The 115343-nt window shown below is 73.3% G+C and carries 94 protein-coding genes (1 of these 94 running past the window's edge); 43 read left to right on the top strand and 51 right to left on the bottom strand.

All coding sequences use genetic code 11. The annotated features are described in order from the left end of the window. From ACZ6Q9_RS21650 to ACZ6Q9_RS21630, 5 genes are all read right to left on the bottom strand, one after another. Positions 1-838: the 5' portion of a vWA domain-containing protein gene (locus ACZ6Q9_RS21650; protein WP_396830032.1), read on the bottom strand. The gene continues 410 nt to the left of window position 1, outside the view; only the first 838 of its 1248 coding nucleotides appear in the window; the start codon lies at positions 836-838; the stop codon falls past the left edge of the window. Further along, on the bottom strand, positions 835-2094 hold the full coding sequence (locus ACZ6Q9_RS21645; protein WP_396830031.1) for an AAA family ATPase: 1260 nt from the start codon (positions 2092-2094) through the stop codon (positions 835-837). The genes ACZ6Q9_RS21650 and ACZ6Q9_RS21645 overlap by 4 nt, the downstream gene beginning before the upstream one ends. A 64-nt stretch (positions 2095-2158) precedes the next feature. Further along, a complete protein-coding gene (locus ACZ6Q9_RS21640; protein ID WP_396830030.1) occupies positions 2159-3556 on the bottom strand; it encodes a hypothetical protein in 1398 nt (465 codons plus the stop codon). A gap of 205 nt (positions 3557-3761) precedes the next feature. Next, complete coding sequence (locus tag ACZ6Q9_RS21635) at positions 3762-4211, bottom strand: HEAT repeat domain-containing protein (RefSeq protein WP_396830029.1); 450 nt, start codon at positions 4209-4211, stop codon at positions 3762-3764. Between the two features lie 136 nt (positions 4212-4347). After that, complete coding sequence (locus ACZ6Q9_RS21630; RefSeq protein ID WP_393458442.1) at positions 4348-4677, bottom strand: hypothetical protein; 330 nt, start codon at positions 4675-4677, stop codon at positions 4348-4350. Positions 4678-5116: 439 nt separating this feature from the next. On the opposite strand from ACZ6Q9_RS21630, the gene ACZ6Q9_RS21625 reads away from it, so the two are divergent. From ACZ6Q9_RS21625 to recD2, 3 genes are all read left to right on the top strand, one after another. After that, entirely contained in the window at positions 5117-6190 is a 1074-nt protein-coding gene (locus ACZ6Q9_RS21625) for a CapA family protein (RefSeq protein WP_396830028.1), read from the top strand. A gap of 114 nt (positions 6191-6304) precedes the next feature. After that, positions 6305-6808: a hypothetical protein gene (locus ACZ6Q9_RS21620; RefSeq protein ID WP_393267169.1), complete on the top strand. Its 504-nt coding sequence runs from the start codon at positions 6305-6307 to the stop codon at positions 6806-6808. Between the two features lie 208 nt (positions 6809-7016). Then, positions 7017-9221, top strand: a complete 2205-nt coding sequence (gene recD2, locus ACZ6Q9_RS21615; RefSeq protein ID WP_396830027.1) for an SF1B family DNA helicase RecD2 — start codon at positions 7017-7019, stop codon at positions 9219-9221. Positions 9222-9279: 58 nt separating this feature from the next. On the opposite strand, the gene ACZ6Q9_RS21610 is transcribed toward recD2, so the two are convergent. After that, entirely contained in the window at positions 9280-9855 is a 576-nt protein-coding gene (locus ACZ6Q9_RS21610) for a TetR/AcrR family transcriptional regulator (RefSeq protein WP_393267164.1), read from the bottom strand. Positions 9856-9998: 143 nt separating this feature from the next. Here ACZ6Q9_RS21610 and ACZ6Q9_RS21605 point away from each other — a divergent pair, with 143 nt between their 5' ends. After that, entirely contained in the window at positions 9999-10679 is a 681-nt protein-coding gene (locus tag ACZ6Q9_RS21605; protein ID WP_393267162.1) for an FMN-dependent NADH-azoreductase, read from the top strand. Next, entirely contained in the window at positions 10676-10996 is a 321-nt protein-coding gene (locus ACZ6Q9_RS21600; RefSeq protein WP_363708934.1) for a DMT family transporter, read from the top strand. Before ACZ6Q9_RS21605 ends, ACZ6Q9_RS21600 begins: the two co-directional genes overlap by 4 nt. Positions 10997-11111: 115 nt before the next feature. Here the strand turns inward: ACZ6Q9_RS21600 and ACZ6Q9_RS21595 are convergent, their stop codons facing one another. Genes ACZ6Q9_RS21595 through ACZ6Q9_RS21580 form a run of 4 tightly spaced genes read right to left on the bottom strand, consistent with a single transcriptional unit; the run spans position 11112 to position 14639 of the window. After that, complete coding sequence (locus tag ACZ6Q9_RS21595; protein ID WP_396830026.1) at positions 11112-11840, bottom strand: amidohydrolase family protein; 729 nt, start codon at positions 11838-11840, stop codon at positions 11112-11114. Beyond that, entirely contained in the window at positions 11837-12577 is a 741-nt protein-coding gene (locus ACZ6Q9_RS21590; RefSeq protein ID WP_393267156.1) for an amidohydrolase family protein, read from the bottom strand. Before ACZ6Q9_RS21590 ends, ACZ6Q9_RS21595 begins: the two co-directional genes overlap by 4 nt. Continuing rightward, on the bottom strand, positions 12574-13470 hold the full coding sequence (locus ACZ6Q9_RS21585; protein ID WP_396830025.1) for a dihydrodipicolinate synthase family protein: 897 nt from the start codon (positions 13468-13470) through the stop codon (positions 12574-12576). Before ACZ6Q9_RS21585 ends, ACZ6Q9_RS21590 begins: the two co-directional genes overlap by 4 nt. Continuing rightward, on the bottom strand, positions 13467-14639 hold the full coding sequence (locus ACZ6Q9_RS21580) for a DegT/DnrJ/EryC1/StrS family aminotransferase (RefSeq protein WP_396830024.1): 1173 nt from the start codon (positions 14637-14639) through the stop codon (positions 13467-13469). The genes ACZ6Q9_RS21585 and ACZ6Q9_RS21580 overlap by 4 nt, the downstream gene beginning before the upstream one ends. Positions 14640-14720: 81 nt before the next feature. On the opposite strand from ACZ6Q9_RS21580, the gene ACZ6Q9_RS21575 reads away from it, so the two are divergent. Continuing rightward, positions 14721-15941, top strand: a complete 1221-nt coding sequence (locus tag ACZ6Q9_RS21575) for a hypothetical protein (protein ID WP_357696756.1) — start codon at positions 14721-14723, stop codon at positions 15939-15941. Between the two features lie 92 nt (positions 15942-16033). On the opposite strand, the gene ACZ6Q9_RS21570 is transcribed toward ACZ6Q9_RS21575, so the two are convergent. The 7 genes from ACZ6Q9_RS21570 to ACZ6Q9_RS21540 form a co-directional block, all read right to left on the bottom strand. Beyond that, positions 16034-17089, bottom strand: a complete 1056-nt coding sequence (locus tag ACZ6Q9_RS21570; RefSeq protein ID WP_393458466.1) for a dihydrodipicolinate synthase family protein — start codon at positions 17087-17089, stop codon at positions 16034-16036. An 8-nt stretch (positions 17090-17097) separates the two neighbouring features. Further along, entirely contained in the window at positions 17098-18114 is a 1017-nt protein-coding gene (locus tag ACZ6Q9_RS21565) for an NAD-dependent epimerase/dehydratase family protein (RefSeq protein WP_396830023.1), read from the bottom strand. Positions 18115-18207: 93 nt separating this feature from the next. Beyond that, positions 18208-19089 (bottom strand): Gfo/Idh/MocA family protein, encoded by an 882-nt coding sequence (locus tag ACZ6Q9_RS21560; protein ID WP_393267139.1) that lies wholly within the window; start codon positions 19087-19089, stop codon positions 18208-18210. Between the two features lie 55 nt (positions 19090-19144). Then, positions 19145-20149 (bottom strand): hydroxyacid dehydrogenase, encoded by a 1005-nt coding sequence (locus tag ACZ6Q9_RS21555; protein ID WP_393267136.1) that lies wholly within the window; start codon positions 20147-20149, stop codon positions 19145-19147. Then, a complete protein-coding gene (locus ACZ6Q9_RS21550; RefSeq protein ID WP_393267134.1) occupies positions 20146-21045 on the bottom strand; it encodes a carbohydrate ABC transporter permease in 900 nt (299 codons plus the stop codon). Before ACZ6Q9_RS21550 ends, ACZ6Q9_RS21555 begins: the two co-directional genes overlap by 4 nt. After that, complete coding sequence (locus ACZ6Q9_RS21545) at positions 21042-21947, bottom strand: carbohydrate ABC transporter permease (RefSeq protein ID WP_396830022.1); 906 nt, start codon at positions 21945-21947, stop codon at positions 21042-21044. Before ACZ6Q9_RS21545 ends, ACZ6Q9_RS21550 begins: the two co-directional genes overlap by 4 nt. A gap of 62 nt (positions 21948-22009) precedes the next feature. Next, positions 22010-23251, bottom strand: a complete 1242-nt coding sequence (locus tag ACZ6Q9_RS21540) for an ABC transporter substrate-binding protein (protein ID WP_393458472.1) — start codon at positions 23249-23251, stop codon at positions 22010-22012. Positions 23252-23400: 149 nt separating this feature from the next. On the opposite strand from ACZ6Q9_RS21540, the gene ACZ6Q9_RS21535 reads away from it, so the two are divergent. Then, entirely contained in the window at positions 23401-24660 is a 1260-nt protein-coding gene (locus ACZ6Q9_RS21535; protein ID WP_396830021.1) for a Gfo/Idh/MocA family protein, read from the top strand. A gap of 32 nt (positions 24661-24692) precedes the next feature. Here the strand turns inward: ACZ6Q9_RS21535 and ACZ6Q9_RS21530 are convergent, their stop codons facing one another. Further along, entirely contained in the window at positions 24693-25475 is a 783-nt protein-coding gene (locus ACZ6Q9_RS21530) for an AfsR/SARP family transcriptional regulator (protein WP_396830020.1), read from the bottom strand. Between the two features lie 206 nt (positions 25476-25681). Here ACZ6Q9_RS21530 and ACZ6Q9_RS21525 point away from each other — a divergent pair, with 206 nt between their 5' ends. The 11 genes from ACZ6Q9_RS21525 (at position 25682) to ACZ6Q9_RS21475 (ending at position 41405) form a co-directional block, all read left to right on the top strand. Further along, positions 25682-26335 (top strand): hypothetical protein, encoded by a 654-nt coding sequence (locus ACZ6Q9_RS21525; RefSeq protein WP_357460538.1) that lies wholly within the window; start codon positions 25682-25684, stop codon positions 26333-26335. A 43-nt stretch (positions 26336-26378) separates the two neighbouring features. Further along, positions 26379-26645: a LysM peptidoglycan-binding domain-containing protein gene (locus tag ACZ6Q9_RS21520; protein ID WP_357460541.1), complete on the top strand. Its 267-nt coding sequence runs from the start codon at positions 26379-26381 to the stop codon at positions 26643-26645. A gap of 1 nt (position 26646) precedes the next feature. Further along, the gene (locus ACZ6Q9_RS21515) at positions 26647-27780 is read left to right on the top strand and encodes a hypothetical protein (protein ID WP_393458485.1); all 1134 of its coding nucleotides are present in this window, start codon (positions 26647-26649) and stop codon (positions 27778-27780) included. 40 nt (positions 27781-27820) lie between these two features. Beyond that, on the top strand, positions 27821-28318 hold the full coding sequence (locus tag ACZ6Q9_RS21510; RefSeq protein ID WP_393458488.1) for a phage baseplate assembly protein V: 498 nt from the start codon (positions 27821-27823) through the stop codon (positions 28316-28318). After that, entirely contained in the window at positions 28315-28635 is a 321-nt protein-coding gene (locus tag ACZ6Q9_RS21505) for a hypothetical protein (RefSeq protein ID WP_357460549.1), read from the top strand. The genes ACZ6Q9_RS21510 and ACZ6Q9_RS21505 overlap by 4 nt, the downstream gene beginning before the upstream one ends. Then, on the top strand, positions 28636-29010 hold the full coding sequence (locus tag ACZ6Q9_RS21500; RefSeq protein ID WP_393458491.1) for a GPW/gp25 family protein: 375 nt from the start codon (positions 28636-28638) through the stop codon (positions 29008-29010). After that, positions 29007-31598 carry a hypothetical protein gene (locus tag ACZ6Q9_RS21495; RefSeq protein WP_396830017.1) on the top strand — a complete coding sequence of 864 codons (2592 nt, stop codon included), beginning with the start codon at positions 29007-29009 and terminating at the stop codon, positions 31596-31598. Before ACZ6Q9_RS21500 ends, ACZ6Q9_RS21495 begins: the two co-directional genes overlap by 4 nt. A gap of 104 nt (positions 31599-31702) precedes the next feature. Further along, the gene (locus ACZ6Q9_RS21490) at positions 31703-34072 is read left to right on the top strand and encodes a hypothetical protein (RefSeq protein WP_396830016.1); all 2370 of its coding nucleotides are present in this window, start codon (positions 31703-31705) and stop codon (positions 34070-34072) included. Then, positions 34069-36312: a phage tail protein gene (locus ACZ6Q9_RS21485; protein ID WP_396830014.1), complete on the top strand. Its 2244-nt coding sequence runs from the start codon at positions 34069-34071 to the stop codon at positions 36310-36312. Before ACZ6Q9_RS21490 ends, ACZ6Q9_RS21485 begins: the two co-directional genes overlap by 4 nt. A 5-nt stretch (positions 36313-36317) precedes the next feature. Beyond that, complete coding sequence (locus ACZ6Q9_RS21480; protein ID WP_396830013.1) at positions 36318-39362, top strand: DUF6519 domain-containing protein; 3045 nt, start codon at positions 36318-36320, stop codon at positions 39360-39362. A gap of 84 nt (positions 39363-39446) precedes the next feature. Further along, positions 39447-41405 carry a WD40 repeat domain-containing protein gene (locus ACZ6Q9_RS21475; protein ID WP_393458505.1) on the top strand — a complete coding sequence of 653 codons (1959 nt, stop codon included), beginning with the start codon at positions 39447-39449 and terminating at the stop codon, positions 41403-41405. A gap of 44 nt (positions 41406-41449) precedes the next feature. Here ACZ6Q9_RS21475 and ACZ6Q9_RS21470 read toward each other — a convergent pair whose 3' ends face one another. The 6 genes from ACZ6Q9_RS21470 to ACZ6Q9_RS21445 are packed head-to-tail and all read right to left on the bottom strand — an operon-like array spanning position 41450 to position 48768. After that, on the bottom strand, positions 41450-43327 hold the full coding sequence (locus ACZ6Q9_RS21470) for an ATP-binding protein (protein WP_396830011.1): 1878 nt from the start codon (positions 43325-43327) through the stop codon (positions 41450-41452). Next, complete coding sequence (locus ACZ6Q9_RS21465) at positions 43324-44580, bottom strand: Pvc16 family protein (protein WP_393458510.1); 1257 nt, start codon at positions 44578-44580, stop codon at positions 43324-43326. Before ACZ6Q9_RS21465 ends, ACZ6Q9_RS21470 begins: the two co-directional genes overlap by 4 nt. Beyond that, a complete protein-coding gene (locus tag ACZ6Q9_RS21460) occupies positions 44577-45941 on the bottom strand; it encodes a hypothetical protein (RefSeq protein WP_396830010.1) in 1365 nt (454 codons plus the stop codon). The genes ACZ6Q9_RS21465 and ACZ6Q9_RS21460 overlap by 4 nt, the downstream gene beginning before the upstream one ends. Next, positions 45938-46657 carry a hypothetical protein gene (locus ACZ6Q9_RS21455; RefSeq protein WP_396830009.1) on the bottom strand — a complete coding sequence of 240 codons (720 nt, stop codon included), beginning with the start codon at positions 46655-46657 and terminating at the stop codon, positions 45938-45940. The genes ACZ6Q9_RS21460 and ACZ6Q9_RS21455 overlap by 4 nt, the downstream gene beginning before the upstream one ends. Before the next feature lie 43 nt (positions 46658-46700). After that, positions 46701-47222: a phage tail protein gene (locus ACZ6Q9_RS21450; protein ID WP_350711759.1), complete on the bottom strand. Its 522-nt coding sequence runs from the start codon at positions 47220-47222 to the stop codon at positions 46701-46703. A gap of 10 nt (positions 47223-47232) precedes the next feature. Then, positions 47233-48768 (bottom strand): phage tail sheath family protein, encoded by a 1536-nt coding sequence (locus ACZ6Q9_RS21445; RefSeq protein WP_393458519.1) that lies wholly within the window; start codon positions 48766-48768, stop codon positions 47233-47235. A gap of 191 nt (positions 48769-48959) precedes the next feature. Here ACZ6Q9_RS21445 and ACZ6Q9_RS21440 point away from each other — a divergent pair, with 191 nt between their 5' ends. The 4 genes from ACZ6Q9_RS21440 to ACZ6Q9_RS21425 all read left to right on the top strand — a co-directional run bounded on the left by ACZ6Q9_RS21440 (position 48960) and on the right by ACZ6Q9_RS21425 (position 54189). Further along, entirely contained in the window at positions 48960-49358 is a 399-nt protein-coding gene (locus ACZ6Q9_RS21440) for a hypothetical protein (RefSeq protein ID WP_393458522.1), read from the top strand. Positions 49359-49387: 29 nt separating this feature from the next. After that, a complete protein-coding gene (locus tag ACZ6Q9_RS21435; protein WP_393458525.1) occupies positions 49388-50233 on the top strand; it encodes a LamG-like jellyroll fold domain-containing protein in 846 nt (281 codons plus the stop codon). A gap of 3 nt (positions 50234-50236) precedes the next feature. Further along, on the top strand, positions 50237-53647 hold the full coding sequence (locus ACZ6Q9_RS21430) for an eCIS core domain-containing protein (RefSeq protein WP_396830007.1): 3411 nt from the start codon (positions 50237-50239) through the stop codon (positions 53645-53647). A 140-nt stretch (positions 53648-53787) separates the two neighbouring features. Further along, a complete protein-coding gene (locus ACZ6Q9_RS21425; protein ID WP_393267124.1) occupies positions 53788-54189 on the top strand; it encodes a DUF2267 domain-containing protein in 402 nt (133 codons plus the stop codon). 49 nt (positions 54190-54238) lie between these two features. Here the strand turns inward: ACZ6Q9_RS21425 and ACZ6Q9_RS21420 are convergent, their stop codons facing one another. Continuing rightward, positions 54239-55558: a pyridoxal phosphate-dependent decarboxylase family protein gene (locus ACZ6Q9_RS21420; protein WP_393458531.1), complete on the bottom strand. Its 1320-nt coding sequence runs from the start codon at positions 55556-55558 to the stop codon at positions 54239-54241. Between the two features lie 137 nt (positions 55559-55695). Between ACZ6Q9_RS21420 and ACZ6Q9_RS21415 the strand changes: the two genes are divergently transcribed. Then, entirely contained in the window at positions 55696-56913 is a 1218-nt protein-coding gene (locus ACZ6Q9_RS21415) for an RNA-guided endonuclease InsQ/TnpB family protein (RefSeq protein WP_393458534.1), read from the top strand. 419 nt (positions 56914-57332) lie between these two features. Here ACZ6Q9_RS21415 and ACZ6Q9_RS21410 read toward each other — a convergent pair whose 3' ends face one another. Genes ACZ6Q9_RS21410 through ACZ6Q9_RS21360 form a run of 11 tightly spaced genes read right to left on the bottom strand, consistent with a single transcriptional unit; the run spans position 57333 to position 68517 of the window. Then, the gene (locus ACZ6Q9_RS21410) at positions 57333-57866 is read right to left on the bottom strand and encodes a hypothetical protein (protein WP_393458537.1); all 534 of its coding nucleotides are present in this window, start codon (positions 57864-57866) and stop codon (positions 57333-57335) included. Between the two features lie 32 nt (positions 57867-57898). Next, positions 57899-58744: a hypothetical protein gene (locus ACZ6Q9_RS21405; RefSeq protein ID WP_393458540.1), complete on the bottom strand. Its 846-nt coding sequence runs from the start codon at positions 58742-58744 to the stop codon at positions 57899-57901. Positions 58745-58767: 23 nt separating this feature from the next. Continuing rightward, a complete protein-coding gene (locus tag ACZ6Q9_RS21400; RefSeq protein WP_393458543.1) occupies positions 58768-59997 on the bottom strand; it encodes an MCE family protein in 1230 nt (409 codons plus the stop codon). Next, a complete protein-coding gene (locus ACZ6Q9_RS21395; protein ID WP_393458546.1) occupies positions 59994-61403 on the bottom strand; it encodes an MCE family protein in 1410 nt (469 codons plus the stop codon). Before ACZ6Q9_RS21395 ends, ACZ6Q9_RS21400 begins: the two co-directional genes overlap by 4 nt. Next, positions 61400-62650, bottom strand: coding sequence for an MCE family protein (locus ACZ6Q9_RS21390; protein ID WP_393458549.1), 1251 nt, complete (start codon positions 62648-62650; stop codon positions 61400-61402). The genes ACZ6Q9_RS21395 and ACZ6Q9_RS21390 overlap by 4 nt, the downstream gene beginning before the upstream one ends. After that, on the bottom strand, positions 62650-63633 hold the full coding sequence (locus ACZ6Q9_RS21385) for an MCE family protein (protein WP_396830004.1): 984 nt from the start codon (positions 63631-63633) through the stop codon (positions 62650-62652). The genes ACZ6Q9_RS21390 and ACZ6Q9_RS21385 overlap by 1 nt, the downstream gene beginning before the upstream one ends. Continuing rightward, positions 63630-64661, bottom strand: coding sequence for an MCE family protein (locus ACZ6Q9_RS21380; protein WP_393458555.1), 1032 nt, complete (start codon positions 64659-64661; stop codon positions 63630-63632). The genes ACZ6Q9_RS21385 and ACZ6Q9_RS21380 overlap by 4 nt, the downstream gene beginning before the upstream one ends. After that, positions 64658-65944 (bottom strand): MCE family protein, encoded by a 1287-nt coding sequence (locus tag ACZ6Q9_RS21375; protein ID WP_393458558.1) that lies wholly within the window; start codon positions 65942-65944, stop codon positions 64658-64660. Before ACZ6Q9_RS21375 ends, ACZ6Q9_RS21380 begins: the two co-directional genes overlap by 4 nt. Positions 65945-65946: 2 nt before the next feature. Continuing rightward, positions 65947-66750, bottom strand: coding sequence for an MlaE family ABC transporter permease (locus ACZ6Q9_RS21370; RefSeq protein ID WP_393458561.1), 804 nt, complete (start codon positions 66748-66750; stop codon positions 65947-65949). Position 66751: 1 nt separating this feature from the next. Further along, a complete protein-coding gene (locus ACZ6Q9_RS21365; protein ID WP_393458564.1) occupies positions 66752-67513 on the bottom strand; it encodes an MlaE family ABC transporter permease in 762 nt (253 codons plus the stop codon). Beyond that, positions 67510-68517, bottom strand: coding sequence for an ABC transporter ATP-binding protein (locus ACZ6Q9_RS21360; RefSeq protein WP_393458567.1), 1008 nt, complete (start codon positions 68515-68517; stop codon positions 67510-67512). The genes ACZ6Q9_RS21365 and ACZ6Q9_RS21360 overlap by 4 nt, the downstream gene beginning before the upstream one ends. Positions 68518-68678: 161 nt before the next feature. On the opposite strand from ACZ6Q9_RS21360, the gene shbA reads away from it, so the two are divergent. From shbA to ACZ6Q9_RS21340, 4 genes are all read left to right on the top strand, one after another. Then, a complete protein-coding gene (gene shbA, locus ACZ6Q9_RS21355; protein WP_393458570.1) occupies positions 68679-69257 on the top strand; it encodes an RNA polymerase sigma factor ShbA in 579 nt (192 codons plus the stop codon). Then, positions 69254-70081 (top strand): anti-sigma-D factor RsdA, encoded by an 828-nt coding sequence (locus tag ACZ6Q9_RS21350; protein ID WP_393458573.1) that lies wholly within the window; start codon positions 69254-69256, stop codon positions 70079-70081. Before shbA ends, ACZ6Q9_RS21350 begins: the two co-directional genes overlap by 4 nt. Positions 70082-70333: 252 nt before the next feature. Then, entirely contained in the window at positions 70334-70804 is a 471-nt protein-coding gene (locus ACZ6Q9_RS21345) for a hypothetical protein (RefSeq protein ID WP_393458576.1), read from the top strand. 201 nt (positions 70805-71005) lie between these two features. Beyond that, entirely contained in the window at positions 71006-72235 is a 1230-nt protein-coding gene (locus ACZ6Q9_RS21340; RefSeq protein WP_396830001.1) for a PucR family transcriptional regulator, read from the top strand. 145 nt (positions 72236-72380) lie between these two features. Here the strand turns inward: ACZ6Q9_RS21340 and ACZ6Q9_RS21335 are convergent, their stop codons facing one another. Further along, positions 72381-74291 (bottom strand): Xaa-Pro dipeptidyl-peptidase, encoded by a 1911-nt coding sequence (locus ACZ6Q9_RS21335; RefSeq protein WP_396829999.1) that lies wholly within the window; start codon positions 74289-74291, stop codon positions 72381-72383. A 241-nt stretch (positions 74292-74532) separates the two neighbouring features. On the opposite strand from ACZ6Q9_RS21335, the gene ACZ6Q9_RS21330 reads away from it, so the two are divergent. The 6 genes from ACZ6Q9_RS21330 to ACZ6Q9_RS21305 all read left to right on the top strand — a co-directional run bounded on the left by ACZ6Q9_RS21330 (position 74533) and on the right by ACZ6Q9_RS21305 (position 81617). Beyond that, complete coding sequence (locus tag ACZ6Q9_RS21330) at positions 74533-75423, top strand: carbohydrate ABC transporter permease (RefSeq protein WP_396829997.1); 891 nt, start codon at positions 74533-74535, stop codon at positions 75421-75423. After that, on the top strand, positions 75420-76724 hold the full coding sequence (locus tag ACZ6Q9_RS21325; protein WP_396829996.1) for an ABC transporter substrate-binding protein: 1305 nt from the start codon (positions 75420-75422) through the stop codon (positions 76722-76724). The genes ACZ6Q9_RS21330 and ACZ6Q9_RS21325 overlap by 4 nt, the downstream gene beginning before the upstream one ends. Further along, on the top strand, positions 76721-77731 hold the full coding sequence (locus ACZ6Q9_RS21320; protein ID WP_396829995.1) for an ABC transporter ATP-binding protein: 1011 nt from the start codon (positions 76721-76723) through the stop codon (positions 77729-77731). Before ACZ6Q9_RS21325 ends, ACZ6Q9_RS21320 begins: the two co-directional genes overlap by 4 nt. Next, a complete protein-coding gene (locus ACZ6Q9_RS21315) occupies positions 77728-78609 on the top strand; it encodes a carbohydrate ABC transporter permease (RefSeq protein WP_393458594.1) in 882 nt (293 codons plus the stop codon). Before ACZ6Q9_RS21320 ends, ACZ6Q9_RS21315 begins: the two co-directional genes overlap by 4 nt. A 17-nt stretch (positions 78610-78626) precedes the next feature. After that, positions 78627-79094, top strand: a complete 468-nt coding sequence (locus tag ACZ6Q9_RS21310) for a hypothetical protein (protein WP_396829994.1) — start codon at positions 78627-78629, stop codon at positions 79092-79094. Positions 79095-79229: 135 nt separating this feature from the next. Continuing rightward, positions 79230-81617, top strand: a complete 2388-nt coding sequence (locus ACZ6Q9_RS21305) for a WD40/YVTN/BNR-like repeat-containing protein (RefSeq protein ID WP_396829993.1) — start codon at positions 79230-79232, stop codon at positions 81615-81617. A 108-nt stretch (positions 81618-81725) separates the two neighbouring features. Here the strand turns inward: ACZ6Q9_RS21305 and ACZ6Q9_RS21300 are convergent, their stop codons facing one another. The 7 genes from ACZ6Q9_RS21300 to ACZ6Q9_RS21270 all read right to left on the bottom strand — a co-directional run bounded on the left by ACZ6Q9_RS21300 (position 81726) and on the right by ACZ6Q9_RS21270 (position 88169). Continuing rightward, positions 81726-82907, bottom strand: coding sequence for a peptidoglycan DD-metalloendopeptidase family protein (locus ACZ6Q9_RS21300; protein ID WP_396829992.1), 1182 nt, complete (start codon positions 82905-82907; stop codon positions 81726-81728). A gap of 177 nt (positions 82908-83084) precedes the next feature. After that, the gene (locus ACZ6Q9_RS21295; protein WP_393458606.1) at positions 83085-84074 is read right to left on the bottom strand and encodes an ABC transporter permease; all 990 of its coding nucleotides are present in this window, start codon (positions 84072-84074) and stop codon (positions 83085-83087) included. Continuing rightward, positions 84071-84961, bottom strand: a complete 891-nt coding sequence (locus ACZ6Q9_RS21290; RefSeq protein ID WP_393458609.1) for an ABC transporter ATP-binding protein — start codon at positions 84959-84961, stop codon at positions 84071-84073. Before ACZ6Q9_RS21290 ends, ACZ6Q9_RS21295 begins: the two co-directional genes overlap by 4 nt. 11 nt (positions 84962-84972) lie before the next feature. Next, the gene (locus tag ACZ6Q9_RS21285) at positions 84973-85389 is read right to left on the bottom strand and encodes a GntR family transcriptional regulator (protein WP_357464228.1); all 417 of its coding nucleotides are present in this window, start codon (positions 85387-85389) and stop codon (positions 84973-84975) included. A gap of 87 nt (positions 85390-85476) precedes the next feature. Continuing rightward, positions 85477-86238: a prenyltransferase/squalene oxidase repeat-containing protein gene (locus ACZ6Q9_RS21280; RefSeq protein WP_393458612.1), complete on the bottom strand. Its 762-nt coding sequence runs from the start codon at positions 86236-86238 to the stop codon at positions 85477-85479. 21 nt (positions 86239-86259) lie between these two features. After that, on the bottom strand, positions 86260-86904 hold the full coding sequence (locus ACZ6Q9_RS21275) for a response regulator transcription factor (RefSeq protein ID WP_357464222.1): 645 nt from the start codon (positions 86902-86904) through the stop codon (positions 86260-86262). After that, a complete protein-coding gene (locus ACZ6Q9_RS21270) occupies positions 86856-88169 on the bottom strand; it encodes a sensor histidine kinase (RefSeq protein WP_393267076.1) in 1314 nt (437 codons plus the stop codon). Before ACZ6Q9_RS21270 ends, ACZ6Q9_RS21275 begins: the two co-directional genes overlap by 49 nt. Before the next feature lie 100 nt (positions 88170-88269). Here ACZ6Q9_RS21270 and ACZ6Q9_RS21265 point away from each other — a divergent pair, with 100 nt between their 5' ends. Continuing rightward, entirely contained in the window at positions 88270-90420 is a 2151-nt protein-coding gene (locus ACZ6Q9_RS21265; protein ID WP_396829990.1) for an MMPL family transporter, read from the top strand. A gap of 67 nt (positions 90421-90487) precedes the next feature. Here the strand turns inward: ACZ6Q9_RS21265 and ACZ6Q9_RS21260 are convergent, their stop codons facing one another. Further along, positions 90488-91846: a hypothetical protein gene (locus tag ACZ6Q9_RS21260; RefSeq protein ID WP_396829989.1), complete on the bottom strand. Its 1359-nt coding sequence runs from the start codon at positions 91844-91846 to the stop codon at positions 90488-90490. Positions 91847-92342: 496 nt separating this feature from the next. On the opposite strand from ACZ6Q9_RS21260, the gene ACZ6Q9_RS21255 reads away from it, so the two are divergent. From ACZ6Q9_RS21255 to ACZ6Q9_RS21225, 7 genes are read left to right on the top strand one after another with little or no spacing between them, the layout of a single operon-like run. Next, a complete protein-coding gene (locus ACZ6Q9_RS21255; RefSeq protein WP_393458618.1) occupies positions 92343-93368 on the top strand; it encodes a LacI family DNA-binding transcriptional regulator in 1026 nt (341 codons plus the stop codon). A 58-nt stretch (positions 93369-93426) separates the two neighbouring features. Further along, positions 93427-95022 carry an FAD-dependent oxidoreductase gene (locus ACZ6Q9_RS21250; RefSeq protein WP_393267067.1) on the top strand — a complete coding sequence of 532 codons (1596 nt, stop codon included), beginning with the start codon at positions 93427-93429 and terminating at the stop codon, positions 95020-95022. Positions 95023-95045: 23 nt separating this feature from the next. Beyond that, positions 95046-96329: an ABC transporter substrate-binding protein gene (locus ACZ6Q9_RS21245; protein ID WP_393458621.1), complete on the top strand. Its 1284-nt coding sequence runs from the start codon at positions 95046-95048 to the stop codon at positions 96327-96329. Between the two features lie 12 nt (positions 96330-96341). After that, positions 96342-97289 (top strand): carbohydrate ABC transporter permease, encoded by a 948-nt coding sequence (locus tag ACZ6Q9_RS21240; protein ID WP_393458624.1) that lies wholly within the window; start codon positions 96342-96344, stop codon positions 97287-97289. Continuing rightward, complete coding sequence (locus ACZ6Q9_RS21235; protein ID WP_393267059.1) at positions 97279-98121, top strand: carbohydrate ABC transporter permease; 843 nt, start codon at positions 97279-97281, stop codon at positions 98119-98121. The genes ACZ6Q9_RS21240 and ACZ6Q9_RS21235 overlap by 11 nt, the downstream gene beginning before the upstream one ends. A gap of 14 nt (positions 98122-98135) precedes the next feature. Beyond that, positions 98136-99059: an ROK family protein gene (locus ACZ6Q9_RS21230; protein ID WP_393458626.1), complete on the top strand. Its 924-nt coding sequence runs from the start codon at positions 98136-98138 to the stop codon at positions 99057-99059. After that, a complete protein-coding gene (locus ACZ6Q9_RS21225) occupies positions 99056-99766 on the top strand; it encodes an N-acetylmannosamine-6-phosphate 2-epimerase (RefSeq protein ID WP_393458629.1) in 711 nt (236 codons plus the stop codon). Before ACZ6Q9_RS21230 ends, ACZ6Q9_RS21225 begins: the two co-directional genes overlap by 4 nt. Before the next feature lie 125 nt (positions 99767-99891). Here ACZ6Q9_RS21225 and ACZ6Q9_RS21220 read toward each other — a convergent pair whose 3' ends face one another. From ACZ6Q9_RS21220 to htpG, 6 genes are all read right to left on the bottom strand, one after another. Beyond that, positions 99892-103935, bottom strand: a complete 4044-nt coding sequence (locus tag ACZ6Q9_RS21220) for a ThuA domain-containing protein (RefSeq protein ID WP_396829986.1) — start codon at positions 103933-103935, stop codon at positions 99892-99894. Between the two features lie 69 nt (positions 103936-104004). Continuing rightward, positions 104005-105183: a multicopper oxidase domain-containing protein gene (locus tag ACZ6Q9_RS21215; RefSeq protein WP_393267049.1), complete on the bottom strand. Its 1179-nt coding sequence runs from the start codon at positions 105181-105183 to the stop codon at positions 104005-104007. Beyond that, positions 105180-106148, bottom strand: coding sequence for a sugar phosphate isomerase/epimerase family protein (locus ACZ6Q9_RS21210; protein ID WP_396829985.1), 969 nt, complete (start codon positions 106146-106148; stop codon positions 105180-105182). The genes ACZ6Q9_RS21215 and ACZ6Q9_RS21210 overlap by 4 nt, the downstream gene beginning before the upstream one ends. Positions 106149-106167: 19 nt before the next feature. Continuing rightward, a complete protein-coding gene (locus ACZ6Q9_RS21205; protein ID WP_396829984.1) occupies positions 106168-109320 on the bottom strand; it encodes an OmpL47-type beta-barrel domain-containing protein in 3153 nt (1050 codons plus the stop codon). A 967-nt stretch (positions 109321-110287) separates the two neighbouring features. Further along, entirely contained in the window at positions 110288-110653 is a 366-nt protein-coding gene (locus ACZ6Q9_RS21200; RefSeq protein WP_396829983.1) for a hypothetical protein, read from the bottom strand. Positions 110654-110710: 57 nt separating this feature from the next. Then, positions 110711-112639, bottom strand: a complete 1929-nt coding sequence (htpG, locus tag ACZ6Q9_RS21195; RefSeq protein WP_357464198.1) for a molecular chaperone HtpG — start codon at positions 112637-112639, stop codon at positions 110711-110713. Positions 112640-112980: 341 nt separating this feature from the next. On the opposite strand from htpG, the gene ACZ6Q9_RS21190 reads away from it, so the two are divergent. Both ACZ6Q9_RS21190 and ACZ6Q9_RS21185 read left to right on the top strand, forming a co-directional pair. Beyond that, positions 112981-113340 (top strand): hypothetical protein, encoded by a 360-nt coding sequence (locus tag ACZ6Q9_RS21190; protein WP_393267035.1) that lies wholly within the window; start codon positions 112981-112983, stop codon positions 113338-113340. After that, a complete protein-coding gene (locus ACZ6Q9_RS21185; protein ID WP_396829982.1) occupies positions 113327-114358 on the top strand; it encodes a T3SS (YopN, CesT) and YbjN peptide-binding chaperone 1 in 1032 nt (343 codons plus the stop codon). Before ACZ6Q9_RS21190 ends, ACZ6Q9_RS21185 begins: the two co-directional genes overlap by 14 nt. Positions 114359-115343: the final 985 nt, after the last annotated feature.

Raw genomic sequence — 115343 nt, 5'->3', positions numbered from 1 at the left:
CGGACGTGTCGATGACCACGCACACCCGAGGAGGCCTGCGTCGCAGGCTCGGCAGGATCGCGCCGGGCACCCCGGCGGAGCGCCGCGACGGCCGGCCGTAGGTGTAGTCCTCGCCGGCGCCGGCGGCGGAGGCGGCCGAGCGGACCGCCGCCCCCAGCAGTTCCCGCCACGGTTGCGGCGGGTGGAACGCCTTCTCCGCCCACCTCCGCCAGCCCTGCGGGACGTCCCCGGGCCGGCCCGTGATGCCGTGCGCCACCCGGAACCGCACCAGGTCCCGTTCGTGCGCGCTGAGGCCGTGCGCGCCGTCCGGTCCCAGGTCCCACTCCCGGTCCAGCCCGTCGGCGCCGCTGCCGCAGTCCAGCCAGACCAGCCCCTGCGTACGCGGCCCGAGCCCGAACTGCCGCAGGTAGTCCTCCATGAGCTCCCCCTCGGGCAGCCCCAGCAACCCTGGCTCGACGGCGCCTTCGGGCCGGGCCAACCCGTCACCGAACACGTCGTCGTTGATCTCGAAGTCCGCGGCGATGTTCATCCGCAGCCGCTCCCCCGGCCCGACCAGCCCCCGTTCCCGCGCCACCCGGTCACCGCGCCCGTGGTGGTCACGCAGCAGGTGCGAGACCTCGTGCACCCACACCCCGGCGAGTTCCTCCACCGGGGTACGGTCCACGAAGGCGGGCGAGACGTAGCACCGCCAGTGCGGGTCCACCGCCATCGTGGGTACCCGCCGTGACTCCACCACGTGCAGGGCGAACAGCGCCGTCGCCAAATAGGGCCGGACCCGGGCGGCGTGCAGCCGCGCGGCGAAGAGCTTTCCGAGGTCCAGCGTGCGCTCGGGGGTCATCGGCTGCTCCCCGCCGCCGCCACGACCCGTGCCGCCGCCTGGTCTGCGCGCCGGGACAGGGACACCACCCCGGCGAGCCGCTCGACCGACGCCGGGACGTCCCAATCCTCCTGGCGCAGGGCGGCGAGTGTGGTGGCGGGAACCACCACCAGGTCCGGGGCTCCGGTTTCCAGCGCCCGCACCAGCAGCGCCCACGCCGCGTCCCAGCGAGCCTTCTGCGGACGCCGGCGGACCGCCTCCACCACGCCGTCCAGCACGGCCTGGCGGAGGTCTCCCCGCTCGGGCAGGACGGCCGCCGGGTCGGCCAGCAGCTCCTCGGGGTCCGGCAGGTCCATCCGGTCCATGCTGGCCAGTAGCTCCAGCCCCGGGCCGTCCCCCACGGTGCCCCTGACCAACAACGACAGCACGTCCCGCGAGACGCCCGCCGCGGTCGCGAAGGCGACCAGGCGCAGGGTCATGTCCCAGCTGCGGGGCGACGGCCAGGGACCGCCCCGGCGGCCTTCGTTGCTCGGCAGCCGGTGCACCAGACCCGGGCGGGCGGTCAGGAACCCGCACACGGCGCGGCGGGCGAAGGTGACGGCCTCCGACAACAGCGCCGGGTCGAGCCGGGGCAGCACCGCTCGGGGCCAGGTCCCGCTGAGGCCGCGTACGACGACGTCGTTGTCGTGGGCCCACTGGAGGTGGACGAACCGGTTGGCCAGGGGCGCGCTCAGCTCCCAGCCGTCGGCCGCCGAGGAGCGCGGATTGGCGGCGGCCACGATCCGGACCCCGGGCGGCAGCCGCAGGGCACCGATCCGCCGCTCGAGCACGAGGCGGAGCAGGGCCGCCTGGACGGCCGGCGGCGCGGTGGACAACTCGTCCAGGAACAGCAGCCCCCGACCGGCCCGCACCAGGCGCACGGCCCAGTCCGGCGGGGCCATCGGAACGCCCTGCGCCGCCGGATCGTCGCCGACGATCGGCAGCCCCGAGAAGTCGGACGGCTCGTGGACGCTGGCGACAACGGTCGTCAGCGGCAGGTCCAGCGCCGCGGCGAGCTGCGTCAGGGCGGCGGTCTTGCCGATCCCCGGCTCGCCCCACAGCAGCACGGGCAGGTCCGCGGCCACGGCCAGCGTCAGGGCCTCCAGCTGGGTGTCGGGGCGGGGTTCGGTGGTGGTGGCGCCGAGCAGCGCGAGCAGTTCGGCGGCGACATCGAGCTGAGGAGCGTGGGTCGGCTCGACAGGGGCATCGGTGGACACGTACGAGGTCAACGCAGACATCTTCAATCACCTGTGGGAGTGGTGGCGGGTACGTGGAGGGCCGTCGGGTGGGACCGGCCGGTGGTCAGCGGCGAGCCGCGTGGCGCGGGTGCGAGCGGCGGTCACGGGTACGGCGACAGTCCGCGCGGGCGGGGCCCGGTCCGGAACCGACGAGTCCTGCCCTGAACAGTCCGTACGTGACCCGCCGCAGGGCGGCCGTTTCCAGTTCGTCGCGCAGGTCGCCGCTGCGCAGCAGGGCGTCGGGCCCGAGCAGGGCCTCGACCACGGCGAGCGCACCGGCGGTGTCGCCGTGGTCCAGGCGTGCGCGGACGTCGGCGAGGCACTCCGGGTTGCGGTGCGCCTCGTCGATCGCGCGCAGGCAGGCGAGCGGGGTACCGGTCAGCGCGGCCAGCAGTTCCTCCCGGCGGATCTCGGCCGGGTCGTGGTCGAGCGGCACCAGCACCCCATCGACCAGGCCGATCCGGTGCCGGGCTCCCCGACACTCCACGATGCGCGGCTGTCCCGGCTGGTCCGAAGCCCTCGGCGCTGTCGCCGCCGGGCGGTCGGGCACCAGTGCCGACGCCACCAGCGGATGCAGCCGATCGACATCGATCAGCCCGCTGCGAAGCAGGTCCAGGTCGGGAAGCACCCACGTCGCCGCGTCGGGCAGCACCGGCAGCGTGGCATCCGAGCCCGTCGCCGACGGCGCGATCCGCGCCTCGGGCGGCCGGCCGTCCCCGCCTGGAGTCACGTCGAGGACCAGCCGGTTCCGGGCACCCAGCCGCACGGCGACGCGGCCGCTGGTCCGCCCCTCGGCGCGGAGCAGGAGCGCCGCCTCGGCCGCCCACCGGTCCACCGCGCATCCGCGCCCCCGCAGCGCCGCCCCGAACGGTTCAGGGTCCACCGCAGGACGCCCGTCGGCGGGCAGCCGATCCGCCCCCGACCGGGTCCGTAGCTCGTCGGCTCTGCGCGCGTCCCAGAGGTGGCGGTGCAGATCGAGGCGGAACCGGCGGTCGGGTCGGGGATGCGGGTGAGGACAGGATCGGTCCCCGGAGCGGGATCCGTCCCACAGCGCCAGGCTGATCCGCTGACCGGCATCCGCCCACGCCGGTGCGGTCCGGACCACGAGGTGCACGGTGCGGTCGCCGTCGTGGTCCGCCGGGTCGTACCGGGCCAGCGGGACGGTCAGGCCCGGACGCAGCAGCCCGTCGGGAGCGATCCGCGGCAGGTGCCAGCGCAGCAGGTCGGGAGCCAGATGGCGCAGGTCGGCCCGGACCCGGGCCGCGAACTCCCGGCCATGGGTACGAGCAACGGAACGCAGACCGAAGTCGACATCGACGCTGGCGGCGGCACACGCCCCGGCCCAGTCCCCGACGTGCCGACGAGCAGTCGCAGAATCGATCATGGGGGGCGGCACGGCGAACTCGCGCACGCGCAGCCAGAAGGAAAGGCGAGAATCCGCATTCGCGGCCCGGGAGTGCATCAGCACTCACCTTGCGCGGACGGGACCCCCAATCTGCCGAGAGAGGTCATCATCGCGGAGGAGCATACACGGTAGTGCCGCCTGAGCGAGCGACACTTTTGTCGGTCGTCATGGACGCACTCGGGCGACCAGGGTTCCTGCACATCAGCGGTCCGAACCATCCCGGTCGGCACGTTCACCGACGCAACCGCCGGGCCGGACGAGGTCAGGCGCCCGCAGCGGATGACGGCGAGCCACCGTTGTCGTGGCTATCAGGCGCGGCGTGGCTTCCCCTCGCCGCCGACGGCCCACCCGCTCCTCGCTGCCACAGCAACCGTCGCGCCTCTCTGGTGTCCAGCAGTCGCAGGCCCCGTTCCGCCCAGAAGCTGAAGGACTCGTCGTCGCTCAGCAGCTCCGTGGCCAGCACGTCGAACGCCCGGGGTGAACGCGCATCCCCGATCAGTTCCAACAGCCAACACCGCACGCCGTGGTCGGTCTCGCGGCCGAACGCGTCGATGAGCTCGTCGACGTGTTGGCCCGCCATGTCCCGCACCAGCGCGAACCCGTCCTCCGCCGCCTGCGGATCACGGCTTCTCATCAGGTGCATGGCGCGGCCGAGGTTCCCGCTCGCCATCCGTATCTTTCGGGCACGCTCGCGCTCGTAGTCACCGCCCACCGGGACATCTAACCGCACGGCGGGCTGGAGCCGTCCACATCGTTCATGGTCCGTGATCCGCTCGCGGTGGCGTACGCGACCAGGACCCCGAGGCCGGGCGGAGTCGGCCCGGCCTCGGTGTGCCGTCGGGGTGGCGCTACGGACGGTCGGCGTCGTCGCAGGGCGCGCCGACCGCCAGACGCACCTCGGCCTGTCGCCCACCTGAACGGACGAGCAGCGGAACGCAGGCCGCCCGCGCGACCCAGGTCCCGCCGGCGAAGGTCAGCCACTGACCCTTGCCGGCGGCAGGCGCGCAGGCGCTCACGTGCACGGTCGCGGCGGGCGCCGCCGAGGGACCCCACGTGATGCGGGCCCGGTCCTTCCAGCCAGGTGCGACCAGGAGGTCGACTTCTGCGCCTGCCCGCACCACCAATCCCCACTTGGCGAACCACCGCGCAGCGGGGTCTGCCTCCCCCGATTCCGCCACCTGGAGCACTCTCCCGATCGGCACCGCCGCATCCCCCAGGACGATCCGGTACCCGTCGGGTGGCTGAGGCGAGACGCCGATGGAATCCGCACACGTCACCTGGGCGGGACCTCCAGAGGTCGGGGGCGGCGCACCGGTGCCGGCGCTGGCCGGGGTGGCGGCTCCCGGTGCGGGCCGCGGACCGTCACGCTGGCCCACATCCCGCGAAGACGTGCAGGCCGCCGCCGACAGGATCACGGCGACGATGACGAGTGCCTCCGCCGACCATCGGTTAACCCGCATGGGTCCATCCTGCCAGTCGACACGTGGTCGGGACGACGGCCGACGTTCCGTACCGTGCCTGCCATCGGTGCCCGCGGTCATGGTGTCGACCCAAGGTGCGCCGGGCAACTTCGTCAAGTCGGCGCCGAGACAGGCGCTGCGCCGTACGCTGCCTGGGGTGAGACGGGCACGATCCCTCGTCGCGCTGGCGACGACCCTGACCGTGGCGCTGACCGCATGCCGGGTCGGGTCCACGCCGCCGGCCGGTGAGCCGGCCCGCTCCGCCGCGGCGGCGACGGCGTCCCCGTCGCGGGCCGGGCCGGCCGAGGTCACGTTGGCCTTCGCGGGCGACGTGCACTTCGCCGGCCGTACGGCGGTCCTGCTGGACGATCCGGCGACCGCGTTCGGGTCGATCTCGTCGGCGCTGTCCGCCGCGGACCTGACGATGGTGAACCTGGAGACCGCGGTCACCACGCGCGGCACCCCGGAGCCGAAGCAGTTCCTCTTCCGGGCTCCGGCGGGTGCGTACGAGGCGGTGAAGGCGGCCGGGGTCGACGTCGTGTCGATCGCGAACAACCACACGCTGGACTACGGACGGGTCGGACTGACCGACACCGTGGACGCGGCGAGGGCCGCCGGGATGCCGACCGTGGGGGCGGGCGCCGACGCGGCGGCGGCGTACGCGCCGTGGACGACCCGGATCGGCGGCACGCGGATCGCCTTCCTCGCCTTCAGCCAGGTCGACGAGCTGTGGTCGCAGTGGCGGGCCACCGACGACCGTGCCGGTATCGCGATGACGAGGGACCTGACCCGGGCGGTCGCCGCGGTACGCGCCGCGCGCCGGCAGGCCGACGTGGTGGTCGTGTACGTCCACTGGGGCGCGGAGGGGGACAGCTGCCCACCCGCCGACGCGCGGGCGTTCGCGGGTGAGATGGCCCGGGCGGGCGCCTCCCTCGTCGTCGGCACCCACGCGCACCTGCTGCTCGGTGACGGCTGGATCGACCGGACCTTCGTCCAGTACGGGCTGGGCAACTTCCTGTGGTGGCGCGACGACGCGTACAGCAACGACACGGGGATCCTGCGGGTCACCCTGCGCGGCGCGGAGATCGTGAAGACGGAGCTGGTGCCGGCGCTGATCTCCCGCCGCACCGGCCAGCCCCAGCTCGCCGGAGGGGACGACGCGGCGCGCATCCTCCGGGAGTACGGGGACCTGCGCGGCTGTACCGACCTCGCCCCGTCCCCCACCGGGTAGCGCGCCGGCAGGGCGGCACCAGCTCCTACTAGTCATATCCATCGATGTCTGGTAGAAAATTTTCAAGGTCGGCCTTTCCCATCGCAAGGATCCCCCACGCGAACGGAGAGAGCCATGTCGTCCACCCGCTCCCCCCTGCGCCGCCGCCTGCTCACCCTGCTGGTCGCTGTCGCGGCCACGATCGGGGCCGCGCTCGGGCTGGCCAGCCCGGCCTTCGCCATCACCCACTCCAGCGCCACGTCGCAACTGAGCGCCGCCGGCATCTCCTGGACCTCCAGCGGCAACTGCAGCGACCGCTACGTCTCGACCTGCACCTCGTTTGACGGCGTCCGGCAGGCCACCATCGACGGGATCATCACCTTCAAACGCGCCAGCGGTTGCGCCATCACGATCACCGCCGGCACCGAGGTCGGGCACACCAGCGGCACCTACAGCCACTGGAACGGCTACAAGCTGGACATCGCGCTGAGCACCTGCATCCAGAACTACATCTCGGCGCACTACACCTACGTCGGCTACATCTCCGGCTTCGGCTACCAGTACCGGGCGCCCTCCGGCAACCTCTACACCAAGGAGGGCAGCCACTGGGACATCCTCTTCTACACGTGCGGCTGCTGAGGCAGGACGCGGGCGCCGCCGCCGTCCCGGCGGCGCCCGCCCCTGCCACCGGGGCAACCCGCCACCAGCGGCCGACCGGGACCTCGACCGACGACCGGTGCGACGGGCTGCCGGCGCCACGGGTGCCGGCGTACCCGAATCGCCTGGTGGGTGGCCCTCACCCGGGACACGCGCGAGCGTCGAGCGGCACGCAGGGCAGGATGGGCGGGTGACTGCCCCCACTCGCCCGCCGTCGGCCGTGTTGGACGCGGTGCTCGAACGGCTGACCTACGTCAACGAGGAGACCGGCTACACCGTCGCCCGGGTGTCCACCGACCGCGGCAGCGACCTGCTCACGGTGGTCGGGGCGTTGCTGGGGGCCCAGCCCGGGGAGAGCCTGCGGCTGTCCGGCCGTTGGTCGTCACACCCGCAGTACGGCCGGCAGTTCGAGGTCCACTCCTACACCACCGTCCTGCCGGCCACGATCCAGGGCATCCAGCGCTACCTCGGCTCCGGACTGGTCAAGGGCATCGGCCCGGTCTTCGCCGAGCGGATCGTCGCGCACTTCGGCCTCGACACCCTCCAGGTGATCGAGACCGAACCGAGCCGGCTGGTCGAGGTGCCCGGCCTGGGGCCGAAACGCACCGCCAAGATAACCGCGGCGTGGGAGGAGCAGAAGGCGATCAAGGAGGTGATGGTCTTCCTCCAGGGCGTCGGCGTGTCCACCTCGCTGGCCGTACGGATCTTCAAGCAGTACGGCGACGCCTCCATCACGGTGGTGAAGAACGAGCCGTACCGGCTGGCGGCCGACGTGTGGGGCATCGGGTTCAAGACCGCCGACACCATCGCCCAAGCCGTGGGGATCCCGCACGACAGCCCCCAGCGGGTCAAGGCCGGCCTCCAGTACACCCTCTCCGAGGCCACCGACAACGGGCACTGCTACCTGCCCGACGGTCAACTGGTCGTCGAGGCCACCAAGATCCTCAACGTGCCCGCCGACCTCGTCACCACCTGCCTCGACGAACTCGTCGGCGAGGAGGGGGTGGTCCGCGAGACCCTGCCCGGGCCGGACGGCGAGCCGACGGCGGCGGTGTACCTGGTGCCGTTGCACCGCGCCGAGCAGTCCCTGGCCGGGTCACTGCTGCGGCTGCTGCACCACCGCGCCGACCGGCTGCCCCACTTCACCGGCGTCGACTGGGGCAGGGCGCTGGCCTGGTTGAAGGCCCGCACCGGCACCGACCTCGCCCCGGAGCAGGAACAGGCGGTCCGGCTCGCCCTCACCGCCAAGGTCGCCGTGCTGACCGGTGGGCCGGGCTGCGGCAAGAGCTTCACCGTCCGCTCGGTCGTCGAACTCGCCGCCGCGAAGAAGGCGAAGGTAACCCTCGTCGCGCCGACCGGCCGCGCCGCGAAGCGACTGTCGGAGCTGACCGGCCATCCCGCCGCCACCGTGCACCGGCTGCTCCAGCTACGCCCCGGCGGGGACGCCTCCTACGACCGGGACAACCCCCTCGACGTCGACCTCCTCGTCGTCGACGAGGCGTCCATGCTCGACCTCGTCCTCGCCAACAAGCTCGTGAAGGCCGTCCCGCCCGGCGCGCACCTGCTGCTCGTCGGCGACGTCGACCAGCTCCCCTCCGTCGGCGCCGGGGAGGTCCTGCGGGACCTGCTCGCCGCCCCGGCCATCCCCCGGGTCCGGCTGACCCAGATCTTCCGGCAGGCCGCGGAGTCCGGGGTCGTCACCAACGCCCACCGCATCAACGCCGGCAAGCCACCCCTGCTCCAGGGGCTCGGCGACTTCTTCCTGTTCGCCTGCGACGACACCGAGGCCGCCGCCGCCCTGACCGTCGACGTCGCCTGCACCCGCGTCCCCGCCCGCTTCGGCCTCGACCCGCGGCGCGACGTGCAGGTCCTCACCCCCATGCACCGCGGCCCCGCCGGCGCCGCGGCCCTGAACACGCTGCTCCAGCAGCGCCTCACCCCCGCCCGGGACGGGCAGCCCGAGCGCCGCGTGGGCGGGCGGGTGTTCCGCGTCGGCGACAAGGTCACCCAGATCCGCAACAACTACGACAAGGGCCAGGCCGGCGTCTTCAACGGCACCGTCGGCATCGTCACCGCCCTGAGCGCCGAGGAGCAGACCCTCACCGTACGCACCGACGAGGACGAGAGCATCGACTACGACTTCGACGAACTCGACGAGCTGGCCCACGCGTACGCCATGACCATCCACCGCTCGCAGGGCTCCGAGTACCCCGCCGTCGTCATCCCCCTGACCACCAGTGCGTGGATGATGCTGCAACGCAACCTGCTCTACACCGCCGTCACCCGCGCCAAGCGGCTCGTCGTCCTCGTCGGCTCCCGCCGCGCCCTCGCCGCCGCCGTCCGCACCGTCGGCGCCGGGCGCCGCCACACCGCCCTCGACCACCGCCTCGCCTGACCCGCCCGTTCCTTACCACCGCCGAGGCCCTCGTCGCCGAGGACGTTCCGTGCCGGAGTCAGTCCGGCAGGACGTACGCGAGGCGGGCGAGCGCCGACTTGATCTCGGGCACCGTTCGCCCCCGGTCGTGGCGCTGGTACCGGTACACCTCGGGGGCGAGCGGCGCGAGCAGGACGTCGGCGAGGGCGTCTTCCTGCCAGCCGGCGTCGCGGATCAGGGACATGACGAACGTCCGCCAGAAGCCGTAGGCGCCGGTGGCGAAGCGGGCGGCACCCAGTTCGGCGCCGAGGGCCAGCGGCAGGTGTCGTTCGAGCAGATCGATCATGGAGTCGTAGAACGCCTCGAGGCGGCGGCGAGGCGACGCGCCCGGCCCGAGCGGCGGCGGGCCGGCGAGGATCTGCTGCTGCAACCGCTGCTCATGGACGTCGAGGAGGGCGACAGCCACGGACGTGACGTCCGGGTAGCGGCGGTAGAGCGTCGCGCGGCCGACGCCGGCGGCGGTGGCCAGGTCCGTCATGGAGATCTGCGGACCGCGCTCGGCGAACAGGCGTTCCGCGGCCGCGAGGATGCGTCGCCGGTTGGCCGCGGCGTCGGCCCGTTCCGCGGGGGCCGGGGCCAGAAGGTCATCCGCCATCCCGACAGCCTAACCGGACACCCCGTCCGGTTGCGACGACCACCGCACGTGCAGTTAAATGGACACGGCGTCCACTTAGCTGCTAGCGTCGCCGAACAACCGGACATCGTGTCCGTTTCCTCCGACGAGTAGGGACAAGAGTCATGGCCCACCTGCTGCACCTGGACGCCAGCGCCCGTCGGGCATCACACTCCCGCACGCTGAGCAGGGCGTTCGCCGACGGGTGGCGGGCCGCCCACCCGACGGGGACCTACACCTACCGCGATCTCGCCGCCGACCCCGTGCCCGTCATCGGCGAGGCGTGGACCGAGATCTGCGACTACGCGCTGCGGCACGCCATCACCGAACCCGGCCGCCTCGCCGAGGGGGTGCGGACCCCGGCTCAGCGGGAGGCCTGGGCGGTGGTGGAGCCGTTGCTCACCGAACTGGTCTCCGCCGACGTGCTGCTCATCGGCGCTCCCATGTACAACTTCTCGATCCCCGCGAGCCTCAAGCTGTGGATCGACCAGGTGACGTTCCCGCACGCCACGCTGAACCTCAAGGTCGTCGTCACCGGCGCGCGAGGCGGTTCCTACGCCCCCGGCACCCCGCGCGAGCCCGTCGACCACCAGGAGCGCTACCTGCGGGACTTCTTCCTCGGCCACTTCCAGGTCGACGACGTCACCGTCATCAACACCGAGTTCGTCAACTCCACCGTGGACCCGAGGCTGGAGCGGTGGCGCGAGTCCTACCACCGGTCGTACGCCGATGCCCGGCAGGCGGCGGTCGACGTGGCCCGCGCCGTCGCCGCCGAGGCGCTGGCACCCTCGGGACCGCGGGCATGAGCTGGCTCGTCCTGGCGCTCGCCGGCCTGGTCGAGATCATCTGGTCGCAGACCATCAAGCCGACGCAGAACTTCACCAGGCCGGTGCCGACCCTGCTCTGCTTCGCGCTCGGAGCCGCCGCCGTCTACCTGCTCTCCCGGGCGATGCAGGACCTGCCGGTCGGCACGGCCTACGCCGTGTTCACCGGCATCGGCGCGATCGGCGCGATCTCGCTGGGCATCGTCGTGCACAAGGATCCGGTCGGTGTCGGCCGCTTCGCCGCACTGGCCCTGATCGTCTGCGGCATCGTGCTGGCCCGGGTCACCGACCCGGACTGAGCGCGCGGCGAGCAGGTTACTGCCGTCCGCCAACAGCGGACAGGGCCGCCTCCCGTCAGGAGGCGGCCCCCGCGACACGTCGACGCCCGGTGCGACCGGACAGAGCCGACGTCAGCTACACGTCGAGACGGAACAGCTCGGCGGCGTTGCGCCAGGCGACCCGCTCGGCCAGTTCCACGTCGAGGTCGGCGGCGAGCACCGCCCCGAAGGCCGCCGCGGGGTCGATGAGCGTGGCGTCGGTGCCGAAGAGCAGCCGCCGCGGGTCGACCGCCGCCGCCACGGCGGCGAACCGGCCCGCCTCGGTGTGCGAGAAGCACGGCTCCAGCCAGAGCCGGTCGACCGAGTTGGCCGCCTCGACGGCGTGCCGCCAGCCGTTCGCGCCCATGTGTCCGGCGATGGCGCGCAGCCCGGGGATGTCCGCGACGGCCTGGGCCAGGTCGAGCGGCGTCGCGTCCCAGGTGTGCACGAGGGCGGGCAGGTCGTGCGCGGCGACGAGTTCCAGCGCCGCGCGGGCCTGCGGGGAGTCCGCCGGGGAGCCGGTGTAGTCGGTGTGGATCTTCACGCCGACGAACCGGCCGGTGGGGAGCAGTTCGCGCAGGTCCCGTTCGGCGTCGTCGAGGCGGCGCGGGTTGATCGTCAGGTAGCCGAGCAGGCGGTCGTTGGTCTCCAGCACCCGGGCCATCGCCCGGTTTCCGGCGGTGACGTCGTAGATGACCGCCTCGGTGGCGGAGACGACGGCGAGGTCGATGCCGTAGCGGTCCATCACCGCGAGGTTGGTGGCGACCGCCCCGACGTCCATGCTGAAGAACCAGGGTCCCCAGTGGGCGTGCACGTCGATGATCATTCCTGGCCCTCCAGGATCCGGCGGGCGTTGCCGCCCGCCACGGCGGCCACCTCGGCCGGCCCGAGGCCGCCGCGGGCCAGCCGCAGTCGCGGCACGACCGGCTCGTAGAACGGGGTGCGGGAGCCGTAGAGCAGCCGCCCGACGCCGACGTGGGCGACGACGGTCTCCAGCGCGTCGGGCGAGTTGAGCAGCCGGGTGGAGGTGTGGAAGCCGGGCTCGTCGCGGGCCGCCACCACGAAGTCGCCCAGGTGGTAGAAGTGCGTGTCCAGGAAGACCACGGTCGCGCCGCGCAGCGGCCGCCAGAACCGGCGGACGTCCCCGCCGGTCAGGATGACCAGGCCGGCCTCGGCGGCCCGGCGGGCGACGTGCCGCACGGACGGGAAGTCCGGCTCGACGCGCTGCTCGTCGGGGAAGAGCCGCACCGCCCGGAAGCCGCGCTCGGCGAGCCGGACGACCTCCCGCTCCGCGCCGAGCGGGTCGCGCAGGTCGAGCGCGCCGACCGGCAGCACGGTGGGGCCGGCCAGGGCGGCGGCCTCGTCGTTGCCGCTGGCCATGTCGAACAGCGCCGCCCGGAGGCTGGCCACGGCCGCCCGCGCGATGCCGTTCGCGCGGAGGGTGGCCGCGACGTCGCGGGGGTCGCCGGTGGGGCCCGGCCGGTCGGCGTACCGGCCGACGAGGACGTCGACGTCGAAGGTGACCGGGGGCAGGTCGGCCGCGACGAACGGGTTGCCGCTCACCGCTGCCTCGCCACCGCGAGCACGCGGTCCCGGTCGCCGTCCGGTAGCGCCGGAGCGTACGCGTCGACCGCGTGGGAGGCGGGGATCCGCCCCTCGTCGGCGGCGATCTGGAGCATGCGGTGCACGTACCCCTCCATCGGGTCGGTGAAGGTGACCTCGGCGAGCCGGTCGAGCCGGGCGGAGGCGGCGACGAAGTCGTCGTGCTTCCCGTCGGCGTACGCCCGCAGCACGGCGGCGGTGACCGGCACGGCGGCGGCGGCGAGGCCGACCAGGGCGGCCTGCGCGCCCCACATCAGCGACGGCCCGAACATCCGGTCCTCGCCGGTGACCGCCAGCCGGTCGGCCCGGTGCGCTGCGGCCAGGGCGGCCTGGCAGGCGATCGCGTCGTGCAGCCGGGCCACCTTCACCCCGGCGACGCCGGGGTGTTCCAGCAGGGCGGCCAGCCGCGACGCGGAGTACGGCCGGGTGTAGAGGTCGAAGGCGAGCATCGGCAGGCCGGCGGCGCGCCAGACGGCGTCGTGGTGGGCGACCGCGTCGCCGTCGACGGGGAAGACCAGGACGCCGGCGGCGCCGAGGTCGGCGGCCCGGGCGGCCTGCGCGGCGACCTCGTCGGTGTGCTCGCCCGGCCGGCCGCCCACGCCGACGACCACCGGCACCCCGGTGTCGACGGCGTGGCGCACGACCAGGTCGCGGGTCGCCGGGTCGAGGTGGGGGCCGCGGCCGGTGTGGGCGCACACGGCGAGGGCGTCCGCGCCGTCGACGACCAGGCCGCGCAGGTAGCGGTCGAGCACCGCGGCGTCGACCGCCCGGTCGGCGTCCATCGGCGTGGCGGTGGCGGCGACGAGTCGCCAGCGCAGCCGCTCGCGCAGCGCGGCGGCGGCCGGCGCGATCACGGGGTCACCGCCGCCCGGACCGCCCGGGCGATCTCGTCGACGTGCGCGTCGGTGTACCGCTCGTTCCAGTCGATCACCAGCAGGGTCTCCGCGATGAGCCGCTCGGCGACCGGGAACGCGCCGGGCCCGTAGGCCGGCAGGCGGTCGGCCGGCGGCACGGTCAGCGGGAAGCGGGAGGTGCCGTAGACGGGGGCCTCGGTCAGCGCCGGGGCGCAGTGCAGCGGCTGCTGGAGGTAGCCGGCGCGGGCGGGGATCCCGGCGGCGGCCAGTTTCCCGGCCACCTCGTGGTTGGTCAGCGGCGGGTCGAGCACGATGGGGAACAGCCACCAGGCGTGCGCGTCGAGGTCCGCCGGCAGGCGTACGCCGGTCAGGTCGGCCAGCGCGGCGGCCAGTCGGCGGGCGGTGCGCCGCCGGTCGGCCAGCACGCCGGGCAGCTTCGCCAGTTGGGCGCGGGCGACGGCGCCGGCCAGCTCGGTCATCCGGTAGTTCAGGCCGAGGCTCACGTGCCGGCGGGCCTCGTCGCGGGGCCAGCCCTTGTCGGCGAAGAGCCGCATCCGGCGGGCCAGCACGGCGTCGTCGGTCACGGTCAGGCCGCCGTCGCCGCAGGTGATGTGCTTCCACTGCTGGAGGCTGAAGCAGCCGATCGCGCCGGCGGTGCCGGCGAGGGTGCCGTCCGGGTAGCGGGTGAGCCACGCCTGGGCGCAGTCCTCGATCAGCGGCACGCTGGCGGTGTCGGCGACCTCGCGGAGGTCGGCGGCCGCGCCGAACAGGTGCACCCCGAGGATCGCCCGGGTGCGCGGCCCGATCGCGGCGGCGACCGCTGCCGGGTCGAGGTTTCCGGTGTACGGATCGACGTCGGCGAACACGGGCACGGCGTTCTGGGCGAGAATGGGCGCGACCGTGCCGAAGTCGCTGATCGGAGACGTGATGATCTCGTCGCCCGGGTCCGGCGCGACGGCGGCGACGGCCAGGTGCAGCGCAGCGGTCCCGGAACTGGCGGCCACGGCGTGCGACACTCCGTGGAGGTCGGCCATCTCGCGCTCCAGGGCGCGGACCTCCGTGCCCCAGACCGAGCTGAGCATGCCCGACTGGAGCACCCGGCTGACAGCGGCCAGCTCCTCCGCACCGATCGTCCGGCCGCCGGCGTCGGCCATGCTGGGGAACGACACGCACCCTCCCAGGGCTACAGTAATACCGGGCCTGACCGTAATCTTGTGCTGCGAACAACGCAACCCTGACAGGAGGCAGCGGTGACCATTGAGATCGGGGTCGTCGGTCCGCACGACCTGGTCGACGACGTGGCCGCCACCTGCGAGGAGCAGCCCGGCGTCACCGCCAGACGGCTGCACTACGACCACGAGTCGCAGGCACCGGCGATCGTCGAGGCGCACGCCGGCCAGGTCGAGGCGTGGCTGTTCACCGGCGTCGTGCCGTACACCCTCGCCCGGGAGGCGAACCTGCTGCACCGGCCGGCGGTCTTCGTCGACTACACGGGCGCGACCCTGCTCCAGGCCGCCGTGCGGCTGCTGCGCGACGGCCGCGACGTCACCCGCATGTCGATCGACACCGTCACCGGCGCCGACGTCGCCGGCACCTTCGGCGAGGCCGACCTGCCGGTGGACCGGGTCCGGTCGCTGCCCTACCGCAGCGGCCTGAGCTCCGACGACGTGGTCGCCTTCCACCGCAGGCAGCGCAAGGCCGGCGCGGACGTCGCCGTCACCTGCATCAGCTCGGTCTACGAGGTGCTGCGCCACGAGATGCCGGCGTTCCGCCTCGCCCCGTCGAACCACTCGGTGCGCGCCGCGCTGCGCCAACTCCTGCTGCACGTCGGCAGCCAGGCCCAGGAGGACGCCCAGATCGCACTCGGGCTGGCCAACCTGTCCGACGGCGACGACGGGCTGCTCAAGGAGGTGGCCGGGCTCGGCGGCACCGTCGCGCGCTTCGCCCCCGACACGTACCTCATCGTCACCACCCGCGGGCCGCTGCACGACGCCACCGGCGGCTTCACGGCGCTGCCGATGCTGCGCCGCCTGGCCGACCGGCACGAGACCGTGCAGATCGGGTTCGGGCTGGGCCGCAGCGCCGCCGAGGCGGAGAACCTGGCACGCCGCGCGCTGAGCCGGGCCCGCCGGGTCGGCCCCACCACGGCCGTGCTGTCGCTGCGCGGCGAGACCGACATCGTGCTGGAGTCCACCACGCCGGCCCCGCCGCCGGCGGAGGTGAACCTGGCGGTCATCGCCCAACGGGTCGGCCTGTCCGTGCCCACCCTGCTGCGCCTGCGCGAGGTGCGCACGACGGTCGGCGACGAGCCGCTGACCAGCCGGGAGGTCGCCGACCAACTGCGGGTGCAGCAGCGCACCGCGCGGCGCATGCTGCACCGCCTGGAGTTGGCCGGCCTGGCCGAGCGGACCGGCAACCTCGCCTCCGGCACCAGCGGCCGCCCGCTGACCCTCTACCGCCTGACCCTCTGACTGCCGGCCCGCCCCTGTCCGGGGCGGGCGGCCCCGAGGCCGGCGGCGGGGACGGTGTCCCGCGCCGCCGACCTCCCTACCGCCTCGCGCGGTCAGGACAGCCAGGTGTCGAGGTGCTCGGCGACGAAGTCGTCGTCGCGCAGGTGCGGGTACGCCCGGTGCACCCGGTCCAGCTCGGCCATCTGCCCCGGCGACAGCTCCTCGGCCGGATCCAGGCACCAGCGGCCGGCCAGCAGGCCCTGCCGGCGCAGCACCTCGTGGATGCCGGGGATGCAGCCGTGGTAGCCGTTGGCGGAGTCGAAGATGGCCGCGTTGGCGTCGGTCAGGTGGCCGTCGAGGGTGAGCAGCCGGCGCAGCGCGGCGTCGTCGCCGGAGCGGGCCCGGCGCGCCTCGTCGAGCAGGCTCACCGCGGTGTTCGCCCAGACCGCCCACTGGCCGAGCAGCCCGCCGACGAACTCGACCTCGACGGCCCGGCCGTCCACGACGACCCGGTGCGGCGCCACGAGGTCGGCGAGGATGTGGTCGTCGTTGCCGGTGTAGAGGGCCAGGTCGCCGTTGCGTCCGGCCGCGACCACGCCGTGCAGCACGTCCAGCGTGCGGTAGCGGTCGAAGGGCGCCACCTTGATCCCGACCACCGACTCGAGGGCGGCCAGCCGGGCCCAGAAGCCCCGGGACAGCTCCCGCCCGCCGACGGCCGGTTGCAGGTAGAAGCCGATCACCGGCAGCACCTCGCCGACCGCGCGGGCCCGCTCGACCAGGGCGTCCTCGTCCAGTGGCGCGTACGGCGACAGGAGCACCATGTCGTAGCCGAGCGAGGCGGCCAGCTCCGCCTCGGCGACCGCCTGGGCGGTGTCCCCGCAGGCGCCGGCGACCAGGATGGCGTCCGAGCCGGCCGCGGTCTCGGCGGCCAGCTCCAGCACGGGGGCGAGTAGCCCGACCTTCGGGTCGTGGATGGCGAACTGGGTGGTGTGCACGCCGACGGCGATGCCCCCCGCGCCGGAGGCCAGGTAGTAGCGGGTCAGCGCCCGCTGCCGGCGCTCGTCGAGCTTGCGGTCGGCGTCCAGGGCCAGCGGGTGCGCGGGGATGACGCAGCCGCGCTGGAACCGGGCCAGGGCCGAGGTCTGTCGGGTGCTCGATGCGGTCAACACGGTCTCTCCTAGAACTTGCCGTCGCGGCGCTGGAATCCGGTCGGCTTGCCGAGCAGGGGCTGGCCGTCGGCGACCCAGTCCGCCGTCAGGTCGATCAGGTCGGCGACGGGCACGTCGGGGTAGCCGAAGAGCCGGTGGCAGAGCTGGGCGTTGGACAGCAGGGCGGTCGGCGCCTCGGTGCCGGTGAAGACCGGCTCACGGCCCAGTCGGGCGGCGAGCGCGGTGGCGACCTGACGGACCGAGACCAGCTCCGGCCCGGTCAGGTTCAACACGAACGGCGGTGTCCGCGTGTGGTGCAGGGCGCGCAGGGTGACCTCGTTGGCGTAGCCCTGCCAGACGATGTTGGCGTGCCCCATGGTGAGGTCCACGGGCTCGCCCGCGTGCAGGGTGCGGGCGATGTCGACGAGGACGCCGTAGCGCATCTCGACGGCGTAGTTGAGCCGGATCAGGGCCAGCGGGGTGTCGTCGCGCAGCGCGAAGTGGGTGAGGATGCGCTCGCGGCCCAGGCAGGACATGGCGTACTCGCCGACCGGCTGGACCGGGACCTCCTCGACGCAGCCGCCGGAGGTCACCGGGACCAGCGGGTAGACGTTGCCGGTGCTCAGCGCCACCAGGCGGGACCCGGCGAAGCGCTGCGCGACCCGCCCGGGCAGGAAGGTGTTGGTGGCCCAGGTGGCGTGCTCCCGGCCGGAGGTGCCGAACTTCGCCCCGACCAGGAAGACCACGTTGGCCGCGTCGGGCAGCGCGGCCAACGCGGCGTCGTCGGTGACGTCCGCCTCGACCACCACCGCGCCCTCGTCGCGCAACGCGTCGGCCAGCCCCGCCTCCGAGAAGCGGGACACCGCGATGACCTTGGCGCCGGTGCCCGCCGCCGCCACGCCCCGCAGCGCCAGCCGGACGAGGCTCGGCCCCAACTTGCCGCCCGCCCCGAGGATCAGGATGTCCCCGTCGAGCTTGCGCAGATCGTCCACCAGGACGTCCCGCGGGCGGGAGAGCCGCTCCTCCAGGTCCGCCACCGTACGCATGCCACCACACCCCTTCCGAAGTAACGGTCATGACCGTAACCTCCGGCCGGAGGGGCGTCAAGGCACCCGACGCGTGGATCGGGTCGGCGATTGTCAGGCCACGGCGCGCGCCGAGGTGAGAACGTCCAGGACCGCACGGGTCTGCGCCCACGGCACCGGGCTCGGGGCGCCCCGGACCATGCCGACGAACGCGTCGATGGTGGCCCGGTAGCCCAACTCGTCGGCCCCGCCGCGCAGCACCACCCGGCGCTCCCCCGCGGCGGTGTGCACGGTGACCTCGTACGCCTCGCCCTCGCTGACCCCGAGCACCTCCACCGTGCCGGGCACCCCGTCGTCCCACTGCACGGCCAGCAGCCCCGTGTCCTCCGAGCGCAGGCCCCGGTGCCGGCGCACGGTGCCGGCGGCCCCCACCAGCCGCACGGCCGGCCCGAGCAGCGCGACGAGCAGTTCCACCCCGTGCAGGCCCATCATGACCAGGGTGCCCCCGCCGACCGCCGGGTCGTCCTGCCACGGGTTGTAGCCGGTGGCCCAGATCCCGACGTCGTGCCGGACCGTGGCGCGCACCGACAGCACCTCGTCGCGCGGCACGTCGAACGCGACGAACTCCGGCGCGAAGCGCAGCACCGAGGAGGAGAGCACCAGCTCCGGGGCCCGCGCCACGACGCGTTCCAACCGGTCGAGCTGCTCGACGGTCGCGGCGGCCGGCTTGTTGACGAAGCACGGCAGCTTACGCTCCAGCACCTGCGCCAACGCCTCCGGCACGTCCGAGGTGGGGACGGTGAGGACCACGCCGTCCGGGTCGGTCGCCAGCAGCGCCGCCAGGTCCGGCGCGACCGCCGCGTCCGGCTGCTCGGCCCGGAACCGCGCCAGCCGCTGCGGGTCGGGCTCCCACACCACGAGCTCCGCGTCGTCGCGCAGGGTGCGGGCGTCGGTGTAGGGGTGACTGGTGGCCAGTCCGGCGAGGGCGATGCGCATGAGCGCAGAGGCTACTCATCCGGGTTGCCGCCGCGCCAGAGCAGGTCAGCCGCGCTCAGCCCGTGCGATCGAGGTGCTCCGGTCGCACCTCGTGGCGCAGCTGCCCCCCGCGTAGGAACCGGTCGATCTCGTCCACGACGATGTCGGCGGCCCGCCGCCGCGACCCGACCGTCCCGGCCGCCTCGTGCGGGGTCAGCAGCACGTTCGGCAGCCGCCGGAACGGATGGTCCACCGGCAGCGGCTCGGCGTCGAACACGTCCAGCGCGGCATCGATCCGCCCGGAGCGCAGCGCGGCCAGCAGCGCGGCCTCGTCGACCAGCGCCGAGCGGGCGGTGTTGACCAGCAGCGCGCCGTCGGGCATCAGGGCCAGCTCGCGCGCGCCGATCATCCCGACGGTCTCCGGCAGCACCGGCGCGTGCAGGGACACCACGAGGCTGCGGGCGAGCAGGTCGTCGAGCGCGACCCGCTCGACCCCGAGCGTCGCGGCCTCGCCGTCGGACAGGTACGGGTCGGCCACCAGCACCCGCGCCCCGAGCGCCCGCACCAGGCCGAGGTACGCCCGACCGGTGCGGGAAGCCCCGACGACCCCGACCGCCGCCCCGCGCAGCTCCCGCCGGGGCGGCGCCGCCTTCGCGGTCGCCCAGTCGACCCCGGTCCGCAGCGCGTGGTCGAAGCGGTGCAGCTGGTGCAGCAGGGCGAGGGTCAGCGCGAACGCCTGCTCCCCCACCGCGTACGCCATCGCCTCGCCGGCCTGGGTGACACGGACGCCCCGGGCGAAGCTGGCGGGGGTGACGAACGGTTTGACGCTGGCGCCGGTGTGCGCGAGCAGCCGCAGCCGGGGCGCGGCGGCGAGCACCGCCGCCGACAGCGGCGCGGTGCCCCAGCCGGTGACCACCACGTCGGCGTCGGTGAGCAGCCGGGCGAGCACGGTCTCGTCCCCGACGTCGGCACCGTCGGCCGGCATCCGCACCTCCCCCAGCCGAGCCAGCGCCGCCCAGGCGTCGGTGTCGAAGAACAGCTCGCGGACCTCCGGCGAGGCCGCCACCGCGATGACGCTCATCCCTTGATGCCCGTCGTGGCGACGCCCTCCTGGAAGTAGCGCTGTCCGATCAGGTACGCCATGAAGATCGGCACGAACGCCACGACCGACCCGGCGAGGAGCATGTTCAGCGCCACGTTCTCCTGCTGGAGCGAGGCGATGCCGGTGGTGAGGGTACGCATGTCGAGGCTCTGCCCGACGATGAGCGGCCACAGGAAGTCGTTCCAGTGCCACAGGAAGACGAAGACGCCGAGCGTGGCGAGGATCGGCTTGATCAGCGGCAGCACGATCGAGACGTACACCCGCCACTCGGAGCAGCCGTCGAGGCGGGCCGCCTCGAACAGCGAGTCGGGCAGCGAGGCGATGAACTGCCGCATCAGGAACACCGCCTGGGCGTTGGCCAGGGTCGGCACGATCATGCCCCAGTACGTGTCCACGCCGTTCAGCTCGGAGATGATGATGAACGTCGGGATCATCGTGACGTGGTACGGCACCATCAGCATCGCCAGGAACGACCAGAACATGGTCTCCTTGCCGGGGAACCGCTTCTTGGCGAAGGCGTAGCCGGCCATCGAGGCGAACAGCAGCACGCCGACGACCGACACCACCGAGTAGATGACGGTGTTCCACATCCAGCGCAGCACGCTCTTGGCGCCGATCACCTGGTCGTACGCCTCGGTGGAGAACGGCCACGGCAGCAGGCTGTCCGGGAAGGTGACCGGTCCGGTCGGCTTGAACGACAGCACGACCATCGCGTAGAAGGGGAAGAGCGTGACCGCCGCGCCGATCAGCAGCAGCGTGGTGCGGCCGACCACCCAGCCCTTGCCGGGCCGGCCGGGCCGGTACGGCCGGGCGCGCGTGGGCGACGCCGGCGGGGTGGGGACGGCGGTGGCTGCGGGCGTGATCGTGTCCGTCATTCTTCCCTCCCGAGGGTCAGCCGCTGGATCAGCGCCACGATGATCGTCAGCACGAACAGCGCGACCCCGACGGCGCTGGCGTAGCCCAGGTCGAAGTACTTGAAGCCCTGGTCGTAGAGCAGGTAGACCAGGCTGTAGCTGGACCGCACGGGGCCGCCGCCGGTCATCACGTAGATCAGGTCGAAGACCTGGAACGAGACGGTGGTCTCGATGATGGCGACGAAGAAGAGAGCGGGCCGCAGCTGGGGCAGCGTCACGTACCGGAAGCGCTGCCACGCCGACGCGCCGTCGGTCAGCGCGGCCTCCTCCAGCTCCGCCGGGATGTCCTGCATCCGGGCGAGCAGGATCAGCATGCCGTAGCCGAAGCGGGACCAGACCGAGACCAGCACCAGCGCGGGGACCACCAGCACGCTGTCGGCGAGCCAGGAGCCGGCCGGCAGGCCGATCACGCCCATGGCCCGCGACCACGGCCCGTCCTCGGCGAAGACCCAGGCGAAGACCACGCCGGCGAGGACCAGGCTGGTCACCACCGGCAGGAAGAAGATGGACCGGAAGAGCTTCGCGCCGCGGAAGGCGCGGCGGGTCAGCAGCGCCATGCCGAGGGAGGCCAGCATCGACAGCGGTACGGACAGCGCGGTGAACAGGACCGTGACGCGCAGCGCCGTCCAGAACGTGGGATCGTCGACGAGCCGGCGGAAGTTCTCCAGCCCGGTGAAGCTGGTCTCGCCGCCGATGGTGTAGTCGGTGAAGCCGAGGACCACCCCGGCGATCGCCGGCCCGAACCGGAAGACGACGAAGAGCAGCAGAAACGGCAGGACGAACAGCAGCGCCGTGCCGGCCTCGCGGGCGGAGGGGCGGCGCACGCGTATGCGCGGGCGGCGGGTCCCCGGTAGTGCAACCATCTGACAACCTTTCTCGGCGGCTCGCGGTGGGCCGGGTGCGCCCACCGCGAGCCGCGCCGGCACTATCCGAGCAGCGGAGTGGCGGCCTTCGCCGCGTCCTCGAGCGCCTGGTCCACAGACTTCTTGCCGAGCAGGGCGGCCTGGATCTCCGGGGAGAGGACGCCCTGGACGTCGCGGGCCTTCTCGTGCAGCGGGCCGACCGTGCTCGTGGCCACGTGCTTCTCCTGCTCCCCGAGGACGGGGTCGCTGGCATACAGCGGACCGCTGGACTTCCTGGGGGAGAAGAGGCTGGCACCGATGTCGTACTTCTTGGTGTTCTCGGCGTTGGTGGCGAAGGCCAGCCACTTGCCGGCCGCCTCCTTGTCCTTGGAGGTCTTCAGCATCGACAGCGAGCCGACGGTCCCGTAGCCGATCTGCTTGGTCTCGGTGAGGTGGGGGATGACCTGGATGTTCTCCTTGCCCCAGAACTTCTCGATCTCGGCGACCGGCGTGTACCAGCTGCAGGCGACCTTGTTCTGCGCGATGCGGGTCTGCTCGATCGGCGGAACGGCGGTGATCATGGACTTGTCGACGTAGCCGCCGTCGACGAGCTGCTTGAGGAAGTTCAGCGCCTTCTTCCCGGCGTCGCTGTTGAAGGCGACCGACTTGCCGTCCGGGCTGAACACGTCGCCCCCGGCCTGCCAGAGCAGCGGGTAGAAGGTCTGGTTCAGGGTCTGCTTGGCGTCGCCGGCGTACGAGATGATGTCGTAGCCCTTGGCCTTGAACTTCGGAGCCAGGGTGAGCAGGTCGTTCCAGCTCGTCGGGTAGTTCGTCTCGCCGACGGCCGCGAAGACCTTCTTGTTGCAGATCGGGGTGGAGGCGCTGGTGAGGATCGGGGCGCCCATCATCTTGCCGTCGATGGTCACCGACTGCACCACGTTCGCGTGCAGGTCGCTCTTGGTCGCCTCGTCGAGGTACTTGTCGACGGGCTCGATGTTGCGGGCGTACTTGGGCAGCTGGTCGGGGATCAGGTAGACGACGTCCGGCCCCTTGTTGCCCGCGATCGCGGTGGCGAGCGCCTGGTCGCGGTTGGCCCAGGGGAAGATCTCAACCTTGACGTTGATGTCGGGGTTGGTCGCCTGGAACGCCTTGATGGTCTCGTCCCAGTGCGCGCGGTGCTTCGCCTCGTCGAAGATCGCCGGATATGTCCACATTGTCACGGTCGCCTTGCCGGAGTCACCGGAGCCGGAACCGCCACAGCCCGTAGCCGCGAGCGCGGCGACGGTCGCCACCGCCACGGCCGACAGGCTCTTCCGAACACGCATCTCGCATCCTTCCGGGGGAGTCAGGTTCGCAGTACATTAACTTACGGTCCGGGCCGATACTAGAGCCCGTATGCACCGAGGTCACATCGTTACTGTTCGTGTGAATACCTGGACAGATCGATCCAGAACCGTAATAGCGAAGGACTCCGATGACCGTCACCCTCGCCGTCGTCGGCGCCGGCAACCGCGGCAGCACGTACGCCGGATACGCACTGCGCCACCCCGAGCGGGCCCGCGTCGTCGCGGTCGCCGACCCGCGGCCCGCCCACCGCACCGCGCTCGCCGACGCCCACGGCGTCGCGGCGTCCGCGTCGTTCGAATCATGGCAGGACCTCGCCGCGCAACCCCGACTGGCCGACGCCGTCGTCCTCGCCACCCCGGACCGGGAGCACGCCGAACCGGCCGTCCGCCTCGCCGACCTCGGCTACCACATCCTGCTGGAGAAGCCGATCGCACCCGGCGAGGCCGAGTGCCAGGCCGTCGCCGCGGCGGCCGAGCGAACCGGCGTGCTGCTCGCCGTCTGCCACGTGCTGCGCTACACCCGCTACACCGACGCGGTGAAGCGGTACGTCGACAGCGGCGCGCTGGGCCGGATCGTCGGCGTGGAGCACCTGGAGCCGGTCGGCTGGTGGCACTTCGCGCACTCCTACGTCCGCGGCAACTGGCGCCGCGCCGAGGACTCCTCCAGCAGCCTGCTCGCCAAGTGCTGCCACGACCTGGACTGGCTGCGCTACATCGTCGACGACACCCCGACGCGGGTCAGCAGCGTCGGCGCACTGCACCACTTCCACCCCGGCAACCGGCCGCGCGGCGCCGCCGACCGCTGCCTCGACTGCCGGGTCGAGTCGACCTGCCCCTACTCGGCCGCCCGCTTCTACCGCGCCTGTCTCGCCGACCCCGACCGGCACCAGTGGCCGCTGGCGGTGGTGACCCGCGACCTGACCGAGGCGGGAGTGGACGCCGCGCTCCACGACGGACCGTACGGCCGGTGCGTCTACGGCGGCGGGAACGACGTCGCCGACCACCAGAGCGTGACCGTTTCGTTCGCCGGCGGCGCGACCGCCACCCTCACCATGAGCGCCTTCACCCCCGGCGGGCACCGGCGCACCCGGATCATGGGCACCCACGGCTACCTGGAGGGCGACGGCGAACAGGTCGCCGTCACCGACTTCGTCACCGGCGAGACCGTCACCACCGACACCCGGGGCGGCGGGGCGGACGCCGGCTCCGGCCACGGCGGCGGCGACATGGCGCTGATGGCGGCCTTCGTCGAGGCGGTGGCCACCGGCGACCGGTCCCGGATGCGCTCGGGGCCGCAGGAGTCCCTGGACAGCCACCGGATGGCGTTCGCCGCCGAACGCAGCCGGCTCGCCGGCGGCGCCCCGGTGACACTCGCGCCCGCCGGCTGACCCGGGGGCGCCACACGCCCCCCACGCCTCCCCTACGCCCTGTGCACGCCACGCTCCGGCGGCAGCGCCATCATGCGCGCTGTCGCCGGGCTCGGCGGGATGCCCAGTTCCTGCCGCAGCACCCGTTGGCAGGTGGCGTACGCCCGCCGTGCCTCGCTGACGTTGCCCTCGGCCAGATGAATCCGGATCACCGACCGGTGGGCGCTCTCCCGCAGGGCGTCATGGCGGAGCACGGCGAACGCCACCTCCAGCGCCAGACCGAAGTGCCCATCGGCCGCCAGGTGGTCAGCGAATGCCTCCTGGACGTGCAGGCACAGCTGCCGCATCCGCTCACGCTCGTCGACGAGCCACTCGTCGTCCCAGTCGGGGAGGAGTTCCGCGTCGTTGTCCGGCAGGCAGGTCATCGCCTCGGGCCCCGGCCGGTCCCCCTGGGTCAGCCGTCGGGCCACGCGCACCAGGTCACGGGCGTCCACGGTCAGGGCGGGGCCGAGGTCCAGGGACGGCCCGACGCCCGCCACGAGTCCCGGAACGGCCCGGTTGGCGCGCCACATGGCGGTCCGCAGGCTCGCCAGCGCCCGGTCCTCCTCGGTGTCGGGCCAGAGCTGGCCTGCCAGCCGGCTGCGGCCCGCCCGCCCGCGCAGGGCGAGCAACGCCACCAGCCGTTGCACCCCGAGGGGCAGCGCGACATCCTCGCCCCCGACGACCAGGCGGAAGCAGCCGAACAGGGTGACCGAGGCCGGTGACGGCGGAACAGCCCCGGCGCTCCGCCGTGCGCCCGGCCCGCCGACGGCGCGATCGACCAGGCTGCGCGACATGCGCCAACTCCTCAACTCGGGTAATTTCCGGGCAAACCGTAGACAACGCACTTTATATCCGAAAAGTGCCCTTTCGGTCGGCGGTTACCCGGAACCTCGACCGGGCCGCACGGCGGCGCCACCGCCACGGGCGGCACCCAGCCTCCACCCGCCGGTGTGACGCGGTCGTGACGAGCGGTTGATGACCGGGGCTCATGCTGGCACCCATGACCAGCTTTCCGGGGAGTCCGCGCACCCTGCACGGTGCCGTCGTCGCGGTCGACCTGGGCGCGCCGGCAACCCGGCCCATCGTCTTCCAGTACAACCCTGACCAGGTCACGCGGACGGTCCGCCCGCGCGGCGGCCCCGACTCGCCCTCCGCCGGCCCGGCCGACCCGCACCGTCTCTCCGGGGCCCCGGTGGAAACCATCTCGCTGACCCTGGAGGTCGACGCGGCGGACCAGCTCGCCAACGGCGACGAGGTCGCCGCGGCGATGGGCGTCATGCCGCACCTCGCCGCACTGGAACTGCTGCTCTATCCCCCCAGCAGCCGGATGATCGAGAACGCGGCGCTGCTGCTCACCGGCGCGATCGAGATTCTGCCGGCGCAGGGCCCGCTGACGCTGCTGGTCTGGGGCCCGGGCCGGGCCCTCCCGGTGCGGATCGAGGGCATCAGCATCGTCGAGCAGGCGTTCGACCCCGAACTGTTCCCCACGAGAGCCTCCGTCGACCTGTCCGCCCGGGTGCTCTCGTACCACGACCTGCCGGTGACGGACCCCGGCTACGCGCTGTTCCTCGTGCACCAGGTGGCGAAGGAGCTCATGGCGGGCGTGGGCCGCACGGGCGCCGCGGCGGCGTCGAGTGGTCTGCCGGGGGCCTGACGTGCTGGGCGGAACGGGTCGGTACGACGACGTGGAGACGACCGTGACCACGGTGCTGGACGATGCCCTCGGTCGGCGCGCGGTGGCGTGCCTGCGCACCCGGCTCCTGCCGGGCCTGCCGCCCGCCCGCGCCGTCGCGGTGCACCAGGTGGTCTCCGGCGACCGGCTCGACCTGCTCAGCCACCGTCACCTCGGTGATCCGCTGGCCTTCTGGCAGATCGCCGACGCCAACGCCGCGCTCGATCCCGACGAGCTGGTCGCCCCGGGCGCCGAAGGCCGCCTCCTGGTCATCCCCATGCCGGGAATGTGACATGCCGGCATCAACTCTGCTGCGGGTCTTCGCCGGGCCGGTCCTACCCGTACCGCTGCCGCCAGAACTCACCTCCCGACTGCGTTCGGTCGTGGTCAGCGAACGCGAGAACGACCGCTCCGGCTTCACGCTCACCTTCGACGCCGGACGGTCCGGCCCGGGCGCCGCCCTGGACACGCCCGTACTGCAACGGGCGCCGATCACGCCGTTCGCCCGGGTGAGCGTGGTCGTGACGTTCGGGGCCGTGTCGCGGGTGCTGGTCGACGGGATCGTCACCTCCGTCGACTTCACCCCCGGCGCGGAGACGGCCACCACCACCCTCACCGTCATCGGCGAGGACGTCTCCTACCTGCTCGACCGGGAAGAGGTCGACACCGACCACCCGGGGCTCGACCACTACCAGCAGGTGCACGCGATCCTCGCCCGCTACGCCGTCGACGGCATCGCCGCCGACGTGGTACCACCACGCACCGCCGACCCGCCGCTGCCCGTCGAGCGGGTGCCGACCCAGCACGGCACCGATCTCGCGCACCTGACGGCGCTGGCCCGCCAGCACGGCTACGTCGCGCACGTCCGCCCCGGACCGGTGCCGGGCACGAGCACCTTCTACTGGGGCCCGGTACGTCCCGGAGCACCGCAGCGCGCCCTGACCGCCGGGTCCGGCTCCGAGGCGAACGTACGGTCCCTGCGGTTCCGGACCGACGCGCTGTCGGTCGTGGCAGTGGACGGCGACCTCCAGGAACCCCGCAGCGGAACGCGACTGCCACTGGCCGCCGCTGTCAGCACCCGCCCGCCCCTGGCCGCCCGCCCCTTGTGGGCCGCGCACCAGGGCTCGATCCGGCGGCGACGGATCCGGCTCAGCGGCGTCAGCCCGGTCGCCGGCCTGAGCCGCGCCCAAGCGGAGGTGGACCGCGGCGTCGACGCGGTCACCGCCGAGGGCGAGCTGGACGGGGCGCGCTACGGCGACGTGCTGCGCCCGCGAGCCGTGGTGGGGGTACGCGGCGCGGGCTGGTCCCACGACGGCCTGTGGTACGTCCGCCGGGTCGACCACGAGCTGGGGCCAGGCTTCTACACACAACGGTTCACGCTGGCCCGCGACGGCTACGGGTCGCTGGCTCCGGCGGTGCGCCCGTGACCGCCGGGGCACCGGGCCGGGTCGAGTGGGCGGGGCGGCGATGACCCCTTTCTACGGCAAGTACCGCGGACGGGTCACCGCGAACCAGGACCCGCTGGGCCGCGGGCGTGTCCAGGTCAGCGTGCCGGCGGTGCTGGGCGAGACCCGCCACAGCTGGGCGGAGCCTTGCGTCCCGTACGCCGGCCAAGGCGTCGGCCTGTTCGCGGTGCCGCCGGTCGGGGCGCACGTCTGGGTCGAGTTCGAGGCCGGCGACCCGGAACTGCCGATCCTCGCCGGGTGCTTCTGGGCGGCGGGGGAAGCGCCGGTCGCCCCCGCCAGTCCCCTCGTCAAGACCTGGAAGACCGAGGGGGCCTCGATCACGCTGAGCGACGTGCCGAGGCTCGGCGGCCTGACGATCGAGGTCGGCCGGCCGGTGACCACCACGACCATGAGGATCTCCTGCACGGCGGCGGGCATCGAGCTGTCGATCGGCGCCGCCAGCGTGAAGTTGACCCCGGCCTCGGTCTCGGTGAACAACGGCGCCCTGGAGGTGAAATGACCTTCCGATTCCTCGTCCAGCAGGGAGCCACCGTCCGCTGCGCGCACGGCGGCGAGGCACGCCCGACGGCCCCGAACCCCAGGATCACCGTCTCCGGCCGGGTCACCTACGCCCTGACCGGAACCTGGACGGTCGCTGGTTGTCCCCTGCCCGCCAGCGCCGGCGGCCCGTGCGTCACCGCCGTCTGGACGACGGGCAGCGCCCGGGTACTCAGCCTCGGCCGGCCACTGGTCGTGCAGGGAGGCACCGCGACCTGCGTCCCCACCGGCGCGCCGCTGCTGGTCCTGGCCGCGCAGAACCGGGTCCGGGTGGTCTGAGTGCACCTGGGTTTCCCCCTGCGCCTCGACCGGCACGGCCGGCTCAGCGCCGTCGACGACGACGAGTACCTGCGGGGCCTGGTCGAGACGGTGCTGTTCACCCGGTACGGGGAACGGGTGAACCGGCCGGACTTCGGCGCCGGCGTCGACCGGCTGGTCTTCGCCCCCGGCGGCGACGAACTGACGCGTACCACGCACGCTCTGGTGCAGGCCGCGCTGCAACGGTGGCTCGGCGACCTCATCCGGGTCGAACAAGTCACGGTCGAGACCGTCGACGCCGTCCTGACGGTGCTGATCGTCTACACCCCGCTGCGCCACGGGACCGCCGTCGGCGAGCCCCGGATCGTCCGCGTCACCCGCTCGGAGGCGGGATGACCACCACGCACGAGCCGTCGGCGGCGACGGACCCGCCCGGCGCCCGCGCCGGCCGCGACGCCCGGCGGGCCCTGGTGGAGAGCCGGGAGGCGCCCGCCCTCGACGGCATCGACTTCGTCGAGGTGCTGGCGAACCGGGCGGACGCGCGCGACCACGTTCCCGACGCCCCCCGGCGCCGGACCCTCGCGGTGCACCTGCTCCGGGGGCCGGTCGCCGAAGGGCTGGGCACCGGGCCGGGCGACCCCCACGTGATGATCACGGGCGGGGTGCGTGCCGACCCCGTGCGGGTCGAGTGGGCCTACCCCGCCACCGCGGTCGTCGGCGCCTCGGAACAGGACGACCCGCCCCCCGGCGTCACGCGGGGCGACCGGGCGCTGGTGGCCGCCGCGATACCGGAGGCGTCCCGGCCCAGGGTCCTCGTCGTACGCACGTCGACCGGCGGTGACGACTCGGCGTACGTACTGCGGCTGCTCGGCCCTGCCACCGCGGAGTTCGACGAACCGCTCACGCGGGTGTCCTTCCGGTTCGCCGTCGACGGCCCGGCCACGGTCGACTGCCGCCCATCCGCCGCCACCGACCCGCCACCACCCGCCGGATCTCCCCTGCCGGACTACCTCGCCCGGGACTACCAGGCGTTGCGGACCAGGCTGCTGGACCGGATGGCGGTGCTGCTGCCCGCCTGGGCCGACCGTTCCCCGGCCGACATCGGGGTCACCCTGCTGGAGCTGTTCGCCTACCTCGGAGACCGGCTGGCCTACCGGCAGGACGCCATCGCCGGCGAGGCGTACCTCGGCACCGCGCGGCGACGCACCTCGGTGCGCCGGCACGCGCGACTCATCGACTACCGCGTGCACGAGGGATGCGCCGCCCGCACCTGGCTCGCCTTCGCCACCGGCACGACCGTCCTGCTGCCGGCCGGCACCGCCGTCACGGACGCCAGCGCGGCTGCCGGCAGCGAGGTCGACCCGGCCGCCGAGCAGTCGCCCGACGGCGAACCGGTCGTCTTCGAGACCTGCGCGCCGATCCGCCTCACGCCGGCCCGCAACCGTCTGGACCTGCACGCCTGGGGGGACCCCGGACACCACCTGCCGGCCGGAGCCACCTCGGCCTTCGTCCGCGTGCCACCCGGCGTCGAACCGGGGCTGCGCGCCGGCGACGTGGTCGTCCTGGCCGAGTCCGACCCGGCCGCCGGCCTGACCGCCGACCCGCTGGCCGGCCTGACCGCGGCCGACCCCACCCGACGGTACGCGGTGCGCCTGAACGCGGACCCGGTACCGCACACCGATCGCCTCTCGGCCTGCCCGAGCGTCCTGGAACTGCGCTGGCACACCGACGACGCGCTGCCCGGGCCGCTGCGGGTGTCCCGGCCCGGCTCGGCCGGGACGGAGGTGACGGCGGTGGCCCTGGCCAACGTCGTACTCGCCGACCACGGACTGACCACACACGCCGACCTCGATCCGCCACGAGTGCCGCCACACGGCGACTACCGGCCGCAGCTACCGCATACCGGCCTCGCTTGGGCCGACCCGACCGGCCCCGTCCCCGTCGACGGCAGCGGCGGGACCGCCGGCTGGGAGAGCGCCACGGCCGCGCTGCGACCCGATCCGACCCGCGCCGTGGCCCAGGTGACCCTGCACGACGGCGTACGGGCGTGGTCGCCGCGCACCGACCTGCTCAACAGCGGCCCGGCCGCCCCGGTGTTCGTGGTGGAACCGGAACCGGAGGGGTGGACCGGGCTGCGCTTCGGCGGCCGTCCCGGCGGGCTGCGCCCCCATCCTGGCACCGCCTTCGCCGCCCGGTACCGCCTCGGTGGTGGCACTCGCGGCAACGTCGGAGTCGACGTCCTGCGCAGACTCCGCCAGGCACCCGGTGCCGGGTCGGGGCCGCCGATGGCCGTCACCAATCCCCTGCCGGCCGCCGGCGGCACCGACCCGCAACCCCTGGCGGAGGTCCGGGAGCTGGCGCCGTACGCCATCGGCCAGCAGCTCCGCGCCGTGACGTCCGCCGACCACGCGGCCTGCGCGGTCGAGGACCGCGCGGTGCGGCGGGCGGTGGCCCGTCGGCGATGGGTCGGCTCGTGGTACGTCGAACAGGTCACCGTGCAGCCCGTCCCGGCCGCGGCGGCGGACCGCGCGGTCCTCGCCCGGGTGGCCCGCAGGCTGGAGACGAGACGGATGGCCGGCGTGGACGTTGCGCTCGCCCCGGTGGTGACGGTGCCGCTGGACATCCGTCTGGTGTGCTGCCTGGCGCCCGGACAGCCCTGGTCGGCGACCGAACGGCAGGTGCGGGAGATGTTGACCGCCCGGCTGCTTCCCGACGGCGGTCGCGGGCCGCTGCACCCGGAGAACCTGTCGGTGACGCGGACCCTGTTCCTGAGCGACCTGGTCGCCGCGGCCATGTCCGTCCCCGCGGTCACCTCGGTGCGGGTCGAGCGGTTCGGCCGGCGCGGTGCCGGCGACGCCGAGATGCTCGCGGCGATCTCCCGGGGCCGCCTCGACGCCGACGGCGGGGAGGTGCTGCGCTGCGGCAGCACCCCGGACGCGCCGGACGGGGGCTGCCTCGACGTGGTGCTGCGGGGTGGCTCATGACCGGAACACGCGGGGCCGGGGCCGCCTGCCCGCCAGGCTCCGGAGGGCCCGACCCGGTCGAACTCCGCCAGCCCTCGTCCAGCCACGCCGCAGCCCTGGCGCGAATGCGCGCCAAGCTGGCGGACGAGTCGCAGCCCGCACCGGTACGCGCGCTGGCCCGCCGCCCCGCCGAGGACCCGCTGATCGCGTTGCTGGACAGCTGGGCGGTGGTCTCGGACACTGTCGCCTTCTACACCGCCCGCATCGCACGGGAGGGCTTCCTGCGGGCCGCGACCGAACCCCAGTCGGTGCGGGAACTGGCCCGGGCCTTCGGGCACGAACTGGCGCCCGGCGTCTCTGCGCAGGTCGAGCTGGCCTTCGAGGTGGAGGACGCGCCGGGCGCGCCGCCCGTCGTCACGGTGCCGCCGGGCACCCCGGTGCAGACCGTGCCCCGCCAGGGCGAGCAGCCGCAGGTCTTCGAGACCGACGCCACGATCGACGCCCGGGCCGGGTGGAACGAGATACCCGCGGTGGCGACCGAACAGCAGCAGCCGTCCTTCGGGGCGACCGAGCTGTGGATCCCCGGCACCGCTGCGGGCGCACGCCCGGGCGACCCGGTGCTGCTCCTCGCCGAGCCACCGGTCACGGACAGCGGGCGGCCGGCGGCGGACGCCGGCCCGCCACAGCACGAGGTCCGGGTGGTGACCGCCGTCGCCATCGACCCCGACGGTCACCCGGGCTGGACCCGGCTGGGGCTGCTCCCGCGCGAGGAGCCGCCCGACGACGACGCCGACCCGGCCCCCGCCGGGGACGCCACGGTGCACGTCCTCACCGAGAACAGCCCGCTCTTCGGCTGGAACGCGCCGGACGCGGGTCTGCTCGGCGGTGTGCCGGCGGAGGCCGGCAACGGCCGGCGGGACGGCTTCGAGGTGTTCGCTGACGAACCTGACGTGCTCGAACTCGACGGCGATCACCCCCGGCTGCTGCCCAGCTCCCTGCTGCTGCTGGAGCAGCCCGGGCTCCGCGCGGTGTACCGCGCGGTCTCCGTGGTCCCCTCCGCCGCCACCCGGTACGGCATCAGCGGTCGGATCACCCGGGTGCGGATCGCCACCGGTCACCGACCGCCGCCGTCGTTCGACCGGCGCAGGACCCTGGTGCACTACCTTCCGGTGGAGCTGCCCGCCCGGTGGCGGCCCCGGACGGCTCCGGTCGCCGGCCGGGTGGTGGACCTCATGCCCACCGACCCACCGCTGCCCGCCGGCCGCCTCGTCCAGCTACGGGGCTTCGACACGGCCACCGGCACCGAACGGGTCGAGGCCGCCACGATCCTCGGCTGCGAGGTCCGGCCCGACGGCCGGCACATACGCGTCGTGCTCGACCGCGAACTCGTTGGCACGTACGCCCCGGACAGCGTGCGCGTCCGGGGCAATGTGGTCACCGCCGACCACGGCGAGACCGTCACCCAGGTGCTCGGCAGCGGGGACGGGCAGAGCCCGTTCGCCCAGGTGGCCACCCGGCGGGGCCCGCTCACCCACGTACGGGCCCCCACGGCGCACGGCACCGTCAGCACGTTCACCCTCGAGGTGAACGGTGTGACGTGGACGCAGGTGCCGTCGCTGGCGGCGGCCGGGCCGCAGGACCGGGTCTACCTGGTGCGGGAGAACGCCGACGGCACGGCCGTCGTGGTCTTCGGCGACGGGGTCAAGGGGGCGCGACCGCCGACCGGGGTCGAGAACCTCGTCGCGACGTACCGGGTGGGGATGGGAGCCGACGGCGCGGTGGACGCCGGGCAGGTCAGCCTGCTGCTGCGGCGCCCGCCCGGCATCCGCGAGGTGACCAACCCGGCCCCGTCCCATGACTGGGGGCCACCGGAGTCGCTCGCCGAGACCCGGCGCAGTCTCCCGGTGCGGACCCGTGTGCTCGACCGGGCCGTGTCCGTGGCCGACCACGCCGACCTGGCGCGCGGCTTCGCCGGGGTCGGCGTTGCCCGTGCCGACCTGGTGACGGACGGTCACCGGGACCGGATCGTCCTCTCGCTGGTCGGCGTCGGGGCGTCCCCCGTCGGCGACGGCCTGCTGGCCGACCTCGCCGCCGCGCTGGCCGGGCTCCGCCCGCCGGAACCGCCGCTGGTCCTGCTCCGCGCGGACGTGGTGCGGTTCGGGGTGCGCGTCGAGGTGCAGCCCGACCCCGGCCACCGGTGGCCCGTGGTCCGCGACGAGGTGGCCGCGGTGCTGCGACGGCGGTTCGGCGCCGCGCAGACCGACTTCGACGCCCCGGTCACGGCGTCGGCGGTGCTGGTGGTGGTCCGCGCCGTCGCCGGCGTCGTCGCGTGCACGATGCCGCGGCTGGTGCCGGTCGGCCCGGCGGACCCGACCGGCACCGCTGACGACGTGCTGGTGCCGCTGCCGGCCCACTGGGACGGCCGAAGGATCCGGCCGGCGCAGCTGCCGCACCTGGCCCCAGAGGAGGTACGGATCGAGGCGATGTCGCGTTGAACGTACCCATCGGAGCCCTGGCGGGCGAGGCCAACCGGACGACCGAGCGGTTGCTGGCCCTGCTCCCCGAACACCTGCGCGGCCTGGACGAGCAGGGGGGAGGCGTCCTGCGGGCGCTGCTGTCCGCAGTCGCCGTCGACCTGGACGTGCTGGAAGGGGACCTGGCGGACCTCTACGACGACTGGTTCGCGGAGACCTGCACCGACCGGACGTTGCCCCACCTCGCCGACCTGGTGGGCCTGGCGGAGCCGCTGCCGGCCGGTCCCGGCGTCGACGGCAACCGCAGGGCCCTGGTCGCCAACGCCGTCGCCCGGCACCGACGCAAGGGCACCCTCACGGTGCTGGAGCAGGTCGCCCGGGACGCCACCGGCTGGCCGGCCGTCGCCGTCGAGTACTTCCGGCTGCTCACCACGACCGCCCACCTCGTCGACGCCCGGCCGGAACGTCCCGCGGTCGCCTCGCTGCGCGACGCGGCCCGGTTGGACCTCGTCGGCGCCCGGCACGATCTGCGGCGCGACCGGACACCACCCGCCCCGGAACTGATCGATCCGACCGGCGGGGCGCTCGACCCGCTGCCCCGTACCCCGCAGGTGCGCAACACCGCCGACGGTCGGGGCCGGCACGGCCTCGCCCGCGTCGGGGTGTTCCTCTTTCCGCTGCGCACCTACGGCGTCGGTCCCGCCGAGCCGGCGGGCGGCGGCTCCGGCGACCCCGACCGGAGCACCCACCCGTCGCTCTGGTCGCAGGCCCGGCTCGTCGGGGACGAATACCGGATCGACCCGCTCGGCCGCCGGACCCCGTTGTTCGCCGCGGCGCCGGCCGGCGACGGGACGGACCACCTCACGCGGGAGGAACACCTGCCGGTGCCGCTGCGGCCCCGCCGGCTGCTGGCCATGCTGGCCGCGGCCCGCGGCGGGACCGGCGCCCGGGAGACCCTGCCGATCGGGGTGCGGGTCGGGCGCACGGGTGATCCGCTGCCGCCCGAGCGGCTACGGGTCGCCGGGCTGGAGGAACTGGCCCCGGTGGCCGGGACGCAGGTGAGTGTGGACGCCGTCGAGGGCCGGCTGCGGGTCTACCGGGACGGCCAGGCGACGGCGCCGGACGAGGTCTTCGTCCGCTACCACTACGGAAGCCTGGCCGACATCGGGGCGGGCACCTACGAACGCTCCGACGTGCACGCGCGGGTGCTCGCCGCCGATCCGTACCGGGGTCGCCGGGAGGTCGCCGGCCAGGTCACCGTACGCTCGGACGCCGCCGCCTCCGTGCTGGCCGTCCCCTCCGTCACCGACGCGCTGGCCCGCGCGGAGCAGGCGTGGAGCACCGACGCCGGTCAGGCGGTGGGCGCGACGTACGTGGTGTCGGTCGGGGACAACGCCTCCTACCTCGGCGACCTGGACGTTCGGATCCCGGCGGCCACCCGGCTGATCCTGGTCGCGGCGGCGTGGCCGGACAGCGGACGGTCGGAGGGCGTGCCGCACCCGACGCCGGGCGTCTACGTGCCCGACGGCCTGCGCCCGCACCTACGCGGCGGTCTGCGGGTGACCGGCGGTGCCGGCAGCAGCCTGGTGCTGGACGGCTTCCTGGTCGAGGGTGACGTCACCGTCGCACCCGGCGCGCTCACCGCGCTGACCGTCTCCCAGTGCACCCTCACCGGGCGCCTCACGGTGGCCGACGACCCGGCCGGTGGCCACCGCGACCTGCGGGTGAGCCTGGTCCGCAGCGTCGTCGGGTCGGTCCGGCTGGCGCCCGTCGTGCCGCTGCTGGCGGTCAGCGAGTGCGTCACGGACGCGGCTGACACCGGGGAGGGTGTGGCACTCGCCGCGGAGGGTGCGCATCTGTCGGCCGAGGGGAGCACCATCCGCGGCACGGTGTCGGTACGGTCGGTCGACGCCGGCAACTGCCTGTTCGACGGGCGCCTCACGGCCGAGCACCGGCAGGTCGGCTGCCTGCGCTACTGCTACGCCGGCCCGGGCTCCCGAGGGCCGCAGCGGTTCCGCTGCCACCCGCCGGATGACACCGGCACTGCCGGCGGGCCGGTGTACGCCGCGCTGGACCCGGGTTCGCCCATGTACCTGGCGCTGGCCCGCGACTGCCCGGCCGCCCTCGCCGAAGGTGGTGAGGACGGATCCGAGATGGGTGTGCACCACCACCTGGGCCGGCCGCTGCGGCGCGCGGCGGCCCGGCGGCACCTCGCGCCGCACGCACCGGCCGGACTGGACCTCGGAGTCTTCGGGAGCTGAACCACATGCAGGGAGATTTCACCCGCTGGACCTTCGTGCCACGGCGCGCCTACCGCTCCGTGCTGTTGCAGCAGGGGCGCGTCCTGCTCGACGCCGACTGGAACGAGCAGGCAGAGATCACCGCCTACCACGACGAGATCCGCACCCGCGACGTCGTCGGTCCCAGCGCCGGCCCGGCCGACGGGGCCGGGTTCGCCGTGGTCGACCGGGCCGGCGCCGATCCCAAGGCAACCCCGTGGACGGACCTGCGGATCACCCCCGGCCGGTACTACGTCGACGGCGTACTGGTCGAGTCACCGGTTCCACCGCCGTCAGCCCGTGCCGCCGCCGAGGGCTGGCCGCTCGACGACCAGCCGTACGCCCGGGGTCCGGCCGGCGCGCAACCGGAACCGACGGGCAACGGGCGGTACGCCGCCCTGCTCGACACGTGGACCCACCACGTCACCGCCGACGAGGAACCGTCGCTGCGTGAACCGGCGCTGGGCGGCCCGGACACCACCACCCGCGCCCAGACCGCCTGGCGGGTGCGGCTGGCCGACATCGGGATCGGCGAGGGCTGCGACGACGTCCGCCGGCAGGGACGGTTCACCGAGGCGCGGGGCACGATGTCGGCGGCGCTGCGGAACAGCCAGTCCGACCAGGACCCGGATCCGCACGTTCCCGACGGCACGTACCGCCGGTTGGACAACCAGCTCTACCGGGTGCAGATCCACGACGGGTCGCCGGCCCGGCCGACGTTCCTGTGGTCCCGGGAGAACGGCAGCGTCGCCGCCGGGCTCACCGCGCTCACCTGGCTCGGTGACGGCACGTCGGCGGAACTCGTCGTCGACCGGGAGGGCCGCGACGAGGAGCTGTCGATCCGCCGGGAGGACACCGTCGAGGTCACCAGCGCCGAGCGGGAACTCGCCGGCCACCCGGGATTCCTGGCCACCGTGACGACGTCGCAGGGGTTGCGCCTCCAGGTCCGGTTCACCGCCGCCGGACCCGAGTCGTTCCCCGCGCTCGGCCGGGCGCCCCTGGTCCGCCGGTGGGAGGGGCCGGCGCGCCCGGTCGACACCGGACCGCTGGACCTGGAGGGCGGCATCGTCGTGCGTTTCCCCGGCGGCGGCGTCTACCGTACGGGTGACCACTGGCTGATCCCCGCGCGGACCGCGCGCCACGTGTACGGGACGACCCCCCTCGCCGGCACCATCACCTGGCCAACCGGAGCCGACGGGTCACCGCAGGCGTGCCCGCCGGCCGGCCCGACCCGCCACGTCGTGGCGCTGGCCATCCTCACCAGGGCCGCCGACGGGTGGACCCTCGACGCCGACTGCCGTCGGCTGTTCCCGCCCACCTCCAGCCTGGTCGCGCGGGACGTGGTCACCCTCGACCTGGCGGGTGGGGACGGTCAGGAGGCGCGACCGGGTGAGCGGCTTCCCGCACCGGTACGGGTGATGGTGCGCAACAGCGGGCAGCCGGTGCAGGGCGCCCGGGTGCGCTTCGAGGCGGCCGGCGGGCTCCTCGCCACCCCCGACGGCACGGCGGTGTCGGGGCCGGTGCCCACCGACCGGGACGGGATCGCCGCGGTCACCTGGAAGCTCGACCGGCAGGGCGCGACGACGCAGACCCTCACGGCGACCCTCGACCCGGACATCGCCACCGCGGCCCCGCCCGCCGTCGTGGCGACGGGGCGCCTCAGCGTGGCGTCCGAGGTCGGGTGGGCACCAGGTGGAAGCTGCGGCACGCTCGACGGTATCGCCACCGTGAAGGACGCGCTGGACCGTCTGTCCCAGCGGAAGGAGCTACGCCTGCTCGGCGGCGACGGCCAACACCTCCGCTCCGACGACAAGGTCCTCCCCCAACCCGTCCGCGTCATCGTCGACAGCCCCTGCGGACCCGTCGCCAACCAACAGGTCACCGCCACCGCCACCGGCGGCGCCCTCGTCGCCCGCAAAACCGGCGACACCCCACCCGCCACCCTCCCCGGCGCCACCGACACCGCCACCACCACCGACAAGGGCGCAGCCGAATTCTGGTGGCAACCCGACCCCGCCAAGGCCACCGACACCCTGAGCCTGGCCATGCCCGGCGACACCCGCGCCCCGGTCACCGTCACCGCGCAACGCCTGCCCACCCCGCCGCCCGCTGCGACCGACGCGGGATCGATCACCTGGACGTCGCCGGCGCAGTGCCCGCCCCTCGACGGCGTCACCACCGTCAAGGAGGCACTGAACCGCCTGTCCCAGCGGAAGGAGCTACGCCTGCTCGGCGGCGACGGCCAACACCTCCGCTCCGACGACAAGGTCCTCCCCCAACCCGTCCGCGTCATCGTCGACAGCCCCTGCGGACCCGTCGCCAACCAACAGGTCACCGCCACCGCCACCGGCGGCGCCCTCGTCGCCCGCAAAACCGGCGACACCCCACCCGCCACCCTCCCCGGCGCCACCGACACCGCCACCACCACCGACAAGGGCGCAGCCGAATTCTGGTGGCAACCCGACCCCGCCAAGGCCACCGACACCCTGAGCCTGGCCATGCCCGGCGACACCCGCGCTCCGGTCACCGTCACCGCGCAGAAGACCCTGCCCGGTATCGCCATCACCAGCGTGTCGTTCATCGGGACATCCGAGAAACTTCAGAACGGGCAGGACGTGCCGGCCGCCAAGTTCGCCAAAGGCATCCACATCGCACTCGACGCCGACATCGACACGGCCACCGTCACTGGGAACCCCGTCGTCCACATCTACTTCGACCTGCCGTTCCCCGTCACGGGCGAGCAGCATCCGTGGATCACCGTGACCAACCTGCGGTTCTGGCGGCCCCTCGAAATCACCACGGCGGCGACCATCACCACCGCCGGCGCCAGGGTGATCCAGTGGTCCCCCGACACCCAGCTGCGCACATGGCTGACGAATGAGCTGCCCAGCAAGCTGAGCTCGGCCTCCGGTCCCCCCAAGCTCCCCGGAAGGCTGGTCGTCGAGGGCTGGGCGATCACCAGCGGGGGCAACCCGGTTCGACACGTCAACAACGGCCAGCAGCACTCCCAGTGGTTCATGGTGACGAAGTGACCCGTCGAGTCGTGTCCGCAGTGGCCTGGCGAGACGTGTGAGCAGACGACGACTGCCCGGCAGCAGAGATCAGGAGTTTGTTCGATGAGATGGTTTGCCAAGACGGTGGCGGTACACGAAACGGGGTTCCCGGTGCGTGCCGTGGCGTGCAGCCCGGACGGGCGTTGGTTCGTCGCGGCGCACGAGGGTGGGTTCACGGACATCGTCGACGCCGGGACGGGACGGACACTCACACGTCTCGACCGCGCGGGAACAGCGATCGCCGCGGTGAACGACGTGGCGGTGAGCGGTGACGGCAGATTCGTCGCCGTTGCCGGCCGCGGTGCGGCAGAGGTGTTCGATGCGGCGTCGGGTGACCGGCGCGGCCAGGTCAGGCACGAGAAGGCGGTGAATGCCGTCGTCGTCAGCCGCGACGGCCGGTGGATGGCCACCGCCAGCGAAGACGAGACCGCCCGGGTCTTCGAGGTGGCGACGGGTGCCGAGCGCTTCCGGGTCACGCACAACGGCCCGGTCGCCGACGTCGCCCTCAGTCTCGACGATCGGTGGATCGCCACCGCGGGCGACGACGGCACGGTGCGGGTGCACGACGCGTCGACCGGAGCCGAGCGGCACCGCCTGACGCTTGACGACGCGGTGAACATGGTCCTCTGGAGCGAGGACGGCAGGTGGCTGGCGACCGGCAGTGATGACGCGACAGCCAGGGTCTTCGACATGGCGGACGGCCGCGAGGTCAGCCGCGCCACCCACGCAAGCCCCGTCAACGCCGTCGCCTTCAGCCCTGACGGACAGTGGGTGGCCACCGCCGGCGAGGACGGCATCACCCAGGTGTTCCAGACGGCCACCGGCGCCGGTCTGTTCGGATACACCCACGGCGGACCGGCCTTCGCCGTGGCTTGGAGCAGAGACGGCAAGTGGGTGGCCACGGGCGCCGACCGGGCGGTGATGTTCGACCCCGCGACCGGGACCGAACGCTGCGAACTCGAGCAGCACAAGCCGGTACGGGAGGTGGTGTTCAGCCGGGTCGGATCACGGGTCGTCGCCGCCGGTGACGGTGGACAGGTGTGCGTCTACAGCATGGAAACCGTGCGGGAGGTCTGCCACATCGACCTGCATCAGGTCGGCACCGAAACGGAACTGCTCAACCTCAGCCCGGACGGGCAGTGGGTGGCGACCGGTTCGTGGAGCGACGCAGCGGTCTACGAGACGTTCACCGGCAACCGGTGCCGGTTGCCCCGCGGGACGTTCTCCCCCAACGGGCGGTGGCTCACCGACGGCACGGTTGTCGTCAAGGTCGATGACGGGTCCGAACGCTGCCGATTCACCAATCTCGGCGACGGCGTCGTGACCTACGCCTGGAGCCCGAGCAGCCAGTGGGTCGCGTTGATGACGTACATACGGACGCCGGGCGGCTACGAATACGCGTCCATCAGCGTCCGCAGCGCCAAGGACGGGCAGGTGCGCTGGAGCAGCGCCGCCCCCTGGTACCGCCGTCTCGACTGGAGTGCCGATGACCGTTGGCTGGCGCACGGCCTGTCGATCCACGACGGCCGCACGGGCGACATCCGGTCCAGCGCCGAGGTGTTCAGCACCCGGGCGTCCGCGCTGAGCCCGGACGGCGAGCGGATGCTGGTGGGCACCGACAACGGTGGGTACCTGTTCGACGCCGCCACCGGGGACCGGGTCACCACGCTGATCGAGGGCAACCCCGTCTCCCACGCCGCGTGGAGCCACGACTCGCGTTTGATCGCGATCGGAGGAATCGTGTTCGACGCCGCCACCGGCAGCGAGCGGTACCGGGTGGAGGCGTCCGGCCCCGGGGTGTTCAGCCCCGACGGCAGGTGGCTGGCAGTGGTGCACAGGGAGGTGCAGGTTGTCGAGGCCGCGACGGGTGCCCCCCGTCTCCGGCTCGGCACGGCACCCGCGCTGGCGATGTCGTGGAGTGTGGACGGCCGTCATCTCGCGGCCCGGTACACCGCCAACAACCAGACGGGTTCCGGTGAGGCCACCCGGGTCTTCGATCTCGACGCCGTCCAGTTCGGCTGACCGGGGATAGCCCCGGGCCCGACACCGACCCGTCGGGAGATCCGTCATCCGTCGACGGCGGACCGGCCCGACTTGGCCAGCTCCCATCTGGTGGCCAGGCGTACGTGCGCGGGCGTGATCGCGCTCTGCTCGCCCGCCGCGAGGTAGGCGGCGGACAGGGCGACGGCCGCGATGCCGCCGCCGGTCAGGTCCGCGCGCGCCAGGTCCGCCGGATCGAGGTCGGCCACCGGGGTCGCCGTGGGAAACGCGGCGCGCCACAACGCCTCCCGCATGCCGGCGTCCGGGTACGGGAAGGTCACCACGGTCCTGAGCCGCCGGACGAACGCGTGGTCGATCGCGGAACGGGCGTTGCTGGTCAGGACGGCCAGTCCCCGGAAGGACTCCAACCGGTGCAGCAGGTAGCCGACCTCCAGGTTGGCGTACCGGTCGTGGCTGTCGCGTACCTCGGTGCGCTTGCCGAAGAGCGTGTCGGCCTCGTCGAAGAGTAGTACCGCCGCGCTGTCCTCCGCGGCGGCGAAGAGCCGCCGCAGGTTCTTCTCAGTCTCGCCGATGTACTTGCTGACCACCTGGCTGAGGTCCACGGTGACCAGGTCGAGCCCGAGGTCGCCCGCGACCACCTCGGCCGCCAGGCTCTTTCCCGTCCCGCTCGGGCCGACAAAGAGCGCGGTCGTGCCCAGATCCCGGGCCGTCCGCCGCGCGAAGCCCCAGTCGTCGAAGACCAGGGTGCGGAACCTGACCGACGCGGTCAGCGCCCGCAACTGCGCGAGTTGGGTCGGCGGTAGCACCAGGTCGTCCCAGGTGGCCCGCGGCTGGCGGAGCTGGGTCAGCACGCCGAAGGACGGTCGTACCCGGGCCCGGCACGCCTGCCACAGCGGGGTCCCCCGGGCGGCGTCGGACGCCGCGACGTCGACGTCGGCCAGGGAGAGGTCGAAGACGCCGGCCGCCTCGGCCGCCGCCTCGGCGGGCGCGCCGACCCGACGCAGCGCGGCGGCGAACACGCGACGGCGGTCGGCGACGTCCAGCCGGGTGAGGGTCACCCGGACGAGGTCGTGGTCGGGCAACATCGTCTCCTCACCGGCGAGCAGCACGACCGGCGCGCCCAGTCCCGGCAGCACGCGGGCGACGTCCTCCCCCGCCGGGAGGCCGGCGTCGGTGAGGTCGACGGCCCAGGCGCAGCCGGTCAACACCGTTTCGCGCGCCATCAGCCGCAGGGTCCGCCACCGCTCGGTCGCCTCCGCCGGCAGGTCTACGGCGGGCACCAGCAGCAGCCGCGACCCGGCACGCGTGGCCGCCGCCGCGGCCACTACCCGTAGGTTCGCCGGTTGCGGGCCGCACAACAGCACCGACCGGCGTCGGCCCCAGGCGTCCACGAGGCGCTCGACGACTGCCTGCCACGGGCCCGGTAGCTCCGGACGGGCCTCGACGGTGCGGGCCACCCGGGCGAGGTCGGCGTCGAGGTCACCGGCGCCGGCCAGGTGGTGCAGGATCCGTTCGTCGACCACCAGCGGGCTGCGGGTCGGCGACGAGGGGTCGGCGAGCCGCAGCAGCCCCCACGCCCGCAACGGCGCGGAGGGCACCAGGGCGCTCCAGTGCGGCTGGGGCAGCCGGGACAGCGCCGCGCCGAAGGTCAACGCCGGCCGGCCGCAGGCCGTGGTGAGTTCGTCGGCGACCGCCGAGACCAACTCCGGGCCGGCGGCCAGCAGCAGGACCGCGCGCTCGAACGGCGTCAGGCCGAACCCGACCGCCACCTGGTCCAGCGTGCCGGGTCCGCCCAGCCGCCGGCCCGCCTCGGCCAGCCTCTCCTCGGCCTGCCGGTGGTCGGCCGGGGTGGCGTCGGGACGTACCGCCAGTCGCAGCACGTCGAGTTCGGCGAGCAGGTGGTCGCGGTTGGCGTCCGCCCACCCGCCGTCGGGCGCGCTCACGGGACCGGCAGGGTGATCGAGGGCGCGCGGTAGACGCCGTCGACGCGTTCCGGCAGGCTCTCCACGTCGTCCACCCGGACGCGCACCAGCCACTGTCCGTCCGGGACGTCCCGCCGGGGCACGTCCAGCCTGGCGGCGGGCGCCGCGTCCGCGGCCACCGGCGGCAGCGCGACGCTCACCGCGTCCGGGGCGGGTGCGGGGGCGCCCGCCACGCGCGACAACAACACGGTCGCGCGCTGCCCGGCGACCAGCGGCGGATCGACCGCGAGAGTGATCCGCTCGGCGCCGACCGTGACGTTCCGTACGACCGGCACCACCGTGACCGGTCCGGCGTTGGAGGACGCGACGACCCGGGACGGCTCGCCCGACGCGTCGGGCCGGCTCAGGTGCAGCACCCGCACGGCGTGCCGTCCGGCGGGCACGGTCCGGTCCAGCACCACCCGCAGCGTCGAGGGCGTGGCGTCGTCCGCCGGGGCGAGCCGGGCCGGGCCGATCCGGACCCGGGTGGTCGGGCCCAACAGGCGTACGCCGTACAGGACGATGCCGCTGCCGGTGGTCACCGCGCTCCCCGGCACCTCGGGGGCGACGGTGACCAGACGCGGTGAGCCCCCGGCGGACAGGGACACGGTGCGCCGGTCCACCGGCAGCGCGGTGCGCGGCGTCGCCACCGCCTCCAGCAGGACGACGGTCGCCTGGTAGGCCACGGACAGCTGGTAGGGCGTCTGGGGGAAGACCGACCACAGCCGGGCCATCTCCTCCACGGAGAGCGGCGCGGGCGACACCTTCACCGGCTCGATCTGGTCAGCGAGGTCGGTGTCCACGAGGAAGGCGGTCTCGTCGGCGCCGTGGTAGGCGTCGACCGCCGCCCTGATGACCTCCCGGGTCAGGACCGGGGTCAGGGAGAGCGCCGTAACGGCCGTGCCGAGCAGCCGCTGTCCGTCCAGGGACGGGTCCTCCCCGTGGCAGGTGACGAGGTAGTGCAGGTTCACCGCGGACACCGGGCGGCGGTGCAGTGACCCGTCGGGACGCCGGGTGGGCAGGTTCGCGACGGCGCCGGCGGGGTTCGGCGTCACCTGGTACAGGAAGAGGTTGATGCCCTTGGGTTGGACGAGCGCCGAGCTGCCGAGGCGGTCCGGACGCAGGGTGGTGACCCTGGCCCCGCCGACCGGCCCGGGATGCGGGCGTTGCAGCGCGCGATCGAGGACGTACCGCAGGGTCGAGGTGACGGCGGCGATCGCCAGGCCGTTGCTCATCGGGACGGGTCCTCCCGTCGGCGGGCGAGATACCTGTCGAGGTCGGCTCGGGGGGTGGCGGGCGGCGTGGGCGGGACGGCCGGCGCGGACCGGATCACCTCCACCCGGTCGATGTGCACATGGACGTCGCGGCGGGCCGCCCGCCCGTCGCCGTACGCCTGGCGGTGGCTCTCCGCGCCGTCCGGGGCGCCCCCGGCCGCGGTGGCGCCGGCCCCCGCGTCGGGGGGCAGCGCGGGGGCGACGGGAGTGACCCGGCGGTGGTCCGTTACGACCTGCACCCGGCCCGGCGGGGGCGGCGACGTCCCGGGCTGGTGGGCGGCCCGGACGTCGACGCGTTCGCCGGCGGCGACGACGCCCCGCTCGCGCAGTGCCGGCACGACGTGGTCGCGGACGAGGTCGAGCAGGTCCGGGACGGTGTCGTCCCGCACCGCGCCCGCGGCCGGGGCGCCGTTGGCCGCCGGTGGGTCGCGGCGCGCCGGCGGCCCACCCGGACCGGCCGGCGCGGCGCCAGCCCCACCGCCGAGGTCGGCCGGTCCATGCCAGGTGCGCCGGGCCGGCCGGGCGACGGCACCGGCCGCCGGTGTGTCACCGGGCACCGGGGCGAGACCGGCCGGTGCGGCCGGCGCGGCGGGGACGGCCCGACCGGTGCCGGCGGGCGGCGTGACCGCCGGGCGCGCGACCACCAGGTCCGCCGCGTCCCCCGGCTCCCGCCAGGGCGGACCGCCGGGGGAGCCGACGGCGGAGAGCGGCGGCTCGGGCTCCGCGGCGGGCGGGGTGCCGACCGCGCGGGCGGGGCCGGCCTGCGGCCGGTGGTCGTCGCCCTCGTCGGAAAGGCCGGCGGCGGCACCGGTCGTGTTCTCGGCAGGGGTCGGGTCTCCCGGGGAGCCGTCCGGCCCGTCCGCCGCGACCCGCGGTGCCGGTGACCGGGGTACCGGGCGTCGGGGGCCGGGCCGGGCGGGTGGCAGCGCCACTGCCGCCGCCTCGCCCACCACCGCCGGGGCCGGCGCGGCGGGCGGCGGCGACCCGGCCCGGTCGGCGGCCTGCCCCGCCGCCGGGCCGGCCGGAGCCGGCACCTCGTCGGCCGTTCTGCGCGGGTCGACCGCCGGGTCCGGGGGCCCGGGGCCCGGCCGGTCGACCGGGGGTGGCGGTGGCTCCACCCGCGGAACGCGCTCCCCGGCCGGCGCGGGCCGGGCGGGGCCGCCCGGTCCGGGGCCGGCCGTCGAGGTCTCCGCCACGGCCGGCGACAGCCAGTCGATCCCCGTGGCGGTGTCAGAGCATTCGAACCGGGACCGGCGGCGCAGCGTCACCCGTGGTTCGTGGCCCCGGGCCCGGGCGGCCATCCGGTCGAAGAACCCGCTCATCGCGCCGCGCGCTCCAGGTAGGCGCCGCGCCGGGCCGGGGAAAGGGCCAGCACGGTGGCCTCGTCCCAGCCGAAGGCGCGGGCGAGGGTGGCCACCTCGTCCAGGAGCGCGGGCGCGGCGGCGTCGACCTGGTCCCACAGCAGCGCGTCCGGATCGAGGGCGACCCGGACGTCGTCCCCGCACGACGGGCACGTCATGCGCAGCGCGAGCGCCGCGAAGCCGGCCAGCCGGTCGGCGGCGGCGTCGACGGCCTCCCGCTGTGCGGGCGACAGGTCGGCCGGCACGGCGGAGGTGCCGTCGGCGCGACGGACGCACCGGGAGAACAGCAGGGCGCGACCGTCGACGCCGGTGGCGGCGGCGAGCAGGTCGCGGATGGTCAGGGGGTGCACGGTGAGGTCGTCGACCCGGTCGGGGTGGACGGCGCCGACGAGTGCCTCGGGATCCGTCTCGGCCGGATCCGGGAGGTGGAGCTCGGCCTCCAGCCGCGCCCCACAGGACGTGCAGGGGAACACGACATCCACGTCCCGGCCGAACGCCGCCGTGTGGGCGGCCAGCGCGAGGGCGGCGCACCGCCCGATGCTGAGATCCAGCGCGGCGTCCAGGTCCGGGGCGAGCCCGGCCCGGTGGACGAGTACGGCGGCACGCGCGGCGGCCGGGACGGCGGCGGCCTCCTCCCACACGGTCAGCAGGACTGTGGGCTCGGCGAGGACCCTCACCACACCTCCCTCGCCCGACAGGGTTGGCAGCCCGCGGGGCCTGTCACGACACGGCGAGGGTCGGCTCGACGGGTTCACTGACGGCCTGGTCACGTTCCCAGCCCTCGTTCTCCAGCCGGATCGTCTGGATGGCCACCGCGTTGGCGTTGGCGTCCAGGTCGGGCAGGGCCTGGAACTCCGAGACCCAGCAGCGGTACACCTTGTAGGCGATCGCCAACTGTCCTGCCTCGTTGTAGACCTCGATGATCATGTCGCGTCGGAAGTCCTTGAGGGACGTCTCGGAGCCCGGCCCGGAGCCCCAGTTCCAGACCTTGTTCGCCCACTGCTCGAAGTCGGTGTCGTGCGTGACCCCCCGCTCGAGCACGATCGCCTCGTACTCGGTGCGGCCGGGCGACTTACGGCTGCTGCTGGGGTCGCCCCCGTGTCGGTGGCGCACGACCTCCGTCGTGCGTTTGAGGGCGCCCACCTTGCTCACCCCGGCCACATACCGCCCCTCCCAGCGCACCCGGAACTTGAAGTTCTTGTACGGGTCGAAGCGGGTGGGGTTGACCGTGAACTCGGCCATCCTTCTCCTCCTAGGCCGCCGCGTCCGACGTCTTCTGCTGAAGACCGATGATCACGAACTCCGCCGGCTTCACCGGCGCGAACCCGACCAGGATGTTGACCATCCCGCGGTCGATGTCGTACTGCGTGGTGGTTTCCGCGTCGCACTTGACGAAGTACGCGTCCCGCGGGCTGCCGCCCTGGAACGCGCCCTGCCGGAACAGGTCCTGCATGAAGGCGCCGACGGACATCCGGATCTGTCCCCACAGCGGCGCGTCGTTCGGCTCGAACACGACCCACTGCGTGCCCCGGTACAGGCTGGCTTTCAGGAACAGCGCCAGCCGTCGCACCGGCAGGTAGCGGTACTCGTCGGCCAGGGCGTCCGCGCCGCGCATCGTCCGCGCCCCCCACACCACGGTGCCGACGTCCCGGAAGGTCCGCAGGCAATTGATTCCGAGCGGGTTGAGCCGACCGTTCTCCCCGTCGGTCAGCGGCACGGCCAGCCCGCTCGCCGCCAGGCCGGCGTCGATGCCCGCCGGCGCCTTCCACACACCCCGGGTAGCGTCGGTGCGGGCCATCACCCCGGCGACCGCACCGCACGCGGCGAACTCCGCGACCGTGCCGCCCCTGGCCGGGTCGGGCTGCCGCAGCCGCGGGAAGTACAGCGCGGCGTTGCGGTTCTGCACGCCCTGCGGGAGCGCGGTGGACGCCCAGTCGGCCACCGTGTCGACGGTCCTGTCGGCGGGCGGGTCCACCAGCAGCACCGCGTCCCGTTCGACGCAGAACGCGAGCGCGTCGGCCCAGACCCGGACGGGCAGCGACCCGGCCGGCGTCGGAGGTGGCAGACACAGCAGGTTGAACAGGTCCGCCGCCCGCAACGCGTAGATGCCCGACCCGGCGTCGTCCGGGCCGGGGAGATAGTCGTCCGCCGTCAGGGTCCCGCTGTCCGTTCCCTGGTTGGCCGCCTCCACCTCGTAGGTGCCGGGTGCCGGTCGATCCGCCGGCAGCTGCGTGCCCGCCCGCATCAAACGGGACCCCTCCAGGACCAGGCCGACCTGACGCGGGCCGTCGGTCGTCGTCACGTTGAGAAAGCGCTCCACGGCCCGTTCGGTGCCCGCCCGTACCTCTCGGATCGTCAGGTGGAACAGGCCGCCGGGCTCGACCCCCTGGCCGGCGGCCACGTCCTGGGCGTCGGCCGGGTCCGGATGCGTGATCTCGACCGTCAGGTCGTTGCCCCACACGCCGGGCCCGTACGCCGCCAGCAACAGGGTGTCGGCCCGGACGATCGCCGGTCGGGCGCCGCCGGCGAGACGCACCACCAGGGCGTTGCCGCCGCCGTTGCGGAAGAAGTCGCGAACCGCGTACCCCAGGCCGCGGTGGCGCCGGATGCCACCGAACGTCCGCTCGAACTCGGACCAGCTCTGCACCAGCACCGGCTCGTCGACCGGCCCCCGGTCGGCGCTGCCGACGAAAGCGGTGATCGCCGTCGCGACCCCGGTGATGGTACGGCTGCCGCCAGGCAGCTCGACCAGGTGCACCCCGGGGTACGGCATGGCCGGCAACAGCATGGCCCGCTCCTTCGTCTCGACGAACGCCGTCGCCCGACACGCTGCCCGAACACCGTCACCACGTCGTCAACGGCTCGTCAGGAAACCTGGCCGGGGCCGGCGCCCGTCTCGGTGACCACGCGGTGACGCCCGGGTGATGGGGACACGCCACGGTGGTCGTACGAGGTCGGATCGAGTCGAGGGGTTCCCGGATGGTCAAGGTGGCGGTGTCGACATCGGTGCAGGTCCGTGGCGGGCCCGCGGTGTCCGTCGCGACGACGGTGGATCCGGCGTCGTACGCCTTCGCCACGGTGGACCTGGAGCCCGGCGACAGCCAGGAGGTCGCACTGCTGCCGGCGGGCGGGACACCCCTGCTGCTGGCCGTCCGGGCCATTGACGGAGCCGGCAAGAGCGCCGTCGTCGAGGTCACGCCCAAGAGCGGCGAAGCCACCGGGGACAAGCTCACCGTCTCCGGTCACCTGCTGGTCGCCAACGCCACCGCCCTCGACGCCCTGGTTGACGGGGGACCCCGCACGCTCGCGCTGGCCAACCGGGGAGAGCGGAGCGTGCTGGTCGAGATGCTGGCCTGCCTCGACCAGCCGTCGACCTGAGCCTCGGGCACACCCGACACCGTCCACCGATGACATCCGGCGCCCGCTCCACGTACGACGACGCGGTCCTCGCCGACGACCCCGTCGTCTACGTCGGCGTCGACGGCGTTTCGGGCACCGACCTCGCCGGCCGGGGCCACGCGCTCCGCTACGTCGGCGCGCCCGCCACCGGCGCCCTGCCCAACGGCGACACCGTGGCCGTGTTCGACGGCGTGGCGCAGTACGCCGAGATCGCCGACGCCGACGACCTCTCCGTGCCCGGTCTCGGCGGCATCCTGGTCCTCGAGGCCTGGGTGCGGCCGGACGCGCTCGAGCAGCCCGGGGCGCAGCCCTCCCCCGACGGCCCGTACGTCCACTTCATCGGCAAGGGCACCACCGGCAGCCACGAGTACGCCGCCCGGATGTACTCACGGTCCGCGGCGGCACGCCCCAACCGCGTCTCGGGATACGTCTTCAACTCCGCTGGCGGGCTGGGCGCCGGTTCGTACTGGCAGGGCGGGATGCGGTCCGGCGGCGGGACGGTCCCGCCGCTGCGGGCCGGCGAATGGTTCCACTACGTCCTGAAGATCGACACCGTCGACGTGTGCCGGGACGGGTGGGGCACCGTCCGCCTCTACCGCAACGGGGTACCGATGGACAGCGACACCCTCGGGCCCCCGTACCACGTCATCCCCAGCGGCGGCCCCGCCCCGCTGCGGATCGCGACCAGGGACCACCGGTCGTACTTCCGGGGCGCGATCGGGAAGCTGGCCGTCTACGCCGCGCTGCCGGACACCCGGATCATGGCGCACCACCGCGCCATGGTCTCCCGGATATCGGCGTCCGCCACCGTGCCGACCGGGACCGGGGCGGCCGACCGCACCGGGGATGCCTGACGGATGCGCACGCACGACGGCCCCGACCGCACCGAGGCACCGACGGTGCGGCGCCGTCCCGTCCCGCCGGCCGTGACACCCGACCCGTGCCTGGAGTCGGAGGCCGACCGGTTCGCCGACCGGCGGTCCACCGAGGCCGCCGGCCCGGTCCGTCCGATGCGGCACCTCGACGGATCGGCGGTCCCGCTCGGTTCCACCGGCGCCGCGCTGGACGCCGCGACACGGGCGACGATGGAACCGCGGCTGGGCTGGGACCTGGGCCAGATCCGGGTGCACGCCGGGCGGGAGGCCGCCGCGTCGGCGGCGGCGCTGGGCGCCGCGGCGTACACCACCGGCCGGCACGTCGTCCTCGGCGACGGGGTGCCGCCCGGGTCGGACGCCGGGCGGCGTCTTCTCGCGCACGAGTTGGCGCACGTGGCGCAGCAGGCCCGGGGCGACGGCCAGGGCCGGCTCCAGCTCAAGCCCGAGACGCCGCAACCGGCCGGCCGGCGCACCGCGCGTCCGTTCCGGCTCCGGGTGACCCGGGTCATGTCGCCGCCGGAACTTCTCTGCGAGTTCGTTCGGCAGTACTACGGCACCAGCAACGAACAGGAGGTTGACCGACGCCTTCCGCTGTGGCACTTCGACACCGCGGGCGGGCGGGCGGCGACGGCCGCAGACGTCCGCCGTGGCTTCATCGTGCTGTCCGTGGTCGACGTGACGCAGGCGGCGATGGAACAGCTCTCCGAGGCCGAGCGGGCCGAGGTCGACACGGAGACGGACGTGCGGTTCTGGCGGGAGAACGAGATCGCGCCCGGCACGAAGCTCGGCACCGGCCCCGGCGACGCCGTCCTGCGCCGGCGGTGGCTGGGGGTGCGGGCCGACGTCGTACGGGAACGCGAGCAGCGCCGCCAGATCGCCGAACTGCCCGAGGACGTCCGGCAGATCGTCCTCTCCGGCGACCGGCCGCTGGCCCCGGAGGACTACGCCACGGCCCTCACGCTGGCGCACAAGCTGAGCGGGCTGACGAAGGCCCAGCGGGCGGACTACCGGAGCACCGCCGCCGCGGCGACCACCTGGGCGGAACTCGACGCCTCGATCGAGCGGTACCTGCTGGACCAGCAGGTCCGCGAGGCCGAGACGGCGCGGACCGAGGCCGCCGAGGCCACCCTCTTCGGGTGCGAGGACCTGTACCGGCTCCGGGAACGCCGCAACGACCTGCGCAAGAAGGTCATCCAGGCGTCGGCCGGCGCCGCGCACCAGAGCGGGCCGATCGCCGAACTGGACAGGCTCAACGCGGAGTTCGACGCCGCCCTGGCCCGGCACGGCTTCGCCGACGAGGCGGAGTTCGCCGCCGCCGTGGACACCTACCGGGTGCGGTTCCGGGCCGAGGCGGTCGCCATCGCGCTGGACGTGCTGGCCCGGTACGACCAACAACTCCACGAGGAACGCCGGAGGCTGCGGACCACCGGCTACGTCCGGACGATGGTCGCCGGCATCGCCAGGACGACGGCGCGCACCGACTACCGTGCCGCGGCCGCCAAGGAGTCGCTGGCCCGGACGACCCGGGCCGGTGCGGAGTCCGCCGCCGAACGGAACCGGGCCCGGACGGAGGCGCAGCGGTACGAGACAGAGGCCCAGACGCTGCGGTCGTCGGCCGGCGCCGCGGTGGTCACCGGCTCCGGCGGGGACCCCCTCGTCGACCCCGAGAAGCTGGGCCGCGGCACCGACCGGGAGAAGCTCGCGGGACTCGACGCCCCCGCCGCGCAGCAGTACCTGCTCGACGTCGTCGAGGAACGGCTGGCCGACACGGCGAAGGCCCGCGGAGAGTTCAGCGCCGACCCCGAGCGGATCTTCAGCCTGCCCGATCTCGTCGAGGCCACGAAGAAGAGCCAGGGGATCGGCGACGGCACGATCTACGCCTGGATCGTCCGGGACACCGTCGCGGCGGCGCAGTCGGCGCACCTGTTCTCCACGGTCGTCCTGGGCGTCATCGCCCTCGTGCTCGCCGCCCTCGTGCCCGGCGGCGGGTGGGTCGCCGCGGCAGCGCTGATCGGGGGCACCACGCTCAGCGCGTACCAGGCCCTGGAGGCGGTCCGGGAGTACCAGCGGCAGGCCGTCGAGTACCGGCTGTCGTTCATCCAGGAGGAACCGTCGCTGGTCTGGGTCGGCATCGCGGTCGCCTCCGCGGCCTTCGAGTTGGGCGTGACGACGGCCACGCTTCTCAGGATGTCGGCGAAGGGCCTCTCGTCGCTCGAAGCGCCGCTGCGCGAGTTCGCCGCCGCGGCCGACACGGAGTCGGCCGCCGCCCGGCTCAGGACGCTCACCGCGAAGATCGAGGCGGCCGAGGGGTTGAACCGGGAACTCAAGGACGCGCTCAAGGCGCGCTCGGCGGCGGAGCTCGGCTTCCGGAAGGCGGTCGGCGAGGCTGCCGGCCGGCTGATGGGCTCCGGCGGCGCCGTCGACCCGTGGCCCCTGGTCAAGGTCATGTACCACGCCGCCCGCAGAGGCGTACAGACGGTCGCCGACCTGCGCAGGGACGCCCGGATGCTCGAACTCATGGGCGACGTGACGAAGATGACCCGCGCCGGCCGCGCCGAGATCACCACGGCGTTCCGCCGGGTGCGGCGGATCATCAGCACCGGTGAGCGGCGCCGGATGGACGAGGCGACGATCATGCGGTACGTCGACCGGTTCGCCGCCGAGCGGCCCGACGAGGAGGCGTTCGCGGCGCTGCTGAAGGACATGAGGGCGTGGCGACCGCCCACCCAGGAGCAGGTCCTGGCCGAGACCAAGCTCACGGCCGTCAGCGAGCAGCTCGCCGCGCTGCGGCGGACGAGAGCAGAGCTGGAGGCCGAACGTGCTGCCCTGCGCCAGGAGCCGGCGGGCAGCCGGGACACGGCGCGGATCCGCGAGATCGACCAGGAGCTCGCGGAGTACGACGGCCTCGACCTGCGGACCAGCCGGCCGACCGGCGAGGGCCTGATCCGGCGGGCCGAGGAGGCGCTCGGCAAGGCCGAGCGCCTGGCCGAACAGGCGCGGCTGGACCCGACCATCCGTATGCGGCAGGTCTTCGGCGCGTCGAAGGAACGCGCCGACATCCTGGCGAAGGTGGAGACCGACCAGGTCGGCCCCCTGCGGACGCCGCCCCAAGGGCTCGAGGTGGACCACGTCGTCTCGCTGAACCGGATGTCACAGATGGCGGGCTTCGACAAGCTCAGGGCCACCGAACGCGCCGCCCTGGCCGTGCGCAGGGACAACCTCGTCGTCATGGACGCGTCCGCGAACAGCTCCAAGGGTGAGCGCAGCTGGGCGGCGTGGCGGCAGTCGTCGACCTTCTACGGCCCCGACGTCGTCGCCACCTGGACGGCCCGGGACGCGACGTTGACCAGGACCATCCAGGACTGGATTCAGGCGACCGTCCGCGGACGCTGAGGAGCCCGCCGGCCTGCCAACCGGGATTCGGTGGACACCGGCATCGACGGCAGCTCGTTCGGCGGCGCGCCGGGCCCGGGCCGTTTGCCGCGCCGGCACCCGGGTAGACGGCGCTACCCGTCGGAGAGGGAGGCCGGAAGGTGGACAACAGCGAGTTCATCGACTCGGTGGCGAAACGCCTGCGCACGTCGCCCGAGCAGGCCACCGCCATCACGCGCGCCACGCTCACGACCCTGGCGGAGCGGATCGACGGGGGCGAGGCACGGGACCTCTCCGCCCGGCTTCCCGACGAGTTGCGGGCCTACGCGTTCGCGCCCAGGGACAAGGCACAGCGCTTCGGGGTCGACGCGTTCGTCCAGCAGGTCAGCGGACGGGCCGAGGTCGACGGGACGACCGCGAAGGCCGGCATGCGGGCGGTGTTCGACACCCTCCGCGAGGCCATCCCGCCGGGCGACTACGACGACGTCATCACCCACCTCCCCGCCGAGTTCTGGGAACTCACCGACTCGGCGGCGCGGTACGACGGCGGGCGCGGCCGTTAGCGGCGCACCGGGTCGACCACGAACTCGGCGAACTGGGCCACCGGGCCCGTCAACCGGTCAGCTTGGCCGTCAGCTCGCGGACCACGTCGACCAGCAGGTCGATGTCGCCCTCGGTGGTGCGCCAGTTGACGATCGCCGGCCGCAGCGCCACCCGCCCGTCGTAGACGGTGGTGCCGGCGTAGACCCGGCCGTCCGCCAGCAGCGCGGCGCCCAGCCGCCGGTTGAGGTCGTCGAGAGCCTCCCCGGGCATACCGGGCGGGTTGGCGCGGAAGCAGACGATGTTCAGCGGCACGTCGGCGAGCCGCTCAAGCTCCGGCGCCTCGTCGACCAGCCCGGCCAGTCGCTGCGCCAGGTCGAGGTGCCGCTCGACCATCGCCCGGTGCCCGTCCCGGCCGTACGCGGCCAGGGTCGCCCAGATCGGCAGCGACCGGGCCCGGCGCGACGACTCCGGCCCGAGCAGCGCGTAGTCCGGCCCACCGGACGCTGACGGCAGAGCGCTGCCCTCCCCCGGCAGGTACGCCGCGCCGGGCATGCCGAACGCCGCCGGCAACCGCGCCGGGTCCTTCAGGAACGCGAATCCGCTCTCGTAGGGCACGTTGAGCCACTTGTGGCCGTCGCCGGCGATCGAGTCCGCCCGCTCGATCCCCTCCACCAGGTGACGGGTGCGCGGAGACAGGGCGGCGAAGTTGCCGAACGCGCCGTCGACGTGCAGCCACGCGCCGTGCCGCTCGGCGACGTCGGCCAGCTCCACCACCGGGTCGAAGTCACCGGCGTTCACCTCACCCGCGCTGGCGATCAGCACCGCCGGGGCGTCGATCTCGGCGAGCCGGCGCTCCAGCGCGGCGAGGTCGATCCGGCCCACGCCGTCGCGGGCGAGGACCTCGACCGAGTCCCGCCCGTGCCCGAGCAGTTGCAGGGCCTTGCGGTCGCTGGCGTGCACGTACCCGCCGGAGAGCACCGGCATCCGCGGCAGCCCGGCCAGCCCCCGCGCCGCCACGTCCACCCCGTGCCGTTCGGCCCACCAGTGGGTGGCGGCGGCGAGCCCGGTGACGTTGGCGAAGGTGGCGCTGGCGACCAGCGCACCGCCGAACCGCTCCGGCAGGCCGAACAGCTCCCGCAGCCAGGTCAGCGCGATCGTCTCCGTCTCGGCGGCGAACGGGGACGAGGCGCGGAACGCGACGTTCTGGTCCAGCAGTGCGACAGTCCAGTCGCCGGCCAGCGCCGCTGGGGTCACCCCCGCCGATGATCGAACTGCGTAACACGCAGACCCCACGGTGATAACCGTGGAGATAACACGTCGATTTTGGACAGACATCGATAGTGCCGAGCTGTATGTTGGCTGGGCGTTCGTGGTGATCAAGGGGCGCATTTCGCGGTTACTGCAAAGGAGTTTGGGTTGTGCTCGCGGCTGCCGATGTTCCGCATCAACTCGTACTTTTGGCGGTTACGGGAGGTACGCCATTGGCGGTGGTGGTGCGGTATGTCGAGCTGCCGAGTGGCCGTTGAATGCTGACCGGCCGTCGTTACCTGCTTGCGTTCACCGATGAGCAGGTCGCCTATGCCGAGCAGGTGGGGGCGGTGTGTCGGGCGGTGTGGAACACCGGCCTGGAGCAGCGCCGTGAGTACCGTCGGCGTGGCGGGTTCGTCGGCTATGTCGAGCAGGCTCGGCAGATGGCCGTAGCGAAGAAGGACCCGCACTGCGCGTGGTTGGCCGATGCCCCGTCGCACACGTTGCAGCAGACGTTGCGGGACCTGGAACGGGCCTGTAAGACGCATGGCACGTGGAAGGTGCGGTGGCGGTCGAAGTCGCGTACGGCACCGTCGTTCCGGTTTCCCGACCCTAAGCACATTGCGGTGCGGCGGCTCAATCGGCGGTGGGGTGAGTTACGGCTGCCGAAGTTCGGTGCGGTGCGGTTCCGCTGGACCCGCCCGCTCGGCGGCACGATCCGCAACGCCACGGTCAGCCGGTCCGGTGGTCGTTGGCACATCTCGTTCTGCGTCGAGGACGGCGTGAGTGAGGCGGCGCCGAACGGCAAGCCGCCGGTCGGAGTCGATCGGGGTGTGGCCGTGGCGGTCGCCACCTCCGACGGCGACATGTGGGACCAGGAGTTCGTCACGCCCGGCGAGGCGGTGAGGCTCAAGCGGTTGCAGCAGCAGTTGTCGCGGTCGCTGCGCGTTCATGGCCGTAACCGTCGGTCGGGCCGCCGTGACGCGGTGCGTGCGCAACTCGCCCGCCTCCACGCCCGCATCCGCGACCGGCGTGTCGACTTCGCCGCGCGGACCGCCGCGCGGCTCGTCCGCCATCACGGCACGGTCGTCGTGGAGGACCTGCGTATCAGGAACATGACCGCCAGCGCCAAAGGCACCAGCGAGCAACCCGGCCGTAATGTTCGGCAGAAGGCTGGCCTGAACCGGGCCATCCTCGCCAAAGGCTGGGGCAAGTTCCTGCTCGCTCTAGAGCACACCAGCCGCTATCACGGCGCGATCGTCGTCAAGGTCAACCCCGCGTACACGTCGCAAACCTGCAACGCCTGCAGGCACATCGCCCGGGAGTCCCGCGAAAGCCAAGCGGTCTTCCGGTGCGTCGCCTGCGGGCACCAGGACAACGCCGACGTGAACGCGGCCAAGAACATCCTCGCCGCCGGGCTGGCGGTGACAGGGCGTGGAGACCTCGCCGTCGGGCGGTCCGTGAAACGCCAACCACCCGAACGGCTCGCGGCGTGAACGCGCCTCAGCCACGGGAGTCCCCGGCTTCAGCCGTGGGTAGGAGGCCAAGAAGTGGAAGAACCGTGGCCTGGCCGAGTGCGTGGCGGCGGCTGTAGCCACGTGCAGCAGCCGGCGCACCGCGGCGCGCCCTCGCCCCGATCCGGCAACCAACCGTCGCCGGCCGGCTGCCACAGCTCGCGTAGCAGCGGCTCCGTGCCCGGGTCGTGCACCAACGATCCGGCAGGGACGCCAGGTAGGGCGCGGCGGCCTCGTGCACCTGGCGCAGCACGCCGTCGGCGTCTCCGTCGCGCAGCAGGTCGGCCACGGTGGTGGCCTCCTCACCGGTGGTCGCCCCGGGGCCGGTCGGCGCGCCAGCACGGGCACCGAATGCTGTGGCGGGGCGATCGGCGGCCCACCGGCGAGTGCCCGTGGGACGCTCAGACGGCGACCGCCGCCGAGACCTTCCACTCGTCGTCCACCTCGACCAGGGTCAACACCACCCGGTTCTGGTCCACCTTCTCCCCCGCGGTGTTGACGTTGCGCCGGTACTGGTTCAGGTAGACCAGCAGCTCGACCCGGTGCGCGCTGGCTGTCACCACCCCCGTCGAGGAGACCTCCGCCAGGACAACCGCCTGCTGCTGCACGGCTGTCTGCTTGAGCGCGGCCGTGGTCTGCGCGTACTCGTCGGCGAAGGGACCGGTGACGAAGGTCCGCCCGTTCGCCACGCTGTCGTCGAAAGTGCGGTGATCGTAGGAGAAAATGGCCTTGGCGGCCGCCGGAGCGGTGGCCAGCGCCTGGCGGACCGCGGCGTCGGTCCGCGCGGCGCCGCGCTCGCCGTGCCAGGCGAGGCCGGCGAGGCCCGCCGTCAGCAGGATCGCCACGATCAGCGCCGGGACCGGCCGGGGACGGCGCAGGCGCGGGCGCGGGCGCGCGAGACGGGGTCGCCACCGAAGACGGTCGAGGGTACGCATAGGTCCTCCTTTTGTCGGCTCGGGCCGGGGCGTCAACCGGCGAACTGCAGGCGGGACACGAGCCACGCGCCCGAGTCCTCGTCCCGCACCATGTCCATCTGGATCCGGTAGTGCGAGGGCCGCCCCTCGGGCGCCTTCACGTTCTTCACCGTGGCGTCCACCGCCACCAGGACGACGGCCCGGCGTCGGTCCCCGGAGACGAGCGCGGCCCGTAGCGCGGACCCGTGCGATTCGACCTTGTTCTCCACGACGGCGGCGCGCACCTGTGACTGGCCACGGGTGAACTCCTCCTTGAAGTCGCCGGTCGCTCCGGCGGAGATCCGTTGCAGGTCCCGGTCGACGCTGGCGGCGCTGACCGACACGAAGTCGACGCTGGCCTGCTTGGCCGCGGCTACCGCCCCCTGCCGGGCCTTCTCCAGCTCCTGGTGGCCGTACCAGCGATGGGCGTAGACGCCGGCCAGGGCGAGCGTGCCGGCGAGCAGCGCCACGAGCAGACCGGTCAGGGCTCGGCGGGCTGGCGGCGCGGCCGAGCCGTCCCGGGTCCCGTGCCGGCCTGCCCCCTTCCGTCCGGTTGTGGGGCGTTCGCCCGCCGGGTCGTCGCCGGCGGTGGGGTCGTCGCCGTTGGTGGGGTCGTCGTCGCTCGCCCCGGCGGCGTCGTCGGGATTCGGCAGGTCCTCCGCCTGCGCCGGATCGCCGACCACCGTCAGGTCACCGGTCGCCGTCGGATCCTCGACCGGCTCCTGGTCGAGCCGCCCCAGCACCTCCTCGATCGGCGTCGGTACGGCCCGGACGACGAGCCGGCGCTGGGCGGGCCGGTCGGGGGTGCCCGACCTGGCACCCTTGATCACTCTCAGGGTGCGGTCCCTACGTGTCTGCACGGTCACCTTCCTCCGTCCGCCGGTCACCGGGTCACCCCGGCGAGCAGCAACTGCTTCCACGACTGGTCTCCCGCCGTCCGGTACTGGCCGCCGGTGCCGCCGAACTGCAGCGGCCGGCCGTCGGCGCCGAGCACCAGGCCAGTCGCCGGGTCGTAGCCGGCGGAGTCGGGGGCGGGCGCCGGGGCGGGATCGGCGCCGGAGGGCCGCGGCGCGTTGGCGGACCCACGGACCCCCGCGCCGGCCGCCCGGTCCTGCGGGCTGCACTGCCGCCCGCCGCCCCGGTACACGCAGGACGGCGGGTCGTTGACGTTCACGGCCAGGCCGAGGTGGGCGGTGCCGTCGCCGGGTGTGACCGTGAAGCCGCCCGCGACGGCGATCGGATAGACCACCAGTAGCTGCTCGATGCCGGCGAGCCGCCGGACGGCGATGCCGTTGACGGTGACCAGGTTGCCGAGCAGGGTGCCCACGGTGGGTTCCAGCCCGCGCAGCAGCGCCTCCAGCTCCTCGCCGGCGGGCGGCCCGTTGGCGAGCAGGCGGCGCAGGTCGGGGTCGGCGGACCGGACGGCGTCGGCGAGCTGGGCGAGCCCTGCCGCCCACCGCCGCAGCGCCTCGGCAGACCGGGCCTGCGTGGCGAGGACGGTACGGCCGTCCTCGATCAGCCGCAGTGTCTGGGGCAGGGCGGCCGTGGCGTCGGCGAGCAGCGCGTCGCCGGCGTCGAGGATGCGCGCCAACGCGCGCTCGTTGCCCTCGAACGCGGCGCCCAGTTCGGTGATCAGGACGGTCAGGTCCTCGGGCCCGACCGACCGGACCAGGGCGTCCAGGTTGGTCAGCAGCACCTCGGGTGCCAGCGGGACGCCGGTGCGATGGGTGGGGATCACCGAGCCGTCGCGCAGGTACGGGCCGGTGTCGCGGTCCGGGCGCAGGTCGACGTACTGCTCACCGACGGCGGAGCGTTGGGCGACGACGGCTCGCAGGTCCTCGGGCACCCGCACGCCCCGCTCGATGCGCAGGTCCGCCCGGACGCCGTCACCGTGCAGGGCGACCGCGGTGACCCGGCCGACGGGCACCCCGCGGTAGGTGACCGGGGCGTTGGGGAAGATGCCGCCGGCGCGGGCGAGGTCGAGGTGGACGACGTACCCGCTACCGAGCAGTCGGTCGCCGAGGCCGACGTAGCGCACGCCGACGTAGGCGATGCCGAGCAGGCTGACCACCACGAACGCGAGGACCTTGAGTGTCGTGCCACGTCCGATCACGGCAGCAGTCCCCCTCCGAGCACGTCCGGCAGGTCACCGATCTGGCCGGTGATCGCCCCGGTCGCCGGCAGCACGCACTGCGCGGTCAGGACCGTGCCGGCGGGCAGTTCGGTCCCGGCGGGGAAGGCGGTGCCGGGCGGCACCAGCCCCTTCGGCAGGATCAGCCCGCCGACGGGCACCCGCGAGCCGGGCCTGAGCAGGACGCAGCCCTCCGGCAGCAGACAGTCCTTCGGCGGCGTCCAGGTCGCCGGGAAGTTCTTCGGGTCGGGCAGGCATTTCGTCAGCGGGAGTTCGGGCAGCGGATTCGCGCCTGGCTGCGCTCCGGGCGTCGCCGGTCCACCGGCCGAGGGTGGCCGCGGGGCGGCGGGGCCGGTCGGCGGGGCCGCCGGGCCGCCCGGCGCGGGCGCGGCGGCGAGCAGGTTGGCCAGGATGCTCGCCACGTCCAGGTCGGCGGTGACGGAGAGGTTGACGAAGTCCCCGACGATCGCGCCGGTGACGTTGGGCGGGAACGGGTAGGACAGCATGAAGTCCAGTGACTTCGGCAGGTCGTCACCGGCGCGGACCAACTGCTCCAGGATCGGTTGCAGCGCCCGTACGCTGGCCAGCGTGTCGTCGCGGCTGCGCTCGACGACGCGGGTGCCGACCCGCCCGAGTTCGCCGAGGGCGGTCAGCGCCTTGGTCAGCTGGGCGCGTTGCCGGTTGAGGACGGTCAGGCCGGGAGCGAGCGACTCGACGGCGTCGCCGACCACCTGTCGCTGTCGGGCCAACCGCCCGGTCAGCCGGTCGAGCGCCTCGACTGCCCGGACGATGTCGGTCTTCTGCCGTTCCAGCCCGCCGATGAAGGTGTCGAGCCGGCGCAGTGAGTCGCGGACGGCCGGTTCGCGGCCTTCGAGCGCCTTCGCCAACTCCTGGTTGATGGTGCGCAGCTGGGCCAGTCCGCCGCCGTTGAGCAGCAACCCGAGGGCGGCCAGCACCTCTTCGACCTCGGCGCCGCGCGCGGTGCGTGCCAGCGGGATGACGTCGCCGTCGGCGAGCCGGCCGCGGGCCGGTTCGGTGGACGGCGTCGCGACGGTCACGTACTTCTCGCCCAGCAGGCTGCTCTGCCGGACGGCGGCGGTGGCGTTGGCGGGCAGCCTGACCTCGCGGTCGATGCGGAGGGTCACCTGGGCGGTCCACCCGGCCAGCGAGATCCTCTCGACGCTGCCGACGGTGACGTCGTCGACCTTGACGGCGGCCTGCGGCACCAGGTCGAGCACGTCGGTGAACTCGGCCGTCACCCGGTAGCCGGTCCCATCGGGGGCCCCGCCGGGCAGCGGCAGGTCGGTCACCTCGGGCAGGCCGCACCCGGCGGGCAGCAGCACCGCGACGACGGCGGCGGCCAGGGCGCGGCGCAGCGGGGCGCTCACGCCGGCCCCCGCAGGATCCCGCCGAGGGTCAGGTCGGGGGCGAGGTCGGGGCCGCCCGGCGCCGGGTGGGTGACCGGCGCGCCGGGTGCCGGGGAGGGCGGGCCACCCGGTGGGACCGGGCCGGCCACCGGGGCGCCGGGCGGCAGCTTGAGCAGCTTGCGTAGCTGGTCGGTCATCGGCAGCTTGCGCGCGTGCAGGGTCTGGGCGAGGGCGTGGCACTTCGCGGGCACCTTCGCCGCCGGCAACTGGTCCACCAGCAGCGAGCAGACGAAGCCGGCGGGGTCGTACGGGCCGGTCGCGTTGGCGCGGGTGTCGAGGGTGCCCGAGCGGGGGTTGTACGCGAGCGCGAGGTTGTTCAGCGCGAGCGGCGCGACGTCGAGGATCTGGATGACCGCCTGCTGCTGGCGAACGAGCACGCGGGTGATGTCGGCCAGCGCGGCCACGTCGGCGGTGAGCACGGTGCGGTTCTGCCGGACGAAGGTGGTGACGTCGGCCAGCGCGACGGAGAGGTTGCGCAGGGCGGCGGTGAGTTCGTCGCGGTCCCCGGCGAGCTGCTGCGCCACGTCGGCCAGTTGCTGGTTGAAGGCGCGCACCTGCTGGTCGCTGCGGGCCAGGGTGGTGGTGAACCGTTGTAGGTTGACCACCGAGCCGAACAGGTCCTGCCGCCCGTCGGCGAGTGTCGACAGGGCGCGCGACAGCCCGGTGAGGGTCTCGTTCAGGTGGGCGCCGTTGCCTTCGAGGTTGGCGCGGCCGGTGGCGACGAGGCCGGACAGGGCGCCGTCGGCGTTCGCCCCCTGCGGTCCGAGGGCGCGGTTGAACTCGTCCAGCGCCTGGTAGATGTCGTCGATCTCCATCGGCGCGGCGGTGCGTGCCAGCGGGATCTCCGCGCCGTCGGCGATGGCGGGCCCGCCGGTGTAGGCGGGGGTGAGCTGCACGTAGCGGTCGCTGACGACGCTGGGAGGGACGATCACCGCCTGCGCGTCGGCGGGGACGTCCACCTCCGGGTCGTACGCCATCGTCACCCGCACCGTGCGCCCCTGCGGGGCCACCGAGACCACCTCGCCCACCCGGACGCCGAGCACCCGCACGTCGGAGCCCGGGTACACGCCGACGGCGCGGGTGAAGTGGGCGACCAGCCGGCGGTGCGGTGGGTCGGACCGCACGGTCACCACGGCGGCGGCGACGGCGGTCAGCAGGACGGTCGCGGCGGCGATAGGGCGTCGCCATCGCCGTACGGGCCCCGGCATCATCGGCCTCCGGTCGTGGGTTGGTAGGGCTGCACCAGCCCGTGCACGTAGGAGTCGAACCACCGGCCGTTGCCGACCACGTTGGCGAACGCGGTGACGAAGGGACCCATCCGTTCGATGGTCAGCTCCAGGTCGTCGCGGTTGCGCTGCAGGATGGCGACCGCCTTGCGCAGCTGGTTGAGCGCGGGGTTGAGCCTGGCCCGGTTGTCGGCGACGAGACCGGACAGCTGAGTGGCGAGTTGGTCGGTGCCGACGAGCAGCTTGTGGATGGCGTCGCGGCGGCGCTTCACCTCGGCCAGCAACGCCCCGCCGTCGGTGACCAGCTTGCGGAACTCCTCGTCTCGGGTGGCGAGCACGCCGGTGACCTGCCGCGCCCGGGTCAGCAGCGACCGGAGTTCGGCATCGCGCTCGGCGACGGTCCGGGAGAGCCGGGACAGTCCGACCAGGGAGGAGCTGACGCTGGCGGGGGTGTCGGCGAACGTCTCGGACAGGGTCGCGAAGGCGGCGGCCAGCTGGTCGGTGTCGACCTTGTCGAGGGTGTCGGCGAGCCCGGTGACCGCCTGCACCACGTCGAACGGCGCGGCGGTGCGGTCCAGGGGGATCTGCCCGCCCTCGGGCAGCCGGCCGGCCCCGGCGGGGGACAGCGCCAGGTACTTCTGGCCGAGGACGGTCTTGATCCGGATCGTCGCGCCCGTGCGGTCGCCGATGCGTACGCCGTCGTCGTCGACCCGGAACCGGATCCGCACGTACGGCCGGCTGTCGCGGGCGAGTTCCACGGCGGTCACCTTGCCCACCCGTACGCCGGCGACCCGCACCTCGTTGCCCACGGCGAGACCGCTGGCGTCGGAGAAGGCCGCCTGGTAGGCGCGGCCGGTCAGCGCGGCCAGCCGGTCGAGTTGGAAGGCGCCGAGCAGCGTCGCGGCGATCAGGGTCAACCCGACGGTGCCGGTGACCACCGGGTTGCGTTCGCGGAAGGGTTTCATCGGGTGCCTCCGGTGGCGCACCGGGCGGCCGGCGCGCTGAACGTCACGGGGTCGAGCGTCTGGCCGGCGGCGGCCACCCGCCCGTCGAAATCGCAGAGGTAGAAGTTGAACCAGGACCCGTACGACGCGACCCGGGTCAGGGACTCGTAGCGCTGGGGGAGCCGGCCGAGGGTGCTGTCGATGACAGCCGAGTTGCGGTTGAGGGTGCCGGCGAGCTGGTCGAGGGCGCGGACGTCCGCGGCGAGCGGCGGCCGCACCTCCCGCAGCAGTGAAGATGTCGCGCCGGTGAGGTCGCCGAGGTTGACCAGCGCCTCGCCGATGGCGGTGCGGTCGGTGGCCAGCCCGGAGACGAACTGCTGCAACTGCTGGATCGCGCGGTCGAGGTCGCGGTCCCGGGTGGCGAGGGTCGCCAGGACGGTGTTGAGGTTGGTGATGACCCGGCCGATGACGGCGTCGCGGTCGGCGAGGGTGTTGGTGAGCGAGGCGGTGCGCCGCAGCAGGCTGGCCACCGTGCCGCCCTCGCCCTGGAGCACCTGGATGATCTCGTACGCGAGCTTGTTGACGTCCGCCGGGTCGAGCGCGGTGAACAACGGCCGGAAGCCGTTGAACAGCACCGTCAGGTCCAGCGCCGGGGTGGTCTGGCCGACGGGGATGAGGCCGTCCGGCCGCAGCGGGCGGCGGTCCCCCGGCCCCTCGGCGAGCGCCAGGTAGCGCTGGCCGACCAGGTTGCGGTACCGGATCTTGGCACGGACGCTGGTGGCCAGCGGCACCTCGTCGCGGACGGTGAAGGACACCTCGGCGACCGTGTCGTCGACGACCCGGATGTCGCTGACCCTACCGACGCGGACCCCGGCGATACGCACGTCGTCGCCGGGCAGCAGGCCGGTGGCGTCGGTGAAGCGGGCGCGGTAGGTCACGCCGTCGGTCGGGAAGGCGCCGAGGGTCTGCGCGAGCAGCCCGGTCAGCAGCAGCGTCACGGCGGCGAAGACGGCCAGCTTGACCAGCGGCAGCGTCGTCTTTCCGGTCATCGGGCGTTCACCACCGCTCCGCGCAGCAGCGGCCCCCACAGCAGGACCGCGATGTCGGGCACCTCGGCGGGCGGGGTGCCGGTGACGGCGCCGACGAGGGGCTTGACGAGGGCCCGTTCCTCGCCGGTGGCGGCCCGCCCCATCGCCGGGGACGCCGCGGCCGCCGGGGGCGGGGCCGCCACGCCGACGGGCAGCGGGACGGGGTTCCGGGCGCCCGAGTAGTCGTACCCGTCGTCGACCGGCACCTCCGGCGCCGGCCGGGCGGGCCGGGGCAGCCCGTGGCAGTGCGGGCCGCCGTCCGCGCCGTAGACCGGCTCGTCGCGGCCGCGCTCGTACTTGCCGCCGTCGCGGGTGACCTCGAGGGTGATGTGCATCCGCCCGCCGGCGAAGACCTCCTCGACGCGGGGTTGCAGGGCGACCAGGCCGCTCATCAGGCACGGATACCCGGGCGCGTAGGTGGCGAGCAGTTCGAGCACCGGCCGGCTGACCGCGCCGAGCCGGATGAGCTGGTCGCCGTGCCGGCCGAGGAAACCCCGGGTGACCTCGGCGGTGTCCGTGCTCTGGGCCAGGAACGCGGCCAGCTGGGTGCGCTGGTCGGTGACGGTCCGGGCGGTGACCGTCACGTCCCGCAGCAGCGCCAGCAGGTCGGGCAGTGCCGCGTCGTAGCTGTCCACCACGACGGCGAGGGCGCGGACGTCCTCCGCGATGGCCGGCATGGCCGGGTTGAGCTGCCGCAGGTAGGCGTCCAGTCGGGTCAGGTTCGCCCCGAGCTGCTCGCCCCGCCCCTCCAGCGCCGTGGCCAGGGCCCCGAGGGTGGCCGCCAGCTGGTCGGGGCGGATCGACTGGAGCAGGGGCAGCGCCTCGTCGAGGACCCGTTCCAGCTCCACCGCCGTGTGGCTGCGGTCCTGGCCGATGACCGCGCCGTCGCGGATCGGCCCTGCGGTGCTCGCCGCCGGCGGGACGAGTTCGACGTAGCGTTCGCCGAAGAGCGTCTTGGGCAGCAGGCGCGCGCTGACGTCGGCGGGGATCCGGGCGGTCCGGGCGGGGTCCAGCGCGAGCCGGAGGGTCGCGCCCGCCCCGTCGCTGCGTACCGAGCGCACGTCGCCGACGAGCACCCCCCGTACCTTCACGTCGGCGCCGTCGCCGAGCTGCAACCCGGCGCGGTCGGTGTGCAGGGTGACCCAGGCGGTCGGGGTGAAGGCCCGGCGGTACTGCAGGACGGCGGCGGTCAGCGCCGTGGCCACCACGACGACGAAGACGATGCCGAGGATGCGATGTCTCATGCTCACCCCGCGATCCGGACGGTGGTCGTGGCGCCCCAGATGGCCAGCGACAGGAAGAAGTCGACGATGTTGACGGCGACGATGGCCAGCCGGACGGCCCGGCCGACCGCGATGCCGACGCCGGCCGGTCCGCCGCTGGCGGTGTAGCCGTAGTAGCAGTGCACCAGCACCACGATCACGCTGAAGACCAGCACCTTCCCGAAGGACCAGAGGACGTCCTCGGGCGGCAGGAACAGATGGAAGTAGTAGTCGTACGTGCCGGCCGACTGTCCGAAGTAGTACACCGCGATGGTGCGGGTGGCCAGGTAGCTGGAGAGCAGGCCCACCACGTACAGCGGGACGACCGCGACGAACCCGGCGATCATCCGGGTGGTGACCAGGAACGGCAGCGACGGCACCGCCATCACCTCCAGGGCGTCCACCTCCTCGGAGATGCGCATCGCACCGAGCTGGGCGGTGAACCCGCACCCCACGGTGGCCGACAGCGCCAGCGCCGCCACCAGCGGTGAGATCTCCCGGGTGTTGAAGTACGCCGAGATGAAGCCGGTGAAGGCACTGCTGCCGATCTGGTTCAGCGCCTGGTAGCCCTGCAGGCCGACCTCGGTGCCGGTGAAGAAGGTCAGGAAGCAGATCACGCCGACGGTGCCGCCGAGCACGGCGAGGGCGCCGCTGCCGAAGCTGACCTCGGCCAGCAGCCGCACCACCTCGCGCTTGTAGCGCCGGACGGTGCGCGGCGCCCAGACCACGGCCCGCGCGTAGAAGGCGAGCTGCCCGCCCAGGTCGTCGAGATGTCGCAGCACCGACACGTCACGTCCCCTTCTGCGGTACGACCTGGAAGTAGACGGCCGTGACGACGAAGTTCAGCGCGAACAGCAGCATGAACGTGAGGACGACGCTCTGGTTGACGGCGTCGCCGACCCCCTTCGGGCCGCCCTTGGCGGTCATCCCCTTGTACGCGGCGACCAGCGCGGCGGCGGCGCCGAACAGCAGCGCCTTCACCTCCCCCACCAGCAGGTCGGGCAGTTGACCCAGGGCCTGGAAGCTGGCCAGGTAGGCGCCGGGGGTGCCGCCCTGCATGACCACGTTGAACAGGTAGCCGCCGCTCACGCCGACGACGCTGACCAGCCCGTTGAGCAGGACGGCGACCAGCATCGAGGCGAGCACCCGGGGCACCACCAGCCGCTGGATCGGATCGATGCCGAGCACCCGCATCGCGTCCAGCTCCTCGCGGATCTTGCGGGAGCCAAGGTCGGCGCAGATCGCTGAGCCGCCGGCGCCGGCGATGATCAGCGCGGTCACGATCGGCCCGGCCTCGCGGACGACGGCGAGCACCGACGCGGCCCCGGTGAACGACTGCGCGCCGAGCTGACGGACGAGCGAGCCGAGCTGCAGGGCGATGACCGCGCCGAACGGGATCGAGACGAGCGCCGCCGGCAGGATCGACACGGAACTGATGAACCACGCCTGCTGGACGAACTCCCGGACCTGCACGGGCCGCCGTCCGATGCCGCGCAGGGTGTCCAGGCAGAACGCGAAGAAGTGCCCGGACTCGCGCATGACGGTCCTCATCGCGGCGCCTGCCGGTCCTGCTCGCGCCAGCGCGCGAACCGCCCGGCCGGCGAGGGATCGGCGACAGACCGGTCCTCGAAGGACCCGGGCGGCGGGGCGACGCCGTGCTCCCGGCACCATTGCCCGGGTGGCCGTTCCGCGCGGCGCGGCCGGCCGTCGGAGGGTTGCAGCTGGGCGGGAATCGGTGGCAGCGGCGGCAGCTCCGCACCGGAGCGGGCCTCGGCCTGGAGTTCCTCGGCGTCCTTCTCCTCGGCCATGCCGATCGGGCCGATCCGTTGGGCGTTGAGGAACTGCCGCACCACCGGTTCGGTGCTGGACAGCAGCATCTCCCGGGGCCCGAACATGGCCAGGTGCCCGTGGTAGATCAGGCCGATGTTGTCCGGCACGGTACGCGCGGTGTTGATGTCGTGCGTGACGATCAGGAACGTCGCCTCGGTCCGCTGGTTGAGGTCGACGATGAGCTGGTTCAGATAGGCGGTGCGGACCGGGTCGAGCCCGGAGTCCGGCTCGTCGAACAGGACGATCTGCGGGTCGAGGACGAGCGCCCGGGCCAGCCCGGCCCGTTTGCGCATCCCGCCCGATATCTCGCCGGGCAGCTTCTTCTCCGCGCCGACCAGACCGACCATGTCGAGCTTCTCGTCGACCACCGCACGGATCTCGGACTCGGACTTGCGGGTGTGCTCGCGCAGCGGAAACGCGACGTTGTCGTAGATGGTCATCGAGCCGAACAGTGCGCCGTCCTGGAACAGCACCCCGAACAGCTTGCGCACCTCGTACAGATCCCGCTCGGAGAGCCGGGGAAGGTTGTTGCCCTCGATCCAGACGTCCCCGCGGTCCGGTCGCAGCAGCCCCACCAGGGTCTTGAGGAAGACCGACTTGCCGGTGCCGGACGGGCCGAGCAGCACCGAGATCTCTCCGGCGGGCAGCGTCAGGCTGATGTCGGACCAGACCGGCTGGCTGCCGAAGGACTTCGTCAGCCCCTGCACCGTCACCTCGACGCCCACGGTTGCCTCCCCTGACTGCCTACTGGGGACATCGCCGCGACCGACCCGACCGTAACAACTACTTTCCGACGGGCCCCGGGCACGGAACGTGCGCTAGGCAAACAGCGTCGGGCTCGATAGCGTGCCGTAATCCGCAGGTAACGAAGGTGTTCCGCGACGCGATGACCACAACGATCGAGCCCGAGCTCGTCCGCCGGGCTGCCCAGGGCGACCGGGCAGCCGTCGCGACGCTGCTCAGCGACGTCCGTCCGGGGCTGGTGCGATACTGCCGCGCGCGGCTGGGCCGGATCGGCGGCGCGTACGTGACCGCCGACGACGTCGCCCAGGAGATCTGCCTCGCGGTGCTGCGGGCGCTGCCCCGCTACCGGGAGCAGGGCACGCCCTTCGCGGCGTTCGTCTACGCCATCGCGGGGCACAAGGTGACCGACGCGCAGCGCGCGGCCGTACGGGCAGCCTCCGTCACCGTCACCGACACGCCTCTCGACCGTCCGGACGCCGAGCCCGGGCCGGAGCAGCAGGCCGTGGCGACCGACCTCGCCCGCCGACTGTCAGTGCTGCTCGACCGCCTGCCCGACGCGCAGCGGGAGATCGTCCTCCTCCGGGTGGCGGTCGGTCTCTCCGCCGAGGAGGTCGGCACCATCGTCGGCATGTCCGCCGCCGCCGTCAGGGTGAGCCAGTCCCGGGCCCTGGCCCGCCTCCGTACCCTGGCAGGCGACACACTCGACGAGGTGGCGGCATGAGCGAGCACAGCGGCGACGGCCGCGAGGAGCTGGACCTGGCGACGATCGCCCGGGACGACCAACTGCTCGACGCCCTCGGCCGGGGCGAGCCGGGGCCGGCCGGCGACGACCTCGCCGCAATGCTGGCTGCCTGGCGCACCGAGGTCTACGCCGTCGACGACGATGACGACCGCCCCCGGCCCGCCGCCGAAGACAACCACGCCCTCCGGCCCGCCGTCGACGCCGCGCCGACGAGGAGGGCCCGGCCGGCCATGTTGGGCCAGGGCGTGCTGCGCCTCGCCGCCGCCGTCATCGCGGTCGTCGTCATCTCCACCGGACTCGGAGTGGGGAGCAGGCACGCCGGACCGACCAGCCCCCTGTGGTCCCTGACCAAGCTGCTCTATCCGGAACAGGCGGACGTGCGCCTGGTCGAACGCACCATCCAGCGCGCCCGTACCGCCGCCACCGCAGGACGGGTGGACGAGGCCCGGGCCTTGATCGAGGAGGCGCGGACGGAGCTCGCCGCGATCGACGACCCGACCGCCGTCCGCCGTCTGAGTGCGGAACTCGACTCCCTGCAACACGCACTGCCCGAACCGGTGGCGACGCCCGCCGCGCCGTCGACGGCCGCCTCGCCCCCGGCGCCCACAGGTGACGGTGGGCCGACGACACCCACCCGGCCCGCCCCGTCGCAGCCCGAGAAACCCACCCCTGACGGATCCCCCGCCCCCGGCCTCGTCGTCCCCCTGCCGGGGCTGCCCACACTGCGGCCGGACCCGGGTCCGCCCACGCGCCTGCCACCCCTGCCCGAGCTGCCCCTCCCCACCGGCCGAATCCTGGGCTAGGCGCCGGCCCGAGCGGCGGCATGGCCGCTCGCCCACGCCGGCTGCCGGGCTCAGGCAGCGGCCGGGGATGGCGGGCTCCGGTCAGCGTGCGCTGCCGCCGTCGATCTCCCGAGCCAGCAAGGGCAGGGACCGGTTTCTGTGTGATTCGTCATACCCGAAGGCTGTTACGAATCGCGGCGCCGTGCCGACAACAACATGGGAGCGCCCTCGTTCGATGGCGGCCCTCGATCACTGCGCACTACCGAGGATGGGGTGATCCTGTTGTTGCCTGACCCGCACCCTGACCCCGCCGCCCGGCTGCCCGGCCTGTTCCGGGCGGTGGTCGGCGCGATCGACGAGGCCGACTGGGACTGCAGCGTGTCGTCCGAGGGTCCGTTCCGGGTGGGGGACGTGCACCGGGAGGTGGTCCAGGTGTCAGCGTGGAGCCGCACCGGCGATCGACTGTGGGCGGTCTTCGTCGCCGACGCGCCGCCCGGCCGGCCGCGTCCGCCGTTCACGCCGCTGCACGCGCTGGTGGGGCATGGGGTGGCGGCTGCCACCGCCTCGGTGACCGACGCACTGGCCTTCGTCCGCGGGCATCCCCGCTCCGGGCACCCCGATCCCGCGCCCGATCGGCCGCGCCGGCCGCACGGCCCCGACGGACGGTCCTGCTCGGCGGCCAGGCCGACGCGGCGGCGCTCCTCGCCCGGTCCGCGGACCGGGGGCAGCACCTGCACAAGGTGATCGACACCGCCGCCGGGACGCCGCACAGCGGCCGTTGTAACGAGAAGGACCACCGACCGCGCTCATCCATTGACGAGCTGGTCAGATCATGATCGAGTCCGGTCGAGGAGGAAACGATTCGAGGCGGCACGGAGACACCACGGACAGGGCGCACGCCCGTGCGGGGCACCGGTGGCGCGGGCCGGGCGACCGGAGGAGCACATGCAGGGTGAGCTGCAGCGCATCGTCGACGCTCTCGCCGCCCACGTCGGGCGTCCGGCGTTGATCGAGGACCGGCGTCAGCGCCTGGTCGTCTACAGCGAACACACCGGGTTGATGGACGACGTCCGCAAGGCGTCGATCCTGCGCCGGCAGACCACGCCCGAGGTGATGGCCTGGTTCCGCGATGTCGGCATCCTGGAGGCCCGGGAGCCGGTGCGCACGCCGCCGTCGAAGGAACTCGACCTCCTGCCCCGGGTCTGCGTGCCCGTCCGGCACCACGACCTGCTCCTGGGCTTCGTGTGGTTCATCGACCCGGACGGCACCATGACCGGCGCGGACATCGAGGCCACCGGGCTGGTGAGCGAGCTGTCGCTGGCGCTCTACCGGGAGAACCTGCTCGGCGAGCTGGCCTCCCGACGCGAGACGGAGGCGGCGCGCACGCTGCTGTCCGACAACGAGACGACCCGTGACCGGTCGGTGCGGGCGCTGCGGGAGGCCGGACTCATCGTCGGGGACGGGCCGGCGACCGCCCTCGTCGCGCAGCTCGTCACGCCCGGCGGCCAGGCGCCCGACGAGACGGCCCGCTTCGCGCTGGAGCAGGCGCTGGTCAGCACCCGGCGCTGGATCGGCACCCGGGAGGCGCTGCATGTGGTGCGCGACGACCACGGCGTGCTGCTGCTCTGCGGCGACCGGGGGGCCGGCCGCCCCTCCCCCGAGGTCGCCGCCAAACTCCTGGACGACAACCTCCAGCAGGCGATCCGTGGGCTCGCCTCGATCGAGCGCACCGTCGTCGGCGTCGGGCAGGCACGCTCGGGCCTGGCCGACGCCGTCGGGTCGTACGCGGAGGCGCTGCAGTCCGCCCGGGTGGGCGTCCGGCTGCCCGCCCTGGGCCGCGTGGTCTCCTGGTCCGCCCTGGGCATCTACCGGGTGCTGTCGCGGCTGGACGACCGGCACCTCGACATCGCCGACGTGCACCCGGGGCTGGAGCGGCTGCTCCGCGAGCAGGCGAACCCGGTGCTGTTGGACACCCTGGAACGCTATCTGGACCTGGCCGGCAACGCCCACGCCACCGCCGAGCAGCTGCGGCTGCACCGCACCACCCTGTACTACCGGCTGCAGCGGATCGAGGAACTCGCCGAGACCGACCTGAAGGACGGCAACGAGCGACTCTGCCTGCACCTGGCGTTGAAGCTGGGCCGACTCACCGGCCACTACCGGCCGGAGGGCTGAGGCCCCGCTGAGACCGGCCGGAAGGCCGAGGCCGCGCCAAGGCCGGGCGGAGGGCGGCGGCCGAGCGGCCCGCCGGGACGCGGGGCCCGGTGGCGACGGGCGGAACGGGACGCCCGGCGCACCGCGCGTCCCGTCCCCGGGCCTCCTACAGGCCGGCCCGCACCGCCGCCGGCCGGCCGCCGACGACGGGCAGCTCGATCCGGCTGCGGTCGAAGTGCACGGTGATGTCGGCCCGGTTCTGCTTCGCCCGGCTGCTGTAGCCCGAGTACGAGCCGAGCAGGACCACGCCGATCTGGTGACCGGCGTCGAAGACGTAGTCCTCGGGGAGCAGCCGCACGTCGACCGCCGTCTTGACGCCGGGCACCAGCGGTGTCGACGCGGTCAGTGAGGTCAGGTTGAGGCCGTCGAGGACGCCCTTGGTTACCAGTTCCTGCGGGTTGCTGGCCACGGTCTTCTCCGTCTGCCGGTAACAGGCCTCCTCGGCGTGCCCGCCCCAGGTGGCCTCGCCGCCCCAGCAGTCCTCCCCGGCCAGGGTACGGATGCCGTCGCCGGAGGTGCTGAACCTCGGCCGCGTCCCGTAGTCGACGAGCAGGCCGGCGAAGCTGGTGTCCGTGCCGTCGACCGACGCGTTGATCTTCACCACGGGCGAGCCGGAGACGTGCAGCGGCGCCCGCAGCGGCGCGGACAGGAACACCAGCCGGTTCTCCGTGTTCGCCAGCGGATCCGACGGGTGCCGGATGGCGTTCGTCTGGCTCATCGAGGGCGTGTCCTGGAACGTCGCCGAGGCGTTGCCGGGGTGCGGACCCACCGACAGGCCCCCGGCCGCGCCGTCGACACCGGGCCGCAGGAACACCTGGGTCGCCTGGGCGCCCGGCAGCGGCCAGGTGGCGTGGGACTCCCAGACGTCCGGTGCGCGCTCGACGTCGACCGCGGGCTCGGCCATGATGCCGTTGTCGATGCCGTACAGCCAGTAGTCGAACCACCGGTGCAGCGTGTCCACCCACCTGGCGCGGCGGAAGTCGAACGGGTCGACGTGGCCGGTGCCGGTCAGCCACAGCTTGCGGGGGACGTCGTGCGCCGCCAGGGCGTTCCACCAGGTGCTGAAGTGGTCCGGCCGGACGTTGTTGTCGTTGAGGCCGTGCACGACGAAGACGCTGGCACGCACCTGGCCGGCGTGCGGGACGTAGTCCCGCTCGGCCCAGAAGTCGTTGTAGTCGCCCGTGACGTCGTCGACGCCGTCCCCGAGCCGGTCCCGCACCGGCGCGCAGTGCGCCCTGCGGTCGGGGTCGGTGACGGTGTTGGCGAGGCTGCCCGAGTAGTTGTTGGCCCGGGTGACCAGGCCGTTGCTGCGCGAGTAGTCGTACCAGCTGGAGATGGCCGAGATCGGCACAATGGTGGCCAGCCCGTCCACCCCGCTGGCCGCGGCCGCGTTGGCCAGCGTGCCGTCGTACGACTTGCCGATCATGCCGGTCCGGCCGTTGTGCCAGTCGGCGACGACGGCGCGGCCGGCGGCGTCCCGGCCGGGGCGGCGGCCGTTGAGCCAGTCGATCGCCGTCGGCGCGCTGACGTTGTCGGCGCGGCCGCCGGTGACCGGGCAGCCCGTCGAGTTGTTGGTGCCGATCATGTCCAGCAGCACCACCGCGTACCCGCGCGGGACGAAGTAGTTGTCGTAGTACAGCGGCCAGCGGTCGTTGAGGCCGTCGCCGTCGAGGTCGGCCTTGCACTCCCCCTCGTTGCCCCGGCACACCGTCGAGTAGTAGGGGCTGGCGTCCATCACCACCGGCACGCGCAGCCCGTCGCCGGCCCGGGGCCGGATGATGTCCATCGCGACGACGTCGCGCGCGCCGTCGGCGTCGGTGTCGACGTCGGAGGTGACGAAGACCCGCTCGCGGATCGCGTCGCCGTAGCCGAACACCGGCTGGGTGACCCCGGCCTCGACGACCGGCCCGAGGCTCTCCGCGGCGGGCCGTGCCGTCGCGGTGGCCGCCGGCAGGCCGACGGCCACGGTCGCCACGACCACCACCGCCGCCCGCCACCAGGTTCTCGTGGTTCGCATCGCGCTCCTCCCGTTCCGGCACCGCCGTCGGCCCGCCGCGCTCCGGCGGGAGGACCAGGAGGTCGCCGGGCCATCAGCTTGATCGAAGCGTACGAATGGGAACGCGGCCGGTCATCGGACACGTGTGGCAGGTGCGCGCCCCCGGCTCCTACGTCTGTCGCAGGCACCCCGGCCCCCGCCGGCCGCCGTCGGCGTACGACAGGCGTAGGAGGCGGCGGCACGCGATTCCAACAGGTGCCCGATGACCGGACGGCGCGCCGGCCATAGGTTCGGCGACGTGCGGTTGTCGGGTCGCGCCACGATCCCGCGGATCATCGGGCGTTTCGTGGTACCGGCCCTGTTCGCGGCGCTGTTCGCCGCCCCGCTGTGGTTCATGGTGGTCGGCTCGCTGCGCCCCGCCGGCCTGCCCCCGCCGCGTACCCTCGAACTCCTCCCGCCCGAGCCGACGGTGGCCGCCTACGCCCGGCTGCCCGAGCTGATCCCGCTGTTCCGCTACCTGGCGAACTCGGCGCTGGTCGTGGCGCTCGCCGTGCCGTTGACCGTCGCCGTGGCGTCGCTGACCGGTTTCGGGCTGCGGCTGCTCGCGCCGACGGCCCGTCGGCGGGTGGTCCTCGGCCTGCTGGCGGTGCTGCTCGTCCCGGCCACCGCCGTCTGGGCGACCCGCTTCGAGCTATTCCGCCTGGCCGGCGTGGTCGACACGTACGTCCCGCTGCTGGCCCCGGCGGTGCTCGCCGGCAGCCCGTTCCTGGTGCTGCTCTACGCCTGGAGCTTCGGCGGGGTGCCGGAGACCCAGCTCCAGGCGGCCCGCCTGGAGGGCGCCGGGTGGCTGACGGTCTGGCGGCGCGTCGCGATCCCCCAGGTGCGCCCGGCGACCCTCGCGGTGGCCGTGCTGGCCTTCACGTTCCACTGGTCCAACTTCATCGACCCGCTGTTGTACCTGCACAGCGGCGACCGGTACACCTATCCGCTCGGCCTGCAGTTCCTGCGGCTGTTGAACCCCACGGACTGGCCACTGCTGATGGCCGGCTGCGTGGTCGCGACCGTCCCGTGCGTGCTGGTGTTCCTGCTGGCCCAGCGGATCCTGCTGCACGACGACCCCCTGGCCGCGCTGAGATCTGGAGGACGCAGGTGACGAACACCCGGGCACGACGGTGGATCGGCCTGGTCATGGCCGCCCTGCTGGCCGGCTACGCCGCCGGCTGCGGCGGCGGCGGGGACCGCGCCGACGACGCGTCGGGCATCACCGTCGTGCTGTTCGGCGACGCCGAGGAGGTCGCCGGCTACCGCCGCATGGTGGCCGCGTTCGAGGAGGCCCACCGCGACGTCGACGTCAACCTCTCCCCCGTCGCCGGCCAGGACGAGCTGATGGCCCGGCTGACCACCTCGTTCGCCGGGGGCAGGCCGCCGGACGTGTTCCTGCTCAACTACCGCCGCTACGGGCAGTTCGCCGCGCAGGGAGCGATCGAGCCGGCGCAGTCCTACCTGGAGCGCAGCACCGTGCTCAAGGAGAGCGACTTCAGCCCCCAGGCGCTGGACGCCTTCCGCTTCGACGGCACGGCCCTGACCTGCCTGCCGCAGAACCTCTCCTCGCTGGTCGTCTACTACAACGCCGACCTGTTCGCCGCCGCCGGCGTGCCGCTGCCGAAGGCCGGCTGGACCTGGGACGACTTCCTGGGCGCCGCCCGCGCGCTGACCCGCGACGGCCGCTACGGGGTGGGCGTGGAGCCGTCCGTGCCCCGGCTCGCGCCGTTCGTCTGGTCCAACCGCGGCGAGCTCGTCGACGACCCGGCCCGCCCCACCACCCTGACCCTCACCCGGGACCCGGCCACCCGCAGGGCCGTCGACTGGTTCCTCGACCTGCAACTCACGCACCACGTCGTGCCGCCGGACGCCGAGGAGCAGAGCGAGTCGAGCGAGGCCCGGTTCCTGCGCGGCACCCTGGGCATGTACCTCAACAGCCGGGTGGCCGTGCCGACGCTGCGCACCATCGACGGCTTCACCTGGGACGTGGCGCCGCTGCCGGTCGCGCCGGGCGGCGTGCCCGCGTCGATCCTGCACAGCGACGCCTACTGCATGGGCGCCGGCCTGCCCGACCACGACGACGCCTGGCGGTTCATCGAGTTCGCGATGGGCCCGGCCGGCCAGCGGATCCTGGCCGAGTCCGGCCGCACCGTGCCATCCCGGCTCGACGTCGCCAACTCACCGGCGTTCCTCGACCCGGCCGCGCCGCCGAAGTCGTCGCGGGTCTACCTCGACGCCGCGCCGCACCTGCGCGCCACCCCACGCACCGCCACCTGGTCCCGGGTGGAACGGGAGGCCGGCACGCTGCTGGAGGAGGTATTCTACGGCCGGGTCGGGCGCGAGGAGGGGCTGCGCCGGCTGGAGGAGCAGAGCCGGCCGTTGTTCGCCCTGCCGACGGGAGCGGGCGGGTGACCGGACGCGGGGCGATCCGGCTGGAGTCGCTGACCAAGGTGTACGGGCGGACCACCGCCGTCGACGGGATCGACCTGGACGTGCGGGCCGGCGAGATGATCACCCTGGTCGGGCCGTCGGGCTCCGGGAAGTCCACCGTCCTGCGGCTGATCGCCGGACTGGACCGGCCGGACCGCGGCCGGGTCGTGGTCGACGGCCGGGACGTCGCCCTGGTGCCGCCGCAGCGGCGGGCCGTGGCGATGGTCTTCCAGGACTACGCCCTCTACCCACACCTCACCGCGCTGGGCAACCTGACGTTCGGCCTGCGGGTGCGCCGGGTCCCCCGCGCCGAGGCCGACCGGCGGGCCTACGCCGCCGCCGAGCGGCTGGGGATCGCCGACCTGCTCGTTCGGCACCCCGACGAGATGTCCGGCGGGCAGCGCCAGCGTGTCGCCCTGGCCCGCGCCCTGCTGCGCGAGCCCAGCGTCTACCTGCTCGACGAGCCGCTGGCCAGCCTGGACGCGCCGCTGCGCTTCGCCACCCGGGCCGACCTGCTCGCCCTGCACCGTGACCTCGGCACCACGACCGTCCACGTCACGCACGACCAGGCCGAGGCGATGACCCTCGGCGACCGGGTGGTCGTCCTCGACGGCGGCCGGATCCGGCAGGTCGGGCCGCCGCAGCAGGTCTACGACGAGCCCGCCGACACCTTCGTGGCCGGCTTCCTCGGCAGCCCGCCGATGAACCTGGTGCCCGGCGGCGGCACGCTGGGCGGCCAGCCCGGCGTGACCCTCGGCGTACGGCCGGAGGACCTGGCGCTCGACGCCGAGGGCCCGGTCGAGGCGACCGTCGAGGCGGTGGAGGCGCTCGGCAGCGAGGCCGTCCTGCTGACCCGGTGCCCCGACGGCACCCGCCTCGTCGTGCGGACCGGGCCGCGGCCGGGCGTACGGCCGGGCGACCCGGTGCGGCTACGCCCCGACCCGGACCGGATCCACCGCTTCGACACCGCCACCGGGCGGCGCCGGTGAAGGCGGTCCGGGCCGGCCGGCAGCTCACCGCCTGGGCGTTCCTCGCCCCGTACGCCGTGGCGGTCGCGCTGCTGGTCGCCCTGCCCGCGCTGCTCAACGTCGGGTACGCGTTCACCGACCACACCGGGCTCACCCGGGACCCGCAGTTCGTGGGCCTGGCCAACGTACGCCGGATGCTGGCCGACGGTTTCCTGCTCGACAGCGTGCAGGCGTCCCTGACGCACGTGGCGCTGGCCGTGCCGGTCCGGCTGCTCGCCGCCGTGGGGCTCGGCCTGCTGCTCGCCGCGCCCCGGCCGGGCGGGCGGTGGTTCCGGGTCGCGGTCTACCTGCCGACGGTCGTCCCCGACGTCGCCCTGGCCGTGCTGTTCCTGTGGGTGCTCAACCCGCTCTACGGCCCGCTCAACCAGGTGCTCGGGCTGTTCGGCCATCCCGGCTTCACCTGGCTGTCGGACCCGACCACGGCACGGGTGGCGGTGGTCCTGATGCTGGCGTTCCCGATCGGCGAGGGCTTCGTCGTCGTCCTCGCCGCCCGCCGGATGCTCGACGGCCGGCTCTACGAGGCGGCGGCGCTGGAGGGCTGCGGCCCGCTCGGCCAGCTACGCCGGCTCACGCTGCCGCTGCTGGCTCCCGTGCTGGTGCTGCTGGCGGTCCGGGACACGATCCTCACCCTCCAGGTGAACTTCGTCCCGGCGTACGTGCTCACCGACGGCCGGCCCGCCAACGCCACGCTCTACCTGCCCGTCTACATCTTCGACCAGGCCTTCGAGTTCTCCGGCTTCGCGTACGGCGCGCTCATCTCGACGGCGCTGATGGCGCTCACGGCGGTCGTCATCGCCGCCCTGCTGCTGATGGTGCGCCGCTGGCGGGTGCTGCGGTGAGGTGGCATCCTGCTGCGATGAGACTCCGGGTGTTCGCGGTCGCCGCCACGATCCCGCTGCTCGTCGCCTGCGGCGGGACGGACGCCCCGCAGGCGACGGGGCGGGGCCCCGGGATGCTGGCGAACCTGCCCAGTTGCGACCGGGTGCCGCTGGACACCGAGCCGGAGGTCGACGCCCGGGTCACCGGCCTGGTGCTGCCCGACGGCGCGCGCGTCACCTCGGTGGTGGCGCAGGGCGCCCTGACGACGGTCGAGGCCACCGTCCGGATGACCCCGCTGGACGTACGCGCCCACTACGAGGGCCGCACCGACGTCGAGCTGCTGCGCGTCGAGGACGAGGTCTTCGAGGCCGAGGTGCTGACCCGGGCGCAGCAGCGGCGGATGTACCTGCGGGCCGGCGCGCTCTGCGCCGACGGCACCACGCTGACCGCGGTGGTGGGGCCGGACTCGGAGGACGCGGGACTGCCGGAGTTCCAGCGCGGATAGCGACGGCGCTCGACAGGTGTCCTAACCCGACGACCGGAATCCCAACAGTTGCCGGGTGACGCCGGTCACCGTGCTGTCTACCGTGCGACGCACGACCGGATCTCGGTCGCACCCGCACACGGACGGGAGATCCGCATGAGTCCCACCCTCGTCCGAGGTAGACGCGTCCTGCCGGTGGCAGCAGCCCTGGCGCTGCTGACGGCGGCCGCGTTGACGACCTCGATACCGTCGGCCCGCGGCGAGGAGTCGCTGGCCACCAGCAGCCCCACCGGGCCGATGGAGCTGCCCGCCGAGTGGATGACCGCCCAGCGGCTCAGCGACGGCAGCACAGACCTGTCCGCCGCCAAGTACGCGAAGGCCCGCGGCGAGGCGAACCAGCTCGCCGCCCGCACCCGCAGCGCCTACCGCGACCTCGCCGGGGAGCAGTGGCGCTTCTTCGGCCCGAGCAACATCGGCGGCCGGGTGGTCGACATCGCCGTCGATCCGCAGGTCGCCGACCAGATCTTCATCGCCGCCGCCTCCGGCGGCATCTGGCGCTCCGCCGACGCGGGTGCCACCTTCGAGCCGGCCTGGCCCGACGGTGGGACGCAGAGCATGGGCGCGGTCGCGATGACCACCGACGGTGTGCTCTTCGCCGGCACGGGCGAGGCGCAGCCGGGCGGCGGTTCGATCACCTTCGGCGGCGACGGCGTCTACCGGTCGCGGGACCGGGGCCGGACGTGGCAGCGCGTCGGCCTGGCGAACAGCCACGCCATCGCCCGGTTCGCCATCGACCCGGGCAACCAGGACCGGATCTTCGCCGCGGCCGCCGGCAACCTGTTCGTGCCGGGCGGCGAGCGGGGCGTCTACCTCTCCGAGGACGGCGGCGACACCTGGCGGCAGGCCCTCGCCCCGCCGAACGCCACCACCGGCGCGACGGAGGTCCTCATCGATCCGCGGAACCCGAACCGGGTGTACGCGGCGATGTGGGACCACCTGCGCGAGCCGCACCAGCGCACCTACGGCGGGCCCGGCTCCAGCCTGTGGCGCTCCGACGACGGCGGACGGACGTGGGAGCGGATGACCACCGGGCTGCCGACCGACGCCGACCAGGGCCGCTGGGGTCTCGCCCTCGCCCCGAGCGACCCGGACCGGCTGTACGCGTACGTCGGCACCGCCCTCGGCCCGTTCCGCGCCTTCTACCGCTCCGACGACGGCGGCGACACCTGGACGCAGACCCCGGTCAACGCCAACCAGGCGTCCCAGTCCACCTTCAGCTGGTGGTTCGGCAAGCTGTTCGTCGACCCGGCCGACGCCGACCACGTGTTCCTCACCGGGGTCAACCTGCGCCGCTCCACCGACGGCGGGCAGAGCTTCGGCAACGTCGGCGGCGTGCACGCCGACCAGCACGTGCTGCGCTGGGATCCCAAGGTGCCGGGCCGGGCCTACCTCGGCAACGACGGCGGCTTCTACCGCTCCGACGCCAACGGGGTGAGCGGCTGGGTCAAGTCCACGTACGAGCCGTACACCCAGTTCTACACGGTGGACGTCGCGCAGACCGACCCGGCGCTGAAGGTCGGCGGCGCCCAGGACAACGGCTGCAACCGTGGCTACAACGGCGTGGGCGGCCCGTGGAACGCCATCGGCTGCGGCGACGGCCTCCAGGTGATCATCCATCCGGAGAACCCGAACATCGTCTTCGGCTGCAGCCAGTACGGCTCCTGCTACCGCTCGGAGAACGCCGGCGCCGCGCCGCGCCAGTCCATCGGCCCCGGCCAGACGACCTCGGACCGGCGCAACTGGCTCACCCCGCTGCAGTTCGACCCGAGCGACCCGGACGTCATGTACTACGCGGGCAACGTCGTCAACCGGTCGACGGACAACGGCCGCACCTGGACGGCGATCAGCCCGGACCTCACCGGCGGCGGGCCGAACGACCCGTCGGGCTACCCGTGGGGCACGATCACCACGATCGCGGCGGCCCCCACCGACGGCGACAAGCTCTACGTCGGCACGGACGACGGCAGGCTGTGGTGGACCGACGACCTCGGGGGCACCTGGACCCAGGTCGACCCCGCGCAACTGCCCGGCACCTGGGTGACCCGGGTGGCGGCGCACCCCACGGACGCCAACATCGCCTACGCCACGTTCTCCGCGTTCCGCTCCGGCAGCGACCGCGCGCACGTCATGATGACCCGCGACGGCGGCCGCACCTGGACGGACATCGGCGGGGGGCTGCCCGACGCGCCGGTCAACTCCGTGGTGCCGACCGCCGACGGCCTGTTGCTGGTCGGCACCGACGTCGGGGTGTTCGTGTCGGCGTGGAACGGCGGCGAGTGGGCCTCCCTCGGCGGGGAACTGCCGGCGGCGGCCGTGATGTACCTGCGCTACCACGAGCCGACCCGGCAGCTCACCGCCGCGACGTTCGGACGGGGTGTCCACGACCTCACCGTGCCGCGGTGCCCGGCGGCGTCGACCCGGCTGCCGCTGCGCGAACCGGGCGTCGGCGTGGTCGGCGTGCTCGCCTCGTGCCGCGCGGCGTGACCCGCTGAACGCGGGGGCGGGTGTGCGTCGCACTCCCGCCCCCGCACACGCGCGGGGCCTCCGCCCGACATGGCGGAGGCCCCGTTTACTGCCGTCAGACCGGGCCGGTCAGCACCAGCCGCTGATCGGGCCGTTCACGCCGGTCCACAGGTAGGCGTCGGAGACCCAGGTGCCGTCGCTGAGCCGGTTCCACAGCGACGTGGTGCCGTACCGCCCGGTGTGGGAGGTGCCGTTGGCGGAGCAGGAGACGGTGACCGTCGCGCCGTCACCCACCGAGCCGAGCACGGCGTAGCCGGTGCCGGGGCCGGACCGCTTGGTCAGCGAGCCTCCGCCGTTGGCGTCGACGACCGCCTGGTTGAAGCCCAGCGCGCCGTAGTTGTAGATCGCGCTACCGGCGCCCCGCCAGGTCGAGCCGTGCCGCGCGCCGCCCTGGTAGGCCGAGGCACCGTTTTCGAACACCCACTTGCCGAGGCCGTGGCCGGCGATGGGCACGTAGGCGCTGTTCTGCCGCAGCCCGAAGTGGACGTGCCGGCCGTAGGCGGCCCCGCCGCAGGTGACGTCGGTGCCCGTGTAGCCCAGGTAGGCGCCCTGGCCGACGGCGGCGCCGTTGACCGAGATGCTGCTCCACAGGTGGTAGTAGTCGGTGGAGTAGCCGCGGTCGTGGATCACCCGGATCCACCCCCGGCACATCGTGTACGCCGTGCCGGCCCGGGCCGCGCGGACCACCTCGTCGCCGCCCGCGAGGTCGATCGAGCTGTACGGCGTCTCGTAGCCGCCCCAGCCGTGCGGGCCGCTGGTCAGTGTCCAGGTCTGGCCGACCGCGAACGGTAGGGCCATGCCGGTCCGGTAGTCGCCGCCCGCGTACATCGTGCCCGGGGTGCGGGTGAAGACCTCCTTCTCCTGCTTGCCGACCAGGGGCGACTCGGCGGCCAACTCGCCGAACTCCGCCTCGCCGTCGAAGCTCACCTGCCACCCGCCGGCCTCGGCGTGAGCGATGAAGATCGCGCCGGTCGGGTGGATGTCCTCCTCGTGGGAGGTGACGGCGACGGCAGTGCCGAAGGCCCAGCTGCCGCTCTTGCGGGTGACGGTGATCCGCGTGTCGGCTGCCTCGGCGTGTGCCTCGCCGGCGGCCCGGGCCTGCCCGAGCAGCTTGGCGGTCACGGCCTGCTCGACGCTCGCCCGGGCCGGGTCCGGCGTGGGCGCGGCGGCGTGCGCAGCGGTGCCCGCGACCAGGAGTTCCGTCGCCAGGAGGGCCGTGGCAATGCCGGCCCATCGTCTGATGTGCACCATTGACGACCTCTTTCAAATCGAAGGACATCGCTAAGTGGTGCTGACGATAGACAGAACCAAGAACATTGTCTACATGTTGACACGCTGGCAATGAAGGTATGTTTCGGCCCGCCGGCCGCGTCGGCGAGGCGCGGCCGGCGGACGCCCGAGTGCCCGGGCAGGGCAGCCGGCGGGTGGTCAGGCGATGCGGCGGATACGGCGGACGGCCAGAAGGAGCAGTAGCGCCGCGAGCGCGACGAAGATGCCGGTCTCGATGCCCTGGAACAGCCAGAACCGGCTCTCGGGCTGGTAGAGCCACCAGTTGTAGGCGCCCGGCCCGAGGCCCAGGTCGGCGCCGCAGTCCCGCCCGTCGGGGCCTGTGGCACCGGGCGGGCAGATCACCTGGGCGTTGGGTGCGACGAGTTTGCCGTTGGCGTCGTGGACGCCGTTGGCGAGGATCCAGTCGCGTCCCCCGATGGCGAGCCTGTCGGTGGAGCCCTGCACCGGGTAGGTCAGCTCGCGGGCGGGCAGGTAGCGGGGCCTGGCCAGCGCGGCCACGGCGACGCGCAGGCCGAGGAAACCGACCAGCGTGCCGGCCATGGCGGGCAGCGCCCGGGGCCAGACGGTGCCGGCGAAGACGCCCAGCGCGACCGCGAAGAGGGTGTACCCGATCGGCACCACGCCCTGCATGTCGAAGAAGAACGCATCGAACCGGCTCTGCCGCCAGCCCTGGTTGAGCGGGGTCAGCCACCAGGACATGCCCAGCCCGTAGGCGACGGAGACGAGCAGCGCGGCGGCTCCCACGAACCCGAACTTGACCAGCGCCCAGCGTTGCCGGCTGACGCCCTGGGTCCAGACGAACCGGTGGGTGCCCTGCTCGACCTCGCGGGCGATCAGCGGGGCGCCCCAGAACAGGCCGACCAGCAGCGGCAGCACGAGGAAGAGGATGCCCGCCAGGCTCAGCGTGCCGAACTGGTCGTGGAACTGGTTGAAGGCCCGGTCGCAGGTCTCGCCGAGCCCCGGCGTCGGGCCCGGGTCGCCCGCGGCGACGCACTTCGGCAGGCCGTAGTCGTCGAAGGCGTCGCGCATCGCCAGGCCACTGATGATTATGAACGCGCCGAGGACCGCGAGCCCGCCCAGGGCGAACAGCGCGTCCCTGCGGTGTTGCCGCCAGGTCAGCCAGATCATGCCGGCACCCCCCATTCCTCGTGGCTGGCCTGCGCGTCGCCGTCGGCGAGGTAGGCCAGGATGACGTCCTCCAGGGACACGCCCCGCACGCTCCACCGCGGGTCGGCGACGGGCCCGTCGGCGCGCACCAGCAGGGTCGACTGCCGGTCGGTGTGGCTCGCCCGCACGACGTCGGCGACGCCCGGGATCGGCTCGCCGCCGTGCCGGGGGCCGATCAGGCGCCGGTGCGCGGCGACCAGGTCCTCGACCGCGCCAGCGAGCCGCACCTGGGCGGCGTTCAGCACGATCAGGTGGTCGCAGACCCGTTCCACGTCCGCCAGCAGGTGCGAGGAGAGCAGCACGGTGGTGCCGGAGTCGGCCACGCTGCCCATCAGGGTCTGCAGGAACTCCCGCCGGGCGAGCGGGTCGAGGCTGGCCACCGGCTCGTCGAGCAGCAGCAGCCGGGGCCGCTTCGCCAGGGCGAGGGCGAGCGCCACCTGGGCCCGCTGCCCACCGGAGAGCTTGCCGACCGGCTTGTTCGGCGGGATGCCGAGATCCGCCAGGCGGGAACGCGCCATCGCCGCGTCCCAGCGGCGGTTCAGCCTGCCGCCCGCCGTGATCAGCTCGGCCGCGGTGAAGTCCCGGTACAGCGGCGTGTCCTGGGCGACGAAGCCGATGTCGGCCAACGCCGCCGGGTTGTCGTAGGGGGGCTCGCCGAACAGCCGCACCGCCCCGGCGTCGGGCCGCAGCAGGCCCACCGCCAGGTGCAGCAGCGTGCTCTTGCCCGCCCCGTTGGGCCCGACCAGGGCGGCGATCCGCCCGGCCGGCAAACGGAACGAGCAGTCCCGCAGCGCCCAGTGTCTCCCGTACCGTTTGCCCAGCTGGTCGGTCTCCAGCACGGCCTCCATGGCGTGTCCTCTCATCCTGCCGACGTGGCGTTCTGCGGCGGGGCTTCGACCGGGAGCGTGGCCCGCATGGTCGTCTCCACCAGGGCGGTGATGTCCTCGGGCGTCAGTTCGGCCGCCTGCGCGCGGTGCAGCCAGGCCACCAGCTCCGCCCGCAGTTCGGCCTGGTTGGGCAGGGACGCTCCGGCGAGGGTGCGCCTGACGAAGGTGCCGACGCCCGGCCGCCCCTCCGCGAGGCCCTCGATCTCCAGCTCGCGGTACGCCTTCAGCACCGTGTTGGGGTTGATGGCCAGCGACTGCGCGACGTCGCGGACCTTGGGCAACTGGTCCCCGGGGACCAGCAACCCCACCCGCAGGGCCTGTTTCACCTGCTGCACGAGCTGCATGTAGGTGTTCACCTTCGACCGGCCGTCCAACACGAACTCGATCACCCGCCGCGCCTCCCCTATTGTCTTACGACAGTAGGACTATAGAACAAGTTGGCGCCGACGGAAGCCCCCTTCCAACGGGGGAGGATGTCAGACCAGGCCGGCGACGGCGCCTATCGCGGTGATGGCGACCGACACCTGCTCGGCGAGAGGACCGTCGACCGGCCACGAGCCGTCCGGGCGCTGGGTGGCGGTGAGCCGCCGGACCACGGCGCGGAACACGGGATGGTCCGGGGGCAGCAACGCCGTCCGCAGTGCGCATCCGGCGCGGGCGACGTCGGCCGGCGGCGCGTCGAGCAGCCGCCGCGCCAGGATGTCCAGTCCCTGGTCCGCCTCCTCGCGCAGCCCCACCGCCCACAGCAGGGCGGCGGCGAGCCAGGTGGTGGTGAGGCACGACGGCCAATTGCCTGAGGCTTCCACGGCCTCGCGCACCGCCCGGGCGGCCCGCCCGGCCGCCTCGGGCCGGTCCAGGACCGCCAGGCACCAGCCGACGTAGGCGGGCAGGTAGAGCGGGTCCTGCGACGGCAGGTGCCCGGCGTCCACGGCGGAGCGCACCGTGCCGTCCGGCGCGACCAGCGCGGCGAGCCAGTCGGCGCAACGGTCCACCCGTGAGCTGTACCGCAGGTCCAACTCGATGATCCGGGCGAGCCGTTCGCACGTCGCCGCCACGGAGGGGAGGCCGGCCGACCAGGGCGCCGGGAAACCGCCCTCGGGAGACTGGTCGGCGAACAGCGCGTCCGCCACGTCCAGCGGCGCCGGCCACACCCCGGTCAGCACCGTCGCCAGCCGATGCCCGTCGGACTCGTCACCGTGCGCGATCACCCACTCGACCGCCGCGCCATTGTCGATCACGAGCCGAACCTAACCCAACCCTCACCCGTGCAGGTACGCGAGGACCGCCAGCACCCGGCGGTTGTCGTCGTCCGACGGCGGCAGCCCCAGCTTGCTGAAGATGTTGTTGATGTGCTTGCTGACCGCCTTCTCGGTGACGAACAGCCGCCCGGCGATCGCCGCGTTCGACCGACCCTCGGCCATCAGGCCCAGCACCTCCCGCTCCCGCGCGGTGAGTTCCCGCAGCGGCTGTGCCGTCGCGTTGCGGGCGAGGAGCTGGGAGACGACCTCCGGGTCCATCACCATGCCACCGCCGGCCACCCGGCGCACCGCGTCGACGAACTGGTCGACATTGGACACACGGTCCTTGAGCAGGTAGCCCACTCCCCCGCCACGGTCGGAGAGCAGCTCGCGGGCGTACAACTGCTCGACGTGCTGGGAGAGCACGAGGATCGGCAGGCCCGGCAGCCGGGTCCGGGCCTGCAACGCCGCCTGGAGCCCCTCGTCGGTGAAGGTCGGCGGCAGTCGCACGTCGACGACCGCGACGTCCGGGTGGTGCCGGACCAGCGCCGGCAGCACGGACGGCCCGTCGGCGACGGCCTCGACCACCTGGCAGCCGAACGCGTCGAGGATGCGCGTCAGCCCGTCCCGGAGGAGGGCGAGATCCTCCGCGATGACAACTCGCACGGCAGCTCCATGGTCACGACAGTCGGTCCGCCGGGCGGACTCGTCACGGTCATCGTGCCATCGAAGGCTGCCAGACGGCGTTGCACGCCCGACAGGCCGGTCCCGGAGTCCGGCGTCGCGCCGCCCCGGCCGTCGTCGCCGACCACCATGGTCAACCGACCGTCACGGTACGCCAGCCGGATCCACGCCCGCGCCGCGCCGCTGTGCTTGGTGACGTTGGCCAGCGCCTCGGCCACCGCGAAGTAGGCCGCCGACTCGACCGCGGCCGGCGGGCTGCCGGGCAGCGCGACGTCGAGCTCCACGGGCAGCGGCACGGCCAGCGCGAGCGCCCGCACGGCGCCGTCGAGTCCGCGTTCGGCCAGCACCGGCGGGTAGATGCCGCGGACCAGGTCGCGCAGCTCGACCAGGGCACGGCCGCTGGTCTCCTGCGCCTCGGTGAGCAGCCGCTGCGCCGCGGCCGGGTCGTCGGCCATCAGCTTCTCGGCCAGGCCGATGCTCATGCGCAGCGCGACGAGCCGGGCCTGCGCCCCGTCGTGCAGGTCGCGCTCGATCCGGCGCAGCTCCGCGGCCTGGGTGTCGACCGTGTCGGCCCGGGTGGCGGAGAGCTGCCGGACCCGCAACGCCAACTCCTGCGCCCGGGTCGGGGCCAGGAAGAACCCGGCGAAGCGGAAGTGCAGCCACACCAGCCACGGCGCGACCACCAGGCCGGCGAACAGGAACAACCATCCCTGGGGTACGGACAGCACCGCCTGCACGAGGTTGTCCATCGGCCAGAACACGCCGTAGCCGTACCAGCCGACGGTGAGGAACAGGACCAAGGGCAGCAGCAGGACGCCCTCCAGCCCGTACACCGGCAGGACGAACGCCAGCAGGCACGCCCCGCCGGTCACCATGCCCGGCATCAGCCAGGCCAGGTCCCGCCAGGTCGCCGGGTCACCGACCACCCAGCGGAACCGCCGCCAGGTGCCGAGCCGGGCGCCCTCGGGCGCCGGCGGGTACGGCGAGGCGATCGGCATGCCGTGCCACCCGGCCACCCGGCGTTGCAGCCCGGTCGACCACCGCACCAGCACGGTGACCGCGGGGAACAGCGCGAACCCGATGCCGAGGGCCGGGATGAGCGCGAGCGAGACCACCGACAGCACGAACAGCGCCACGTTGGTGGTCAGGCTGAGCAGGGCCACGGCCAGGCCCTGCACGGCGGCGAGCGCGCCGGGCCGGACCGACTGCCTGACGAACGCGCGTACGGAGCTGTCCACGGCGCCCATTCTCCGGCACCGGTCCCACCGGAATCGGTGGTGCTAGCACCACCCACGTTCGGGACCTGTCACCCCTGCCCCCGCCCCCCTCCGGTCGAAGGATCGAGGTGTGACCACAACCAGGCAGGAGAGACCCGACATGTCCCGGCGGCAACGACTGGCCGGCCTACCGTCCGGCCGACGCACCAAGTACGCGATGCTCGTCTTCTGGCTCGTCCTCGTCGCGGTGGCCGGGCCGCTGGCGATCAAGCTGACCGAGGTGCAGAACAACGACACCCTCGGGGCGCTGCCCGCCTCGGTGGAGGCCAGCCGCGCGGTGCAGCGGGCGGAGGCGGCGTTCCCCGACTCCCAGGCGCCCCTCGCGGTCGCCGTCTACGTGCGGGAGAGCGGGCTCACCGACGCCGACCGCGCGAAGGTCGACGGCGACCGGGCCGCGTACGCCGCGTACGCCGACGGCGGCCAGGTGTCGCCTTCGGTCCCGAGCGAGGACGGCAAGGCGGTGCTGGTGTCCTTCCCGGTCGCCGGCGACGACGAGCAGCGGGCCGACGCGGTGGCCGACATCAGAGACCGGCTGGCCGCCGACGCCCCCGACGGGCTGCGCACCGCGCTCACCGGCGAGGCCGGCGCCACCGAGGACGTCTTCGACGCGTTCGCCGGGATGGACACCGCCCTGCTGCTGGCGACCGCGGGCACCGTCGCGCTGCTGCTGCTCCTGACGTACCGCAGCCCGGTCCTGTGGCTGATCCCCCTCCTCACGGTCGCGCTGGCCAACCAGCTCGCCAGCGCGGTCGTCTACCTGCTGGCCGAGTACGGCGGCCTGGCGGTCGACTTCCAGAGCCAGAGCATCCTCACCGTGCTGGTCTTCGGTGTCGGCGTGGACTACGCCCTGCTGCTCATCGCCCGGTACCGGGAGGAGCTGCGCCGGCACGCCGACCGGCACGCGGCGATGGCCGTGGCGCTGCGGAGGTCGTTCGGCGCCATCTGCGCCTCGGCGGCGACCGTCGCGGTCGGCCTGCTGTGCCTGCTCGCCGCGCAGCTCCCGGCCACCCGGGGCCTGGGACCGGTCGGCGCGGTCGGCATCGCCGCGGCGTTCCTGGCCATGACCACGCTCCTGCCGGCCGTGCTGGTCATCTTCGGGCGCTGGCTGTTCTGGCCGTTCGTGCCCCGCCACACCCCCGACGCGGTCGTCGACGACGAGGCGTCCGGGCACGGGCTGTGGCGCCGCGTCGCCGGCGCCGTCGGCCGCCGCCCGCGCGTGGTGTGGCTGGGCACGGCGGCGGCGCTGGTCGCCCTCAGCTTCGGCATCGGCAACCTCAGCATCGGCATGCCGGCTGACCAGTCGTTCACCACCGAGGTCGGCTCGATCACGGGCCAGCGGATGATCGCCGCGCACTACCCGAGCGGCACCGTGGCCCCCGCCGAGATCCTGGCCACCGCCGGCACGGCCGACCAGGTGGTGGCCACCGCCCGTGCGGTGCCCGGGGTGGCCGAGGTCGGCGAGCCGCAGCTCTCCCCCGACGGCCGGTGGGTACGCGTCGCGGCCGTCCTCGCGGACACGCCGGACAGCGACGCCGCGCTGGACACCGTCGACCGGCTCCGCACCGCCGTGCACACGGTGCCGGACGCGCAGGCGCTGGTCGGCGGAGACACCGCGTACCTGCTCGACGAGGAACGCACCGTCGACCGCGACAACCGGGTCGTCGGCCCGCTGATCCTGGCGGTGGTGTTCGCCGTCCTGGTGCTGCTGCTGCGGGCCCTGGTCGCGCCGCTGCTACTGCTGGCGAGCGTGGTGCTGTCCTACGTCGCCGCGATGGGCGCGGCCGGGCTGATCCTCGACGCCATGGGCTATCCCAAGCTGTTCGTGGGGATCCCGCTGCAGACGTTCCTGTTCCTGGTCGCCCTCGGCGTGGACTACACGATCTTCCTGGCCACCCGGGCCAGGGAGGAGACGGCACGGCTCGGGCACCGCCGGGGCGTGCTGCACGCGCTGACGGTCACCGGCGGCGTCATCACCAGCGCGGGCGTGGTGCTGGCGGCCACCTTCGGCGCGCTCAGCGTGCTGCCGCTGGTGCCGTCGGTGCAGTCGGCCGTCATCGTCGGCGTCGGCGTGCTGCTGGACACGTTCCTCGTGCGCAGCCTGCTCGTGCCGGCCCTGGCGCTGGAGATCGGCCGCCGCACCTGGTGGCCGGGCGTGCTGTCGCGGCGAGGGTCACCGCCGGTGCGGACGCAGCCGGTCGAGCCGGCCGCGGCGGGGGCGTAACGCCCGGCCACCCCGCCACCGGGCGGGCGCCGGCCGTACCCAGAGCGGTACGGCCGGCGCCCGCCGGTCAACTGCCGCGCCGGTCGTGGGGCACGGTGACGGTCACCGCGCAGCCGACCGGGCGGCCGATCTCGTCGTGGCCCGCGTACGTCAGGGTGTAGACGCGGTCCCCGCCGGCGCCGTCGCGTTCCGCCCGCAGCCGGCCGCTGGTGTCCGGGCTGCCGAGGGTGAAGCCGCTGACGTCCGCGACGTCGCCGCCGGTCACCGCCGTCAGGGTGAGCGCGTTCGGGCCGAGGACGCCGTCACGCAGGTCCGCCGTCACGGTGACGTCGACCAGTTCGTGGTTCGGCGGCCACAGCACCGGCCGGTCCACCACGCAGTCCACCTCCCGGGCGGGCACCGGCTGGTCCAGGGTGGCGACGGCGTGGCCGATCGTCGCGGTGAGCCGCCCGCCGGCCTCGTAGTACATGTGCGCCGTGCGGCCGTCGAAGTAGAACGTCGGCGCGGCCGACCGCCCCAGGTCCGGCGCGGTGTTCATCGAGTCGTGCACGACGCCGAGGTGGACCTCCCGGTCGAAGTTCTCGCCGACGTCCACGGCGTGCATGTTGCCGTCGGCGGCGTGGAAGATCACCAGGTTGCGGCCGTTCCAGCGCAGGAAGAACGGCCCCGAGGCGTTCGGGCCCTCGATGCCCTGCGGGGTCACGATCGGGTCGGGCTGGATGGTCCACGTCCGCGCGTCCGGGGAGACGGCCCAGCGGATGCGTCGGGACACCGGCCCGGTCGGGCCCGGCAGCGCGGCCGTGGGATTGTCCATGAAGAGCGTCAGGTACCGGCTGCCCAGCCGCGGCACCGCCTGCTCGAACACGCGGGCGTACGAGGTCTCCCCACCGGTGCTGTGGTCCCGGCTGACCGCCGTCCCGCCGTAGCTGAAGTGGATGCCGTCGTCCGAGGTGGCGTACCGGGTGATCGAGTTCTCGCCGTGGAAGTAGAGGAACAACTTCCGCTCGCCCTCGACCCAGATCGCGTGCGGCGAGGAGATGTGGCTGACCGTGGCGTAGTGGGGCAGCCAGGTGTTGCTGATCAACGGGTTGGCCTGGTACTCGGTCCACGGGCCGTCGATCGAGTCGGAATACGCCAGGGCGATCCCGCCGGGCCGCTCGTGGGGCGCGTAGTACAGGTAGTAGGTGCCCAGCGGCTCGGAGAAGTAGTCGGCGGCCCGGATGACGCTCGGGAAGATGAACTCGTTCGTCGGGTTGTAGGTGAGGGCGCTCTTGTCGAACGCGGTGCCCGCGTAGGTGAAGCGGGGGAAGTCCGGTGCCGGGTCGGCGGCGGCCGGAGCGGCACCGGCCACGGCGGCGACCAGGAGGCCCACGCCGGCTGCCGCCACGGCGGCGCGGCTGGGCACTCGGACGGGTGCTTTCGTCATGGCTGCTCCTGCTCTTTTTCGGGGGTGGTGGGGGCGCTCCCCGGCCGGCCCGGGCGGGGAGCCGGTGCGGGGGCCGTCGACGCGGAGATCAGGGGGACGGCCCCGTACGGGTGGTGACCGTGGACGTGGCGCATCGCGCCACGGGGCGACGCGAGGTCACGCTGGGTGAGGCGGTCAGCTGACCGCAGCCGCGGGGCGGGTAGCCCGACCGGCGACTAATACGTATTAGCATTGACGCTTCCCGAATGCTGCTCGACCCGGGCCAGCCTTGTCAAGGGGGCCGCCACGCTCCCCCGGTACACGCCCGTCGTGCGGCGGGCGTCGCACGCCCCGCTGCGGCCGCCGGTGGCCCCCTCGCGGGCTAATGCGCATTAGCCCTGGACGTTCATCTCCCTGAAATATCCACGTCCACCCCTTGACACACACCCGGTCAGCCGCCAGGCTCCTCCCAACGCCGAGCGCTAATACGCATTAGCCGCACCGGAAGGACACCGTTGTGCCCGCTACCCCCCGACGCGTCACACAGCGTGACATCGCCCGGCTGGCCGGCGTCAGCCAGGCGACCGTGTCGCTGGTGCTCAACAACCGGGCCGACGCCGATGTCCGCATCGCGCCCGAGACCCGCGACCGCGTGCTGCGGGTCATCGCCGAGACCGGGTACGCCGCCGATCCCGTGGCCCGCCGACTCGCCGCGCGGTTCAACCGGATCATCGGCGTCTTCACCTACGAGCCCGCCTTCCCCAGCGGCAGTCGCGACTTCTTCCACCCCTTCCTGCTCGGCATCGAGGACTACGCGGAGCGCGCCGGCTGCGACCTGCTGCTGTTCACCAGCGCCCCGGTCGTCGACGGCCGCCGGCGCATCTTCCACCAGGACAACCGGCTGCGGCTGGCCGACGGCTGCATCCTGCTCGGGCGGGAGATCGACGGCGCGGAGCTGAGCCGACTCAACCGCGACGGTTTTCCGTACGTCGCTGTCGGCCGCCGCGACGACGCCGGCGGCCCGGTGCCGTACGTCGGCGCCGACTACGCCAGGGCGGTGGGCGAGCTGGTGGGCCTGGCCCTCGCCCGCGGACACCGGCGCCTGGCCTACCTGAGCATGGGCACCACCGCGGAGTCCTCCGAGGACCGGCGGCGCGGGTTCGTCGCGTCTGCGACGGCCGCGGAGAGCGCCCGCCACCTGACGGCCGCCGCCCAGGACGCCGAGGCGATCCTCGACAACCTGCTCGCCGACCGGATCACCGTCGCCTTCGTGGAGGACTTCGCCACCGCCGTGGCGCTGGAACTGGCCACCCGGCGACGCGGCCTGGCCGTGCCCGGTGACCTGTCGATCCTGACCCTCGGCGACCCGACGGTCCCGGTGCCCACCGATGTCGCGTTCACCGGGTTCCGGATCCCGCGCGAGGAGATGGGCCGGCAGTCCGTCGAGGTGCTGACCGGCGTCATCGACGGAAGCGCCGACGGCGTGCAGCAGCGACTGCTCCCCTGCGAACTCGTCGAGGGCGACACCCTCGGCGCCCCCTGATCGGCGGTCGCCGCGGCTTCGCGGTGACCGTGAAACCGGAAGGAAGCAAGTGGTACAGATGCGTGCGGACGTCCTCGTCGTCGGGGGCGGGCTGGGTGGGGTGGCGGCGGCGCTCGCCGCGGCCCGGGCCGGCCGGTCGGTCATCCTGACCGAGGAGTTCGACTGGCTCGGCGGGCAGCTCACCAGCCAGGCCGTCCCGCCGGACGAGCACTCCTGGATCGAACAGTTCGGGGCCACCGCGAGTTACCGGGCCCTGCGCACCGGGATCCGCGACTACTACCGCCGGCACTACCCGCTCACCGAACGGTCCCGGGGCTGGACGGACCTCAACCCCGGGGCCGGCTGGGTCAGCCGGCTCTGCCACGAGCCCCGGGTGGCCGTCGCCGTCATCGAGCAGATGCTGGCGCCGTACCGTGGCGCCGGCCGGCTGACCGTGCTCCAGCCGTACCGGCCGGTCGCCGCCGAGACCGACGGGGACCGGGTGGTCGCGGTGACCGTGGCGCACCGCGACCGCGACGACCGGATCGACATCACCGCCCCGTACGTCCTCGACGCCACCGAGACCGGCGAGCTGCTGCCGCTGTCCGGCACCGAGTACGTCACGGGCTTCGAGTCGCAGGCGGACACCGGCGAGCCCAGCGCGCCGGCCGAGGCGCAGCCGATGAACATGCAGGCCGTCTCCGTCTGCTTCGCCCTCGACCACGTCGACGGCGACCACACCATCGACCGTCCCGCCGGATACGACTTCTGGCGCGACTACAAGCCCGACTTCTGGGGTGACCGGCTGCTGTCCTGGCGGTCGCCGCACCCCCGCACCCTGGAGATCGTCGAACGCAGCTTCACCCCCAACCCGGACGACGACCCGCTGACCGTCAACGCCGACCAGCGGGTCAACCCCGGCGACGGCAACCTCTGGACGTTCCGGCGCATCGCCGCCCGGCGCAACTTCACCGACGGCGCGTACGGCAGCGACATCACGCTGGTGAACTGGCCGATGATCGACTACTTCGAGGGCCCGGTCATCGACGTGCCGAACGCGTCCTGGCACCTGAGCAAGGCCCGCGAGCTGTCGTACTCGGTCCTGTACTGGCTGCAGACCGAGGCGCCCCGGACGGACGGCGGGACCGGCTTCCCCGGCCTGCGCCTACGCGGCGACGTGACCGGCAGCCGGGACGGCCTGGCGCAGGCGCCCTACATCCGGGAGTCGCGCCGCATCCGGGCCGAGTACACGGTGGTCGAGCAGGACCTGTCGCTGGCCGTCCGCGGCGACCACGGCGCCGTCAGCTACCCGGACTCGGTCGGCGTGGGGATGTACCGCATCGACCTGCACCCGTCGACCGGCGGCGACAACTACATCGACGTCGGCTCCTGCCCCTTCGAGATCCCGCTGGGCGCGCTGATCCCGCAGCGCGTCGAGAACCTGCTCCCGGCCGGCAAGAACATCGGCACGACGCACGTCACCAACGGCAGCTACCGGCTGCACCCGGTCGAGTGGAACATCGGCGAGGTCGCCGGCCTGCTCGCCGACTTCTGCCTGGCGCGGGGCGAGTCCCCGCGCGCGGTCCGCGGCACCCCCCGCCTGCTGGCCGACTTCCAGGACCGCCTCTCGGCGGCCGGCGTGGAGATGCGCTGGCCTCAGATCGCGGGCTACTGAACACCCCCGATGAGGAGAAGATCATGAGATTGGGAAAGGGTGTGCGCGGTGTCGCCGCGGCACTGGCCGGCGTGCTCGCGCTCTCCGCCTGCGGTGGCGGTGACGACGCCGGGGACAAGGGTCCGGCCAGTCTGCGGATGACCATCTGGTCGGCCAACGAGGCGCACCTCAAGCTGTTCAACGAGATCGCCGACGAGTACCGCAAGACCCATCCGGAGGTCGCGGCCATCACGTTCGACCCGCTGCCGTTCGAGACCTACACCACGACGCTGACCACCCAGATCGCCGGCGGGAACGCGCCCGACCTGGCCTGGGTGCTCGAGAGTTCCGCCCCCGACTTCGTCGCCTCGGGCGCGCTGCTGCCGCTCGACGAGACCCTCAAGAAGGCCGAGGGCTACCAGTACGACGACATCTCCCCGGCCACCCTCAAGCTCTGGCAGAACGGCGGCAAGCTGTTCGCGTACCCGTTCTCCACCTCGCCGTTCGGGGTCTTCGTCAACACCGACCTGCTCAAGAAGGCCGGCCAGAAGACGCCGGCCGAGCTGATCGCGGCTGGGCAGTGGAACTGGGACACCGCGCTCGCCGTCGCCGGCGCCACCGCGGGCGCGACCGGCAAGGCCGGCCTCGTGATCCGCGACTTCGACTACAAGGGCTGGGACAACCTGTCGACCTTCTGGACGGGTTGGGGCGCCCAGGCGTGGAGCGCGGACGGCAAGTCCTGCGGCTTCGCCGCCCCGGAGATGGTCGAGGCGATGACCACCCTGCACAAGGCGATCTTCACCGGTAAGGCGCTGCCCGGCCCGGGTACGACCGCCGACTTCTTCGCCGGTGACGCGGCCATGACGGTCACCCAGATCTCCCGCGCCTCGCTGCTGAAGCCGGACGGCTTCGGTTGGGACCTGGTCCCGCTGCCGGCCGGGCCGAAGGGCAGCTACTCGGTGGTCGGCCAGGCCGGCGTCGGAGTCATGAAGAAGGGCCCGAACGCCCAGGCCGCCGCCGATTTCCTGGCGTTCCTGACCAACCCCACCAACTCGGCCAAGCTCGCCCAGTTCTTCCCGCCGCCGCGCCAGTCGCAGCTCACCGCGGAGACGCTGGCGAAGACGAACCCGACGCTGAAGCCCGAGCAGTTGCAGAAGGTCGTCATCGACGGCATCACCAACGGCGTCATCAAGCCCAGTCACGTCGGGCAGGCCGAGCTGAGCCAGCAGGTCCGCGCCGGGCTCGACCCGCTGTGGAAGCCGGACGCGGACGTCACCGCCGTCCTCGGCGCGCTCTGCGCCAAGATCCAGCCGCTGCTGGCGAAGTAGGGCAGCCGGACCATGTCCCAGACGGACACGCGGGTGGGCGGGGTCGAGGCCCTGCCCACCCGGGCCGGGTCGCGGCGGTACTGGACCAGCCGCCGCCGCGACCATCTCACCGGTTATTTATTCATCGCGCCGCAACTGTTCGGCAGCCTCGCCTTCGTGATCCTGCCGCTGATCCTGGTGGTCTGGTACAGCCTGCACGAGTGGAACGTGCTGGCCGGCACGTTCGAGTTCGTCGGCGCCGAGAACTACTCGGCGCTCGCCGACGATCCCAACCTCGGCGCGGTGCTGCGGGCCACCGGGCTGTTCTCCGTCGGCCTGGTCGTGTTCAACCTCGGCCTGGCGCTGCTGCTGGCCGTCCTGCTCAACCAGAAGCTGCGCGGCACGATCGTGTTCCGCACCCTGTTCTTCTCGCCGGTGGTGGTCTCGCTGGTGGCCTGGACCATCGTGTGGGGGTTCCTGCTGCAGGACAACGGCGGCGTGAACGGTCTGCTCGACACCGTCGGCGTGGACGGGCCGAACTGGCTGCGCGGCGAGGGCACCGCGATGCTCTCGGTCGTCGTGGTGCAGGTGTTCAAGAACGTCGGCCTGAACATGGTGCTCTTCCTGGCCGCCCTGCAGGGCGTGCCGGCGGAGATGTACGAGGCCGCCGAGGTCGACGGAGCCAGCCGGATGCGCCAGTTCTGGCGGATCACCGTGCCGCTGATCAGTCCCACGATCCTGCTCACCTCGATCATCACGGTGGTCGGCTCGTTGCAGGTCTTCGCGCAGATCGCGGTGCTCACCCAGGGTGGGCCCGGCACCTCGACCACCGTGCTCGTCTACTACCTCTACCAGCAGGCGTTCCAGTTCCACCACTTCGGCTACGGCGCCACGCTGTCGATCGTGCTGTTCGCCATCGTGCTCGCGCTCACCGTGCTGCAGTGGCAGATGCGCAAGAGATGGGTCTTCCATGAATCGTGACCTGTCGCCCCGGACCAAGCTGGTGCTCTACGGGGTGTTGCTGGTCCTGGCGATCCCGTTCGTCTTCCCGACCTGGTGGATGGTCACCTCCTCGCTGAAGCCGGTCGCCGACATCTTCGCCTTCCCGCCGCAGCTGCTGCCGGCGAGCCCGAAGCTGGACGCGTACCAGCGGGTGTTCGAGTTGCAGCCGTTCGGCCGGCAGTACCTGAACAGCCTCTACATCGCGCTGGTGGTGACCGTCGGCACGCTGGCCGTGTCCGCGCTGTCCGGGTACGCCTTCGCCCGGATCCGGTTCCGCGGCCAGAACGTGCTGTTCCTGGTGGTGCTCGCGGGCCTGCTCATCCCGAGCGAGGTGACGATCGTGCCGCTGTTCCAGATGTTCTTCAAGCTGGACCTGGTCGACACCCACTGGCCGCTGATCCTGGTGCCGATCCTCGGCGCGCCCAGCGTGCTGGCGACGTTCATCATGCGGCAGTTCTTCATCAGCCTCCCCGGCGAACTGGAGGAGGCGGCACGGGTCGACGGGCTGGGGCGCTTCGCGACCTTCTGGAAGATCGCGCTGCCGCTGTCCCGGCCCGCGCTGGGCGCGGTCGCCATCTTCACGTTCCTGCACAGCTGGAACCTCTACCTGGAACCGATCGTTTTCCTCTCCTCGCCCGAGAAGTTCACCCTGCCCCAGGCGCTCACCCAGTTCGTCGACGCCTACGGCGGCCCGATGTGGAACGTCCAGCTCGCCGCGGCGTCGATGACCGCGCTGCCGGTCCTGGTGGTCTTCGTCATCGCGCAGAAGCAGTTCGTCGAGGGCCTGGCGCACACCGGACTCAAGGGGTGACGAGGCCTGCTCCCATGGTGGGCCTCGACATCGGCGGCACCAAGACGGCGGCGGCGCTGGTCGGACCCGACGGGCAGGTGCTCGGGCGTCGCCTGGCACCCACACCCGCCGCGTCGGGCCCGGCGGCCGTGCTGGACACCGCCGCCGGGCTCGCCCGCGGGCTGCTCGACGCGGCCGGCGCCGGCCCGGTCGGCGTGGGCACCGCCGGCACGGTCGACCCGACCACCGGCACCATCCGGTACGCCACCGACAGCCTGCCCGGCTGGGCGGGCACCAGGGTCGCCGACGAGCTGGCCGAGCGGCTGGGTCGACCGGTCCGGGTCACCAACGACGTCAACGCCGCCGCACTGGGCGAGAGCTGGGTGGGAGCGGGACGGGACCGCCCGCACCTGCTGCTGGTCGCGGTCGGCACCGGCCTCGGCGGAGCCATGATCCGGTGTGGCCGCCTGGCGACCGGCGCCCGGGGCGCCGCCGGCGAGGTGGGGCACCTGCCGGCCCCCGGCGCCGAGCGGCTGCGCTGCGGGTGCGGCCGGTACGGACACCTGGAGGGCATCGCCTCGGGCAGCGGGCTGTCCGCCGCGTACGCCCTGGAGACCGGCCTGCGGATCAGCGGACGGGACGTGGCCGAGCGTGCCACGGCGGGCGACCCGGCCGCCCGGGAGGTGGTGGACCTCGCCGGCACCGCCCTCGGCCGGGCGCTCGCGGGGCTGGTCGCCGTCCTCGATCCGCAGGCGGTGGTGGTGGCGGGCGGGGCGGCCGGCGCCCTGCTCCCCGGCGCCCGCGCCGCCTTCGCCGCCGAACTGCCCGCGGCCTGGGCGGACGTGCCCCTGCTCCCCGCGGCGCTGCACGCCGACGCGGTCGTGGTGGGCGCCGCCCGACTGGCCGGCGACACCGGCCCGACGCCGCCCGTGGCCGACGACGAGAGGACGATTCCGTGAGTGTGTTCGACGACCTGGCCGGTGGCCTCGTGATCTCCTGCCAGCCGCTGCCCGACGAACCCGACGACCCGATGCGCGACCCGTACGTCCAGGCCCGGGTGGCCGCGTCGGTGGTACGGGGCGGCGCGGTGGCGGTCCGGGCCAACGGCACCGCCGACATCACGGCGATCCGCGCCGCCGTCGACGTGCCGGTCATCGGGTTGCACAAGCACGGCGTCGACGGGGTGTTCATCACCCCGACGGCGTCGCACGCGGTCGACGTCGCCAGGGCCGGGGCACACATCGTCGCCGTGGACGCCACCGACCGTCCCCGTCCGGACGGGCGGACCTTCGCCGACACGGTCCGCGCGGTACGGGAGCGGACCGACGCGCTGGTCCTCGCGGACGTCTCCACGGTGGCGGAGGGGGTGACCGCCGTCCGCGACGGTGCGGACGCGGTGGCCACGACGCTCTCCGGCTACACGCCGTCCAGCCCACCCGCCGACGGCCCCGACCTGGTCCTCGTCGCAAGGCTCGCCGCGCTCGTGGAGGTGCCCGTGATCGCCGAGGGTCGCTACCGGAGTCCGGCCCAGATCGACCGGGCCTTCGCGGCCGGAGCCCACTCGGTGGTGATGGGAAACGCCGTCACCTCTCCGCTGTGGATCACGCGCCGACTCGTCGCGGCCACCCGCCGGGCGGCCGTGGCGCACGCGGAGCACCGGGCCTGACGCCGGCCCCGCGCCGGTGGAAGAGTCCGTCTGCCCCGGCCGGGCCGGCACGATCGTCGTCGCGGGGGCGCGGCCGGCAGTGCGCCGGGTACGGAGGATCATCTCCGCACCCGGCGCCTGGCTGCTTACAGCTCCCGCACCCTGACGTTGCGGATCTCGATCAGGTCGCTGTTGCCGTGGTTCTGCAACCCGACGAATCCGCTCAGGAACTGGCGCAGGTCCGTCGGCGGGTCGCCCTGGCGGGACGAGGCCTTGCCCGGCGTGTTGTCGAACTCGTTGATCACGACGCCGTTACGGGTGATCGTGTAGTGCTGCCCGACCACCCGGATCTCGTAGTCGTTCCACTGGCCCTTCGGAGTCACCCCGGCCTGGTCCAGCCCGATCGGGTCGAAGTTGTAGATCGACCCGGTCTTCTGCGGCTCGCCGGTGGGACCGTCGTAGATCTGGATCTCGTGACCGCAGTAGATGGCCACCCAGGCCTGGGAACTACGGGCCGACCCGACCGTCCCGCAACTGCCGTCCGGTCGCTGCTCCAGGGGCGTCCGGGGGTCGGGGAACCGGACGAACGCACCGCTGTTGGCGTACGTGTTGCCGGTGGAGACGTCCCGGAACTGCAGCCGCAGGGAGAAGTCCGCAAACTCCTGCTTCGCGTACCAGAGCATGCCGAGCCCGCCCGAGCTGCGGATCGAGCCGTCCGGCTGGAGCGTGAACGACCCGCCGGGCGCCTGCCGCCAGTCGGCGAGCGAGCCCGCCGAGCCGTCGAAGATCGGCTGGTAGCCGGGGACCTTGCCGATCGGCGACTGGGCGGCGGCCTTCTGCAGCGCGGACGCCTCGCGGCTGTCGAGGACGCCGTCCTTACGCAGGTCGCCCACCACGCCGGCGACGTGGCTCACGAACTGGCCGTGGTCGGTCCACACGCGCTCGTCGTCGATCAGGTCGTTGACGGTGCAGTTGCCGCCGACCTGGTGGTTGGTCACGCCGGTGTCGGCGTCGAGGAGCCGTACCGTCCTGCGGGTGTCCGGTGCGGCGCAGCCGACGACCACCTCGATCGTTCCGGTGGCCACCTCGCCGTCGGCGTAGGTCACCTTCACCGTCGCCCGGTAGGTGCCGAACTTCGCGTACGTGTGGGTGGGGTTGGCCTCGCGCGACGGAGCGCTGCCGTCACCGAAGTTCCACTCCCAGGCCACGCCGCCGGCCTTCGCGCTGGAGAAGGCGATGGTCTTCGGGTTGCTCTGCGCGACGGCCCGCGCGGTGGCGTGGTTCGGGTTCGGCGTGGCCGGGCCGCCCTGGTAGGCGATCCGGATCAGCTTCTGGTTCGGGTGCAGGCTGAAGAACCCGCCGGCATAGTCCAACAGGTAGAGCGCGCCGTCCGGGCCGAACTTGGCGTCCATCCAGGACTGGAGCTGGGTGCCGCCGCTGCCCGAGCGGATGATGCTGCGCAGGTCCTCGGCGAAGGCCGGGGGCCCCTGCTTCGGCACGTTCGCCGGGTCGACGGTCACCGCGACGCGGTTGTTGGCGTTGGACTGGTCACCGATGAACCACTTGTTGTCCCAGTACGCCGGCCAGGCCACGCCGCTGTCGACGTCGACCTTCTCCCGCTGGTAGGTGGGGCCGTCCATGATGGCCTGGCCGCCGCCCTTGAGGTACGGCTGGGTGAACGTCTCCTCACCGGCCTGGTAGGTCGGCAGGCCGCTGCCGTCGGTGCGCTTCGGGTAGACCGGGCCACCGCCCTGCGGCGAGTACCAGATCATGTTGTCCCGCGCGGGTGGGATGTCGACCAGGCCGGTGTTGCGCGGCGAGGTGTTCTTCAGGTTGTCGCAGTCGTACCAGCCGGCGAGCACGTTGGCGTCGGTGTTGCTGCGGTCCCGGTAGGGCTGCCGGTTGCCCATGCAGTACGGCCAGCCCTGGTTGCCGGCGGAGGTGATGATCGTCGCCGTCTCGTACTTCGCCGGTCCGAGCTCCGGGCTGGGGCCACCGGCGTCCGGGCCGACCCACGCGGCGGTCAGCCAGTCGTTGACCGGGTCCCAGGCGATCCGCGCGATGTTGCGGACACCCATCACGTAGATCTCCGGACGGGTCTTGCCGCCGCCCTCCTCCTTGCCGGTGAACAGGTTGCCGTCGGGGATCGTGTAGGTGCCGTCCGGCTCCGGGTGGATCCGCAGGATCTTGCCGTTGAGGTCGTTGGTGTTGCCGGAGGTACGCCGGGCGTCCTGGAACGAGACGCCCTTGTACTCCTGCGTCCAGTTGTTGCCGGAGTAGCCGCTGGAGCCGCCGGAGGAGTTGCTGTCACCGCTGCCGATGTAGAGGTTGCCGGACTCGTCGAAGGTCATCCCCCCACCGGCGTGGCAGCAGCTGTGGATCTGGGTGTCCCAGCTCAGCAGGTCCTTGCGGGTGCCCTGGTCGATGGTCTGCTTCGCGGCGTCGTAGGTGAAGCGGGAGACGGTCCGCTTACCGATGCGCCGGTCGCGGTCGATCGACTCGTGCGGCATCCAGTAGACGTAGATCCAGCGGTTCTGCGCGAACTTCGGGTCGAGGGTGATGCCGACCAGGCCCTCCTCGTTCTTCACCAGCTCGCTGCCGCTGCCCCGGTTGCCCATCACGGCGAGGGTGGTGAGGAGCTTGACCTGCTTGGTCTTCGGGTCCCACTGGTGGATGGTCCCGCAGCCGAGGCCGACCTTGGGGTCGTCCCAGCTGACGATCGGCCCGGACGGGCAGGCCGCCTTGCCGATGTAGAACACCGTACCGTCGGGCGCGACGGTCAGGCCGTGCGGCTCGCCGATCTGGTCGAGCTGGCCCGGCTGGTTGGTGGCGGTCAGCCGCTCGATCCGGTAGTTCGAGGCGACGGTCGCCTGGCAGTCGCCGCGGACCAGCCCGGCGGTCCACCTGATCGCGCCAAGCAGGTGGCTGCGGAACTGCTTGTCGGTGGTGTAGCTGGCCTCGGTGCGCCCCATGCCGGTGTAGAAGGACCGGCCGCCGTCGTAGTCCTGGCACCAGGAGATCGGGTGGAAGGCGCCGTTGCCGCTCAGGCCCGGGTTGTAGGTGCCCTCCTCGACCTGCGCGACGGTGTGCACCCGGCCGGTCGGGCTCGGGTCCCAGTTGATCCACTGGTCGGACCGCTTCCAGGTCAGCGGCAGGCCCTGGTTGGCCGGGTGCTGCCGGTCGGTGAGGTCGACCACGGCCTGCTGCACCGTGCTGTCCGGCGGCGGGCCGGCGTCGGGACCGATCAGCCACAGCTCGGCGAGTTGGATCAGCGGTTCCCCGCTGTTGGCGGTGACGTTGAGCCGGTAGTGCTGGTAGGCCTTGCTGTTGGTGAAGCTGAACTGCCGGGTCTGGAACCGCTGCGGGAACGTCTCGTTGCTGCGGGTGTCCAGGTCCGTCCAGGTGGTGCCGTCCTCGGAGCCCTGCAGGGTCCAGTTCTTCGGGTCCCGGCCGGGGAAGTCGTTGGCGGAGGTCAGCGCGTAGCGGCTCACCACCACCGGCTTCGCCAGCTTCACCGCCAGCCAGCCGGTCGGGTTGAAGGTCAGCCACTTGGTCCCGGTCGACCCGTCGATCGCCTTCGCGGCGGTCTCGTTCGGCGGGTTCTCCGCGCTCGCCGAGGCGGAGACGGGCTTCTCGGCGTTCGGCAGGCCGGCGGCCGGGCGGGTGCCGATCAGGCCGGTGAACCAGGCGGAGGTGGGTTGGGCGCGGGCCGCGTCGTGCACGCCGAGGAAACCGCCACCGCCCTTGATGTACGCCTGGAACGCGGCCTCCTGGGCGTCGTCGAGGGTGACCCCGTTGGCGGACAGGAACACCACGCTCCGGTACCGGGCCAGGTTGCCGAAGGTGAACACCCCCGGGTCGGCGGACGCGTCGACGGCGAAGCCGTGCTCCGCGCCCAGGTTCCGGATCGCGTCGACAGCCTTGGTGACCGGGTCGTCCTGCTGGTCCACCGGACCGTGGAAGACCAGCAGCTTCACCGCGGCAGCGGCCTCGGCGGGTGCCGCCTGCACGGGCGCCGGGGCGGCGGCGTGCGCGGGCAGGGCCAGCAGGCCGAGCGTCAGCACGGCGCTCGCGGCGAGGGCGCTCGTGCGTCGGAGGGCCCGGCGGGTGACCGGTGGTGGGGAGGCTGTGACGTCGACGGGCCGACGTCCGCCCCATCGGGACAGCCGGAAACGGCGTTGTTGGGCCATTTCGACTCCTTCACGGGTGAGGTGTGGCGGAGGTGCGTTGTCCGAGCGGGTCGAGCAGGAGACGGTGCGTCAGTTGTGCTGGTGCTGCCCGGCGTCGGCGGTGGTGCCGGTGGCGTTCGCCGGGTGGGAGTGGTGGCCGTGGCCCGGAGGCATCGCCCCGTCCTCGTCCAGGACGTGCAGCATGGTCGACATGCCGCCGTCGGAGTGGAACTGCATGTGGCAGTGCAGCATCCAGTGCCCCGGTCCGACCGAGTCACCGGCCGCCACCTGGAACCCGAACGAGTCGCCGGGGCCGAGCGGCTTGTTGTCGATGATCGGGACGCCGTCGGCGAACGGCTGTCCGTTGTCCACCAGGCCGGTCCGGGTGTCCGCCCAGGAGTGGCCGTGCAGGTGGAAGGTGTGCATGTCGTTGCCGATGCCGACGACGACGAACTCGACCTTCTCCCCCTTGCGGGCGACCAGGCAGGTCGGCCCCGGCTGCGGGTTCTGCGCATCGCAGGTGTCGGCGGCCGCGCCGCGGCGCAGGTTGATGCTCTGCCGATCGCCGAAGACCACGGTGTAGGTGCGATCCGGCTTCGGGTCGCCGGGGCGCCGGACCACCAGCCCGCCGAAGAGCCCCGCGCCGAGGCCCTGGGTGCCGTGCGGACCGCCCACCACGTGGTCGTGGTACCACCAGTAGCCGGCCGTGCCCGGCGAACCGGTCTTCCTGTTCCGCTGCTGGGCGAACCAGGTGTACGTGCGCGACTCACCGGGCGGGACGAAGGAGCCGCTCTGCACGGTGCCGTCGGAGAGCTGGGTGTACTTGACCCCGTGCACGTGCAGCGAGACGCCCAGTGGGTGCGCCGGGTCGGTACGCAGCTGCGTCAGGGTGGCCGCCGACACCAGGTTGTGCAGGGTGATGGCGACGCACTCCCCCTCGGTCATCTCGATCGTCGGGCCCGGGTAGGAGGCCGTCTGCGGGGTGAGGCCGTAGCCGAGCCGGATCTGGGTGCCGTCCTTGGGCAGCTCCACCGCGTACAGCTGCATGCTGCGGTCCGGCCTGGCGCAGCCTTCCGGCCGTTCGGCGAAGAACGCCCCGGAGCGGGCGGCGGCCAGGCCGCCGGCGCCGACCAGGGTCAGCAGCACGGTGGCCGCCACCACCAGCAGCCGGCGGGTACTCGGTCCGCGGCGCTTGCCGGCACGGTCGTCCTCGGGCGCGCCGCCGTCCCCGGGCGGCGGGGGGTCCTCGACGAGACGCCAGGCGCTCACCGGTCACCCCGCAGGTCGACGATGCGCTGGTAGCTGCGCTCGGCGGCGCCGAGGGAGCCCGGCGGGTTGGGCTGGGCGTTCGGCCCGGTGTCCTGCTCCCACAGGTAGGTGAACCGGCCGCCCCCGTCGAGCTCGGTGAAGAACTCGGCGAACGGGATGACCCCCGCGCCGAACTCGACGTCCAGGTAGGAGTTGCCCTGCTGCGGGTCGGGCAGCGGGACGCCGTCCTTGACGTGGAACAGCGGGAACCGGTGCGGATGCGCGTTGACGTAGTCGACCGGCCGGAACCCCGGGTACTTGCGGGCGCCCCCGTACGCCCACAGGATGTCCATCTCCAGGAACACGTACCGGGGATCGGTCAGCTCCAGGAACAGGTCGTACAGCCGCACGTCGGGCCGGTCGACGGCGAAGCTGAACTCGATGGTGTGGTTGTGCTGGTAGAGCTTGATCCCCCGGGCCGCGGCGGCGGCGCCCCACGCGTTGAACTCGGCGGCGGCGGCCTGGTACCCGGCGATGGTGCGGTTGCCGGTGGGCGCCTGCGCGGTGCCGAGGGCCGGCATGCCGAGGGTTTCGGCGACGTCCAGTTCCCACTCCAGGTTGTTCCGGAAGTCACCGAGCCCGCGGTGGCTGCCGGCCGCCTTCAGCCCGTTGTCGTCGAGCAGCCGGCGGATCTGCGCCGGCGTGATCGGGCCGACGTTGCCCTGGGTGTAGCCGGCGAACTCCACCTCCCGGTAGCCGATGCGGGACAGCTCCTCGAAGACGGCCGCGAAGCCGAACTGCGTGACCTTGTCCCGGACGCTGTAGAGCTGGATGCCCAGGTGCCCGCGCGGCACCAGGTGGCCGTTCGAGGCGCCGCCGGACGCCGTGGCGGGCAGCGCTCCGGCGAGGCTCGCCGCGCCGACCGCGACGGTGGAGCCGGCGAGGCCGCGCAGTAGCGCCCGACGGTCGATCCTGTTCTTCGCCATGGTTGTTCCCCTTCGATCGTCAGCAGCAGCTGCTCGGGTTGGCAGAGGAGGGCGCGCCGCCGGGGCAGCACGCGGAGAGCGGCGCGATCCGCACGTTGCGGAAGCTCACGACGTCGGCGGTGCCGTGGTTCTGCAGTCCGATGTATCCGCGGGCGTGCTGGCGGCCGGCGCCGCCCGGGTCGTCGGCCCGGGGCGGGCTGAACACCGCGTCCGGGGTGTTCACGTACTCGTTGATCAGTTCGCCGTTGCGGAAGACGGAGTAGTGCTGGCCCACCACCCGGATCTCGTAGTCGTTCCAGGTGCCCTTCGGGGCCACCTGCGCGCCGGCCAGGTCGACCCGGTCGAAGCCGTACACCGATCCGCTCTTGTACTGGTCGCCGTCGGGCCGGTCGTAGATCTGCAGCTCGTGGCCGTACTTGATGGCCACCCACTCGGGGCGGGACTCCTGGGCGTGGTCGTGCACGTCGGGGAAGCGGACGAAGACCCCGCTGTTGGCGCGGCCGGTGCCGGGGGCGTCGTCGCGCCACTGCAGCTTCAGCGAGAAGTCGCCGTACTCGGCGGTGGGGAGCCAGAGCATGCCGAGGCCGGGGACCGCCCGGCTGGTGATCGAGCCGTCGGCGTTGCGGGTGAAGCCGCCCGCGCCGACGTGCTCCCACCGGGCGAACGACGCCGCCGAGGCGTCCAGCAGCGGCTGGTAGCCGTTCTTCCCGTCCGGCTTGCCGACACCGGAGCGGGCGGCGGCGCTCACCAGGCGACCGTGTTCCTTGTGGTCGATCAGGCCGAGGTGGTGCAGGTGCTCCGCGACGTCCGTGACGTGCTTGACGAACTGGCCGTGGTTGGGCCACGCCTTCTCGTCGTGGATGGCGTTGTTGATCGTGCAGCCGTCGGCGACCACCCGGTTCGGCACGCCGCTGTCCACCGTGCCGAGCCACACCGTCGGCCGGGTGTCCGGCACCGGGCAGGCGCTGGGGCCGCTGGCGACCACGGTGAAGGTGACCGACGCGGTGCCCGAGGTGTTGCCGGCCTTGTCGGTGGCCCGGTAGCTGACCGTGTGCCCGCCTGCCTGGTTCACGGTGACCGGCGCCGAGTAGCGGGCGTACGGCTGCCCGTCGAGGGAGTACTCGATCCGGTCCACGCCGGAGCCGGCGTCGGCGGCGGTGAGAATGACGGTGGCGCTGCCGAGGTAGGCCCCGTGGTCGTCGAGCTGGCCGGAAAGCGCCGCCGTGACGGTCGGCGGGGTGGTGTCCGGCTCCGGCGGGTCGACCACGGTGAACGACACCGACTGCGGGGTCGAGGTGTTGCCCGCCTTGTCGGTGGCCCGGTAGCTGACCGTGTGCTGGCCGACCTGGTTGACGGTGACCGGCGCCGAGTAGGCGGCGTAGGGCTGCCCGTCGAGGGAGTACTCGATCCGGTCCACGCCGGTGCCGGCGTCGGTGGCCGAGATGGTGACCGTGGCGGCGCCGACGTACGCCCCGGCGCTGTCCCGCTGGCCGCTGACCGTGGCGGTCGCCGTCGGTGGCGTGGTGTCCGGGGCGGGCGGCTGCACCACGGTGAACGACACCGACTGCGCGGCCGAGGTGTTCCCCGCCTTGTCCGTCGCCCGGTAGCTGACCGTGTGCTGGCCGACCTGGTTGACCGTCACCGGCGCGGAGTAGCCGGCGTACGCGCCGCCGTCCAGGGAGTACTCGATCCGGTCGACGCCCGACTCGGTGTCCGTGGCGGACAGCGTCACGGTGGCGCTGCCGACGTACGCGCCGTTGTCGTCGCGCTGCCCGGTGACCGCGGCCGTCGCGGTCGGCGGGGTGGTGTCCGGCTCCGGCGGTCGCACCACGGTGAACGACACCGACTGCGCGGCCGAGGTGTTCCCCGCCTTGTCCGTCGCCCGGTAGCTCAGTGTGTGCTGGCCGGGCTGGGCCACCGCGACCGGCGCGGTGTAGGTGGCGTACGGCTGCCCGTCGAGGGAGTACTCGATCCGGTCGACGCCCGATTCCGTGTCGGTGGCCGACAGCGTCACCGTCGCCGAGTCCACGTACGCGCCGTTGTCGTCGCGCTCCCCGGTGACCGCGGCCGTCGCGGTCGGCGGGGTGGTGTCCGGCTTGGGCGGCTCCACCACCGTGAACGACACCGACTGCGCGGCCGAGGTGTTGCCCGCCTTGTCGGTGGCCCGGTAGGTCACCGTGTGCTGCCCCGGCTGGTTGACCGTCACCGGCGCCGAGTAGGTGGCGTACGCGCCGCCGTCGAGGGAGTACTCGACCCGGTCGACACCCGACTCGGTGTCCGTGGCCGACAACGTCACCGTGGCGCTGCCGACGTACGCGCCGTTGTCGTCGCGCTGCCCGGTGACCGCGGCCGTCGCGGTCGGCGGGGTGGTGTCCGGCTTGGGCGGCTCCACCACCGTGAACGACACCGACTGCGGGGTCGAGGTGTTGCCCGCCTTGTCGGTGGCCCGGTAGGTCACCGTGTGCTGCCCCGGCTGGTTGACCGTGACCGGCGCCGAGTAGGTGCCGTAGGGGCCGCCGTCCAGGGAGTACTCGACCCGGTCGACGCCGGAGCCCTCGTCGGTCGCGGACAGCGTCACCGTCGCCGACCCCAGGTAGGCACCGGTGTCGTTCCGCTCGCCCGACACCGCGGCCGACGCGGTCGGCGGCGTGGTGTCCGAGCCGCCACCGGTGACGACCAGGAGGCCGGCCATCCCGCCGTGGCCCGGGATGGCGCAGAAGTAGCGGTACGTGCCGGGCGAGAGCACCACGTCGACGGTCCACCGGCCCCCGTTGGCGTCCGTCGGGTCGGCCAGGATGTTCACGTCGACGTCGCTGTTGTACGCCGGGTTGGTGGTGTCGAAGGTCAGGGTGTGCTGCATGCCGGTGGTGTTGCCGGTCGCGGCGCTGTTCTCGAACACGAGCGTCGCCGGCCCGGCGACGGCGGTGGTGGGCGCGGAGAGGTACGAGAGGAAGTTGTCGCCGGCAGTCCAGGTGAGCACCTGGGCCTGAAGCTGCCGGGGCGGCCCGCTCGCGTCGGCTGTCCGTGCGCGGTCCGCGTCGACCGGGCGCGCGTTCGCCGGAGCCGCCACCAGTCCGGCGGTCACCAGCAGCAGGACCGCCGTGGCGGCTGCCGCAATCGAATGCCGGAGCCGGCCCACGGAGAGCCGACCGGGCGGTGAGTACCCGTTCATGATTCCTCTTTCACGGTCCGAGGGGGACACCGGCGCAGCGTGCATCGGCCGGCCGATGTCATGAGTAGTCAGCGCTGCCGCGTCCCGAGGCTTCGGGAGCTGCCCGGGGGCGGCAGGGGCACACCTGTCCGCGGATCCAGGTCGAGCGTCGTCGCATGCCCGTACGAACCCTTCATCAGATCGACGGCTTCTTCGTATCGGCAGCCTCTGCGGCCCCTCCTTGGCCGCACGAGGTCCTCGGCCGTGACCAGCTGTCACGGTCGTCCTGGGTGAACGGGGTCTGCCTGATGCCAGCGGCGAGCCGGGTGCGCGCGCGGGTCAGACAGGTGCCGCGTCGGGGTGACGGGATGTGAGTGAGAAGGGATGGGCATCGGTCAAGCCACGGCGCGTTTCCGCACCGGGGCGCTGTCTTGGAGCGCCGACCCGGGGTGCCATCCCTGGCCTTACCCGTGGCCGCCGGGCGTGTTGCGCCGCCTGGGACCACGGTCGAGAGTCACCGCGCCGCCGGTTCATCTCGATGAAACATATTGATGTGTCCCGACACTACTGACTTGCCGTCAGCGTGTCCAGACCTTTCGTCGCCGCTGACACTACTTTCATTCAGAATGACGAAAGTCGGCAGCGTCGCAGGTCGCGTGGGCGTTACACCCCGCCAGCGCTTCCCTGAGGGCCGCCACGACACCGCCTCGGGCGGCGCCCGATGCCCGGCCCAGGCCGCCGTCGCGAGCCGACCGGCCCACCTGACGCCGGAGCCGGAGCAGCCCGTCCACCGGATCCTGGCGGGCGCCGGTCAGGAGACGGGTTCGGGGCAGCAGACCGTCAGCGCACCGGGGACGCCGGCGCGGCGTCCGCCGCGGTACTCGTGCTCATGGCCGGCGGTGGTACCCAGCCCGCGCGGTTCCCACGCCCGGGCCGGTGAGGCGGGTCAGCCCCCGGCCGTCATCCGGGTACGCCGGACGGCCGGCCGTCACCGCGCGTGCGTCAGCCACCGCCAGCGGGGCAACTCCGCGACCACGGTCAGCAGCACCAGCACCGTCGTGGCGACGGCCACGCCTCGCGGCCACGCGAACCAGGCCGACACGCCAGCGGCGACCAGTTGCAGCACGACCAGCGCGATGGTGACGGGACCGGGCACCGGAACCAGCGCCCGGGGCTTGTCCCCCGGGGTGGCGAAGACCGTCGGCAGCCCCACGAGAACGACCACCGAGGCGACCGCCAGGGCCACCGAGTGCGGGGCGAGCGCCCACGGCGTCGCCACCCAGGCGATCAGTTCGGTGACGAACCGCAGCGCGGACGCCGGGCCGGGGCGATTTTGCGAGGTCTGTTCGATCACGGCTGCGAGTATGGCCGGTCGGCGGGGTGTCCGCCCCGCCGACCGGCCGGAGCGGCGCTAGAGGGTACGGGCGAGGCGGTCGGCGAGGATACGGGTGAACCGGGACGGGTCGGCCAGCTCCCCACCCTCGGCGAGCAGCGCCATGCCGTACAGCAGCTCGGCGGTCTCCTTCAGCGACTCCTCGGTGCCGCCCTCCTCGTGGGCCTTGCGCAGGCCGGTGACGAGCGGGTGCCCCGGGTTCAGCTCCAGGATCCGCTTGACCGCCGGCACCTCGTGCCCCATCGCCCGGTACATCTTCTCCAGCGTCGGGGTGATGTCGTGGGCGTCACCGACGACGCAGGCGGGCGAGGTGGTCAGCCGGGAGGAGAGGCGGACCTCCTTGACGGAGTCGGCGAGGGTGGCACCCATCCAGGTGAGCAGGTCGGCGAAGTCCTTGCGCTGCTGCTCGCGCTCGGCCTCGGCCTCCTTCTTCTCCTCCTCGGTGTCCAGGTCGACCTGGCCCTTGGCGATCGAGCGCAGGGTCCGGCCGTCGTACTGGCCGACGCGCTCGACCCACACCTCGTCGACCGGGTCGGTGAGCAGCAAGACCTCGTAGCCCTTGGCGCGGAACGCCTCCATGTGCGGCGAGTTCTCGATCATCGAGCGGGACTCGCCGGTGGCGTAGTAGATGTCGGCCTGCCCGTCCTTCATCCGGCTGACGTAGCCGGCGAGGTCGGTCGGCTCGGCCGGGTCGTGGGTCGAGGCGACCGAGAGGATCTCCAGGAGGGTGTCCCGGTTCTCCGTGTCGTCGATCAGGCCCTCCTTGACCGCCGCGCCGAACTCGGTCCAGAAGGTCCGGTAGCGCTCGGCGTGGTTGGCCTTCATGTCCCTGACGGTGGACAGGATCTTCTTGACCAGCCGGCGGCGGACCACCTGGATCTGCCGGTCCTGCTGGAGGATCTCCCGGGAGATGTTCAGCGACAGGTCGTGCGCGTCCACCACGCCCTTGACGAAGCGCAGGTAGTTCGGCATGAGCGCTTCGCAGTCGTCCATGATGAAGACGCGCTTGACGTAGAGCTGCACGCCGCGGCGACCCTGCGGGGCGAACAGGTCCAGCGGGGCGTGGGAGGGGATGAACAGCAGCGCCTCGTACTCGAAGGTGCCCTCGCCCTTCATGTGCACGATGTCCAGCGGGTCGGCCCAGTCGTGGCTGACGTGCTTGTAGAACTCCTTGTACTCGGCCTCGTCGACCTCGTCGCGGGGCCGGGCCCAGAGCGCCTTCATCGAGTTGAGCGTCTGGGTCTCGGTCGTGGTCGCGTCGCCCTCGCCCGGGCGCTCGACGGTCATCCGGATCGGCCAGGCGATGAAGTCGGAGTACCGCTTGACGATCTCCCGGATCGTCCACTCGGCGGTGTAGTCGTGCAGGTTGTCCTCGGCGTCCGCCGCCTTGAGGTGCAGGGTCACCGCGGTGCCCTGCGGCACCTCGTCGACCGCCTCGACGGAGTAGGTGCCCTCGCCGGCCGACTCCCAGCGGGTGCCGCCGGTCTCCCCCGCCCGCCGGGTCACCAACTCCACCCGGTCGGCGACCATGAACGCCGCGTAGAAGCCGACCCCGAACTGGCCGATCAGCTCCTGCCGCGCCCCGGCGTCGGCGGACTCGCGCAGCTTGCGCAGCAGCTCCGCCGTGCCCGACTTGGCGATCGTGCCGATCACCTGGACCACCTCGTCACGGGACATGCCGATGCCGTTGTCCCGGACGGTCAGCGTGCGCGCCGCCTTGTCGACCTCGATCTCGATGTGCAGGTCGGAGGTGTCGACCTCCAGGTCCTTGTCGACCATCGACGCCAGGCGCAGCTTGTCCAGCGCGTCCGAGGCGTTCGAGATCAGTTCGCGCAGGAAGACGTCCTTGTTCGAGTAGATCGAGTGGACCATCAGCTGGAGCAGCTGACGCGCCTCGGCCTGGAACTCCAACGTCTCGGCCTGGTTACTCACGCCGTGTCCTTTCATTCTCGAAAGCCCACCAGAGGTTCGCCGAAAGGATACGAGCCGTCGCCCACGGCGAGGCGACGACGCCCGGTCGGAGTTTCCCGACCGGGCGTCATCAAAGGTACGCGTCAGCGGCCGAGCCGCCGACCGGGGACGATCAGCCCCGGGTCGGCGCCGACGACCTGCTTGTCTGATCGGCCCCGGCATCGGCACGCCGCCCGGGGTCGTGCAGGGGGCCGGGGCTGCGGGCGGCAGGCGCGCATTGCCCGGAGGCTCTACCGTCGACGGTGGCGTCACCGTGGTCGCCGGGAGAGTCGAGGGCTGGTGCGACCGCCGCGTGCGGCGGTCAGTACGGTAGGGATGTGTCTCTATGGATGGCCGCGATGTGGGGGCTGGTCGGCAGCGCGGTGGCCGAGGCGCTCAACCTGTCCGGGATGATGCGCCCGACCACCGAGTCCGGGGGGCGGTGGCAGTGGCCGTGGCGGGACCGGCGGGACGCCCCGATCGTCGTGTTCGCGGTGCTGCTCCGGACCGTGGCCGGCACCGGGCTCGCCGCCGCGGCCGGGGCGGGTGGCCTGGCCACCACCGCCTTCGCCAGCTTCACCTTCGGGGTGGCGGCGCCGCTCGTGATCGCCAAGATGTTCGACCAGGTCCGGGTGACGGAGCAGCCGTCCGACGACACGCGCGGCGGACCGGACGGCGAGCACGATGACGCCGCGTGAGAGCCTGCTGGGCAGGTTCGTCTCCGCGTTGTCGGCCCGGCCGGCCGCCACGGCCACGGCCGTTCCCGTGCCGACCCGCACCAGGCTGGCGGCCGCGCTCGCCGCGCGACCCGTGGCCGCCCGAGCGGCCGGTCACGCCCCGGAGCCCGTCGGGGAACCCGACCACGGAGGGAAGCTGACCCAGCGGGTCAAGGTGGTGCTGGCCGGCATCCTGGGCGTCACCGCCGACCAGTTGCGGGTCGACGCCGACGGCGACGTCGGCATCCGCGTCGGTTCCGCCATGATCTTCGTACGGGCGCAGGACGACCCGCCGCTGGTCGACGTGTTCTCGCCGCTGCTCACCGGGGTCCAGCCGACGGAGTCGCTGTACCGGCGACTCTCCGACCTGACCAACGGTCTCGTCGTCGGCCGCGTCTACTGCACCGGGGACACGGTATGGGCGTCCGTGCCCGTCTTCGGTCAGGACTTCGTGCCCACCCACCTGCTGCTGGCCGTACGGGCCATGGTCGAGCTCGCCGACGACCTCGACGACCAGCTCCGGCGGGAGTTCGGCGGCAGCCGATTCTTCGGCGAGGAGTCCTCCGGCCTGGCGGCGGTGCCCGACCCGACCGGCTACCTGCGCGACCTCGACCGGGCCGGCGCGAGCGGAGCGGGCAGCGTCCTGGTCGACCTGCTGGCCGACCGGGGGCGGACGGAGGAGCTGCGGGCCCGCGCCGAGCACGGCGACTGGCACGCCGCCGCCCGACTCGCCGCCCTGCTCGCCGAGGAGGGGCGCGCCGACGAAGCCGAACGGTACTGGCGGATCGCCGTCGACCAGGGCGACCCGAGGGCCCGCGACGAGCTGGCCGCGCTGCTGGCCGCCCGGGGCCGGCACGACGAGGCGATCGCGCTGCTGCGGCAGGCGGTCGAGGCCGACGACTGGCGACCCCTGCCGCTGCTGCTCACGCTGCTCACCGAGCGTGGCCTCGTCGACGAGGCGATCGCGCTGCTGCGCCGCCACGCGGCCACCCGGGGCTGACCCCGCCGCGCGCCGAACGGAGCCGACCCCGCCGCGCGACCCGGCCCGGGCGACCGCGCTGTCCCGCCTGGCCGCAGGCATCGCCGACCCGGTCACCGGGAATGCCGCGCACCCCCGGGCGGTAAGCAGGAGCCGGCACCCGCCGACCTGGCGGCGCTGAACACCGGATGGGCGTACCGCGCCTCGCAGAGAGCGGGGGGACGGAGCGCCGGACGACGTCGCCGCCGATCGAGGTCGCGGTACAGCTTCTCGACCCCTGTCGAGCTGCCCCACAGATGGGGCACACAACAGGGCAGTCGCAGGCGACCGAGCCCACCAACGTCGATCAGGCCGGGGCCGCGGCGCCGATGTGACGAGCGGTCCTACAGACGGGGCAGCTCAACAGGGCCCACGGCACCCGACCCACCGGACCTGTCGAGGCGGGTGTGACCCGCTGTGCCGGCACAGGGACCAAACCTGACACCGGACCCACAGATGCCCTGAACCAGGGATGCCCGACTGATCGGCAGATGGCCCGCCTGGGGCGTGTGTCCGGTTCGGCGAGGATCGCCGGTCCGGCACCGGGGCGTTATGCCCGGTTGGTGGTGGACTGCGGTGGCGGGGGCCACCACCCCGCCGGGCATGGGCCGGGGGGCCGGGGCGTTGTAACCACCGTGAGCGCGTGACCCCGAGCCGCTTCGACGGTTCGACGGTTCGGGGCGACGGCCGGAATGCCGGCCGGACCCACGTCGTTACATCCCCCGGGACCGCGCCCCCCGAACAAAGGCGCGCACCCCCTCTTCTGGCTTGACCTTTCCTTACCCGTGGCGCACCCACCCCCCTTCCGGGTGTGCCGCGCACCCCCGATCGAAAGGTGCTTCGTCATGCGTACCGATCTGATCCGTAAGGCCGCCCTGACCGCTGCCGGCCTCGCCTTCACCGGCGGCGCCATCGCCGGCCCCGTCACCGCCGCCCACGCCGCCCCCACCACCGACACCAAGCCCGC

The sequence above is a fragment of the Micromonospora sp. NPDC049139 genome (assembly GCF_055586845.1).
Note: the sequence above shows the minus strand (reverse complement) of the source record. Positions and strands in the feature narration are given on the sequence as shown.

Coding starts and splice junctions, on each gene's coding strand:
- ACZ6Q9_RS21335 (WP_396829999.1), bottom strand. CDS start 74,291: ATGCGAACCACGAGAACCTGGTGGCGGGCGGCGGTGGTGGTCGTGGCG.
- ACZ6Q9_RS21375 (WP_393458558.1), bottom strand. CDS start 65,944: ATGAGACATCGCATCCTCGGCATCGTCTTCGTCGTCGTGGTGGCCACG.
- ACZ6Q9_RS21610 (WP_393267164.1), bottom strand. CDS start 9,855: ATGGCGGATGACCTTCTGGCCCCGGCCCCCGCGGAACGGGCCGACGCC.
- ACZ6Q9_RS21620 (WP_393267169.1), top strand. CDS start 6,305: ATGTCGTCCACCCGCTCCCCCCTGCGCCGCCGCCTGCTCACCCTGCTG.
- ACZ6Q9_RS21600 (WP_363708934.1), top strand. CDS start 10,676: ATGAGCTGGCTCGTCCTGGCGCTCGCCGGCCTGGTCGAGATCATCTGG.
- ACZ6Q9_RS21545 (WP_396830022.1), bottom strand. CDS start 21,947: ATGGTTGCACTACCGGGGACCCGCCGCCCGCGCATACGCGTGCGCCGC.
- ACZ6Q9_RS21450 (WP_350711759.1), bottom strand. CDS start 47,222: ATGGCCGAGTTCACGGTCAACCCCACCCGCTTCGACCCGTACAAGAAC.
- ACZ6Q9_RS21605 (WP_393267162.1), top strand. CDS start 9,999: ATGGCCCACCTGCTGCACCTGGACGCCAGCGCCCGTCGGGCATCACAC.
- ACZ6Q9_RS21260 (WP_396829989.1), bottom strand. CDS start 91,846: ATGACGAAAGCACCCGTCCGAGTGCCCAGCCGCGCCGCCGTGGCGGCA.
- ACZ6Q9_RS21495 (WP_396830017.1), top strand. CDS start 29,007: ATGACCACCACGCACGAGCCGTCGGCGGCGACGGACCCGCCCGGCGCC.
- ACZ6Q9_RS21490 (WP_396830016.1), top strand. CDS start 31,703: ATGCGCGCCAAGCTGGCGGACGAGTCGCAGCCCGCACCGGTACGCGCG.
- ACZ6Q9_RS21245 (WP_393458621.1), top strand. CDS start 95,046: ATGAGATTGGGAAAGGGTGTGCGCGGTGTCGCCGCGGCACTGGCCGGC.
- ACZ6Q9_RS21270 (WP_393267076.1), bottom strand. CDS start 88,169: ATGGGCGCCGTGGACAGCTCCGTACGCGCGTTCGTCAGGCAGTCGGTC.
- ACZ6Q9_RS21205 (WP_396829984.1), bottom strand. CDS start 109,320: ATGAACGGGTACTCACCGCCCGGTCGGCTCTCCGTGGGCCGGCTCCGG.
- ACZ6Q9_RS21220 (WP_396829986.1), bottom strand. CDS start 103,935: ATGGCCCAACAACGCCGTTTCCGGCTGTCCCGATGGGGCGGACGTCGG.
- ACZ6Q9_RS21530 (WP_396830020.1), bottom strand. CDS start 25,475: ATGTCGCGCAGCCTGGTCGATCGCGCCGTCGGCGGGCCGGGCGCACGG.
- ACZ6Q9_RS21290 (WP_393458609.1), bottom strand. CDS start 84,961: ATGGAGGCCGTGCTGGAGACCGACCAGCTGGGCAAACGGTACGGGAGA.
- ACZ6Q9_RS21295 (WP_393458606.1), bottom strand. CDS start 84,074: ATGATCTGGCTGACCTGGCGGCAACACCGCAGGGACGCGCTGTTCGCC.
- ACZ6Q9_RS21560 (WP_393267139.1), bottom strand. CDS start 19,089: ATGCGCATCGCCCTCGCCGGACTGGCCACCAGTCACCCCTACACCGAC.
- ACZ6Q9_RS21210 (WP_396829985.1), bottom strand. CDS start 106,148: ATGGCGAAGAACAGGATCGACCGTCGGGCGCTACTGCGCGGCCTCGCC.
- shbA (WP_393458570.1), top strand. CDS start 68,679: ATGACCACAACGATCGAGCCCGAGCTCGTCCGCCGGGCTGCCCAGGGC.
- ACZ6Q9_RS21410 (WP_393458537.1), bottom strand. CDS start 57,866: ATGCGTACCCTCGACCGTCTTCGGTGGCGACCCCGTCTCGCGCGCCCG.
- ACZ6Q9_RS21300 (WP_396829992.1), bottom strand. CDS start 82,907: ATGGTGCACATCAGACGATGGGCCGGCATTGCCACGGCCCTCCTGGCG.
- ACZ6Q9_RS21480 (WP_396830013.1), top strand. CDS start 36,318: ATGCAGGGAGATTTCACCCGCTGGACCTTCGTGCCACGGCGCGCCTAC.
- ACZ6Q9_RS21505 (WP_357460549.1), top strand. CDS start 28,315: ATGACCTTCCGATTCCTCGTCCAGCAGGGAGCCACCGTCCGCTGCGCG.
- ACZ6Q9_RS21510 (WP_393458488.1), top strand. CDS start 27,821: ATGACCCCTTTCTACGGCAAGTACCGCGGACGGGTCACCGCGAACCAG.
- ACZ6Q9_RS21525 (WP_357460538.1), top strand. CDS start 25,682: ATGACCAGCTTTCCGGGGAGTCCGCGCACCCTGCACGGTGCCGTCGTC.
- ACZ6Q9_RS21460 (WP_396830010.1), bottom strand. CDS start 45,941: ATGAGCGGGTTCTTCGACCGGATGGCCGCCCGGGCCCGGGGCCACGAA.
- ACZ6Q9_RS21440 (WP_393458522.1), top strand. CDS start 48,960: ATGGTCAAGGTGGCGGTGTCGACATCGGTGCAGGTCCGTGGCGGGCCC.
- ACZ6Q9_RS21445 (WP_393458519.1), bottom strand. CDS start 48,768: ATGCTGTTGCCGGCCATGCCGTACCCCGGGGTGCACCTGGTCGAGCTG.
- ACZ6Q9_RS21230 (WP_393458626.1), top strand. CDS start 98,136: ATGGTGGGCCTCGACATCGGCGGCACCAAGACGGCGGCGGCGCTGGTC.
- ACZ6Q9_RS21515 (WP_393458485.1), top strand. CDS start 26,647: ATGCCGGCATCAACTCTGCTGCGGGTCTTCGCCGGGCCGGTCCTACCC.
- ACZ6Q9_RS21310 (WP_396829994.1), top strand. CDS start 78,627: ATGAGACTCCGGGTGTTCGCGGTCGCCGCCACGATCCCGCTGCTCGTC.
- ACZ6Q9_RS21595 (WP_396830026.1), bottom strand. CDS start 11,840: ATGATCATCGACGTGCACGCCCACTGGGGACCCTGGTTCTTCAGCATG.
- ACZ6Q9_RS21430 (WP_396830007.1), top strand. CDS start 50,237: ATGCGCACGCACGACGGCCCCGACCGCACCGAGGCACCGACGGTGCGG.
- ACZ6Q9_RS21330 (WP_396829997.1), top strand. CDS start 74,533: ATGACCGGACGGCGCGCCGGCCATAGGTTCGGCGACGTGCGGTTGTCG.
- ACZ6Q9_RS21420 (WP_393458531.1), bottom strand. CDS start 55,558: ATGCGCCCCTTGATCACCACGAACGCCCAGCCAACATACAGCTCGGCA.
- ACZ6Q9_RS21350 (WP_393458573.1), top strand. CDS start 69,254: ATGAGCGAGCACAGCGGCGACGGCCGCGAGGAGCTGGACCTGGCGACG.
- ACZ6Q9_RS21365 (WP_393458564.1), bottom strand. CDS start 67,513: ATGAGGACCGTCATGCGCGAGTCCGGGCACTTCTTCGCGTTCTGCCTG.
- ACZ6Q9_RS21240 (WP_393458624.1), top strand. CDS start 96,342: ATGTCCCAGACGGACACGCGGGTGGGCGGGGTCGAGGCCCTGCCCACC.
- ACZ6Q9_RS21380 (WP_393458555.1), bottom strand. CDS start 64,661: ATGACCGGAAAGACGACGCTGCCGCTGGTCAAGCTGGCCGTCTTCGCC.
- ACZ6Q9_RS21385 (WP_396830004.1), bottom strand. CDS start 63,633: ATGAAACCCTTCCGCGAACGCAACCCGGTGGTCACCGGCACCGTCGGG.
- ACZ6Q9_RS21555 (WP_393267136.1), bottom strand. CDS start 20,149: ATGAGCGTCATCGCGGTGGCGGCCTCGCCGGAGGTCCGCGAGCTGTTC.
- ACZ6Q9_RS21435 (WP_393458525.1), top strand. CDS start 49,388: ATGACATCCGGCGCCCGCTCCACGTACGACGACGCGGTCCTCGCCGAC.
- ACZ6Q9_RS21250 (WP_393267067.1), top strand. CDS start 93,427: ATGCGTGCGGACGTCCTCGTCGTCGGGGGCGGGCTGGGTGGGGTGGCG.
- ACZ6Q9_RS21475 (WP_393458505.1), top strand. CDS start 39,447: ATGAGATGGTTTGCCAAGACGGTGGCGGTACACGAAACGGGGTTCCCG.
- ACZ6Q9_RS21415 (WP_393458534.1), top strand. CDS start 55,696: ATGCTGACCGGCCGTCGTTACCTGCTTGCGTTCACCGATGAGCAGGTC.
- ACZ6Q9_RS21640 (WP_396830030.1), bottom strand. CDS start 3,556: ATGCACTCCCGGGCCGCGAATGCGGATTCTCGCCTTTCCTTCTGGCTG.
- ACZ6Q9_RS21550 (WP_393267134.1), bottom strand. CDS start 21,045: ATGACGGACACGATCACGCCCGCAGCCACCGCCGTCCCCACCCCGCCG.
- ACZ6Q9_RS21645 (WP_396830031.1), bottom strand. CDS start 2,094: ATGTCTGCGTTGACCTCGTACGTGTCCACCGATGCCCCTGTCGAGCCG.
- ACZ6Q9_RS21540 (WP_393458472.1), bottom strand. CDS start 23,251: ATGCGTGTTCGGAAGAGCCTGTCGGCCGTGGCGGTGGCGACCGTCGCC.
- ACZ6Q9_RS21565 (WP_396830023.1), bottom strand. CDS start 18,114: ATGCGTACGGTGGCGGACCTGGAGGAGCGGCTCTCCCGCCCGCGGGAC.
- ACZ6Q9_RS21185 (WP_396829982.1), top strand. CDS start 113,327: ATGACGCCGCGTGAGAGCCTGCTGGGCAGGTTCGTCTCCGCGTTGTCG.
- ACZ6Q9_RS21340 (WP_396830001.1), top strand. CDS start 71,006: ATGCAGGGTGAGCTGCAGCGCATCGTCGACGCTCTCGCCGCCCACGTC.
- ACZ6Q9_RS21235 (WP_393267059.1), top strand. CDS start 97,279: ATGAATCGTGACCTGTCGCCCCGGACCAAGCTGGTGCTCTACGGGGTG.
- ACZ6Q9_RS21535 (WP_396830021.1), top strand. CDS start 23,401: ATGACCGTCACCCTCGCCGTCGTCGGCGCCGGCAACCGCGGCAGCACG.
- htpG (WP_357464198.1), bottom strand. CDS start 112,639: ATGAAAGGACACGGCGTGAGTAACCAGGCCGAGACGTTGGAGTTCCAG.
- ACZ6Q9_RS21465 (WP_393458510.1), bottom strand. CDS start 44,580: ATGAGCAACGGCCTGGCGATCGCCGCCGTCACCTCGACCCTGCGGTAC.
- ACZ6Q9_RS21390 (WP_393458549.1), bottom strand. CDS start 62,650: ATGCCGGGGCCCGTACGGCGATGGCGACGCCCTATCGCCGCCGCGACC.
- ACZ6Q9_RS21305 (WP_396829993.1), top strand. CDS start 79,230: ATGAGTCCCACCCTCGTCCGAGGTAGACGCGTCCTGCCGGTGGCAGCA.